Source organism: Wolbachia endosymbiont (group B) of Eucosma cana (genome assembly GCF_947250645.1).
Classification (GTDB): domain Bacteria; phylum Pseudomonadota; class Alphaproteobacteria; order Rickettsiales; family Anaplasmataceae; genus Wolbachia.
In genome coordinates this window covers 865,070-980,412 of sequence record NZ_OX366334.1, presented here as the reverse complement: position 1 = coordinate 980,412, position 115,343 = coordinate 865,070, and the positions used below count along the sequence as shown (strand labels likewise).

Below are 115,343 nucleotides of genomic sequence, written 5' to 3'. Positions count from 1 at the left end.
TACTTTTGATCAGGCGATGGAGGGAAGAGTTAGAGTTTCTGTTCTTGCAACTGGCATTGATAGCTGTAACAACAATTCATCTGTTAATCAAAACAAGATCCCAGCAGAGGAAAAAAATTTTAAATGGCCTTATAATCAAATTCCAATATCAGAAACAAAAGAATATGCTTCAACTGAGCAAACAAATGAAAGAGTTAAGTGGGGCAGCAATGTTTATGATATACCAGCTTATTTAAGAAGAAAAAAATAATGCAATTTTGGCTACTAAAGTCAGAGCCAAGTGAATACTCGTGGCAAAAAATGGAAAAGGAGCAGGTGACGCAGTGGAATGGTGTATGCAATTATCAAGCTCAAAATTACATGAGAGCTATGAAATTAGGCGATCTTGCATTTTTTTATCATACAGGTAAAGAGAGAGTTATACTTGGAATAGTTGAAGTATTAAAGGAGTATTATCATGTTTATAATTCTAAATTTGGACTAGTGAATGTAAAGCTTTTAAAACCTTTAAATAATCAAGTCACGTTAAGTAGTATAAAACAAAACCCACTTTTAAAAAATATGGTTATATTAAAACAATCACGTTTATCAGTTTCTCCGGTTTTAGAGACTGAGTGGAATGAAATAATAAGGATGAGCGAATGTTAGAAGTGAGCATTCTTGATAAGAGGTGGCATAGTATTACGAAGGACCCACAGAGTTTTGTATTAAATATTATTAATGCTTCTCTAAAAGAATTAAAAATAGATCATTATAAACCAAATATATCAATAGCTCTCGCTGATGATAACTTGCTACATCAACTTAATCTTAAGTTTAGAGAAATAGATAAGCCAACTAATGTACTATCATTTCCATGCGAACAGTTATCTAGTGAATGTGATCTAGGAGACATAGCAATTGCAGTAGATACAATAGAAAGAGAGTCTCATGAGTACTGTATATCTATCCTCACTCACACTGCACACATGTTAGTTCATGGATTGCTGCATTTACTTGGCTATGATCATCAAAAAGAAGATGAAGAAATTATAATGAAAAGTTTAGAGAGCAAGATTTTAGCTTTGCTTGAATTTGAAAAGGAAAAGTATGGTAGATAATACCAAAATATGTTATTTACAAAAAAGGGGTTTTAGCTGTAAAAGGTAAGCAATATGGTTCAGTTTTCTTTACCAAAAAATTCTAAAGTTAATAAAAAGGGCAAGGTTTATCCTACTCCTACTGGAGCAAAAAATATTAGAAGATTTCAAATTTATCGTTGGTCTGCTGATGATGATAAAAATCCAAGAATAGACACATTTTTTATCGATATGGATAATTGTGGCCCTATGGTACTTGATGCATTAATAAAAATAAAGGATGAAATAGATTCAACCTTAACTTTTAGACGCTCTTGCAGAGAAGGAATATGCGGATCTTGTGCAATGAATATTGATGGTACCAACACTCTCGCATGCACTAAATCTATACATGATATAAAAGGTGAAGTAAAAATATATCCACTACCTCATATGTATATAGTAAAGGATCTAGTTCCAGATCTAAGCCAATTTTATGAGCAATACAAATCGATTAAACCTTGGTTACAAACAGATAAATCTGCCTTACAAAATAAAGAATACTTTCAATCTCCTGAAGATAGAAAAAAATTGGATGGTCTGTCTGATTGTATACTATGTGCTTGCTGTTCGACTGGTTGCCCAAGCTATTGGTGGAATGGTGATAAATTTTTAGGGCCAGCGATATTACTGCAAGCTTATAGATGGATTGCTGACAGTCGTGATAATAAGAAAGAAGAAAGACTTGCTTCTTTAAACGACCCATTTAAGTTGTATCGTTGTCATACAATAATGAATTGTACAAAAACCTGCCCGAAAGGTCTTAACCCAGCAAAAGCGATAGCGAAAGTAAAACAGCTTATGGTAGAGAGAGGAGGAATTTGAGTGTTATTTCTGGCACTCTTCGTAAGAAAATAGTAGACCCTCTGAAGCATAGGGTATTGTTAATACTCTAAACGTTCTTCCGTTCATGAAATGTATTGTTTCACCATATGATTCCAGTAATCTTTTGAACAACTCATGTCTTTGATTATTAATAGTTTGAAAATCATTTTTTCCTAAAAGCTTTTTAGATTCAAATAGGTGAAGCATAATCTCGTGATAAGTTGGATAAGACTCCAAAAATTTTGGATCAAACTGAAAAGTTTTTATAAAAGCATTATTATAAAATTTTAGCTTTTGATTCTTACTATATATCGCTACAGCAATCGATAGTTTCTCAAGCAAACTTTCTTGTGCAGCTAAACAATTGCTTAGCTCAGTATGTAATTTTTTTTCATCACTAATATCTTTTCCATACATTACTATGCTATTAGAATTTTGCATTGGAACTTCAACAAAATTAAAAACCTTAGGTTCGTTCTTGTAAGTTATTATACACTCTCCTGGTTTTACGTTATAGGAGCCACTCGCAACAGTAAATTTTTTAGAGCTGCCTATATATTTATCATAAAATAAGTTATAAAACCTTACTTTTTTATTCTTATTGTGCTTCAGTATTGGAAATGGTAAAGAGTCAAAAATTTTTTTATAGTTCTCCAATTCTCGCATAAGCTTACTATTTTCTAACTCAAGTTCATTAGCTTTTATCTTATAATCGGAGATATTCCTTATCCACAACAACACACCAATCACATTATTAGAATAATCTATTATGCTTTTACCATAACATGTGCAATAAACCTCACTGTCTTTTGACTTTAAATCTAGAGTAAAAGATTTATTTATTTCCTTTGCCTCAGCAAAACTTTTAATTAAGCTTTCTGATTGCTCAAAAAAATTTACAAACTCATTAAATGAATAAAAAACAGTATTAAGCAAAATTAGTAAATTGGGAGAAAATTTTTCTATACGTTTTTTTGCGTCCCAAATATAAAATCCATCATTTACAGTATCTATTAAATTATTTATGATAACATTTTGATGTTGTAAGTCCTTAATTTTATTACTAATTTTTAATTTAGAATATGAGAAAAAGAAGAATACTAGAATTAGTAGTAAAACTATTTCATACAAAAAAAACATAGCATTCTAAAACAAATATAAAAATTTATAACCTCTCAGCAAAGAGATTGTACTGAAGAGGTATATAAGTGAAGATTGCCCAATACCCTAAAGCCTAATCTTTTATAAAGGTTTACAGAAGGTTTCATGCAATGTGCTACTATGTATTTGCATTCAAATTGCCTAGCTATCTTTATTCTTTCTAGAACCATTTGAGTTCCTATTCCACGACCCCTGTAAATTGGTAAAACTCCATCACTATAAAAACCAGCTATGCTGTCTTGAATATAAAGACCGCATGTTCCAACAATTTCGTTATTTAGCATTACAAGAAAAAATCTTAACCTTGAGCTCTTATCATCATAATTCGATAATTGGCGAAAAAATGTGCTAACAATACTAATTCTATGATAAAAAATTTTAGAAGTGTGTAAATCTAATTGCTCTAAGAGCTCACTACTATTTACAACATTGAACTTCAAATTTGGAACAGCATCATCAGGCAAAAAATAATCTTTTATATTGAGTAAAACTTTTTTTGGTGTGCTAACGTGTTTTATTTCGCATTTTTCTAAAATACCCCCTATTTTTATACGTGGACTTATTATCCATGTTGCTTCTATATTTCGTGCTTTGAGATAATTTAGAGTTCTGTATATGGAAAGCTCAGTACATTGATCTTCACAAAACACAAAATTAAATAACGATTCTCTGGTACCATTTACTGTAAATATAACATTATCAAATTCGTCATGTATTTCCCACTTGGACAAATTCGTTGCATAAAGTATATAATCCTTTAGGTTCTGAATAATTAAGCTTGAATAACAAATTTTTTTATTCTGCATAAACCAACAATAAACAATAAAAGGCTCCTATAAAAACAAAGGCTAAAATTGCAGCTACAACATCATCTAGCATAATACCTAAAGGACCTTTTGTATTTTTATCAATCAAATTTATAGGCCACACTTTTATTATATCAAAAAACCTAAAGGAGAAAAAGCACACCAACAATACAGAGCTATTCATTTCTTGTTCTAATAATATTGAAACTAGAAGTACTGTCAGCAATTGACCAACTACTTCATCAATTACTACCTCTTTTGGATCATGCGGAGCTTTGTAATGTTGTATATAATTGCCTGTAGACCATAATCCAACTAAGAATAAAAAAAAAATAATTGCTGTACCTAAAATTCTGTCATTGAGTAATATAGGAACAATTGGGTAAGCAGCCAAGCTGCCTATAGTACCTGGCATGTTTTTTACCGTGCCAGATAGCCACCATGTTGATATTAATTTATATAAAAATTTCACAATATACCGAAATATAAAACTAATTTACAAGAACAGAAATAGTATCTTCTACAGAAGTATTTTCATATAGCAATCTATAGATCGCTTCACATATGGGCATTTTTATCTTTAGCTTTTCTGCTAAATCAAATGCAGACTTAGCAGTGTTAAAACCTTCAATTACCGACTTACCTTCTGATAAAATCTGCTGAGCACTAGAACCATTACTATTAGCTACTTTAGATCCAAAAGATAGATTTCTTGAATTTAATGATGTGCATGTCACAACCAAATCGCCTAAGCATGCTGGTCCAAGTAGTGTATTTATATCTACATTGCCGTCACCAACTTTTGCTGAGTATAAAGCCTTAATTTCACTCATACTTTTCGTAATTAATGCTGCATGAGCATTAAACCCAAACCTACCTAGAACAACCCCACATGCTATAGCAAAAACATTCTTTAACGCTGCACAAACCTGTATTCCTATAACATCGCTACTAAGGTACAATTTAATATTTTCTTGCTGTAGCTCTGATACTAATTTTGAACCTAATACTTCATTTTGACATGCAAGAACCATCGAATATGGTAATTTTCTTGCAACTTCTATAGCAAAGCTAGGACCAGAAAAAACAGCAAGAGGATTATTAGGTAAAACTTCATTGACTACTTCACTAGGTAATTTTAATGTAGATTTTTCTATTCCCTTACAAGCCAAAATTATTGCTACATTTTTTTTTAGGTTACAATCATTCAATTGATGACATATCTCCCTTAGAGACTGAGTGGGAACAGCTAGAATTATTACTGAAGCATTAACTGCATCTTCAATAGCTAATTTTACTGATACATTATCAGAAATTGGACAATCAGGTAGCTTGTCACTTTCTCTTTTCTCTTTAATTGATTCAAACATGGCCTTATTGCGAGTCCACAAAATTACATTTTTCTTACTACTTAATGAAATCGCAATTGCTGTACCCCATGCGCCAGCACCTAAAACTGATATTACCACTCAATATTCCTGAAAGTATTACTTATAATTTAAAACTGTAGAATAAGTAAATTAAAAATATAACATAAAAGTATAAAATAGTTTAAATATCTATTAACCTAAGTATTCTTTTAATAAAATAGCTTCTATTCAATATTTACTAAAAATAGTATTATTATAGTATATCTATTGTATTTTAGATCTATTTGTATAATTTTGGAACGACATATTAACTATTAATTAATAAGTGTAATTTCTATTATTCATTAATAAAAATTTGATTTGTTACTTTCCTTGGTTATATATATTACTAAAATTATAAATTATTTATGGGGTGTAAAATATGCGTATATTATTAATTGAAGATGATCAAGTAAGTGCAAAGACTGTAGTTAATGCCTTAACTTCTGATGGACATTTTTGCGACGTTGTTACTTCTGCACAAGATTATAACAATAATATGGTTTCCTCGGGTGGAGACTATTACGATCTAGTTATTCTAGATATACACCTGCCTGGTGATATTGATGGATATGATATACTGTTAAGATTAAGAAGTGCAAAAATCAAAGTTCCTGTTTTAATACTTTCGTGTATCTCCGCTGCCAACCATAAAGCTAAAGGACTTGGGTATGGTGCCGACGATTACTTAACCAAGCCATTTCACAAGAGCGAATTATTAGCTCGAATTAAGGCCATAGTCCGACGTACTAAAGGTCATCCCGAATCAGTGATAAAGATTGGTAATATGAATATCAATTTTGATCACAGGATTGTTGAGGTAAAAGGCAAAACAGTTCACCTTACTAACAAAGAGTATTCCATGATAGAATTGCTGGCATTGCGTAAAGGAGCAGTGTTGACAAAAGAAATGTTTTTAAACCATCTTTACAATGGCTTGGACGAACCTTCAGACAACAAAATAGTTGATGTTTTTATGTGTAAATTACGTAAAAAACTTGAAAGTGCAAATGATGGAATAAGCCACATAGAAACCGTTTGGGGTAGAGGATATGTCCTAAAAGAGTATGTTGACGATGAAGAATACTCTAGTGCTAATATAAGCGAAAGCAGTAGTGACTATCAAGCAGAACAAGTGAAGGACAGCGCATGAAATGCTTTATTCACCCATTCATTGAAGCAACAAAATAGGTAGATGAAATAAGATAAAAACCAATCGTAAAAGTGAGGTAACATGGTTAGTCTTTTAGAACTTTACAAAGACTTGCAGCAAAAAATAGAAAAGTTGGAAGCTAAGCTAAAAGTTATAGGTAAGAAAATAAGGTTTTAGAGATAGAGGGTGATGAGTTAAAGGAAAAGCTTTGTTAAGTTCAAAAGGAAATGCAAAAAGAGATAAGCCAAGAAGTAAAAGGAATATAGGTGGTCAAATTGAGCGTACAGGGTATGTGAAATGTTTGATACATTTACATAGTATGGCTGACATTCATGCATTGCCTAGGTGAAATATAAGCCGAGTTCTGTTTATGTAGCTATTTATCTGGAGTAAATGTTACCATTTACTTCGTGCGATTTACCCGAGTAGATATGAGAAAAACATAAAATCTACTTCTATTTAATCTTGCTCCTAGTGTTGGTTACTTGACTACCAATGTTGCCATTGTTATGGTGTGCTCTTACCACACCTTTTCACCCTTACCTAATAATATTTAGGCGGTAATTTTCTGTAGCCCTATAACTGGAGTTACCTCCGGCGGGCGTTACCCGTCACTACCTTTTCTTGGAGCTCGGACTTTCCTCTGCTGTGTTTATCACACAACAGCAGCTACTTATTGCACCTAGGAATTATACTTTAACATTAAAATCATAAAAGCAAAAGAAAATTTCCTAACAGTCTACATACTAAAAACATTCAGACAAATAGCTAAAGGTGATATAATGCACCCCATAAACTAGACCAAAAAAAAATGGTTGATCCGAGTAGGAAGGTAAAGGGGTAAAAGTATGGCAACAAAAAAATATGAACCAGAGTTAAAAGCAAAGATAGCTTTGGAAGCAATAAAAAATCAAAAAAGCACAGCTGAGATATGTAGTGAATATAAAATACCATCAACAAATCTATATGATTGGCGTGATAGAGTATTGGCAAGGTTAAAAGACCTATTTGTTGAAGAAAGTGAAAGTGCGAGAAAACAAAGAATCTTAGCGCAAGAAATAGAAAGTTTACATAAAGTAATAGGAGAATTGACAGTGGAAAATAGCTATTTGAAAAAAAAATTACTGAAATAAGCAAAAAAGATAGAGTAAGGTTTATAGAAAAAGATTCTGATCTGTCAATTAGGAAACAGGCTGATTTATTGGGGATTTGCAGATCTAGCCTATATTATAGGCCTATAATTAATAACGAAAGTGAAGTAGCAAATTTGATTCAAGAAGTATATTTGGCTTCTGATTGCCGTTATGGATATCGTAAAATTACTGCTGAAATCATAGCGAGTGGAGTAGTAGTCAATCACAAAAAAATCTTAAGAATTATGAAAAAAATGAAGATTAGTGGGCTGTATTGTAGAAAAAGATGTAATACAAGTATTAAAGAAAAAAAGCATAAAATATATCCTTATTTACTCAAAGATTTGATTATTTGTAGAGTTAATCAGGTATGGGCTACTGATATAACATATATTATGGTAGAAGGTAAGTTTATCTATTTTGTGGCAATAATGGACTTGTATAGTCGCTATATTATTGCTCATTCATTATCACCATATCTCGATGCTGGATTTTGCCTTTATACTCTCAAAGAAGCTCTAAAACAAGGTAAACCTGAGATTTTTAATAGTGATCAGGGGGTGCAGTTTACTAGCTACAACTTTATTATGGAATTAGAGCGTGCTAATATTAAAATCAGTATGGACCATAAAGGACGTTGCTTCGACAATATATTTGTTGAGCGCTTATGGAGAACTTTAAAGCAAGAAGCTATATATTATTATAGACCAAATAGTATCAGAGATTTAAATCTTATAATAAATGATTTTGTTGCTTGGTATAACTATAGAAGGCGACATCAGACTCTACATTATAAAGTTCCTGCTGATCTTTATTATCATAAACAGTAAATGAATATATTGATAAATACTTTAAATGTGTGTCGACGTATTTATCAACATATTCATTTTAAAAATCGGATCACTTTGAAAAAAATGGTCTAGACAAATGGGTGCATTATACACTTTGGCCATATCGAACTTAAAAATATTTGTTCTTACCTCTTGATTTTCAGGAACGTTTGGTCTCACTTGCGAATAAAGCATCGTATTTTCATCCAATACTAATTGTCCTGGATTATCAAATTTGAGTAATTTTCTTTCTATGGTGTGTTTTGCTCCAGGTAAAGCCCTAAATTTTCCATTTGTGTCTGATTGTAAATACCAAGAAACTAAAGCTTGATCCTTTAAGTTATGAGCAATTACAATGACATTACCATTACCAACTTTTACTGCTTTTGGTTGAAAGTAACTATTGTCTTCATTTGCAAGATTATTTATATCAATGTTCTTGTACAATTTTACTTTTCCTACGTATTCAACTAAGGGAACATTAGTTGAATGCTTGATTTCGTAAGTGTTGAATGTTAAGCCTTTGATGCACTTTTCTTTTTTGTTAATTTCTTCTGTAGGAAAGATAACTCCAACTTTATCTACTTCAGCTGAATTTTCTATTAGTGTGGGAGATAATTGGCCCTTAAATTCATTTGCTACGTTAACACCTGTATCACACTCGTATGTTTTTGATTGATATAGTGAGCTAATAAGTAACTTTACTCTACTGCTTCCATTGCCGTTATCTTGATAGCTGAGTCCATAAGTAACTCCATTTCCTTCAATCAACCCTACGTTTTTTGGATTAAAACCTATCGCTTCTTTAACTTTCAGTATAGTTGTATTAACTCCAAATAATCTACTTAATATAGGCATAATTATATTTAAAATCTTAATAAATGCTATTATGATTATTTCTGCGTGTTAATGTCAATGAAAATTTTAACTAAAATTAAGAAATTAATACCTTTATAATCTGCAAAGCGAAATATGGAAAATGAGTAGCAGTAAAGAATTCACAAATTGAGTGCACTCACTCTACAGATATAATATTGTAGAGCTCAAAAAACCAACAATTGCAATTGTTAACTCTTCAAGTATAATTTGTTGAGATTTACATGAACCTTATTAGATGAAAGAGAAAGAAGAGCAGTTTAGTTTTACATTAGATAACCTTAGGAAAGCGAAAAAGTCTATAGAGATGTATCCTAAAGGTAGAGAAGGTAGCGCTGTCATGCCTTTACTATATCTCGTACAAGAACAATGCGGATGGGTTCCTGAATCTGCTATGCGTTACGTTGCTGACATGCTTCATATTCCACATATTCGTGTATATGAAGTGGCAAATTTTTACACCATGTATAATTTAAAACCAGTAGGTAAATATCTCATACAAATTTGTAGAACAACTCCTTGCTGGTTGTGCAATAGTGAAGAAGTGTTAAATACCTTTAAAAAGAAACTAGGAATCAATATCGGTGAAACCACTAAAGATAATCTATTTACTTTAAAGGAAGTTGAATGTCTTGGTGCATGTGTTAATGCCCCTGTTGTACAGATCAATAACGATTTTTATGAAAACCTCACTCCTGAAAAAGTGGAAAATATCATAGCAGAACTTTCAAGTAAATAGATGGAAAAGTTCTCGTTTAGGATAACCAAGCAATCAGGTTCTGCAAGAGTTGGAACGATCAAAACTCCAAATGGAAGTATAGAAACACCAGCATTTATATTTTGTGCAACCAAAGCTGCTATTAAAGCTGCAGATATCGAGAGAATCAGAGAAGCAGGTACTCATACCAATTCTCATTGTTGTGGAGTCAAATAGGAAACAGAGCAGAGTTGTTTAATTGTAGAAGTAGCAAGAGAGGTAAGAAATTTGCATAAAGTGCTCTCAAGCAAAGCAATAGTACTGTATATTTTATTGCGCAAAATGTTCTGTTTTATATATAACCAAAGCCTCTCAACAGGATTAAGTTCAGGTGAATATGGAGGTAGGTATATAATCTCAATGTTTTTAGGTACCTTTAAATTTTTTGACTTATGCCAACTAGCACAGTCCATAACAAGAACAGCTTCTCTTGTCCCTAGATATTGCAACATTTGCTCAAGAAATATATTCATGCAATCAGTGTTAACATTTGGTGCAAATAAGCTAAAACTCTCTCCATTTTTAGGATTAACTGCACTGTAGAGATAAAAATTATGCCTACCTAACTTTATTTTAACCCGAGTTCTAGTACCTTTTTTAAACCATCCATGCCCAACTTTCGAATGTGTGCCAAACCTTGATTCATCAAAGAAAAATAGCTCTTTTTCAGGATACTTTCCAATAACTTCATTGAGATTTTTTTTTGAATTCCTCTTGTTTACTTTTATCTTGTACGTTGTGTACTGGTCTTGGTGTAATATATGAAAATTTCATCTTTTGCATATGGCGGTGTACTGTAGATTTGCTAATATTTAAGTCGAACTTTTCCTGTATTCTTATTCTCATTTCTTTAATGGTAATATTAGGGTTTTCTTCTATCCATGCTTCAATTTGCTGTAGTTGAGCCTGATTTAATTTAGTTTTTCTTCGGCGTGATCGAGGAGCAAACAGTTTTTCTTCTCTGCCAAATTTCAAGAGTTTTATCCACGAAGTTAGTGCCTTTCTTGAAATGCAATATATTTTTGCTACAGACGTTATACTGTACTTTTTTGCTGCAATTACAGCGTTTAGTTTTTTTGAAACATATGCATTATTCCTTACTTTCTTCAGCATCTCTTTTGCTGATTTTACTACTTCTTCATCCAATAATTTTGATCTGAGTGCCATTTATACCTAAACTATTTCACTTATTTCATTATGGCTTTTCTTCCATTATTGTCTATCTGTTTCCCGTGTAACGGGAATTGGTATCAGATAATACTTTCCAACACCTATCACCTAATGCTCCAACCGGGAGAGGATACTGTGGCAAAGCTTGGTGGCTTGCACAAGATGATGGGATGGAGTGGGCCAATGCTCACTGATTCTGGTGGATACCAGATATTTAGTTTAGGACACGGATCAGTTTCAGAAGAGATAAAGGGAGTAAGACAGAAACAAAAAACTCTGATCAAAATTAACGAGGATGGGGCAATTTTTCGTTCTTACATAAATGGTAAAACTTATTGTCTAACTCCTGAAAAGTCGATACAAATTCAACAAAAATTAGGTGCAGATTTAATCTTAGTTTTAGATGAATGTACTCCATTCCATGTCAGTAAAGAATACACAAGAAAATCAATGCTCATGAGCCATAGATGGGCTGAACGTTCTTTAAATGAATTTGAAAAAAATAATAATGGCAAACAGGTGCTTTATGGAATTAGTCAAGGCGGAGTGTATCAAGATTTGCGTAGAGAAAGTTGTGATTTTATCAACGATTTGCCATTTTTTGGTCAAGCAATAGGTGGATCACTTGGTCAAAGTAAAGAGCAGATGTATGATGTAGTTTCCTTTACTATGGAACATTTAAAAAAAGATAGGCCTACTCATTTGCTTGGTATTGGTGGAATTGTAGACATTTTTCGTGGAGTAGAGCTTGGAGTTGATACATTTGATTGCGTGCATCCAACTCGCCTCGCAAGACATGGTGGCGCGCTTGTTAAAGTAAAAAATAGAGATTCTATTTCTTCAAAGTGCAAAGAGCATATTAATTTGCGAAATCAACGATTCGAACTAGATGATAACCCAATTGAGAGTGATTGTTTGTGCTTTACCTGCAGAAAACATTCAAGAGCTTATATACACCATTTACTGAAAGCTAAAGAGCTCCTGGCTTACACACTCGTTACCATTCACAATGTTTTCTTCATGAATAAGTTGATGGAATCAATAAGACAAGCAATATTGAATGATAGGCTAGATCAGGAAAAAAATAATTGGATTAGTGAAATACCGCTGCATTGTGAATTATATACCTAGTTCATATTTTGCACATGTGCGTTGCATTTTTTAATCTTCTTTAAAAACTTGACAGTACATTATATATACGGATATACTAGAAATATAATTTTTGTGAGGCATTTATGGTTAAAAATAAAGAAAAACATCAAATAGCGTTTTGCGTTTCAGCCTTTACACTCTTAGCTGGTTTATCATTAATCGCAACTGGAATTGCAGTGGGTACTGTACCTGCTATAGCTTCTTGTTTAGTGATAGGAGGAATTTTAACTGCCTTGTCTATTGTGCAATCAGTAGAAAGCTATTTATTTTTACAAAACAGCGAAAAAACTTTCAATAAAATGATTAGTGGTATACGCGATGAACCAGAAAGCAAACTTTTTATAGAAAGGATTTTGCAACCATTCATTGAACTTTTTAGTGAGCATAAGCAACATAACTAAAGTACACTAAGCATAGAAACCACTTTATCGTAACTTGGCAGTGAATTAATTTCTCCAATCGCAGCTAAAGTAATTTTTTCATGCTGAGATAGCAATTCTTCTGCTGCTTTTTTTATATCGTAAATAGTAACAGCACTAATTTTTTCTATTAATTCGTTTTTACTGATGTATTTATTATAGTTGCCGTAGTAGTGTCCTAACGTTTCAGCACGCGAGCTAACACTTTCGCGTGACATTAAAATTTGGGATTTTACTCGCTCTTTTACTCTATTTACTTCTTCTTCCTTCAGATTGTCTGTGGACAATTTCTTTAGCTCTGTCGTTATGGATTTTAAAAGCTTATCTAGATTACTACTATCTGTACCGGCAAAAATGGAGAGCATTCCTGTATCAGCATAACTAGAGTTGAATGAGTAAATGGAGTAAGCAAGACCCTGCTTTTCTCTTACTTCCTGAAACAGGCGTGATGACATGCCACTTCCCAGTATGGCATCAAGAACTTTGAATGTGTGATATCTATTATCATCACGAGAAACACTAGGTAGACCAATTAATAAATGTACTTGATCTAATTTACGATGCTCTCGATACTCACCACTGGTATAACCTGCATTCTCGCTTTTTTTCAGCTCTTTTGAATGAATCTTTGAGAGAAAGTCTTTGATTAATTGAACAACTTCCTCATGCTCAACATTTCCTGCAGCAGCAAATATCATATTTCCGCCAAAGTAATGCTCATTTATGTAGTTATTCAGATCTTCTCGAGTAAAAGATTTGACAGTATCTTGCGTGCCCAGGATTGATCTACCAAATGGTTGATCTTTATAAGCTGCTTCAAAATACTTATCAAAAATGATATCGCTCGGTGAATCATTAGTTTGAAAAATCTCTTGTATTACAACACCCTTTTCGCGTTCCAATTCATCCTCTGGAAATGTAGAATTCATTAATATATCTATTAATATATCAATGCCAGTCTTTATATCTTTTTTAAGAACCTTTGCGTAATAACTTGTACTTTCTCTACCGGTGCAAGCATTGAAAGCTCCACCTATGTCGTCAAAAGCTTTTGCAATTTCAAAAGCAGTTCTTGTCTTTGTTCCTTTGAAAGCCATGTGCTCTAGGAAATGAGATATTCCATTTTGACTTGCACTTTCAGCTCTACTGCCAACACCAACTCGTATATTTAAAGCTACGGAATCAACTTCATGCACTCGCTCAGTTATTATGCGCAGACCATTATCTAGTTTTGTTACTTGTGGTATATTCATCTTATATATTCTTCTTTAAATTCTCTTCTACAAAATCCCAATTGATCAAATGATCAAGAAAAACTTTTATGTAGTCAATTCTGCGATTTTGGCAATCCAAATAGTATGCATGCTCCCATACATCCATAGTAAGTAGTGGCACTTGGCCATAAATTAGCGGTAGATCCGCATTTGGAGTTTTAGTGATTTTGAGTTTTCCTTTTTCAAGCACTAACCACACCCATCCACTACCAAATTGGCTTACTCCATAATTTGAAAATTCTTCACAAAATTTGTCAAAGCCACCAATATCATCTTGAATTTTTTTTGCTAGAAGACCATCATCTTTAGGTTTACCACCACCATTTTTTTTCATTGAATTCCAATAAAAAGTGTGATTCCAAACTTGTGCTGCATTGTTAAAAATAGGAACTGTATTATTATTTCCATGAACTTTCGTTACTAATTCCTCAATTTCCATATGTTGATAATCTGTGTTTTCAACCAGTTCGTTGAGTTTATTTAAATATCCCTTATGGTGCTTGTCATAATGAAAATTCAATGTATTTGCAGATATGTAAGGTTCTAAAGCTGCTTTATCATATGGCAGCTCAGGTAAAGTAAAACTCATGCTGACCTCTTTATTTTCGATGGTATGGTAATATGTGCTTTTGCGCAACACATAATTTAGTTAGGTAGTGATTGCATTTATTCTAAAACAAGCTATATTGGTAAGATAATTATGTTTTTATTTTTAGAGGGGTAATATGTCGAATTTATTTAAGAATTTTAGTAAATACGCTGCAAGGGGAATTATTCCTACTAGAGATGGTCATTTTGGTTGTCAAGTTCCACAAAATAGTTTCTATAAATCTGTTCATTATATTAATAGTGTTATTGGGCCAGTGAAAAATGTAGCTCTTGGTAGTTACAAAAAAAATCCTTCTATGATTGGGATTATTACTTTTGCGTTAGCTAATGTCGTTCTGCAACCTTTATATCTAGCATTGGCGTATTTGTCATACTGGCCGGCAAAAGGATTGGCGAAAGTAGTAGGTAGCTATGATTTTGCAGAAAATACAAAATCATTGATAGATTATTCATCCATGTTGTCACTTAAGGCATGGAACCATAGTGGAGCATTATCTGAATTTGTTAATGCAGTTTTGAATTATGCTGTTAGTGCTGTTATCTGGGCTGCTGCGCTCGTTGTTACACCACTCGTTTGGACTATTGATAAAGTGGCAAGTAAATTTAGTGATGCAAACGCTGAAGGTGTTAGTGGTCATCTTTTGGGAGATAGATAAACTATCAGGTTTATGTGAAACCATTGTATCTGTGTGGCAAAATAAAGTAGACGAGATAAAGACACCTATAGAAGCAAGAGGATGTCATGCAAGTAGCTGACACTGGCATCCAGTCTTTTCGTCATCAAAAACGTTGTACAGTGTTTACCAACTTACTGTCCCATCTGGATCCCAGTGTCTAAGCACTGGGATGACACCTTTATGAAAGGAACTGTGTCGGTTACTCAAATAAAACCCGTTTGTTTCTATGGTTGTCTTTTCTCTTCTACTTTATTTTGCCACACAGATACGTTTCTTTTGCCTTTTTTTATTCTGTAAACATTTTAGTATTTATATTCAAAACGTTTAACATAAGAACCATGCAAGACTACAAATGGTGGATCAGCATTGCCTTAAAGAGAGTACCCATATTTTCAGTTAACCTTAAAAATTCACTGAAGATCCTATGCTTCTGTTCATTACTTGCATTTTTCATTAAAGCTTGTGCTCTTTCCTTTATACCAAAAAGGTATAAAAATTCTCTTTGAGTTAAAGTCTCGCAGTCTACATGTTTTAATGAATCTTTTAGTGCTTGAAAGTTCACAAGTGCAGTGATGTCACTATTACCGACATTTTTAAGAAAATTAGTATACTTATGCTGTCTTATTGATTGTAAAGTGCTTTTGTATGAAGGATATATATAGCCATAATCTATAATCAGGGCAGCTCCCCCATTATTGACTATCTTATTCTCAAGTTTCTTTAATATTTCGATTCCGGCTAGGCATACTTCCACTACTGCACCATTAAAAAGTTTTCCTTTTCCAGTAATTGGCACTGAGCACTGAAGTAACAACGAAAGACTACCATTATCCTGCTTTGTCACTCTGTTTTCATACCACTGTCCATCACGATAAACGAACTGATCAATTGGAAGGGCGTCAAAAAACTCATTTGCCAAAAAAATAGTTGGATGATTTGGTAAGTTGTTAACATCTGTGTGCCAGTTAATATCTAATCCCTTTAATTTTTCCTTTTGTATCTTTTGCAAAGTAGGACTTATTTCCACTAGATGAATGGTCGTTGAGTTAAAAAAACAGCTGTATTTTTTAGTGACTCTTATTACATCATGAATGAGTGTTCCTTTACCTGGCCCAAGTTCAACTAGAGAAAATTTTAATGGCTTTCCTAATTTTTCCCATGTATGCATTATCCACACTGCAATTGTTTCACCAAATAGCTGACTGATTTCAGGTGCAGTAATGAAATCACCATCTTTGCCAAGTGGTAATTTATTCATATAATAGCCGTACTCTTTATGATATAGAGCAGCATTCATAAAATCGCTGATGGATATTGATCCTTGGCTTTTATCAATTAATTCGTGTATATAAGTGAGCATATTATTAATAAATGTTTAACTATAGCGTGCCATACTGTAAAATAGTGGAGTATTTATATATAATATAAGTTTAAAGGCGATAGTGCTTCAGTTATGAATAGTCAAGATACAGATTATGTTACCCTTATACCTCAAGATGATGGTGTTGAATATAAATTTGAAGAAGCTATCAATTTTGTAGAAAATAAGGTTGTAGGTGCTGACGGATTAACTTTAGCAGAAATATTTCAAGTGCTAGTTCGAATGTTAAATGGTGACCTGGAATTAGTAAAAAAAGTGCTAGCATGTGCTAATATTATGGTAAAGCATGGAATGAGGTTAGCAAAAGAGTCACAATTGAGCAGAGCTGATGTTCGTAGAGCTTTAGAGGAGAAAGAAAGTGTTTCCAATAGGCAAGATTTTATCAAAAAATCTCCTCTTCCACCTGCTATAAGATCGATTAAAAAGAAAATTAGAGGTTTTTAAATGGCTGAGTCTATAAAAAAATTTACTGTACAGTGTGATTTCAAAGGGCAAAATTCGCCTTTTGCAATATACATAGGAAATCCAAAGGGTGATACTCATCCAATTCATCATCAAGATTCCTGGCTTGCAAAGGAGCGTGGAGGAAACATACCTAGTAAAGTCAAAGAAAGTTTGCAAAAATTATATAAGTTATCTCAAGAAAATGGAGTCTCTTTCTCAGAGCTATGTGCATATGCCATTACTGTAGTTAGCAATAATGATAAAAAAAATAACGGCAAGTAGTTAGGTTCTCAATATTTCATTTATAGAGGTTTTTGATCTCGTTTTTTCATCTACTTTTTTTACTATAACTGCACAATAGGTTGAGATATTATTTTTAGATGGAGTAGATCCTGGTACAACTACGGAATAAGGTGGCACCTCACCGTAAAATATTTCTCCTGTTTCTCTATCAACAATTCTTGTTGATGCCCCAATAAACACACCCATGCCAAGGACTGATCCTTCTCTTATTATAACACCTTCGGCTACCTCACTACGCGCTCCAATGAAGCAATTATCTTCTATAATGACTGGAGAAGCTTGAATGGGCTCAAGAACTCCACCTATTCCCACTCCACCGGAAATATGGCAGTTTTTTCCTATTTGTGCACAACTACCGATTGTTGACCAGGTGTCTATCATTGTACCAGAATCAATGTATGCACCAACGTTGATAAAGCTTGGCATTAGAACAACATTTTTACCTATGTAAGCAGATTGGCGGACAAAACACCCAGGGACTGCTCTAATTTTTGACTGGTAAAATTTCTCCTCATTCCATTCACTAAACTTGCTGCTGATCTTGTCAAACCAGCAATTGGTATTGTCTATTATTTTGCTTTCTTCAGTGAGAAAGTGTAATAATATTGCCTGCTTGATCCACTTATGTACTATCCATTCTCCACTTGATAACTTTTCTGCTACTCTAATTTTACCACTATCAAGTAACTCAATTACTTCTTTGATTATTACTCTTGCTTCGTGTTTTAGATTATAGTCGTTAAGTTTTTCTTTATCTTTCCAAATATTTTCTATCTCATCTTGTAATTTTTTAGTTGCAAATTTTTCATTTATTATATACATATTGATATCAAATTTATATTATTTTATACGTAAGCACTATGAAAATACAATGTCATAATTGTACTAAAACTTACTTAGTATCTCGTGGGCAAATAGGTGAATCTGGAAGAAAAGTGAAATGTACAAACTGCAATCACATGTGGCATGAGTATCTAAAAGAAATGTCAAGTGAATTGTGCCCTGCTGGTATACAAGAAAAAAAAGCTAACTGGAGGCAAAGTTTAACTCTAGCTTTTGCAACAGTTGCAGGGTTATGCGTTATAATTGTTGGTGGTATCTTTCCAGGAGAGGTAAGTAAGATATATAAAGCAGTTAGTGCATATAAAGATTCAATAAGCCATAAATTAGGATACAAAAAAGTGCAAACGGAAAATTCAAGTGCGAGAGAACTTGTTGTAAATGAGTTTTATCAAGATTACCTTTTTCTATCTAATTTTAGATCTAATTAAATAGGCATAAGTCATCAATGTTATGCAAATAACTACACTTATTCCTTTATGATAGTGTCATTCCAATTTCAGCTACTTTCATGACGCCCTATGATTGTTATTACATCGTTTACTATAGATTTGTTTCAGAAGCTTACATCCAGAAAACTTGTATAGATTTTTTCTACTTCTGTGATATTATAAGCCTGTGATGATAAAATAAGTGGATATGGATAAGTCAGCGTATGAAATCATAGAGCATGAGTATGATGTGGTGATAGTGGGTGCAGGTGGAGCAGGGCTTAGAGCAACACTTGGAATGGCTGCAACTAATTTTTCAGTTGCCTGTATTTCTAAGATTTTCCCTACACGGAGTCATACAGTTGCAGCACAAGGCGGAATTAGTGCGGCCTTGAGCAACATTGCTGAAGATGATTGGCGCTGGCATGCGTATGACACAATAAAAGGTTCAGACTGGCTTGGCGATCAAGATGCAATAGAGTATATGTGTAAAAATGCTGCCAAAGCTGTGATTGAACTTGAAAATTTTGGTGTACCCTTTTCTCGTACGGAAGATGGAAAAATATATCAGCGTGCCTTTGGTGGAATGACAACTCACTTTGGTAAAGGAAAATCGGCTCAGCGTACTTGTGCAGCAGCAGATAAAACTGGGCATGCAATTCTTCATACTCTATATCAGCAATGTCTTAAATTTAACGCTGAATTTTTTGTCGAATATTTTGTAATCGATTTGATTATGGACAAAGGGACATGCTGTGGGGTGATAGCTTGGTCGCTGTGTGATGGTACGTTGCATAGATTTCGTGCACATTCTGTGGTAATAGCAACAGGTGGTTATGGACGTGTTTATTTCTCTGCAACAAGTGCACACACCTGCACAGGTGATGGTAATGGCATGGTGGTGAGAGCTGGGTTGCCACTTGAAGATATGGAATTTGTGCAATTTCATCCAACAGGAATATATGGCTCAGGGTGCTTGATGACGGAAGGATGCCGCGGTGAAGGTGGGTACCTCGTTAATTCTCAGGGTGAGAAGTTTATGGAACGTTATGCGCCAAAGGCAAAAGATTTGGCTTCTCGTGATGTAGTAAGTCGAGCAATGACAATTGAAATTAGAGAGGGAAGGGGAGTTGGGCCAAAGAAAGATCACATGTACTTGAATATATCGCATCTTGATCCGGAAGTGATCAAACTCAGATTGCCAGGTATTAGTGAAACAGCAAAAACCTTTGCAGGAGTTGATGTTACTAAAGATCCGATACCTGTTATTCCAACTGTTCACTACAACATGGGCGGTATTCCAACCAACTATCATGGGGAAGTGATCACGTTGCAAAAAGGTAAAGAAGAAGTGGTAGAAGGATTATTTGCAATAGGAGAGGCAGCATGTGTTTCTGTACATGGTGCAAATCGACTAGGTTCCAACTCGCTTCTTGATCTTGTGGTTTTTGGTAGAGCTGCCGCGCTTAGGGCAAAAGAAAAATTGAAACCTGATACACCACATAAAAAATTGCATTCAGACTGCACAGACTTGATAGTAGATAGATTTAATAAAATGAGATTTGCTTCCGGAGAGTTCAAAGTAGCAAAAATACGAAGTGAAATGCAGAACACTATGCAGAAATATGCATCGGTATTCCGTGTTGCTGAAGTTTTAGAGGAAGGTAAAAAAGCTATAAAAGAAGTAGCAAAAATGATGCCTAACATTGCAGTTGAAGATCGTAGTATGATATGGAATAGTGATTTGGTTGAAGCTCTGGAGCTTGCCAATATGATTCCACAAGCAGTTATTACCATGGAATGCGCAGCTAATCGCGAGGAAAGCAGGGGTGCTCATGCTCGTGAAGATTTCCCTGAACGTGATGATAAAAACTGGATGAAGCATACTATAGCATGGCTTAAAGAAGAGAAAAGCCAAGTTAGTGTAGAAATTGACTATAAAAAAGTTGCTGAAAAAACTCTGAGCGATGAGATTGATTTCATCGCCCCGGAAAAGAGAATTTATTAGTTAACCCATCTGGTTTATTTATAAATTGACGTAGTATTGATACATAGCTCATTTGAGTAGCTGGGCTTTCTTTATGCTCCGATTGATTTGACGATCTTTGTACTTCTTGCTCTGCTGAGTTGTTAGCTAAATTTTGTTGTTCAGTAATATTTTCAGGTTGTTTTGCAGCTAGGTGATCATCTTTACGGCTTTGCTTATCGTTGGTTAATTCCTTAACAGACTTCCTAATGCCGCTAAGTCCCAAAGTGAATATCAGACAGACCACTCCTGTTATAGCTATGATGGGTAACGCTGCTCCAATTGCAATTTGTCCTTGAAAGCAAGAAAGTGTTACCATTGTAATAATAGTAGTTGCTACTGTGATTGCTAACAATACACTAGCTCTCCTGCCCGGATCAATGCATTTCCATACAGCAGATGCTCCTTTTTTTACACCAGAACCTAGCTTTTTAATGCCTGATTGACATTTTTTCGAAGCAGTTCCACAGTGGTATTTTTCCTCAAGCTTCTCTTTTAGTTCTTTAGCTTTCTCCTGTGCTTTCTGTGGAGTATTTGAACAATCTTTTAGATCGCGTAAAGTTAAATAGTACTTTTTAGTATGGAATTCTGGATCTTCTAACCATAAAGAATCAGGGTTAGCACCGTTTTGTAATAATGCTGCACAAAACTTTGTTGTATTATCATAATTAGTTGCTAAATCAAAAATTGTTTCTTGCGATAGGTATTCGATACTTTTTTTTTCTGCTTTTTTCTTTAGTGCTAATTCTAGAGGTGTATTGCCTTGCCTGTTAGTTGCTTTTATAGCTTCATCTAATTTATCTTCAGATATTTTTCTTTCTTTTACTAAGGCTGATATTAATTTCAAGCATGTAACTTTTTGCTTCCCTCTCAGCAAGGCAATATGGTGTAAAGCATTATTACCATCTGTATCTTTCAGGCTAATATCTGCTCCTTTTTGCAATAACTCCTTAAAGGATTTCTCATCTTTATTTTTAATTGCTAAATGTAATTGATAATTATCATTACTATCTGGAGTATTTATGGTATGTGGTATAATTTCTTTAATTTTTGTTCTTATTTCTGATTTTAACTCAGGTTTCTTTACTGACTTTGCTAATTTTTCTAGGAAATCACAATAGTATGTCTTTTGCTCTTCTTTTAAGTATTGTAATTCTTTTGTAGATAATCCTAAATTGTCAGAGCTGGCTCCATACTTTAACAATTTTGCAAGAAACTTAAGTGTGTTATCGTTATCTTGGATTGTGTGAGAATCATGTTTCCCTTTTATTATCTTGTTAATTAGTGCTACCTGAAAAGGAGTCTTTCCTTCTTGATTTTCACTATCAACAAGTTGTACTAAATTTTTCTCGTTAGCTATTTTTATCAAGGTATCTAGAAACTTAAGCTTTTGTTTCTTTTTGAGCGATGCAATAAGGTGTAAAATATTATTTCCTTTTTTATCTGTTATGCCACTGACGTTTGTGCAATCTTTTAGGTATTTTCTAAATTTCCTGTTGTTTCCATTTTGGATTGCATTTAGTAATTGAACGTCATTATCAGAATCCGATATTCCGTTTATTCTATCTTCAAAATCGCTATCAGAATCTGATATTCCGTTTATTTCATCTTCAAAATCGCTACCGTAGCCACTGTCTTGTTCGCTGTACCTACTAAAACAACTTTTAGTGACTTCAGAAATTACTTGGTTTTTTGTTTCATTTGATATTCTTTTCGATCGTTCTATTACTTCACCTAGCACTGGAAGGAAACATTGGACATAATATCTGTGATATTTTTCCTGTTCTCTAAGCGATTCTTCTAATTTAGTTAATACTTCAGGACTAGCGCCTTCCTTAAATAACCTTTTACATTCCTTGAGTGTTCCATCTCGACTTCTTGGTTTTTCATGCTTATGTTTTTCTTTTTTTACCTTTCTCTCTATAATATTATACAATTGCTTGTCTTTTTTATCTTGTTTTTCATTTTTGTTTATATATTTATCTAGTTTGTTTGCATTAGTAACTGATACACTTAGATCTATACTCATATTAAAACCTCAATATTAAAGCTATTTGGCGTTAGCGCTTCAACTAACAGCCTATTGAATTGGACTTTTAAATTGAGCTAGATGTTATCGAAATATAGGTGGAAAGCTAGTTTCTATTAGAAAATCTGTTGTCATAATTAAATCCCCACTTTAGCACTTGTCTACTATTTTAACTATTTTATCTTAAAAAATAATAAATGTGGCTAAACTGTGAAGCGTGAATGCTGCTAAAAGAGATAAACAAATATTTTTATAGATCTTTCAAACTTGATTTTTCTTCTAATTTTTTAAGCATTCCTTTACTTAGTATTGATTTTATCTCTTCTACGCTTTTATCAAGATCATCATTAACTATGACGTAATCATATTTATTACTTTTACTTATCTCTTTTTGCGCTTCGGCTAATCTCCGCTCTATTTCAATTTCATCATCACTATTACGCCTTTGTAGACGCAGTCTAAGCTCTTCCATTGAGGGAGGTAGTATAAAAACACTTACAACTTTTTCTCTTAAGATTTCAAATAAGTGAAATGCTCCTTGCCAATCTATATTCAGTAAAACACTTATGCCACTGCTCAGGTTTTGTTCTATAAAATCTTTTGGTATACCGTAAAAATTCTCAAAAACTTTAGCATATTCAAGCATTTGACCAGCCTTACATAGTTCATGAAACTTTTCTTCAGTAACGAAAAAATAGTCTTTTCCATTTACTTCACCGGGACGAGGTTTGCGTGTAGTCATAGAAACAGACATAACTAAATCAGTTGATTGCTCAAGTAATTTTTCTGATATAGTAGTTTTTCCAGCTCCAGAAGGAGAGGATAGAATCAGTAGTATGCCCTCATTTTTTACGGTCATTTTTCTTTATTTAACAAGTACATTATAGAGTTTTTTAAGACTTTGTATTTTTTGAGTCAAAGTTTAAAAGACTAGAGCCTTCTAAATTAGAATTTGATAAATTGGCATCAACAAGAGAGGAATTATCAAAAATAGTATAACGTAAATCAGCTCTTTCAAGATTTGCCTTATTCAAATTAACGTTTACAAACTTTGCTCTGCTTAATATTGAATTAGAAAAATTAGCATTTTCTAAATTCATGTCTTTAAACTCAAAGTAAGAATAATTTACATCAAATTTTTCACCCTGCGATATTTTCTCTTGCAGATCTTTAATTGAAGTTATAGCACTCTCTAGACCTGTAATTTTGCTCTGTCCCTGATTGTCAATCAAAATTGAATTATCAAATTTGCAATCTGTTAAATGAATATCAGCAATTGAACTTTTATATATGCTTGAAGAGAGGAAAGAGACATCACTCACTGTTGAATTACTCAAATTGCTAAGAAAAAAACTAGTCTTTCTAAAGGCATTATCATAAAACACGGAGGATTTGAAATCACTTTCAATAAAGTTTGAATTAGTGACTTTTGACTTAGACCAGCTCGAATTATCAGCTAATAATTTGAAGAATATTGAATTTTCTATCTCACTCGAATCCATATTATGGTGGGAAAGAGTACTATTATAAATTTGAGAGTCTTTAATTTTTGTCTTATACATTGAAGTTGTGGAAAGATCTGAATCTTCTATTTTTGCAGAGGTAAACAATGAATGGTCAAAGAACGAACCATTCATGTCAGAATTCACAACTTTAGTATTATGAAACTTTCCATGACAAATGTTAGCGTTATAGGTATTAACTTTATGCAATTCACTAAAACTAAAATCAATATTAGATAAATCAGCATCCTGAAGGTCTGATTCGAAAACATATGCATGTTTTATCTTGGAACCATTTAGTATAGATTTAATGAAGTTTGAATTATCCCCTTTCACATAGGAAATTTGTGAATTGCTTAAATTGGCTTTTTCGAAATTACTGTTGACTATAATGGAAGAATTAAAATAGGCGTTTGAAAGATTGCTACCTGTAAAATCCGATTTTTTTATTTCTGCACCATATATGTTAGCATTTTTTAATGAAGAAAATTGTACCTTGAGCTTATGTGCATCCACTCCAAAGAAACTTGCGTTGTCGAAATTATTTTTCTGCATAACAGTGTCGTTTATTTCACTATCACTAAAATTGATGTAGCTGGCACTTGAGTTTGATAAATTGGAGAAATTCATTTTTACATTCAAAAACTTGGTATGCAAACCAATTATATTACGCATACTTACTTTGTTGAGATTAGAATTGATAAAATCAGCATAACTGATATTAGACTGATCAAATATGATATCTGTTAAATTTGTAGAAGCAAATTTTGAAAAACTTAAATTTGTGCCTTTTATTTTAACGCCATGTAAATTAGCATTGGAAAAATTAGCACCACGCAAATCAACATCGATAAAAGACACATCTGATAAATCGGTGTTAGAAAAATCGGCACCAATTAAACTTACTCCATCAAAAATAGATTTGCTTAAATACAATTGACTAAAATTAGCACCATTTAAATTAGGACCAAAACCTTTCTTAAAATCTTGTGGTATGCCTGCTTTGTTGCACTGTACTAAAAATTTAGCAAAATCTTTTGTATTGTAAGATACGTATTTTACATCGTGCAGAGCACTTAAAAAATCATTGATTGCATCATCTCCATAGCATAAATGACCAACTAAAATTAATATCAAAAGTCTAATTATCTTTTGCATCGCAGGTACTTTCTTTTGTTTTTATAGCAAAGTTATACATCTCTGAGTCTTCTTCATTGTTTATTTCTTTATCCTCTAAAAGGTATGGCATCATTTCGGCAATTGCGTTTATTATGTTGATCTGATTCCTTTCGATTGCTATTTCAATAGGGGACTTAAAATTATTATCAACTACTCTAGGATCAGCACCTTGTAATAAGAGAAAGCGAACTGTGTCTATTTCACCTTGTTTCACTGCATAAATTAGAGGAGTATCACCCAATTTATTTCTAAATCTTAGTATTTCTTGAATTGTTAATCCAATTTTTTCTAGCTTATTTATTACTCCTCTTAGACAAATTAAGTTGCCCTTCTTGATGCAGTAAAAAAATTGCTTACTGTAATCATCAGTAAATATAGTTTTAGGAAGGTGCTCGTTTAGGCTATCATATTGTCTTTTATATATAGACTTGCTTTTATGTTTTTTTATTTCTTTGTTTAGCTTTGTCCATTTTTCGCTTTCTTCATTTTTTTTGTTCACAGGTGTTATATTGTCAGGCTGTTCTTCTTTCTTTTTCTCTGTTAATTGGCTTGTTGAAAGTTCGGTGTCTTTTTTGCTAATCTCCTCTTCAGGCTGTAGGTTTGTTTGATTATTGTGACTGATTTTCTTCTCTTCAGGTTCTTCTTTTTTTTCTTCTGATAAAGGACTTGTTAGAGCTTTGGTATCTTTTATATTAGTCTCCTCTTCAGACTGTAGGTTTGTTTGATTACTTGAAGGTACTTCTTCATTGATTACATTTGTTGGGTCTGTGCTTTCTTTGAGTTCGCTCAGAAGCGGAGAAGTTTTTTCAGCATCAGTGTTGCTTTTCGATACGTCTTCTTGATTTATACTGCTTTCATTTTTATTTTCTTCAGGCTGTTCTGCAGCAAGCAGGTTAGATATAACAATTAATAGTATGAAGAATGCTTTATATTTCATAAACATTGCAAATATAGGCTTAATTAAAATGATACTATAATCAAATGATTAATCTACAGTAAAAAGTGCTTTAGTTATTGTACAAGTATGATTATGTAAAAATTTATTTTTCTCTTTTATCTAGGTTTTATCTGAAATTGTCATTCGAGTAGCTGACATACAACTGTACGGACATTAAAGAAATCAGTATACAGCTGTATGAACATTGTGGTAATTTGCGTACTAAACAATGTCATCCTAGTGCTCCGACACTGGGATCCATTTTCCATCATCATTAGAAACGTTATATTTTAGCATAACTTTTAACTCACAAATTTAACTGGATGCCAGTGCTGGCTACTTTTATGACATCTATCATTTTATGTTTATAGTATTTTTTGCAAATAAACGTTCGTAGTTGTAAATTAAATGCAAAAAAATACTTGACACATTTGGTAAGTTGATTATTATCAGTAAAAATGAGGGTATTTTAGAGCTCGAAATTCACCTTATTCAAGTCTGCAGACTTTTCAATTAATCTCTCAATAAGAAAATATAGCACAATCTACTTCAGTGCATACTTAATTTCTGTCATGAGGTGTGTTATATTTTTCTAAATCGTTTTTTATAGGAGGATCATTATGTCTAAAATTCCTTAAAATTAATTAAAGTTAAACATTAATTAAATAGTGCAGTACTGCCTTACGCGTTGCTAATCCAAACTTTACTTGCTGTAAAATAACACAATCTGCTATATCATTGCTAGTTTCGATACCTCTATTTATTGGTCCTGGGTGCATAACAATTGCATCGGGTTTTGCATGCGATAGTTTTTGTGCATCAAGTCCATACAAATGAAAATATTCTTTTTCTGAAGAATTATTATTCATACGCTCTTTCTGCAACCTCAAGAGCATAATTACATCAGCATCCTTTATACCTTCGATTAATGAATAATGAAGTGAATCTACTTCAGAAAAATGCTTACACATCAAAGCTGGTGGTGCAACTAAGCTTATTTTTGCTCCAAACATTTTTAGCAATCTTATATTTGATCTTGCAACTCTACTGTGTAAAATATCTCCACATATAACAATTTTGAGGTTTTTTATTTGCTTTTTATGATTGATAATTACAAGATAATCTGCAAGAGCTTGAGTTGGATGTTCACTGCTTCCATCGCCTGCGTTGATTAGCGAGCAGTTGACATGCTTTGCCAATGTATTAATAATACCACTACTTTTATGCCTGATTATCATATAGTCAGGATTCATTGCATTTAGTGTTTTTATCATATCTTTTAGATCTTCCCCTTTGTTAATAGAAGAAGATTTTATTGGTAAAGTTATAACATTTGCTCCAAGGCTTTTTGCTGCTATTTCAAAAGATGCGAGCGTACGTGTTGAATCTTCAAAGAATAGGTTTATGACTATTTTATTTTTCAGAACATGACTATTTTCAACTTTTTCTTCAAGGTATTGGTTGGCTAATTTAGTTATATTTTCTACATCACCGATTGTGAGGTCTGAGATATTTAATAAATTCCTTCTCTTGTCCATAGCTCCTTTTTTGAGCTTATTCTACTTTCTTAATTTCAATTACACAACTGTAAAGTAAAGTAGAAGGAAGCTATAAAATTTTATTTCCACTTACATTCATCTGCTATCATCACAGCCTCAAAAAGGTGCTTCTCAAGCTCACTTATAGGTAGATCACTTTGTGGATAATTTCCCCAAGATTTTAATGTATCAGAAGTTTCAATACCTTCAACAATGGGATATTCTTGATTTTTTTTAGCATATAATTCTTGAGCCTGCCTGCTTACAAAAAACTCCAATAAAGCTATAGCATTTTCTCTGTGTTTTGCGTTTTTTGTTACTGCTGCACCACTAAGATTCACCATTACACCATCACTCGGGAAGAAAGCTCCTAACTTTTCTGTGATATTCTTTTTATTTTCTGATGAAAGGATTCTTGCAAAGTAGTAGCTGTTTACTATTGCAACATTGCCTTCACCAGCGGCTACAGCATAAATTTGATCTGTGTCACCACCGCTTGGTTTTCTTGCCATGTTGCTTACAATTCCACTAACCCATTCTTTTGTTTTTTCAAAACCATTTTTTGCAATCATAAAAGCGATCAATGATCGGTTATATGGACTTGTGGAAGAGCGTACTAATATTTTCCCTTTCCATTTTTCATCCGCTAAATCTTCATAGGTACTTAATTCCTTAGGATCTACTGATTCTTTATTATAAACCAATATTCTAGCTCTTTTTGTGAGACCAAACCAATAATCTTCATTATCTCTAAATTTTGCAGGTATGGCATTTTTTAGAGTCTCTGAATCCACTCGAGATAAGAGCCCTCTTTTTTTGGCTAAAATCAAATTCACCGCATCTGCAGTTAAAAACAAATCAGCTTCACCACCATTTTCCATGCGTGAAAGCAATTGAGAATAATCGTCAATGATATAACGTACCTTGATAACAGTGGTTTTTGTAAAATCATCAAACAAACTATGTACTAATTCTTCTTTACGAGATGAATAAACGTTTACTACTTGTGAATCATCAATTCCGCTATTTTTATATAAAAAATTAACGACTATCAATAAAGCCGCTACTAAAGATATAAATATTAAACCTTTTTTCATAAACAAATCCCTTCCTTTTCATCATCTCAAGCTATCAAAATAGCAAGGTCTTAGCAAGTGTAAATCTTCAAAACGTTGCAGTTACAGTACTGGAATAGCGATAAAAAGAAGTACGAGCCAGATTTAATTAATAATATAAGTAATATCTGGATGGCCACATCGTTCAGCAACTACTTGTAACAATTTTGAACTAATCTTTTCTTGACTGCTTTTTACAGTTTTAATAGCTGTTTCATTAGGATTTTCACTATTAGCATTTTGTTTATGTAATAACAAATAATCTTTAAAATCAGTTTTGCTCCAATGATGAATTGTGCAAGCTAAAGTGAAAAGCAGTAGAGTGCTTGAAATTGCAACGATTGGCCAGTAAATAGTAGGATTTGTGTATGAACTTACTATATTGCTCAAACCACCTGTTGAATAAAGTGCTAAAGGGAAGGTTATGTTTCCAGTAATAAGAACTGTTGCTAAGATAGGAAGCCATATTCTATCATTGATTAATGAATTTACTTTACTCTTGTAATAGATTGGCTGGCCTGTAAGTTCTACGATGTTTGAATTACTTTTTGCTTTTTCTGGAAGAGAGTGAAACGTAAAGTAAACACGATTACCGTTGCTATATTTTAATACCAAAGACTTGATGCATTTCTCATCTTGCTTAAGTGTATCTAATATTTCATCTAAAACTTTTTTGGTATCTCTTTCTGTAATCTTGTGCTCCTTAGTACGGACTGCTTGCATAAGTTCCCACGTAATTCCCAAGACTAAACAAGACGCTAATACCCCGCCGAATATAGTAACAGGATTTACGCTGCCGATGAATCCAATGAATTCTCTTTGCTTCACAGCTAAAACGATTGCTGTAATACAACACGCCGTAACAAGGCCTACAAAAGGCATTGTAACTTTCTTCTTTTGCATCGTATATTTTACTTTCTGTAAAAATCTGTTTGTCTTTTTATTATCTCCAAGCAAAGATTTTTCAGAGCCATCTGTTTGATATGATGGTGGAGGAGTTGGATTTTCCTTCACTCTTTCTTTTAAATTTTCTGATGTTTTTTGACTATTCCAAGGTTCGCTGTATACTGTTTCTTGAGAAGATGATTTGCTTAGGTTTGTATTATCTACTTCACTATCTGAACTCTTTTTCAAAGTTTTTTTACTTATATCTATTGATGCATAAAGAGGTTCTGAACTGTTCACATTCGATCCTTCTTGCCTTTCTTCATAAGAACTTGATTCGCTAGCCGAACTTGTATGTTGTAAAATTTCATTTTCACCATTTGTTTGTTTCGTTGTTTTGCGAGGTTGTGGTTGTGGTGGAATTGTTTGTTCTATTCCACCTCTTTCAGTTGTTCTGACGTTTCCTACGTTTGCTGATCCAGGCATATTTGCTCCAAAGTTAATTACAATGCTCTTTTAATTACGCTATAGTTATTAAGATATAGTGAATACTAATTTAAGAATAAATATTAGTATAAGAACTGCTGATCAAAGATCCTTTCATTCAAAGGGCAATCTTTGTCAAAAAGTAGAGTGACTGTATTTTCGTGATCTTTCTGTATTTTTACCTGCGATATGTCGTGAAATTCCTTGTAATCTGATACTACAAGTGCTGGACGATTTTTCACATCATTGATATCAATTTGCACTATTGTATCATTTGAGATTAGCGCTCCATTCCAACGCCTTGGGTAGTAGCTATTGATGGAAGTCAGTGCAAGTAAATTTGAATTAAGTGGTAAGATTGGCCCACCGGCAGAGAAGTTATATGCAGTGCTGCCTGTTGGGGTAGACAATATAATTCCATCTCCTCTGAATTTTTCTACTTTTAGCTTATCATTAATGGTAATATTCATCTCCACTATTTGATTTGCATTTCTAAAGACATACACTTCATTTACTGCGATGTAATGGTGTTTTTTGCCACTTATGTCTGTGGCTTCCATTTTTAGTAAAGTTAGCTGAGTAGGAACTGCATGTTCTATATGATCAATTAGATCTTTAAAACATTTATTCATTAAAAACCCGACATTACCGGTATTTATTCCATACACATGTATATCTTTATTTCCTATGACGTAGTTGTGTAGGGTGCGTAGCATAAAACCATCGCCACCAACAACTATCAGCAGATCAACTTCATGCTTACCTGCTTCTGCTATATTGATAAAATTGAGTTTCTGTAGTAGTTTAGATACTTCCTGAGACTTGGGTAGCGAAGAAGCAATATAGCCTACATTTTTATATTTATACATGTTAAATCAAAGAGGGGAGGAACTAAAAAAGACTCCCGTATTTATCATTAAACTTAGCTATTTTACTATCCTTCTCCCCTGAACCGCTTGTCAAACTTCCAGTCCATGCAGGATGAGTAAGAGGATCTCTATCAAGCTTTATTCTTTGACCTTCTTTTCCATAAGTGGAATAAGTTTCAAACTCTTGACCATCTGTCATAACTATAGTAACTTTGTGATAATCGATTTCTGCCATTGTTCTTACAAATTTCTTACCAGCTAAGATTTTAGTGAATCTGGTTCATTTGGTCAATCATTATTGTGAAATATTGACAAAAAATAAATAAAGTAGTATTCTCAATGAAGAATGAAAAATTTTTTATGATTTTTGCTTTTCCTGGTCAGGGCTCCCAATTTGTAGGAATGGGAAAGAGCTTATATGATGAATTTTCAGTTGCAAGGAACGTATTTGATGAAGTAGATGACATATTGGGTAGAAAGCTGTCTCATTTGATTTTCAATGGCCCTATTGAGAAATTAACCATCACGGAAAACGCTCAGCCAGCTATAATGGCAGTGTCAATTGCAACGCTACGTGTTATGAAGCACGTATTTGGTGAATCTCTTTACAGCGTTCAGTATGTTTGTGGGCATTCAGTTGGCGAGTATACAGCGCTGTGTGCTGCAGGGGCATTGACGCTTGAGTCTGCGGTCAAATTGCTAAAAGTTCGTAGCGAAGCAATGCATGAAGCTTCACTGAAATGTAAAGGTGGAATGGTTGCGCTACTTGGAGCAGAAATAAGCGAAGTAGAAGGTATATTAAAATCAGCTCAAATTGATTGTGAAATTGCAAACGATAATGGTGGTGGGCAGGTAGTGGTGAGTGGTACTGCAGAGGCTCTTGAGGTCTTACCTGATTTATTCAAAAACTCAAGTGTCAAGAAAATGATAAAATTACAAGTTAGTGGGCCTTTTCACTCATCTTTTATGAAACCTGCTGATGAAAAACTTCTGGAATTTTTAAAAAGCATCAACATAACTCGCCCTTCGATTCCTTTTGTATCAAACGTTACAGCTAAGGAAGAAAGTGATCCAGAGATCATAAGAGCTTTGCTCGCTAAGCAAGTTGTAAGTAGAGTAAGATGGAGAGAGATGGTTTTATATATGACAAGCCATGGCACTAATAAGTTTGTTGAAGTTGGCCCTAACAAAGTTTTATCCAATTTAGTTAAAAGAATTGACCAATCTATCAGTGTGAAAAATATAGATAGTATTGGTGATATTAATAGCTTCTTTGATGAATCATTAATGTTGACAGCAAAAAATTTAAAAATAAAAGCTTATAACTAACATAAAGTAAAATTTGTACTATTTTTTTGCTTTGATTATTGATAGCAGCGGAATGTCAAACATCGACACTAAAGAATATGATCTAGCGTTGGGTGATACCACGGTTAAGCTTTTTATTAAAAGTAGCGATACAAGTGGGATCAATTTTATTAATGTGCATCAAAATGAAGTAACTTCAAAAGGGGCTGGTGAGCATATACTCCAGCAGTTTGGTGGAAGAATGCTATACATTACTCATGGTGATGGTACTCCGCGTAATGTAGAATTTTACTTAAATGGTGAGCGGTATGAATTCGATCCCAATCGCATGTTTGATGATGTAGGTGCAGAAGCTAGCTTAAGAGAGTTTGGCAGTGTTTCAGAAGATGCTTTGAGAGCTGTTAGAAACTTTGCAGAAAGAATTTTAGATTTTTTACTTCCTGGTCAAGATCACGTTATCGCTCTGCACAATAACTACAATTCTCCCAGCTACTCATTCAAGAGCTATTTTTCCCCACCACTTTCTCATGATGTGCTAAAGATTTCTCCAGAAGTGTGTCCGGAAAGTGGAACGGGTGAGTTTTTCTATACGACAGTTGAAGATTGGTTCGATGCTTTAAAACAGAAAGAAATTTTTAATATAGTATTGCAAAATAACAAAGCAGTTGAAGATGATGGTTCTTTATCTGTATATGTAGGGAAGAATAATATTCGGTACTCTAATGTGGAAGCTGAGCATGATCATTTAGAGCAGCAAATAGATATGCTATCTTCTATACACAGTGTTTTATTTCCTCAACCCTTAACAATAGAGTTATAGCAACATGGAACGCACTAACGAACTACCTGTCATTTCATTTGGCTTTTTGAGTCCAAGTAGCTGTAAAATAGTAGGAGCAATATCAGATAATTTTCCATCTCTCAGTTTTAAATTTTCACAAGATATAATAAATGGAACTTTATTTAGAGTGTGCGCTGTGTGAGGTGTGTTATTTTCTTCATCGAACATACATTCCACATTACCATGGTCTGCTGTAACAATGAGTGCAGTATTACCCACTTCTTTGACAACGCTGAGTACTTTTGCAAGGCAATCATCTACAGCGAGCACAGCTTGCTTGGCTGCTTTTATATTACCTGTGTGTCCCACCATATCAGGGTTAGCGTAGTTTACAACTATCAGCGCAAATTCTTGAGAATGAATTTTTTTTACAAGCTCTTCTGTGAGCTCAAAGGCTGACATTTCAGGCTGCAGGTCATAAGTTTTAACTTTTGGTGAAGGAATTAGTATTCTTTCTTCACCAGAAAAAGGTTCTTCTCTTCCACAATTAAAAAAGAAAGTCACATGCGCATATTTCTCAGTTTCTGCAATGCGCAGTTGCCGTAATTTATTGTCTTCTATTATCTGTCCCAAAGTGTTGGCAAAAGATTCAGGAGGAAAGAGATAAGGGATTTTTAAGTCCGCTTTATATTGCATCATACTTAAAATTGAAGAGAATTTTGCCACTTCAGTATAGCCTGCTTTACCAAGACAAATACTTGCCAATTGTATCATTCGATCAGCACGAAAGTTAGCCAATAGCAATCCATCTTCTGGTTTTATACCTTGATAATCGCCTATTATTGCGGGCCTGATAAATTCATCGGTTATATTATTTTGATAATTTTCATCAATAAGCGATACTGCATAATCATAACGAGGCGCCTTTGCAAATGCGATGGCTTCATAAGCTTCAATTGTTCTTTCCCACCTATTATCACGGTCCATAGCATAATAACGCCCAGAGACAGTGGCGATTCTTATATCATTTTCCTTTATGCTTTCTGTAAATTCTTGAATGCATCTTTTCCCTGAATTTGGCAATGTATCTCTGCCATCTAAAAATGCGTGTATTACAACTTTAATTCCGCGCTGTGATATCTTGTTTGCTAAAGCTGAAATGTGCTTTTGATGCGAATGAACACCACCATCTGATATCAATCCCATTATATGGCATATGCCATTCTTACTTTTTAGATCATTAATAAAATTCTGTAGATTTGCATTATTTTCTATCGTTTCGATTTCTTGATTAATACGCTGAAGGCTTTGCATTACCACTCTACCACTGCCAATATTCATATGGCCAACTTCTGAATTGCCTATTTGGCCTTCTGGTAATCCAACATCAGTTCCACAGGCAGATAAACTGCACTTTGGATAATTAGAGCTAATATGTTGCCAACAAGGTGGATTTGAATTGCTAATAGCATTGTATTTACTATTTTCTATTCCATTACCCCAGCCATCTAGTATACATAAAACGACTGATTTAAAGTTCATATAAAAGTTAACATCGAAACCCTCAATGGTACCAAAAACAAACTCTTCTCACAACTTTTGTGTTAAAATAAGAGATAGAAAAAGCTGCTTGGAGGCAATGGTATATGAAGTTTTTCATAAAATATTTTATTAAAGTGATTGACAGTTGCTGAAGTGTTTACTAAAACACTTGCATAGCTTTAATAGTGAGGTCAAATGAGTTATAGTCAATATGTAAAGGATAATACTTTAGCAACATCAGGTGCTATAATTAATGTTGATAGATTAGTAAACTTTTTAAAAAACAATACAAACATTACAAGACTTATTTTACGATGTTCAAAAATTAATTATGAGGTTATAAAAGAATTAGCTCAGCTTTCTCATCTTACTTCACTTGATCTAAGTTGCAGTTATGTTGGTACAGAAGGTGCAAAGATTTTAGCAAGCGGGAATCTTATAAATCTTACTTCGCTTGATTTAGGAGGAAACGAAATTGGTGATGAAGGTGTAGAGGCTTTAGCAAGTGGAAATCTTACAAGTCTTACTGAGCTTAAATTATATGATAATAAAATTAGCGATAGGGGGGCAAAAGCTTTAGCAAGTGGAAACCTTCAAAAGCTTACTTTACTGAGTTTAGGATGGAATGAAATCAGTAATGAAGGTGCAGAGGCTTTAGCAAGTGGAAATCTTAAAAATCTTATTACACTTAAAGTATATGATAACAGCATTAATTACAGAGATGTACAGACTTTGGCGAGTGGAAATTTGGTGCGTCTTACTTCGCTCATTTACAATTATTGCAGTATTGATGAAACATTGCCAAAAAATGTCCTTCCTCAATTAAAAAGGAAATGTAATAAAAGAAAAATAGGAGAGGAGCCAGATAGCAAGCTAAGTGAAGCGCAGACATCTTTGCATTTTGACAGTAAAGGCTTTAAAACTATATAACTTCACACGTTTTGTCTGTTTAAGAGACAAAAAAAAGGTAGTGAATTTTGGGCTAAAAGTGAAATGTACAGATTGTATAAAATAGTGCTCCCCGGGCCGGATTCGAACCAGCGACCAATTGGTTAACAGCCAACTGCTCTACCACTGAGCTACCGAGGAATAAACTGTTTTCAACTTATCATATTGAACGTAGATTGTAAATGGTTTTTATGTGGACTTTAAACCTAGATATCATTCCAGAGCATGGAGCTGTAATCCAGTTCTTATTACCTGATATGCTCATTTGACAGTTAAGTCTTCTCTACCCCTATTTGCATAATACCTTGACGATTCCGTTTACGGTTAAAAGATATCGAGGTAGTAGGGTGTATTAGTTTTTGCAAGCTGTTATTTTGCTATGGATTGCTGTAATGGCATCATCTATTTTATTGTTATCACAGCCTGTTTGGGCAAGTTCGGCATTTCCACCGCAATCCCTTCTGGTTACAGTAGATACTAGCTCTTTTGCATTGATCTTATTAGTTAAATCTTTACTTACTTTGACAATCAAAACTGTTTTATCCTTTTCTGTTACCATGAAGGCTATTACAGTTTTCGGTTTTTGTTGCTGTAGAGCAAATTCCCTTATGATACTTCCTGGAACGTCAGTAAAAGTGTGGCTTACGAAATTTATTCCATTTATTTCAGTACTTTTTATATTTTCTACACTGATAATCTTTTTATAAAGATTTTTTATTTTGGTTTCAAATTCTTTGCGCTCTTGGCTTAAAATACTGAGTCGACTTATTATTTCATTTGCTGGTGCTTTTACGCATTCTGCAACTTTTTTTAAGCTAATTTCGTTATTGCGTACATAATTAATTGCTTCTTGACCGGTTAAAGCTTCGATCCTTCTTACTCCAGATGCAACGGAACATTCTGCTGCTATCTTAAACAAACCAATTTCTCCAGTACGTTCCACGTGTGTACCGCCACATAATTCTTTTGAGTCTCCAATTTTTATAACCCTAACCTTATCACCATATTTTTCACCAAATAAGGCCATCGCTCCTTCGTCTATTGCCTGATCCATACCTTGAACTTTTGTAGACCTAGAAAGGTTTTCTCTGATTAGAGAGTTTACTATATCTTCTACTGAAGACAGCTGATCCTGAGTGACTGGCTTATTGTGACTAAAGTCAAATCTTAGTCTATTTGGTGCGACTAGAGAACCTTTTTGAGTAACGTGATCACCTAAGATTTTTCTGAGTGCAAAGTGTAGAAGATGTGTAGCTGAATGATTTCTGCTTAAGTCTTGTCTTCTTTTTTTGTTAATACTAGCTGTAACTGTATCACCTTTACGAACTGAACCAGACTCCACTATACATCTGTGTAAATATAGGTCATTAATCTTGTTGGTATTTTCCACTATGATTACGCCTAAATCTGGTGTCATTCCAGCGCGTGACGCTGGAATCTGGATCCCAGTATCAAGTACTGGGATGACAAGAAGGAACTTTCCAATATCTCCCACTTGTCCACCTGACTCTCCATAAAAAGGTGTTTTATCAAGTATAATAGTTATCTTTTCTCCTTCTTTTGCAGAATCAATTAATTCATTTTTAGAGGAAATTATTGCGAGTACTGTTGCATCCTTTACTTCATCACGTTCATAACCAACAAATTCCGTTTTGCCAAACTGATCGATTAAATTAAACCATACTTGTTCAACAGACTTTTCACCAGATCCAGTCCAATTAGCACGTGCTCTTTCTTTTTGCTCTTTCATTGCATTATCAAAACCTTTTTGGTCAAAATTTATTTTCCTTTCTTTCAAAATATCAAGTGTGATATCCAAAGGAAATCCATAAGTGTCATATAGTTTGAATGCTGATTCTCCAGATAGAGTGTCACCTGATTTTAAATCTGCAGTAAATTTGTCCAAGAGATTAATGCCTTTCATTAAAGTGTCTTTAAAGTTTTCTTCCTCTGATTTTAACGTCGTTTCTATTAAGCTTTTAGCTCTGATTAGCTCTGGATAAACATCTCCCATATAAGCCAAATTTGTGCCATCTATGAGTGCAGGAAAAACAAGATGCAATAAAGAATCATTATATCCAAGTAGGTGGATATAACGTGCTGCTCTCCTAATTAATCTGCGTAATACGTAATTCCTGCCTTCGTTTCCAGGAAGCACTCCTTCTGCGATGAGAAATGCAGCTGCACGAAGGTGATCTGCGATAATCTTATGAGCTACTTTGTTTTCCTTATTTCCACAGTATTCTTGAGATTTATTGATTAGAGCAGAAAATAGGTCGATATCATAGTTATCATGGACGTTTTGCATAACAGCTGCTATTCTTTCAAGACCCATTCCGGTATCGATGCATTTTTTTGGTAATTTTTGTAAATTACCTTCTTCATCTTTATTAAATTCCATGAATACCAGATTCCAAATTTCAACAATTCTGTCGTCTTCATGTAAAGCGGAATTTCCATGATCGTAAAAGATTTCAGAACATGGGCCACATGGACCAGTATTGCCCATGCTCCAAAAGTTATCATCTGTTGTAATTCTTATGATTTTATCATCTGAAAAGCCACTTATCTTACGCCAAATTTCATATGCTTCATCATCAGTGTGGTAAACAGTTATGGATAGTCTGTTTTTATCAAGAGACAATTCTTCAGTAATAAATTTCCACGCAAATTCTATCGCAGTTTCTTTAAAGTAATCACCAAAGCTAAAATTTCCGAGCATTTCAAAAAATGTGTGATGCCGAGATGTATAGCCAACATTTTCAAGATCATTGTGTTTACCACCTGCTCTGAGACACTTTTGACTTGAGACGGCACGTTTCATTTCAGTTTTTTGCGTGCCGGTAAAGATGTTTTTGAACTGTACCATACCAGCATTTGTAAACATGAGTGTTGGATCATGCTCTGGAATCAAAGGAGAAGAAGGAACTTGCTCATGATTATTATTTACAAAAAATTTTATAAATCTTTCTCTAATTTCGTTTAGCTTCATCGTTTTTACTGAGGTTATCTATGCATAATAAGTTGTAACAGAAGTAAAATCAATTTATCAATCTAAATATTAATATATACATTACTTAGTATAATAAAGGTAACTTTTACATAAAAATTTTAATAAAAAGATATAGGTTTAAATATTTTATCCACTAACATAGAGAAGTATTTGTTAATTCAAATAATACTTTTATTAATTCATTTAAGGAGTGTGAAATGCCAAAAAAATTCCAAAACACTAAGAATAGCATGCGAAAGAGAGAAACAACAAATAAGCAGGAGATGGATGGTCCAACAATTAGAATTGTATCTGACTTGGAAAGTATAAAACAAAACAGAAGAGTAGAATTTTTAATTAAAGGAGAGAATTTAACAGTAAAAGACCTCTCTATATCTTCTAGAGCAGCTGAGATAGGCTTGGTTACAGGAATAGTAAATTCAATAGACATTCCTCAAGCAATTCGTGAATCGACAATAGATGGAATTATTTTAGGTCTTAAGAGTGGAGAAATAGAAAAAGGTAAAGAATATAATTATAGAGAATTTAAGAAAATATATCTAAAAAACCTTGTAGATGAATTGGGTAAGGATAGTTCAAAAAAGCTAAAAGAAAGAACTGATGAAAATAGCCAATTGAGAGAATCTACTACTGAAGAAATTGATTATCAGATGCAGGAAGATGTAACTATCGAATCAGCTTCTTTAACAAAACAAGAATTCGATTTTGCATCAAGCAAAGTAACTACTAAAGAGATTAATGACGTAATAAATGAAATAGAAGAATCAAATGCTAGTTATGGAATTACTCCTGAAGATATAAGTAGTGTTTCCCGTTTTGATAGTAATTCACAAGAAGTGTTAGATCATTCTATATTTAATAGCACAGATGTGGAAGGGCCTAAATTACCCGAAATAAATGGAGGACAGTATATAGGAATAGCAGGGATTGCTGGTGGTATATTGGGTGGAGTGCTAGCAGTAGCTTTTGCAGGATTAGGATACTTTGTATGGCATAGAAAAAATAGGGAAGGTAGCTACGATGTTGAAAAAGCGATGAAAAACCTTCCTGAACAAGCTCAATTTGAGCATTCCGGATCTACATCAGAAATAGAATCTTTGCTCAGCAATGCTACATCGGTAGCACATCTATCTTCTCAGATTAGTGTCGAGTAAGATTCCAGAGTTTGATGGCACAACAGTGCCATCAACTTAGCTCTTACAGCACTTATATGCTCTGGAACCAAAGGAGAAGAAATTTTCCTGTCTTACAAAAAATTTTATAACTCTTTCTCTAATTTTATATCGTTTTTACTAAGGTATAATAAATTGCAATGAGAAATTCAGATACTAATATATGTATTATTTAGTATAATAAAAATATAAAAATCTTAGTGAAAAGATGTGGACTTAAATAATTTATCTTTTATACATAAGGAAATATTGGTCAGCTTGGGGGTCATATATGTCAAGAAGATTTAAAAATACTGTAGGAAAAAAAAGATCAATCAATAAGGAAAAAAGGAATAGATGGATTAGTATTGAATCAGAATTGCGAGATGTAGAACAAAACAGAACAATATATTTTCTATTGGGAGGAGGTGATTTAAAACTTAAGTATGTATGTATGCTTGACGATACATCTTATCGTATTCTTGTTGCTGAAGGAGAAATAGTGCATGCAGAAAATCCAAAAGTGATGATTGATGATATTGTTTCTGATCTCAAGAGTGGAAAAATACGAAGTTATAAAAGATATAATGCCAAAGAGTTTTATGAAAAGTATCTCAAAGAGTTTTTGAGTAATGAGAACTTGCAAAAGCTGGAAGCTGGTGATATTGAAAATACAACAGCAGAACTACCAAACTTAAAACAAGTAATGGAAGAAATGAAAAAATCAAACGCTAGCAATGGAATTACAATGCGAAATATAGAAAGTGTTCAAAATACGACGAATATTTTGGGTAATCCTATGATTCATGATACAAACTTGAGAGAGTTTAAATTATTGGAAACACCTTCAAACGAGAAAAATAATATAGTGTTCACAGTAGGTATGTTAGCAGTAACAGTAGCTTTGGTAGCAGCTATCGCAGCAGCTGTACTATTTAAATGTTGGTTTTATAATAGAAAAAATAAAAGCCATAGTAGTGCTAAGGAAGAAACTCCATCTAGTTATTTATTAAGTGCAATAACTTTAGAAAGTGGAACTAATTCTATTCGTTAGCCAAAATATTGCAAAAATAGAATTTTTTTATTATTTTTTTACAGTTTCCTCATTTAATAATTTTTATGCTCTAATTATTATACTTAATTTATCATTACCTGTTGTGTAAACAGGATGAGAATTTTCAATAATCTACATCCTTTAGTAAGAAAAAATCAATACATTCACGATAAATTTACCTCATATCTGTGTTTTATATGTGGAATTTCGAATGGAAAATTATGCAGGCAAAGAAAGAAGAATAGTGAATATAGTTACTCAACATTGGAGTGATATAAAAGGATCAGATAGAGAATGGCCAGAAAGACATGAAATAGACACTGCAGAAATCATGGAGTCATGGCAGCATTGTTTTATCATTGAAGTTAAAGATCGAGGTTATATTTGTGAAAATGCAGGAGAAAAAGCTATTGAATTCTATGGTTTTGAAAAAAAGATGTACATCGATGATAAGTATGCAATTGATGCACCATTTTTGCGGCTATATAAAATAGATGCAGTTATTGATAAACTTGAGACTGTAATAGAGAGTAAATGCCCAATCAATGAAGAGGAAGAAAGTGAAAGTGTTAAAATGAGGCAAGTATTGTTGCCACTTGGGAATAAAGAAGGTATAACACACATATTGGGCGTAATTACTTTTAAACTCCTTTAATATACAATTTTAATTTGATTCTTTAATAAAATTATCTATACTCATACTTAATTACTATTAAAGAACTCAATAGTAGTGTTTGTAAATTTATTTGGAATATGAAGAGAATAAGATTAAGATTAAGAACCAAATCTTCTGTTAAAAAGCGCTTTCGCCTTACAGCTAAGGGTAAAGTCATCTCTACTCAGTCAGGTAAAAGACATGGTATGGTAAAGAGAAGTAAATCTAATATTCGTAATCAGCGTGGTACGACGATTCTTAGTAAATCTGACTCGCGTATAGTTAAGCTTTATATGCCTTATGGTATTTAACAAAATGGAGGTAAAATAAAAATGGCTCGAGTAAAACGTGGAGTCACTACTCATGCTCGTCATAAAAAAATATTGAAACTAGCAAAGGGTTATAGAGGACGGGCAAAAAATTGTTATAGAATTGCATTACAAAGAGTTGAAAAAGCACTCCAATATGCTTACAGAGACAGAAGAACCTGTAAACGTGATTTTCGTGGTTTGTGGATAATACGTATTAATGCAGCAGTAAGAGAACATGGACTTACTTACGGTAGATTTATGCATGGTCTTAAACTTGCTGAAATTGATTTAAATAGGAAAATTCTTGCTGAGATGGCTGTTAATCATAAGGATGATTTTGCTAAATTAATAGAAATTGTAAATAGTAAGTTAGCTTAAAGCAAAAACACCATGAGAATTATTTTCATGGGGTCACCGGAGTTTGCTGTTGGTGCGTTAAACTTACTATTGAAATTACAGAGTGAAATAGTAGCAGTATATACCAAAGCTCCAAAACCTTCTGGACGTGGGCAGAGGTTAACAAAATCCCCAGTACACATCGTTGCTGAAAAAAGTGACATAGAGGTATGCACTCCTGCCTCTTTAAAATCTTCGATAGAGCAAGAAAAGTTTGGAAATTTTAAGCCAGACGTTGCAGTTGTTGCTGCGTATGGATTGATACTTCCAAAAGAAATTTTAAATATTCCCAAATATGGTTGTATTAATATTCATCCATCATTGCTGCCTAGGTGGCGCGGTGCAGCTCCGATACAGCACACAATTTTAGCCGGAGATCAAGAAACCGGAGTTAGCATTATGCAGCTAGATGAAGGATTAGATTCTGGCCCTATTTTAAAACAGAAAAAATTTCTTATTGAAAAAAGCGATAATTATAAGACGTTGTATGATAAATTGTCTGAATTAGGTAGTGATTTACTGCTGAAAGTACTAAACGAAATTGAAAAGCAAGTTCCCTTAAAACAGAGCGATAACGATGCGTGCTATGCTGACAAAGTAAAAGACTATAAAATTTACGCAAGTGACGCCTGTGAAATTGCTTATAGAAAGGTTAAAGCATTTTATCCAAAAGCATTTATTAAGGTAGAGAATAAACGTATCAAGATACTTGATGCTGAATTTGAAGCCTTCACTTCAGGACAAGGTGAGATCATTAATGATAATATGCATATAAGTTTAAAAGGTGGTACTTTAATTCCTAAAGTTGTACAAATGGAAGGAAGAAATCCTTGCGATATTAAAGATTTTGTTCGTGGCTTAAAATCAAGTTTAACAAAAAAATTTATAGAATAGACTACTTTGAAAGGAGGGTGAGGAGAGCTAAAGCAACTTCTACAATTTGGTATTCCGCTGCTTGTTAGCGGAATCTACAACAAGATACCGCGTTTTGGTGTACGAACATTGCAATTTGCAGGTAATTTGAGTAGTAGATGGTGTCATTCCAGTGCTTGACACTGGAATCCAGTTTCTATTGTACAGCCACCTGGTGTGCTCATTTAAAGTGAAGTTTTCTGGATCCCAGTGTCTGGGGACTGGGATGACATCTTTCTTGGTCTCTTGTATCACAATGTTCGTACAGCTATGTGCTTGTTAGCGGAATCTACAACGAGATACCGCAGTGGTATGACGTAGTAGCTATATATAGACAAATTTTCTTTTCTTAGATATAATCTTAAGAAACCTTCCATATGAAAATTAAAAGAGCTTTAATATCAGTATACGATAAGACAAATATAATTGAACTTGCATCGTTTTTGATGCAGCAACAAATAGAAATTCTCTCAACAGGGAATACTTATAAAGTGCTATCAGGTGCGGGAATAAAAACGCAAGAAGTTTCAGATTACACACAATTTCCAGAAATACTAGATGGCAGAGTGAAAACTTTACATCCTAAAATTCATGGAGGAATACTCTGTGATCGAAAAAGGCACGAAAAGGAAATGCAGAATCTAGAAATTAAGCCGATAGATCTGCTTATAACTAACTTATATCCATTTTGGAAAACGGTTAATAGCAACTCAAGTGAGAAGCAAATCATAGAACAAATAGATATAGGTGGAGTAGCATTAATTAGAGCTACAGCAAAAAACTTTCATTTCACTTCAGTGATTTCTAGCATTCAAGATTACGAAACACTGAAAGCTGAGATGATCAAAAATAACAATCAGACAACATTAGAATATAGAAAACATCTAGCAACTAAAGCATTTGCTCTGACTGCACAGTATGATTCTAATATTTACAATTGGTTTTTATCACAGGGTAAAAGCAATGAGTTACCAGAGTTTTTTACTTTATATGGATGTAAAGCACAAGGACTCAGATATGGTGAAAATCCTCATCAAAAAGCTGCATTTTATAGCAATCAATTTAGCAAGTATCCACTGGAGAAAATACATGGAAAAGAGTTGAGCTATAATAATATAGTCGACATAGAGTCTGCACTTAACATAATTTCTGAGTTTCAAGAACCTGCAGCAGTGATAATAAAGCACAATAATCCATGTGGCGCTGCTGTTAGTGATAGTGCTTTAAAAGCATATGAAAAAGCTCTATCATGTGATGAAATAAGCAGTTTTGGTGGAATAGTTGCTTTCAATCGGGAGATAGATTTAAAGCTAGCAGAGAAATTAAACGAGATATTTTTGGAAGTGGTGATAGCACCATCGGTAAACAATGAGGCACTAAAAATTTTACAAAAAAAGAAAAATTTAAGAGTGATTATTCATCAATCTCTTCAGCAAAATGCAAAATATCAAATCAAAAATGTTGTTGGCGGGTTCTTAGTGCAAGAAAATAATAACCATACAGTAAAAGTAGAAGAAATAAACCGAGTGACAGAATGCACTACAACAAAAAAAGAGAAGGAAGATCTTATTTTTGCTTGGAAAATATGTAAACATGTAAAATCCAATGCAATAGTGATAGCAAAAGACGGTTGTGCTATTGGCATCGGTGCAGGACAAACAAGCAGAATAGATAGTGTGAATATTGCAGTAAAAAAAGCAGGTGAAAAATGTAAAGGCGCAGCGCTTGCTTCAGATGCATTTTTTCCATTTCCAGATAGTATAGTAGAGAGTGCAAAGCATGGAATTACAGCTATAATTCAGCCAGGTGGCTCATTGAAAGATCAAGACGTGATAGCAGCTGCAAATGAGAATAAAATTGCCATGTTTTTCACTGATGTTCGTAACTTTCTCCATTAAGCTTTGTATCCTGTCAAAATTATACCCCCACAGTTGTAAAAGACAAGACTTAATCTTACAGAAGAATCGACGTAGTCAAAACTAACTATCAGAATCTTGTTTAATACAGTTTAATGCTCTAATATTTTTCTAAATCTAAAAAGGGAACGTTCAAAAAAGCATAAGGGTCAAGTTAAGGAAATAAAGGTATGAAGAAGATAGGATAAGAAGATATAAAATTCTCTCGGATATATTTTAGTGAGAGAACTAATGATGAATAAAATAACTTGCTTATCAAATTACCTCAACAAATTTTTCAATGAAATGGCAAATAATTGAAACAGAAAAGGAAGAGAAAATTGAGTAATTGATGATTCATAAAAGCTATAATTTGGGGTGATATAGGGGTTACAAATTGCATCAAAAGACCTGCTGCAAAAGGTGATTGAAAAAATGATGTGAGAGAGGTAGAAGAAGAATAAGCAGATCAAGTAAGGAAAAAAATGAGCTTTAGTTACTATAATATGAAAAAACACCCAAGAAACTTTCGTAATATAACAGGTTTAACTATAGAGGAGTTCAAAAAAGTAGTGGAAAAAGTGAGGTCTGGATGGGAAAAACTTGAAAAACAGAAAAAGTGTCATGGTAGAAGATCAAAACTACCAACTCTGGAAGATAAGTTGTTTTGCGTAATTTTGTACTATCACACTTACATAACGCATAGATTTTTAGGATGCCTATTCAATGTACACAATGCAAATGTATGTAGGTTACTTAAGAGAATAGAGCCATTACTTGCCAAAAAAGTGACTATAACAAAAGATAGAAGTATGACGCCAGAAAAAATACTGAAGATTTTGGCTGATGTTACAGAACAGCAAATACAGAGACCAGAAGATAGTAAAAAACGGAAGAAATCATATTCAGGAAAAAAAAGAACCAACACTATGAAAACTGAGATTATTATCGAAGAAGGAGGAAGAATTTTATCAGTGTCAAAGTCATACCGTGGTAGAATTAGTGATTTTCGCATAAGGAAACAAGAAAAATATTTACCACTTGATAGCATAAAACATACCGATTCTGGATATCAAGGTTGGCAAAAATTGCAAAGCAATGTTATAATTCCATATAAAAAGTATCGTAAAAAGCCATTAACTCCAGAGCAGAAAGAGCATAATAGAAATCATTTAGAATGAGAGTAGAAAACAAGATCCGAGAGATAAAGATATTTAAGATTATGTCGAATGTTTATCGCAATTTTCAGAAAAAATATAACCTGAGGTTCAATATTATTGCTGGTATTGTAAATCTTAAGCACGCCTTTTAGTTAACCTTCATTTTAGTCACCCTCCTTTCCTTCTTTTTATCGCTTGATCCGCAGCAGGTCTATAGATCAGCTAAGTAAGGATTTAAGAAGCGCATTTCCAGAAATGAAAGGTTTTAGTCCTAGAAATTTGAAGTATATGCGTAAGTTTGCTGAGGAGTATTCTGATATTGAATTTGTGCAGGAGCCTCTTGCACAATTAACTTGGTACCATAATGTTACTCTTTTAGAAAAGATAGAGAGTCGAGAAACAAGGTTGTTTTATATAAAAGAAGCAATTGAACATGGCTGGTCAAGAAACATCATGGTAATGCAGATTGAACTTGGGCTGCATAAGCGTCAGGGAAAGGCTATCACTAATTTTAAAGAGAAGTTACCTTCACCTCAATCAGATCTAGCACACTATACATTAAAAGATCCATATATTTTTGACTTTTTAAGTATAGGAAAGGGTGCTCATGAAAGAAAAGTAGAAAAAGGACTTGTAGGCCATGTAGAGAAGTTTTTACTTGAGCTAGGAGAAGGCTTTGCGTTTGTTGGTAGACAATTTCATTTAGATGTTGGCGATGACGATTTCTACATAGATTTATTTGTATTAAACAAGATTTGATCTGACACTTTAAAAAAGTAAGTTATAAAATAATAAAAGAAAGGAGTGTTAGAAATGAGTACAATACAAACAAAAATATTAAAACTATAATGCACCCCATAAACTAGACCAAAAAAAAATGGTTGATCCGAGTAGGAAGGTAAAGGGGTAAAAGTATGGCAACAAAAAAATATGAACCAGAGTTAAAAGCAAAGATAGCTTTGGAAGCAATAAAAAATCAAAAAAGCACAGCTGAGATATGTAGTGAATATAAAATACCATCAACAAATCTATATGATTGGCGTGATAGAGTATTGGCAAGGTTAAAAGACCTATTTGTTGAAGAAAGTGAAAGTGCGAGAAAACAAAGAATCTTAGCGCAAGAAATAGAAAGTTTACATAAAGTAATAGGAGAATTGACAGTGGAAAATAGCTATTTGAAAAAAAAATTACTGAAATAAGCAAAAAAGATAGAGTAAGGTTTATAGAAAAAGATTCTGATCTGTCAATTAGGAAACAGGCTGATTTATTGGGGATTTGCAGATCTAGCCTATATTATAGGCCTATAATTAATAACGAAAGTGAAGTAGCAAATTTGATTCAAGAAGTATATTTGGCTTCTGATTGCCGTTATGGATATCGTAAAATTACTGCTGAAATCATAGCGAGTGGAGTAGTAGTCAATCACAAAAAAATCTTAAGAATTATGAAAAAAATGAAGATTAGTGGGCTGTATTGTAGAAAAAGATGTAATACAAGTATTAAAGAAAAAAAGCATAAAATATATCCTTATTTACTCAAAGATTTGATTATTTGTAGAGTTAATCAGGTATGGGCTACTGATATAACATATATTATGGTAGAAGGTAAGTTTATCTATTTTGTGGCAATAATGGACTTGTATAGTCGCTATATTATTGCTCATTCATTATCACCATATCTCGATGCTGGATTTTGCCTTTATACTCTCAAAGAAGCTCTAAAACAAGGTAAACCTGAGATTTTTAATAGTGATCAGGGGGTGCAGTTTACTAGCTACAACTTTATTATGGAATTAGAGCGTGCTAATATTAAAATCAGTATGGACCATAAAGGACGTTGCTTCGACAATATATTTGTTGAGCGCTTATGGAGAACTTTAAAGCAAGAAGCTATATATTATTATAGACCAAATAGTATCAGAGATTTAAATCTTATAATAAATGATTTTGTTGCTTGGTATAACTATAGAAGGCGACATCAGACTCTACATTATAAAGTTCCTGCTGATCTTTATTATCATAAACAGTAAATGAATATATTGATAAATACTTTAAATGTGTGTCGACGTATTTATCAACATATTCATTTTAAAAATCGGATCACTTTGAAAAAAATGGTCTAGACAAATGGGTGCATTATAGCAAAATGTAATCCGTAGCAGGACCTGGTTTGCGAAAATGAAACATATTATTTTCTGCAAAAATAGCCTCAGCTAATTCTATAGACTTTTTATCCTCATCTATAAAAGCCTTCTCGCTTCTATTTAATTGTATGATTTCAGCCTTGCTATTGCTGCGTAGCTTAGTTTGCCCTATTAGCCTCTCAAATATTTCTTTCTTCATATATATCTGATATTAATTAATATTAATATTTACTATATTAACTACTTTGAGAAAAATAAATGAAAATCTTAATAAATATTATACTTTTATAAAAAAATAAAAGTCTTTTTATATTTGTATGAGTATATAAAAGGTTTAATTGTTGTAAGTTATCTAAGTGCTAGAGTCTAATTAATAAGTCTGCTTGAAGCCGCTCAGTGTTTGTACAGTTGTGCCTGTGCAACTTGCTTCAAAATTTCTGCTTGTTGTTGAGCATGGACATTAGCATAACCACATGCAGGAGATGCAGCAGCAGGTCTTGCAATGCACTTAGGTCTTTTTGCTTGAGCATTGAGGCCAGACAATACCTCTTCTATCAATGGGTTGACAAAGAACCATCCTCCCATATTTTTTGGTTCCTCTTGACACCATGTAATTTCAGCGTTCTTATATTTTTCAAGTTCACTGCCTAGTTTATCGGCCGGGAATGGATAAAATTGTTCTAAACGCACTACTGCTATATCGTTTATTTTTTGTGCTTCAAGCATTTCAATTATGTCGTAATAAACTTTACCACTACATATTACAACTTTACGTATTTTATCACTTGCAACTAAACCTTTTCTACACTCTGGAATTACCGTAAGAAATTTTCCTTCAAAGTCAGAAAGGTTAGAAACTGCGCTTTTATGACGCAATAGTGATTTAGGTGTAAACACCACTAAAGGCTTACGAAAATCTCGATTAATTTGTCGGCGCAAAACATGAAAGTAATTTGCTGGAGTAGAGCAATTAACTACTTGCATATTATCCTCTGCGCAGAGTTGCAAAAATCTCTCTATACGAGCAGAACTATGCTCAGGCCCCTGCCCTTCATAACCATGAGGCAAAAGTAAAACTAGACCACTTGATCGCAACCACTTTGTTTCTGCTGATGCAATAAACTGGTCGATCATGATTTGCGCACCATTTGCAAAATCACCAAATTGCCCTTCCCAGAGCACCAGTGAATATGGAGAGTCAAGGCTATATCCATATTCAAAACCCATCACAGCATACTCAGAGAGTGCGCTATCTATAACTTCAAAGCGAGCTTGCTTCTCACTTATGTTGTTTAGTGGAATAAACTCTTCCTCCGTTGCTTGATCAACAAGCCTTGAATGACGGTGCGAGAAGGTGCCGCGACCAGAATCTTGTCCTGACAAGCGCACTCCTATTCCTTCTCTAAGCAATGATGCGAATGCAAGACTTTCAGCAGTTGCCCAGTCTATGTTGCTACCGGAATTTATACTGTCTATTCTACCATCAAGTATTCTTCTGACTTTATTATTGAAATTAAAATTACTTGGAATATTGCTATTTATGTGTACACCTAATTTTTTTAGCTCATCTGGTGAAACACCAGAGTCCGTATAATATTCACTCAAATCGTTCAACTTTGCTCTTCTTAATTTCGACCACACTCCATCAAACCAGTCAGCTTTTTTTGGAGTGTAAGCCACTGACTCAGCAAGACTTTTATCCAACCTTACCCTAAATTCGCTGCGCAATTTACTTACTTCATCACTAATTAGGACTTTCTCTGCAGCCAGCTTCTCTTCGTAAATTGTTCCCGGAGTTTTATGCCTTGATATTGCTTTATACATAAGTGGCTGAGTAAAATTTGGTTCATCGCCTTCATTATGGCCATATTTGCGGTAGCATATTATGTCAATCACCACATCCTTTTTAAATTTCTGCACATACTCCATTGCCAAACTCGCGGCAAAACTCACGGCTTCTGGATTATCTCCATTAACATGAAATATTGGAGCTTCTATTGATTTTGCTACATCAGTACAATAAAAAGAAGAGCGTGCACAACGAGGATTCGCAGTAAAACCAACTTGGTTATTGATGACAATATGCACGATACCACCAACTTTATAACCTTCAATGTTGCTCAAAGTCAGAGTTTCAGCAACCACTCCCTGCCCGATAAAAGCTGCATCACCATGAATTGATATTCCAAGCACAGATCTCGTATTTTGTTTTGCCCTTACTCTTCCAGCTAGAACCGGATTTACCGCCTCAAGGTGAGATGGGTTAGGACATAAACTTAAGTGTATTTTTTTACCACCAGCAAGTGCTCGATCAGAAGAGTAACCAAGGTGATATTTGACATCACCAGACACCTCAAGACCACTTGGATATGCAAGGTTACCTTGAAATTCAGACAGCATTGCCGCATAATCTTTTCCCATCACTTTGGTTAGAACATTGAGCCGTCCTCGGTGGGCCATACCAAGAACTATTTCTTCAATACCAAAAGCTGCAGAATCACTAATAACTCTTTCAATTGCAACAATGGCTGACTCCCCACCTTCGATAGAAAAACGCTTATATCCAGGAAATTTCATATGGAGAAATTGCTCGAACATCTCAGATTCGATCAAGTGCCTCAGTATTTCTTTTTTATCCTGAGGGCTTAGCGTATAGACCTGATTTTCAATTTTCTCCTGCAGCCAAACTCTTTCCTCATAAGAGGAAATATGCATAAATTCAAAACCGATATTCTTGCAGTAAATATCTCTATAGATTCCAGCATCATACGCTGGAGAGATATTCAAATATTTCTGATAATCTATTTCTTTATTTACATTCGGTGATAATGGATTTAAGTCCGCAAAAAAATGACCGTAAGATCTGAAAAAATTTGCTAAACTAGAAACTGAATCATCCACCTTAGTTACATGTTGTGCACCGCAGGCCTCCGCTTTATTAACTTCTAAATTGCTTGAAAAAATTCTATACCAATCCTCCCCGATTGATTTATCGCCCTGCAGATAACGGCTATACATTTCTTCTACAAACTCTGCATTATCACCATAAAGGCAGCTTAGACTTAGCATAATCACTACAAAAGATATCAAATACTTATAAGTATAACTTAAGTTTTTTAAAAAAGAACTTTTTTGATCTCTGTAGATTAAGCTAATGCATTACCGCTTTCTCGAGAATTGCCTTCAGCATTTAGCTCAACATTAGTTACTACTTTTTCAGTACTAACTTCATCAAAATCAGGAGAGGGCCATTTTGTTTGTGCATAAAACACATCATGTATAGCGTTTGCAACAAGAAAAACTCCAGCAAGAGCAAATGCTGCCACTCTCGCATAACATAAGAAAGAGGCATCACATGAAGAGTAAATCGCAAAAGCCATGGAACCTGCTAGAACTGCAAGTGCGAACTGACCAAGTACACTGGATTTATCATATCTCCCATACTCAATTAACAGCTTTTTAATCTTATCGTTCCGCAAGAATAATTCGCTAATTTCTGTATTAGGATCCACACCTTTTTTTAAGAGAAACTCTGTAAGTTCAATATCTCTATGTGATACAGCAAAAAATAATAGACCAGATCTATTTATATAGTCACCAAACTGCCCATTCTTGCTGCTTTTAAATTTAGAAACTGCCTGCTTGATATAAGCTACATCTTTGTTTAAGGTAGCGAATTTTAAAGATAACACTAGATCATTAGCAGAGTTAATTTCATTTAAATCTTTCATCAATCTTTTGTTTGTTGTATATATCCAACTATCAAACTTTTCATTTGACATTTCATCAAATTCTTCATCTGTCATGTTGGTTGTTCTTTCAAATTCCTCATCTGTCATCATTCTTATATCTTCATATTTCATCTTTGATATCTTTTCTAAGTTGAGTGAAGTAAGATACTCAGATGCATTTTTTATTTGCTTAAATCTTTCTGCGTATTCATTTCTTACTATTTCTTCCTATTTCTTCTTTGTCTTGATTTTTATCTGGATGAAACTTAAGTGCTAGTTCCTTATATCTTATTACTACTTGTCTTTTACTAGGATTATCACTTGGATTAAAGTCCAATATTTTTAAAGCTTCATTTTTATTCATATAACCACTCCTTGATGAAACACCTTAAGTTTAGTGTAATAAAAATTTCAAAAAAGTAAAGTTTTTTATTCTAGAATGGACCTATTGCGCAACTGTACGAACATTCATTTTTGAAGGTAAACTGCACAGCAAATGTTCAGTGCATGACACCATTTATTTTTATGGTTTTGTCTATTTTATTTTGCCACTCTGCTAAACGGATACATTTAATTCCATTTTTATCGAGCAGATAATTGTCATATATTAGCTTAGTTCTCCTGTTATACTTAAATATAAATCAGCATAGCCCTAATTTTTTTATATATTTTACTTCTTTCTCTATATTGAATAATAGGCTTGAAAATAAATGGTAAACCTATAATTGTTAAGCTTAGAGCTAGGATTGAAAGTACACAAAAGGCTTTGTGTTTACTATGCAGCTCTTTCAAGTAAAGCATCAAAAATCTACAGAATTTTTTGTAATTTTCTTCAATATTTTTTTTGCTATGAGCCTTGTCAATAAACATATCTATTGCGGTATAATCTTTACTACACTTAATTGCCCCTTTTTCTATTAATAGCTATAATGCACCCCATAAACTAGACCAAAAAAAAATGGTTGATCCGAGTAGGAAGGTAAAGGGGTAAAAGTATGGCAACAAAAAAATATGAACCAGAGTTAAAAGCAAAGATAGCTTTGGAAGCAATAAAAAATCAAAAAAGCACAGCTGAGATATGTAGTGAATATAAAATACCATCAACAAATCTATATGATTGGCGTGATAGAGTATTGGCAAGGTTAAAAGACCTATTTGTTGAAGAAAGTGAAAGTGCGAGAAAACAAAGAATCTTAGCGCAAGAAATAGAAAGTTTACATAAAGTAATAGGAGAATTGACAGTGGAAAATAGCTATTTGAAAAAAAAATTACTGAAATAAGCAAAAAAGATAGAGTAAGGTTTATAGAAAAAGATTCTGATCTGTCAATTAGGAAACAGGCTGATTTATTGGGGATTTGCAGATCTAGCCTATATTATAGGCCTATAATTAATAACGAAAGTGAAGTAGCAAATTTGATTCAAGAAGTATATTTGGCTTCTGATTGCCGTTATGGATATCGTAAAATTACTGCTGAAATCATAGCGAGTGGAGTAGTAGTCAATCACAAAAAAATCTTAAGAATTATGAAAAAAATGAAGATTAGTGGGCTGTATTGTAGAAAAAGATGTAATACAAGTATTAAAGAAAAAAAGCATAAAATATATCCTTATTTACTCAAAGATTTGATTATTTGTAGAGTTAATCAGGTATGGGCTACTGATATAACATATATTATGGTAGAAGGTAAGTTTATCTATTTTGTGGCAATAATGGACTTGTATAGTCGCTATATTATTGCTCATTCATTATCACCATATCTCGATGCTGGATTTTGCCTTTATACTCTCAAAGAAGCTCTAAAACAAGGTAAACCTGAGATTTTTAATAGTGATCAGGGGGTGCAGTTTACTAGCTACAACTTTATTATGGAATTAGAGCGTGCTAATATTAAAATCAGTATGGACCATAAAGGACGTTGCTTCGACAATATATTTGTTGAGCGCTTATGGAGAACTTTAAAGCAAGAAGCTATATATTATTATAGACCAAATAGTATCAGAGATTTAAATCTTATAATAAATGATTTTGTTGCTTGGTATAACTATAGAAGGCGACATCAGACTCTACATTATAAAGTTCCTGCTGATCTTTATTATCATAAACAGTAAATGAATATATTGATAAATACTTTAAATGTGTGTCGACGTATTTATCAACATATTCATTTTAAAAATCGGATCACTTTGAAAAAAATGGTCTAGACAAATGGGTGCATTATACCTCTTTAAGGAAAATGGTACAACACTTGTAAAGTTAGTTCTAAAAGAATTATTAAAACTTTCTATTTTACAAGAAAGAGAAAACACTACATTAGAATTTCCTCAAATTTCGAGTGTGGAACATTGTAATGGGCGATAGACTTTAAAATGTGCAAGGCTCATTTAAATATGAGCCTCAGTATCGCTTAACTTTTATGGAGCATACTTTAACTTTATTTCACTTCCACCAAGGGAATATTGTTCCAGCTATTGCTGCCATAGTTATCAATAGAAGCGTTTAGGTAATCTGTATCAAATCGTACTGGTACATCAAATTCGAAGCTTGCGGTGATTATTGTGCCTTTTGCTGGTGGTTTCATAAATGCTATTTCTCCAGTTGAATAATTCACTGAATATTTTTCTGTCTTTTCACCATCTAGGTAAATTTTTATTGTATCATGCACTGGCTTTTTAATAGTTCGTGTATGCTTGTCTTTTCCACTTATGTAAGTTTTCATCAGTTGAAAGATCGTTTTTTTATCGTCTCCTATGCCAATTTCTTGATTGATAACGGTAAAGTCTGACCAATCCTTAAAACGAAATCCTATTGCTTCCTTTGGCTCACTTTTGAGTTCATGAATGTCGTTATGACTTTGCATTAACTGATATACACAAACACACGAAACAACTAAAGCAACTCCAGCAAGACATGCTAAAGGAATTGGTTGAGTAAAAATAGCAGCTATAGCAGATGCTGTGAATGCTATAGCTGTTATTACAGCAGCTATGCTATAAATAGCTTCTCTTCTGTAACAACTATTGATTAATTTCTTTTCTGTTGCCTCTTGTTGTGTTTCTTGCCCTTGTTGATGAGAAATAGTAATTACTGTATCTGTATGAATTGGCTCACTAGCGCTGGTATTAATTCTCTCTTTTTGTGTTTCATGATCTTGCACAATTGCTGATTTGCTAGTTCTGATATTATATTGTTCTTCTTGCTCTGATTGATCAGAAGCAGGAACTCTTTTACCTATTTCAAGAATTTCTTCACTGGAATTTTTTTTCATATCCTTAGAAGTTTCACTCAAGATCTTTGCTGTATTTTCACAAGTTTTATTGTGTGTTTTTTCTAACATTGCTTCATAATTTTGTGAATTGCTTTCATTAATACTTCTATCAGCAGCTCTTTCTTTTAGTGGTTTCTGCTCTGATTGATCGAAAATAGGAGTGCTTTTATTCGAAAAAATCGGCTCACTAGTGCTGCTTTTTTGTCGTACTGGTTGCTCAGAAGCAGAAGCTTCTGTAACCTCACCAAAGATTTCTTCATTAGAAACTGATTGATTTTCTGTTATATCAGAAGGGATTTTGCTAAGAAGTGGCACAAAATGCCTCATGTAATTCACTACTCCTACAGTTTTTTTGCTACTATCTATCTCTAGTTGATTGAGACCTATATCTTGTATAAAAACTGCTGGATCATCATCATGTGCTGTAATTTTAGTTACCGTAACTTTTTGACTTTCTTCATCTATTGAATAAATATAAAGCTCCACTTCGTACTTCTCACATATCATTCTACCTTCAATCTCTGGACGACCCCATATAGCTAGAGAATTAGTTTCTGTAGACATATTTTTAATGTTGTTTAGATATTTAGAAAAAGAGTTGGAATTATCTGGCTTAATAGTAACTTTTTCTCCTTTTTCTTTTCCATCTTCGCTTATTTCTTCTTCATCTTCGCTTATTTCTTCTTCATCTTCGCTTATTTCTTCTTCTTTATCTTTACTTGTTTCATATTCGTCTAGTAACAAATCATCATCTGTGCCATACCTACTTTTCAAAATCTCTAAAATCTTCCCTTCTCTATCTTCACGATATTCCTCTAGTAACCAGCTGAAAAACTCCTCTTCTGTATATTTGGTTATTATTTCTTCATCTTTACACCAGTCTGTTTGTGCAGATATGCCTTTTTCATCTTCGCTATTTCTTTCCTTCGCTATTACTTTGCTATCCAAATTTCCTTCACCTACAAAATATCCTCCTTCTTCAGCATCTTCTGTTATTTTGTTATAAACCCACGAATTTGCATTTGCTCTAGCATAATTTTCACAATCTTCTCTTAATGATTTTGCGGTAAAACGATGACCAGGTTTTATATTTAGCTCATTCAATCCTTGAGCCACGGAGTCAAAAAAGCAATCTCCTTCTGATATAGAAGCTCCTATTTTTAGCTTTTTAGGATAAGCTTCCTTTAGCTCATTCAATGAATTACTTTTTTTTGTTTTTTGTGCATTAAATTTTTTAAATAGTTTTTCTAGCCTTTGAGAATAAACAGAGTTTAGATTCTTAGATAAAAATTTACTTAATTTTGTGCTTTTTTCGACTTGCCGAAAAAGAGCAATTGGTTTTCTGTTGAAATTTTTCATGTTATAACTCCAAAATAATAATTGTATTTTAATAGATTAATCAGCCTAGGAAGGCTTATTACTTAAGGTCGTGCTGTATTGCAAGGAAACATCACCTACTTTTCTTGAACTAATATGTAGCCTATACATATTGTTACTTACTATACCTTAACTTAATTATACTTAAACTCTCTTATGCTGTCAAGCAGGAAATTTATTAATCTTTTAACTCATTCACTTTTTTACGTAATATATTCAAATCAGTTTTTCCTACAAAAAGACTATCTCCTATTATCAAAAAAGGTGTACCGCCTACTCCCAAATCCCTTACTAAAAGTTTGCTGTTGTTTATCATTTGCTCAATTTTGTCTGCATTATTTTTCATAGAGTTGTTAAAATCGTTCTCGTTGATCCCTATATTTTTCACTATACCTAATATAGTTTCATCTGAAAATTCTCCTCTGTGATCTAGTGCAGCGTAGTGAAAATCTAAGTACTTTTCTTTATCGATAAAATAAGTTGCTAAAGCACCTTTTGCTGCCTTTAAAGAATTGTTACCAAGTATTGGAGCATCCCTAAAGATATACTTAACTTTGCCATCATTGATCAATTGTTTTACATCGTTCTTTATAGCTTTGCAATATCCACAAGAATAGTCAAAAAAACCTACAGCTATGATATTGCTATTTTCATTTCCTGAGTAAGGATAAGTAGAGTCGAATATTTCATTTTTATGCTGAGAAATTTTATTTTTGGTTGCATTAGCATAACTATTTTTAGCTGACTCTTCCTGGAGAGCTTTTAGAACTCTATCAAAATTTTTACTGATGTAATTATCCAATCTCTCACCTATATAATCATCATTTAAGTTCTGACTGCGGTGTGAAAGCCAATTGTTTATTACTGGTAAACTTGCTACTGCAAGTATAAAAATCAATAAAAATGGTATCTTAGACATATACTTACTTAAAGAATACAAATATTAAAGAAATGCTTAATGTTAAAACATTTTTATCAAGAAATGCAAACTTTATATATGTTATATCAGAGAATCTGGTGATATTAAGTAACGAAAACTTGTGTATAATAAGGCATTTGAGATTTAAGCAATCCTTACCGCCACGTATAACAATTGTAACCGCGGCGGTAAAAAAGTTGATTATTTTATAACCGCCGCATATAATGCTGACAAACACGGCGGTGAATTATATGAGCGAACCAATAATTGGTAGAGAGAAAGAAATAGCCATTCTAGAAAATAAGCTTCTTCCCTAATCAGTTGGCTGTTTGTATTGTAGGTGGCATTGTACAAGTCTAGTAAAATAATTTTTCAGTAAATGTGGTGACGTAATGAAATTTCTAAAAACTATCTTTAACTTAGCATTACTAGTATTTTTCATGTCTACTATAGCTGAAGCAAGGTGGGCTAAGTACGAAGATGCTTCCGTTGAGGTTGAATTTTCTAATGTTAACATTAATGTTAATAGAGATGGTACCTATGAAACGGAAGTAGAACTACAAGCAAAAATACTCAAAGAATCTGGACGTGATAGATTCTCTCTATACAGTCTTGTTTACAATGATGATAGTGCAGATTTTACTGTTTTAGAGGCTAAAGCAGCTTATAATGGAGAGGAATATATAGTTACTGAAGATATGATGGAGGATAAGCCACTGGCTAGTCCTGGTAAAGGCTTTGATCAGCTAAGGCAAGTAACCATACCATTTCCTAAAATAGAAATTGGTACGGAAGTATATTTAAGATATAAGCAAGTTAACAAAAAGGTTCCTGTTGATAACTTTTATGGCTTGAGCTTTTCTTATTACGGGGATTATTTACAAGCAGAAAATACTAAAATCAATTCTGAATTACCCCTGGAGATTAAAGTTAATGATCCAAGAGAAGTATTAGAAATCGCTGAGGAAAAAAATGATGATATACACTCTATAAGCATTGCTTTAAAGAAAGCAGTTTATGAAAACACAACAAATGAACCACATAATGGAATATTGAACATAAAACACAACACTTGGGTATCACTTTCAAGCTTATCTGAATGGGAGGATTTAGCTAAAAAATTAGCTCCTGGATATCATAGCGTTATCAATCAGCCGCTTCCTGCAACTTTTGAAGCTATAGCAGAATTTGCTGACAATGAGAGTACCGATGAGGAGAAAATTAATGCAGTCACTTCTTTATTGAATGAAAAAGTTCAGTACATGGGAGACTGGCGTACAGTGTCAGGAAAATTTTTTCCGAGAGATTTGGAGAAAATTGCTGATTCTCAAGTCGGGGATTGCAAAGACTTTTCTGCTAGCACGGCTGCTATTCTGCAAAAACTTGGTTATAAAGTTCAACCTATTTTAGTTATGAGAGGAACTACTAGCACTTCTAATCCTGAAGCATTACCTAATATGGGTAATTTTAATCATGTGATGCTCAAAGTAACAAATAGAGATGGAAAAATATATTGGATCGATCCAACTAATACCGTCAGTATGGCACAGGGTATTTTCCCAGACATTGCTGATAGGAACGCTCTAGTACTCGATTCTGAGGAAGCAGATTACATAAAGATTCCTGCTGTACAAGGTGAAAATTCAAAAGTGATATCCCATAGTGAATTAACTATAGAAGATAACGTTGTAAATGAATATGGCCAGCTTACCGTGCAAGGGGAAGCAGCCTTAGGCTTAACAGGTGTTGGATTATATTATTCAGATGAGCAGTTAAGAGATTCTGTTTTTCGTATGATTAGTGGAGTATATCTTGATGAAGAAGAAAAGAAGTTCTTAGAATTGCCTGACCTTACCTTGCGTAATGTAGAGGATCTGACAATTAAATATGAGTTTCAGCAAAAAAATAAGATTTTTAAGACAAATTTAGGGCCAGCTTTGAATTTAGGAGATAATTGGCTTAATGATGTTGTCAATACAGCTTCTGACCAAGTGTCAGACCTTTTTATTGGTGTTCCTAAAACTAAGGAAAGCCATATGATAATAAAAGATATCAAAATTAAAAACTGTGAAAATTTGAATTTTGAAATAGATTCTCCTTGGTTATATGTAAATAGGTTCTGTAAATATAAAAATGATGGAACCGAATTTAGCAATTTAATAACCATAAAGAAAAGCTTTATTACCAATGAAGAATTAAAGACTGCTGAATATAAAAACTTAAAAAGCGAATTGGAGAATAATTTTTCTAGAGCCTCTATAATAATAAGTGAATGAGTTGTGCTGGGAAAAGCACTTCTTAAAAGGCTTAAAATTTTTAAAATATGTACAATAACTTACGCGACTTCATCAGAGCATTAGAAGAAAAAAAAGATCTAATTAGAATTAAAAAAGAAGTTTCAACTATTCTTGAAATGACAGAAATTCATCGTAGGGTTTTGTCAAACAAGGGACCAGCTGTCATCTTTGAAAATGTTGTCACAGAAAATGGCAAAAATTCAATTCCCGTTTTAGTGAATTTATTTGGTACTATTGAGAGAATTGCATTCGGACTTGGTATAAATTCTGATGAATTAAGGGATCTGGGTAAACTTCTAGCATTTTTGCGATCACCTGAGCCACCAAAAACCTTCAAAGATGCTGTGAAAATGTTTCCTCTACTAAAAGTTGTATTGTCGATGCGGAGCAAAGTTGTAAGCAAAGCTCCATGTCAAGAGGTGGTGCTAACTGGGGATAAGGTGGATCTTAGTTTGCTACCTATTCAGACATGCTGGCCAAACGAGCCTGCACCGATTATCACTTGGCCACTTGTGGTAACAAAAGGACCAACAGCAGACAAGCAAGATAATTTTAATCTTGGAATATATCGTATGCAGGTTGTGAATAAAAAAACGACTCTCATGCGCTGGCTTGCACATCGTGGTGGTGCAGGTCACCATAAACGGTGGAAGGAGAGGGGGCAAAATATGAAGTTTCCTGCGGCTGCTGTGATTGGTAGCGATCCTGCAACGATTATTGCTGCAGTAACTCCGGTGCCGGAGACTTTATCAGAATACCAATTTGCCGGGCTGCTGAGAAAAAAACCACTTGAGCTTGTAAATTGTAAAACTATTCCTCTTCAGGTTCCAGCTCATGCAGAAATTGTTTTGGAAGGATATGTAAGTTTGGATAATTACCAAGATGAAGGGCCATATGGAGACCATACCGGTTACTATAATGCTGTTGAACAGTTTCCTGAGTTTAACATCACTGCAATTACAATGCGCAAAGATCCAATTTATCTCAGCACTTTCACTGGCAAGCCACCTGATGAACCATCAATTCTTGGTGAAGCACTCAACGAAATCTTTGTGCCGATTCTCATCAATCAGTTTCCGGAGATAGTAGATTTTTATCTGCCCCCAGAAGGTTGTTCATATAGAATAGCGGTAGTATCGATAAAAAAGGCTTATCCAGGGCATGCAAAAAGAATTGTTATGGGCATACTCTCTTTTCTCAAACAGTTTTTATATACTAAATTTATCATAGTTGTTGATGATGATATAAATATACGTGATTGGAAGGAAGTGATGTGGGCAATGTCAACAAGAATGGACCCTGTGCGTGATACAATTACGATAGAGAATGCCCCAATTGATTATTTAGATTTTGCTTCCCCTGAAAGTGGTCTCGGAGGTAAAATAGGGTTTGATGCAACAAACAAACTTCCACCTGAAACCAAACGAGAATGGGGAAGAAAAATTGAAATGAGCGAGGAAATAATAAAGAAAGTTACAGAGAAGTGGAAGGAATATGGGTTGACAGATGATTAAACTATGATGTAGACTACCGCCGTGTATTTAGGTGTGGTTTGTGAGGCTTTTATATCTTTTATTTTTGTCGGCATGTTTTTCTCTGTATTACTATGTGGGTCCTACATTCTCGCCTTGCCCAAAAGCAACAGTTTGCTTCTCACCTGAAGAAGACTGTGCTGTACCGATAATCAGCGAGATAGACCAATCTAAAGAATCTATCTTAGTTCAAGAATATACATTTACTCTTGGAACAGTTGCAAAATCTTTGATTAACGCCAAAGAGCGTGGTGTTGATGTTAAAGTCGTCTTAGATAAATCACAACTCCATTCAAAATATAGTGTCATAAGCGAATTGTTTTCAAATGGAATACCGATTTGGATCGATAATAAGCCAAAAATTGCTCATAATAAGGTAATAATTGTTGATAATCAAAAAGTCATCACAGGATCGTTTAACCTCAGTAAGACAGCTGAAAAGGGAAACGCTGAAAATTTATTAATTATTGAAAATTATCCTGAATTAGTCCAGCAGTATGTGAAGAACTGGGAAATACGAATGTCACAATCCTATCAATATGCTCCCTAGATACTTGATATCAAAAAAAGTCTTTTTATTGATAGATTTAATTTCTTGTGATATAATAAATTAAAAGGTTTTAAGGGGTAGGTAATGGATTACATAAATGATGCTGCTGATAGTTACGCTGCCATTCATGATTTTTTTCAAAATAATGGTGTTGGAGATTACAAAGTTCAATGCAATTATGGTGGTGTACCGTATGCTACTGACGAATATGTACATTCTGGAGACAAATTTTGGAGCAATAATTTTATAGACTCACATTTTGGAAGGGAAATAAAAATGTATCCTCAAAGTGAGCTTTTAGCTAAAGAGTATGCTGGGAATACACTACCGGTTTCAATATCACTAAACGAGGATCTAATAAAAATAAAAGAATGTCAGAAAAAAACTAAATTTGTAGAACTAGAAGGGGAATCAGGTGATATAGTATATGATAAGCAAAAACATATAAAGTGCTACACGACAAAGTTATCATATGACGATGTTTCTGTTCATAATAAAAACAAATTTTCAATACTGAATATTAGATATGATATGCCAAATGATCCGAGATACAGTTTAAACATAGCCTTCACAAAGGTTAATGATAATCAACCAGGGTTTTGGCAAAAATTTAAAAATATGTTTTAATAAAGTAGCTTCTCAATCAGGAATATTCTGGTGGAAAATGAATATCTACTTAGTAATGAATTTGGTCAGTAGCTACTAAGTTTTTCTTATAGCTATACAACGAAGGTTTGCTGGTCTTACATTTATTCTCTGCAAGACAAAAAATTCACATAATTGTACATAGTATGGAATAAATAAACTTCCACTATATTTTTCGATTAAACTTACCTTTTCTCTATTGAACAGATTTCGTATTAAATCTTAAGTTCAACGCACCTAAATATATAAGCATTCCCAGCAAAATCATAGGTATAGAAAGAAATTGTCCCATAGTTAAATTGAACCATAAATAGCCAATTTGATAGTCTGGCTCGCGGAAAAATTCAACCACAAAACGTGCTATTCCATACCACATAACTGCAATACCAGTTGTTGCACCGTAATACAATCTTATTTTGTTCAAGAAAAATAGTGAATTTACAACTACGAAAAGTAGCGCTCCTTCTAAAAATGCTTCATAAAGTTGGCTTGGATGGCGCAATAAATTATCACCACTTTCTGGAAATACCATACCCCACGGCATAGTTGTAACCCTGCCAAATAACTCTCCATTTATAAAATTACCTATGCGGCCTAGAAGTAAACCTATCGGAACTCCACAAGAAATTAGATCCAGTGTGTAAAATATAGGAATGTTATGTCTTCTACAGGAGATTATTACTGCAAGCAAAACTCCTATAGCACCGCCATGAAATGACATACCTCCTTCCCAGGTCTTTAGTATTTCGATAGGATTGCTTATATAGAGAACTGGATCATATATCAATACGTACCCAATCCTACCTCCAAGGATAATGCCTATAATAACGGCTGTTAATAACGAATCGTAAAAATTCTTAGTAAATATTTTTTGATTGTCTAGCTTATGTAAATACCAATATGCAAAAACTATACCCAAAACATATGCTAAAGAGTACCAATATATAGAAACAGGACCGATGCTAAAAATAACTGGACTTAAAGACATATTTTACTACAAATTATTCTTAGACAATCTACTTTTCTCACGGTCCCACTCTCTCTGCTTTATGGTTGCTCTCTTATCGTAGAGTTTTTTTCCTTTAACAATAGCAATTTTAGTTTTTGCCAACCCTTTATCATTAAAATAGATAGAAAGTGGCACAACAGTTATTCCAGAGGTTTTGATTTGACCAATTAGCTTATTTATCTCTTTTTTATGCAAAAGCAATTTTCGTTCTCTTTTTGGCTTGTGATTCTTTTGGTTTGCAGCTTTATACTCTGCGATATGCATATTGTTTAGCCATATTTCGCCTTTTTTTTCAGTAACGTAAGCATCAGAAATGTTTGCTTTTCTTTCCCTTAGTGATTTTACTTCACTACTTAAGAGGATCATACCTGCTTCAAATTCTTCTAAGATAAAGTATTCAAACCTTGCTTTCCTATTTTCTGCAATAACTTCCATATCTAAAGATATCTTTAAGCTTCAATATATTACAGAACTTTTGGTTTAATTCATAACAAAACAATTATCTCAGTAAATGCAAGTTTGGTTAAAAAAGCTCTAATCTTCCTGCAAGTGTAATTTGTTCCACTCTTCCTACTACCATTTCAGACCTAGGAATAGCATTACCTGACAAAGAACTTATTACATCTTTGCAGCCCCATTCAATAGCAAAGTGTAAAGGAGCATATCTATTATTGTTCTGTTTACTAACATATGCCCCACTTTCAATTAAAATATCTCTTATACTTTCATGATCGCTAGCAAAATGCAAAGGAGCGCGTCCACAGCTATCCCACACATTAACACATGCTCCATGTTCAATCAGAGTTCTTACTATGTTTTCATTATCACTTTCAGCAGCAAAATGCAAGGGAGTGCTTCTATAATTATCCCACGCATCGACATATGCTCCGTGTTCAATTAGAGCTATTACTATGTTCTCATAGCCACTCTTAGTAGCAAAATGTAGAGGAGTGTGTCCATCATTGTTCTGCGCGTTAACATCTGCTCCACATGCAATTAGAGCTCTTACTACACTTTCATTTCCACCTTCGGCAGCAAGATGTAAAGGTGTACATACATCATTGTCCCACGCATTAACATTTGCTCCACTTTCAATTAAAATATCTAATATGCCTTTGTGGTTCCATTCAGCAGCAAAATGTAAAGGGGTGCATCCATCGCTGTCCCATGCATCAACATATGCTCCATATTCAATTAGAGCTATTACTATGTTTTCATAGCCACTCTTAGCAGCAAAATGCAACAATGTAGTTTCTACAGGATCTAGATCACTATGTGTAGTGAATATATGATTGATATTAAATCCACTATCTTCCCACCTCCGTAAATCAATTCTTTCTAATTTTATTTTTATTCGTTCAACTATGTTGTTCTTGCTTAAACCTGAAGTATCATTTATTTCTTCAAGCATTTTTAGAAAATCATCAAGCGTCATAATCTCCACTACTTATTAAAATAACTTGGTTATTATGTTCTTTGACACAAAAATCAAGAACTTTTTATTTTCCTAAAAAATCATTTAAGTTATACTCCAAATCATGAAAGTCAGGCAAAATATTAAGTTTTTTTCTCTATCATTTGTGATTTTGTCTTCTCTATGGATTACATTGTCTGGTTATTTCGAGCCTTTTTTTATTCTCTGTGGAGTATTTTCTTCTGTGTTCACATTGATTATCTTTAAAAGGTTAATTGATGCTGAAAGTGCCCTTAGTCAAATTCTAAATGATAGTGGTAGGCTGTCACTTTATCAGCTTATAAGTTATATACCTTGGCTAATTTACCAAATTATTTTTTCAAGTATTTATGTAACAAAAAAGGTGCTACGATTCAAATCTACAGTTGAGCCAATTGTTATTGTAAGGGAATGCATAGGACATAATGATAAGACCATTGCATTATTTGCTAACTCGGTTACGATTACCCCTGGAACTTTAACTATCAATGTTGAAAAGAAGCAGAAAACATATTTATCTATCATATGTTTGATAGATAAAGATCTTGAAAGTGGCATTTCTGAAATAGAAGGTAAAGTCTTAAAAATGCTACACCTAGTTAAGTAATTGCTTTAAATAAGTTAACAGCGTCTCTGTATTCTCTTATTAGGCTTTCAAGCATTTCTTTTGGAAGGCTATCAATAACAGTAGAACATAAATAATTGTACAAATCTTCTAGCCTTGATATGTTATTTTTCTTCTTGCTGTTGAATTTGTACGGAAAAATGCCCTCCATAATTTCAATATCAACAACCTTATTTAAAAATGCATTTTCACTTGTTATGCTTATTCTTGTAAGTATAGTGTTAATTTCAGGTTCATTACTCGTATAAATATCTGATAATTCCGCCATTTTAATAACGTATAAAGTTACTACTTTTGATAAACAATTATCAGAATATTCACAATTTTTTATTACCTCCCACTGAGTAACCTGAGACTTGCTTGTTTTTGCATTGCTTGGTAATTTATTCATTGAATTTTCTCCATTTAATTCAGTAGTAAATTATACTAATACTTTGTTAAATAAATAATAACGCAGCCATAAAAATATGCATTTATTTACCATAAATTGTATAATATTCCTAAAATTAAATGTTAAAATTACTTCAAACTGAATGATTTCTTTAATTCCATGTTATCCAGCAGTGTAAAATATTGCTGCACAATAGTATTTATTCTAAAATAAACTTTCTTTTTGAGCTATTTTATTAATGTCCATTCTTACAGCTGTACTAAAATGAAAAAGATAAAACTCGGAATACTAATTTCAGGTAGAGGATCAAACATGCAAGCTTTAATAGAAGCATGTCAAGATCAGAATTTCCCTGCTAAAACTGTGTGTGTTATCACAAATAATAGTGAAGCTGGAGGCCTTAAAATAGCAAAGCAAGCAGGAGTTTCAGCGTTTGTTGTTGAAGATAAGCCACTTAATACTGATAAAATTCATGAAATACTTGTTCAACATAAGGTTGATTTAATTTGCCTTGCAGGGTTTATGAGAATTCTAAAGGCCAATTTCCTGAATAAATGGCATAACAAAGTTATAAATATTCATCCCTCTTTACTTCCGTCATTTAAGGGCCTAAATGCTCAGGAGCAAGCTCTGAAAGCGGGTGTAAAAATTACAGGATGTACTGTGCATTATGTTACTCATGAAATTGATGCTGGAGCCATAATCGCTCAAGCTACTGTTCCAGTGTTACCAAATGATGATGTTCACAGTCTCTCAGAGCGCATTCTAGCTGAAGAGCATAAGTGTTATGTAAAAGCAGTAAGATCAATAGCAGAAAGTAACGCTAAGTGATATTAAATTAGAGAGATCGTGTGGTACTGCTTTTTCTTTTTGTTACATCTTGATCCAGAGAAAGGTGTGTTGGAACTTTAGGGTTGGAGCTTTTTTGCTCGATATGTTTTTCTTTTTTCATTTCAATAACCTTATCAGATGTATCATCGTCGATTGGTTTTCGATTGCCTTCTTTCAGCATTTCTTTTAAATGCTGAACCTCTTTTCGCCTTTCTTTATTCTCATGATTAGCGTGCAATTTTGCTAATACTAATACATCAGGTAGTACTTTTGCTATAATTCTATGAAGGCGTGATAAATTTATTTCTTTTTTCATCTCTATATACAGCTCTTTCTGCTCCTCTTTTGAAAATTGTGAAAGATGAATTTTAAAGTTTTTAACTTGATGATAAATAGAGTTAGTTATGTTACCAGTCATTACTATACAGCCCAATGTAACAAGAGGTGCAGTAACAAAAAGAACTATAGGACTACTAAATAAAGCAATAGAAACTGCAGCGCCTGTTAAAAATAATATATCGCACAGAATATCCCAACAAATACCTTGAATTCTATATTTATCCCTTCTTTTTTGTTCTAATGTTCTCTTGTAATTACATTTTTTATATAAGCTTTTTTCTCTAAAATAGTCAAAAAAAGAGTACATGCTTGAAATTAGGGATACTGAGCTAAAAAAAACACCTGTGCCAATATTACCAAGCATTATGCCCGCCATACCTATCTGTTGACTTGTAATATGTATCAACTTGATGATTATCAACACACCTGTGTTGATAACAGAAAATATCGTTATTAAAGGATTTAACAAAGCAATTGGAGTTTTTTTGCTTTCTCTTGCAGTATCGTTTTTCACCTGAACATAAAAGTCAATCATATATCTAAATTATAAAGAAATATGGTTAAAATTTCAACTATGCTGTAGTAATGATTTACTTTCTTCCAACCTTAACAAAAAATAAATTTTCGGGATCAAGCAAAGAATTTGCCAGCTTATTTACTTCCTCCAATTGAACATCATTAATGATATTCGTATAATTATTTATATTGTTAACATCACGATCATTTATCTGCATATTATCCAATAGCATTGCTATACTTACATTATTGGATAGAAAAGAGAAGGTAAAGTTATTTACTAAACTGATTTTTGTATCCTTGAACAATTGCTCGTCCATTCCTTCATTTTTTATTCTGCTAAAGGTATCTTTTAATGCTAATATAGCTTTATCAGCAGTGGAACTGTCAGTACTTATAAATCCAGATATAACATTCCCATGTTTATTTGTAATATTACTTGCACTAATACCATAAGTAATACCTAGATTTTGTCTCAATTCCTTCATTAATATTGAATTCAGCCCCATACCACCAAGCGCATTAATCAAAACACTAGCATTATAGTAATTAGGGTCTTCATATGCTATGCCTTTTTGAGCAAAAAGTATTACACTCTGTGGTATATCCATAAAAACGCTCTTACTTTCTGCAGGCCCAAATTCATTTTTTACAGATATCTTCCTAACTTTCGATCTTTTTGATGGTAACTTAGATAAATATTTATCAAGCAGCGTACTAACTTCTTCTTTTGTTGCACAACCAACAACACTAATAACGATATTATCCTTAGTAAAACTACGCTTTATGTATGTTAAAACATCGTCTCTAGTAATGCTCATTATAGTGTCTAGAATTCCATATGGATTTCTTGAGTAAGGATGTTTTTTGAACAACAACGTATCCAACTCTTTTGCAGCAATAAAATAAGGATCTTTTTCAAAATTATTAAAGTTTACTTTGGCTTTTTCAAAAACTCTATTCAATCCTTCAGGATCAACTTTAGGACGCATTATAGCATCACTCAGTAGTGAAATTGCATCCTCTAGATTCTCAGATAAAGTATTTAATGAAATCCTAAATGCTTCTAAACCAGCAATAAAATTTAAACTAATTCCTTTATCCTCAAGCTTTTTTACAAAATCTTTGGCATCATTTTTTCCTGCTCCTTCTTGAATTACAAGAGAAGTAAACCAAGCAAGCCCCTGCTTTTTTATATTTTCATACACACAACCTGCATCTTTGAATGATATATTAAGTGAAACTTTTGGTAGATCATGGTTTTCAACAAATAAAAACTTAAGTCCTTTATTAGTAGTAACCTCCTCTACATTTAGGTGACCGCTTGCTTGCAAATTAAAGCCTAGACAGAAAAAAAATAGAAATACATATTTACTTATCTTCATTATTACCTCCTTTTGGTAGCAAACGACCGACTAATTTATTAGTAGAAAAGATAGTATAAATTTTGTTATTTACGTCCTCTAGATTGATATCATTAATTTTGCTATATGAAATGTCTATTTCATCAAGTGGAATACCTAGTGCTAGACGTGGTATATAAAACATTGCTATATTAGTTAAATCAGATAGATTATCAAACTGTGCTGCTTTGTATTTAGACTTTGTACTTTGCAACTCTTCACTTGTTATTCCTTCAGAGGTAAAGTGATTAATAGAATTATCTAACTCTCTTGCAACATCATCCAAATTCACCCCGCTTTTTGGAGTTACCCGAATCTCAATGTAACCATTACTAAAAGCTAAGCTATTATAATAAGCAAACACTTCTACTGCTACATTCTTATCTAGAACTAAATCTTTATATAGCTTACTAGACTTGCCATTCCCCAAAACATCAACTGCCAAATCAACAGGAAAAGTTTCACTTATTTGCTCAAATAAAGGAACACTATAGCGAAAGTATAAAACTGGCTCTTTCACTTCAGTGCTTTCTAAAATTACCGATATATCTGCATTATGTATTGAATCTTGGTTCGGATAATGCTTAACTACAGGCTCAGCTTTAATTACACCATATTTTTCCTTTGCTAATTCCGCTACTTCTTCAAATTCTACATCACCAACAACGAGCAGTATAGCATTACCTGGATGATAATAGTTATCATGAAACCTTGTTATGTCATCTTGATTGTAAGTTTTAATATCGCTCTCCCAACCAATAACAGACCTACCATAACCATTATGATAAAATGCACTGTTCATTTCCTCCCATAGTAAAGCTTCAGGATTATTATCAAATCTCATCTTTCTTTCTTCTAATACGATATTTTTTTCTCTATCTATTTTGTCTTGAGTAACATCAAAATTGCCCATTCTGTCTGCTTCAATTTCCATTGCTAGTGGTAAATCTTTTTTGAGAACTAATTCGTAGTAGCAGGTGTATTCTTTAGTGGTAAAAGCATTAAATTGGGCCCCAATGCTGCCCAAAGTGGATTCTATGTCTTTAAATTTTCCTGTAGTTTCAAACATTAAGTGTTCAAAGTAGTGAGCCAATCCTGCTTTGCCAATTGGGTCATCCATTCCCCCAACTTTATATATTATTGCATGAAAAACAGCTGGAATTCGGTGATTAGGTACTACATAAACATCCAATCCGTTACTGAGCTTAGCATGCTTTATGATTTCAGCTTCCAAAGAAATCGGACAAATGAAAAAAAACACAGATAGTATAAAAAAACTAAAGAATTTGCGAAGCATTATTTCATTCCTCATTTTGCTTAGAGATAGACCTATCATATATATACCACTTATATAACAATGTACACATTCCACAAACTATAGATAGATCAGCTAAATTAAAGGCTGGCCAATACCAATCATTGATATGAAAATATATGAAATCATATACAGCGCCCCAATAGATTCTATCAATTACATTTCCGATCGCTCCACCAATCATCAGAGAAAAACTAAGGTAAATTGACTTATCATTAGATTTATATATCAAGTATGCAAGTATACCAATTATTAATATTGAACATGCCGAAAAAAAGAAGCTGCCATGCGGCAGAGTACTACACATTCCAAAGCTAATTCCTGAATTCCAAACTTCAACTAATTTCATAAAACTAGTAATCTCGATTGACTCCCCCTCATCAATCAATGAGTTTATATACAATTTACTTGTTTGATCGAATGATACTATAATCAATATAATAACTAAACATATCCTTTTCATAAGTTTATCTTTAACTGGTAAGCCTTCATTATATCACGGTCTATCTGTTTTGTTAACTCGTTAATACTATGGAATTTTTTTTCTGCCCTAATAAATTTTAAAAGTTGTATGTCAACCTTAAAATTGTATACATTTTCGTTGAAGTCAAATATATGCATTTCTACTATAGGTTTTTTTAAGTCCTTAAATGTAGGTCTCATACCAATGTTGACTACTCCATATAGCCAACTTGAACTATTTTCAGAAAATGCAACTTTGGCGTAATATGTACCAAGCTTAGGTTTTATCATGTAATCTTCTATCGGAATGTTTATGGTTGGAAACCCTATTTCTCTACCTCTACATGCACCTTTTGTTACAATACCAGAAACTTGATAAGACCTACCAAGCAATTTATTAGCAATTTCTATTTCGCCTTTTTGTAAACACTCCCTGATTGAGGAAGAAGAGCAAATTTTTCTATCGATTATCAATGGCTCTAATTTAGTTAAAGAATATTCATACATCTGAGAATATTTTTCTAGAGTTAATATGTTACCCAATCGTTTGTGACCAAAAGTACAACTTTCTCCAACAGTGATATGTTTAGCACCATACTTCTTTACCAAAATCTTACCAATAAAGTCATCGCAGCTAACCTCAGAAAAACCTCTACTAAAATTAATAATATACAAGTAATCTATACCATAGCTGCTGATTAGTTCCTTTTTTTGTTCTTGGTCTATTAACCTAAAATTGTTCCTACTAAATAAAACAGTTGATGGGTGAGGCTCAAAAGTTAAAACTGCAGAGGGTAATCCTCTTTCTTGTGCTACCTCCTTTAGATTGGAAATTGCAAACTTATGTCCTAAATGAACGCCATCAAAATTTCCGAAAGTTAGTGCCACATTATCTTTTATCCCTTGCTCACAGTTGTAAATAATTTTCATACAATTTGATATTTTATATATATATTTTTTATATATAATAGTTGTATTTTATGAACTATGGAGATAAATCGTGAAAAACACTAAAGGAAAAGTTGTAATATATGTGAAGAAGTACTGCCCATTCTGCAAGAAAGCAAAAGAGTTATTGGATGAAAAAGGTGTGAAATACGAAGAAATTGATGTACTTAGAAACTCGGATTTGTTTGACGGTATAAAATCAAAATATAACGTCAGGACAGTTCCACAAATTTTTATTACTGATGAAAATGGTGATTATGTACATCATATTGCTGGATGTGACAAATTGATGGATCTTGAAAAAGAAGGAAAGTTGGATAATATGTTAAATAACAATGAAGATAGCATTAATGCAACAGCTTACACAAGCGGCAGTGATGAACACGAGGGATGTAATATAATACATAATGAAGGTTTTATGTGATTTTTTTGTCTTACTGTTGCTGGCATACCCACTTTAAACAATTTTTAATGAATTAAAAATACAATTCATCTAGTGAGTTTTTTTAGTGGGAAAAATGATAAAAAATATTATAATTGTTAGCAAAAACTTAATTAGTATTGAATTAATTAACAAACAGGATTTAGAGAGTTTCATCAAGATTTTCACAGTGCTTGATAAGCATATAGCAGCTAAAACTCTTTTTACAGAAGAAGTGACAATAGAGTATAAACAACACAATTGCATAGAAGTTGTTGAATTGATAAAAGATACAGGTTTTACATATCATGATGTTGAGAATGTGTTAAATCACCTAAGTAATCATGGAATGAAAGTACCAAGTAGCGTTATAGCAAGCACCCTTTCTTCTTCATACAATCACGCACTTGAGTCTAAGGATGTAGCATTTGCCTGTTCTAAAGGGTTGCCACAATTTTACATCAGGGTAAATAAGAATACCTTTATAATGACTCCTATAAGTGAAGAGAATCTGGAATTGAATTCGCAAAATAGCAAAATGCTTATAGAGTCATTAAAGAGCGAAAAAAGCACTTATGATTGCATAGTGGAAGAAAATATCATCAAAGTTATAGTGCATTCTGAAATACATCAGGCTATAAACTCGATTATAAAATCACTGATAAAGTCTTGCCTTTTAGCAAGAGATGAAGAAGAAAAATTCAAAGAGAAATTGAGACAACTTGCTTTTAAAGATCAAGCTTTCGTTGAGTATTCTAGCATCAAAACCATTCATAGATATCCGAATAACCATCCTCTGAGAAAGCATGAAAGTGTTATTAAAGATATAGAAAATATTTTATGTGATTTCATAATAAATGAGAACAGCGGGTTTGCTATAGAGCGGTTAAATAAACTGGGCTCAGAAGTCTCTCCAAATACTCCAAGAATCATCACTAAAACTATAGATAAGCTTGTTAAGTTTCACTAAAATGTTGTTGGAATGGTTTTAGCCAATGTCTACATATATCTGATTTTTACTGATTGAGTGGAGCAATTGAGCTGCTCTCTGTCATCCCAGCGTTTAACACTGGGATGATTTCGTTGTATGGTATCTTGTATAGTGTTTTGATTTAAGACAGATTCAAATAGCTAGGTAATGTTCAAAAAACTGCGTCAAAGCGAATTTTTAGTTCAACTCAATTTTCAATCTGTGGAGAAAGAAAATGTTGAGCTGAGATATAGTTAATATGTACAGCACTTTTCCTCCACCTTCCTTATAGCACAATATACCAACTTGTACAAGCTGGTAAATGAACCTTTGGTTTTAGTAAATGTCTCCTCGATAGGATTAGTGGAGCCGCCTAACTGGCCCGAAATACTTAAAATAAATTTTCCCAATTGTTTTGCCACGATTTTATGACCAAAGGATATTTTTCGCTCCATCAGCTCGAGTAAATAATTTTCAGCAATTTCTCTGCTTGAAGCCTGATATACTTTCTTCAGATCACTTATGAAAGTTTTTGCTGCTTCAGTAAATTTCTTATCTGATGTACTATACATTTCTGCTTTAGCTATTTATAGCAGCAGGAAAACTTTTTAATACAAGCTATTAGAATATCCTCTACTCCTCTTTCTTTTAGCTCATTTAATACCCCCAACCAGAACTTCTCTTTCAGCCAAATAAAAACCCAATACATCCTTTTTGCCTTCTTGATCTATACCCAATATGTTATACATGCACTTACTTATACCAATTCTCATTGTTGTGGAGTCAAATAGGAAACAGAGCAGAGTTGTTTAATTGTAGAAGTAGCAAGAGAGGTAAGAAATTTGCATAAAGTGCTCTCAAGCAAAGCAATAGTACTGTATATTTTATTGCGCAAAATGTTCTGTTTTATATATAACCAAAGCCTCTCAACAGGATTAAGTTCAGGTGAATATGGAGGTAGGTATATAATCTCAATGTTTTTAGGTACCTTTAAATTTTTTGACTTATGCCAACTAGCACAGTCCATAACAAGAACAGCTTCTCTTGTCCCTAGATATTGCAACATTTGCTCAAGAAATATATTCATGCAATCAGTGTTAACATTTGGTGCAAATAAGCTAAAACTCTCTCCATTTTTAGGATTAACTGCACTGTAGAGATAAAAATTATGCCTACCTAACTTTATTTTAACCCGAGTTCTAGTACCTTTTTTAAACCATCCATGCCCAACTTTCGAATGTGTGCCAAACCTTGATTCATCAAAGAAAAATAGCTCTTTTTCAGGATACTTTCCAATAACTTCATTGAGATTTTTTTTTGAATTCCTCTTGTTTACTTTTATCTTGTACGTTGTGTACTGGTCTTGGTGTAATATATGAAAATTTCATCTTTTGCATATGGCGGTGTACTGTAGATTTGCTAATATTTAAGTCGAACTTTTCCTGTATTCTTATTCTCATTTCTTTAATGGTAATATTAGGGTTTTCTTCTATCCATGCTTCAATTTGCTGTAGTTGAGCCTGATTTAATTTAGTTTTTCTTCGGCGTGATCGAGGAGCAAACAGTTTTTCTTCTCTGCCAAATTTCAAGAGTTTTATCCACGAAGTTAGTGCCTTTCTTGAAATGCAATATATTTTTGCTACAGACGTTATACTGTACTTTTTTGCTGCAATTACAGCGTTTAGTTTTTTTGAAACATATGCATTATTCCTTACTTTCTTCAGCATCTCTTTTGCTGATTTTACTACTTCTTCATCCAATAATTTTGATCTGAGTGCCATTTATACCTAAACTATTTCACTTATTTCATTATGGCTTTTCTTCCATTATTGTCTATCTGTTTCCCGTGTAACGGGAATTGGTATTACACAACAACCGTCTTCTTTCACCTTAAAAAATCATGAATACTATCGGATATATTGATTGTAGTGGACGACTACACCATTCATTGATTATAGGTAGTAATTTATCTGTAATTCCAGATATCTCTGCTGCAGATATTTTTTGCCTCAAGTTCAGTTGTTTACCTTTTTTTTCACTATCTGTGGTTCGCTCTCTATCTCTTGGTGTCAAAAGTTCAAATATTTGTCCTCAAAGTTTTTTCCGTTTCTTCTCTTCTCTTTCAGTGGGTAAATGGTACCTTCCAGACTCGCTTCCAGTAGCCTTGTTACCATCTCTCCCCATCAATGGTCCCGTATAGATGATAGAATATTTGTTTCTAATTCTTTATAGTCTACCAATCCAGTAGTTCCATTTACTTGACTCATGTCAAATCTCCATTTTTTGTTTCTATTTTATTTTTACTTCTCGCTTTGACGCAGTTTTTTGAACGTTCCCTTTAAGTTAGTAATTTATAGATTTTTCTAAAAAAATAAATGTAACAAGTAAAATGCCAATCTTAAATATTGCTATATTTTACGATAGCTAATTAATTTGGCACGTATGGTTTGTTAAACACTTCCAGAATTACTCACCGCTAAAGACTATATCTTTCTGTATAGTCTTTAAATGCACCTCTATTGGAGTCAAAATGTAGTTTCACACTGCCAATTGGCCCGTTTCTTTGTTTTGCAATGATCAGCTCTGCAATATTTCTAATTTTCTCCATTTTCTCTTGCCACTCTCGATGTTTATTACTTCCTTCATTTGGTTGCTTTCTTAATTCATAATATTCTTCTCTATAGAGGAACATTACTATATCCGCATCCTGTTCTATGCTTCCTGAATCACGTAAATCAGAAAGTTGTGGTTTTTTATCATCCCTCTGCTCAACAGAACGAGAGAGCTGCGATAGTGCAACAATGGGAATATTTAGTTCCTTTGCAATTGCTTTCAAACCCTGCGTCACTTCTGAAATTTCTTGCACTCTATTTTCACTACTCCTTTTTGTTGTTCCTCGAATTAATTGCAGATAATCGATAAATACCACCTCTACATTGTATAGCTGATATAGCAGTCGTATTCTGGTACGAAGGGCACTAATTGATAGAGCAGGAGTGTCATCTATAATGAAAGGTAATTCAGATAGTCCTGTACTAGCATTAATGAATTCATGTAATTCAAAATCACTAATTCTCCCAGTCATTGCCTTATAATAACCAATACCTGAATCTATGGTAATCAATCTTGCAGTCAATTGCTCTGCTGACATTTCAAGTGAGAAAAACGCTACGTAGTGTTGTTTGTCTGTTCTTTTTTGCAAAATCTTACAAGCATTAAGTGCGATGTTCAGTGCCAATGCTGTCTTCCCCATTGAGGGCCTTGCAGCTATAATTAACAGATCAGATTTCTGCAAACCACCAAGAAGCTGGTTTAGATCTTGAAGTCCGGTTGTAATACCTAGAGCCTCTGGATTATTTTTTAGCTTGCTAATCTTCTCAACCACATCTTTAATTGAACTTGCAAGCTTTATGTATGTTTTCTCACCTTGCTTTTTTACTGCTAAATTGAACAATTTTGTCATTGCTTGCTCAATTTGTACCTGTGCAGGATTTTCGATGTCATAGTTATAACTATCGTCAATTGTCTCTTGTCCGAGCTTGATTAAGCATCTTCTTAAATAAGTATCACGGATTATTCTGGTCAAGCTATAGATATCAAGAGCAATACTTGCCTTCGCTGCAAGCTTTGCTAGGTACTCAACTCCACCACATTCGGCAAATGCTTTATCATTTTCAAAAAACATCTTAAGGCTTAGTTCATTGGCAACTATGCCGTGTTTTCTGGTTTTAGATATCTGGGTAAAAATGCTTTGATGTAGTGGATCGTAGAAATTGTCTGCTGCAATTATATCTTCAACTGCATCACAAATTCTATTATCACGAATCATTGCACCAATGAGCATTTGCTCTGCTTCTAAATTATGTGGCAATTTACATATTTCTTCTCTTGAATTAATAAGGTTAACTAATTCATTCATTTTAAGTTTTTAGAGTAATGATTGATTATTGTAGAATATTCAATCTCGACTTAAAAGAGAAAAAATTTGACTAATCCTGTGTTGCTTATAGCATTAAAATAGGCCCCTGTGGTGGAATGGTAGACACGGCAGACTCAAAATCTGTTGCTTGCAAGAGCATGCTGGTTCAAGTCCGGCCAGGGGCACTCAAACATTGGAAAGTGCTTTATGTTACACAAGTTTTTTAATCGTTCATTTGCCATTCTTTCTTCTATAAATGCTATTCAAAGGATAAAGAAAAATGAAAATGGAATATGTTACGTAACGGGACTTAGACGCTATTTGTCAGTGCTGCTTGATTTAATCATCATCGTTTTATTTTTACAGTTTTGCGGTCAGGCCTTAAATCAACTCTTTATGAGCTCGGAGAGCAGTAAAATATTAGGCCAAATTGCTGCAAAATATCAAATGCAGGTGCCACTATCTGCAGAGGAAACAGCAATGCAGAGTAAACTAATAAAGTTACTAGTTCTAAATCAGATAGTTCAATTTATTATGCTTTTTAGTTATGTAGCATATATGTGGATAAGATTTGGCGCTACACCTGGAAAATTCTTACTTGGACTTAGAGTTGTGAATGCACAAACTTTTGAAAAATTGACTCTGAAACAAGCAACAAAGAGGTTTTTTTCCTTCATATTGTCAACTGCACCATTATTCTTGGGTTTCATATGGGCAAGTTTCGATAAACGCTGCCAAACTTGGCACGATAAGATTGCAAATACAGCAGTTGTCACAAACAAAAGTCTTAAGTGTGATAAAATGAACTAAATTCGTTTAAAATAAGAAAATTTTAATAGTTTTATTGATAAATTTGATCAAATGCTTAATTAATGATATACTAAAATAGTAGGTAAAAAATATGCCAAGTATTACTCATGATCAAAGTATGGATTCTATTAGCGATAGTATTGTACATATTGATGATAATGAAATAAAAGAATGCGTAATTGAGGCACTAGAACCATTTAAGAACGAATTAGAAACTCAAAGTTTTGACCTTAATGGGCTAGGAACTTCTGACCTAGTTAAAGCATGGAAGAAGATAGAAGATTTTAAAGGTGCTGAGTTAAAGGATGCTTCTGACCTTGCTGATCTGATAAAAGGGCAAATTGCAGAATTTGATGAAGAAAAATTATGGAAAATGTGTACCTTTAGCAAAATTTCCTATGGTGATGTGGATAGAAAATTAGAGAAAGGTAAATACAAAACTAAAAGGAAGTTTGAAGAAGAAGGTTATCAGATTATAAGATTTTACGATAATGAACTTATTGAAGATAAATATTGCTCAGATGTTGATTATAAATTAGAGCAACACGATGTTGGCTATGCTTTAACTGGTAAAAATTCATATAATCGAGATGCTGGTTATATTTTTATTAAAGATAACGAAGTAGATATAGCTTACCATGGCACTCGTGATTTAAATGATGTGAAGGAAGATCTGCGTGCTTCTTTAACTAAGTTGCCATTTTTGTCTGGAGATAATTATGTTCACTCTGGTTTTTACTCTCTATTCAAACGTTCTTGGCCCAGCGTACATAAAATATTACAAGGGCATGCTAATGATAAAGGATTAGCAATCAAAGATTTAAAAATCAATGTTACAGGCCATAGCATGGGAGGTGCTCTTGCTAGTATAACTGCTTTATGTCTTAATAAAACAGAAGGTGCTGAAGATGTTCATGTTGCAACTTTTGGCTCTCCAAGAGTGTTCTACAATGGTGCTGCTGAAGTTTACAATGAGTGTCTTGGACATAATACTATTAGAGTAGCTTGTCAATCAGATCCGGTACCATGTTTGCCACATGGTAATGCTGGTATGCACTATAAACATGTAGGTAAACCATTAAAATTAGAAACAGGTAAAACTCTGGAGTATTTAGAACTACACTATCATAAAATCGATACCTATTATAACCTTATTGAGAAAATAGAGCAGGAAAAATTTAAATCGGATAGCGAAGCATCTAAGTATCGTCATATTGCTTATATTTGTGGCCTATTTTACCATGCAGTTTTGTCATATGTTGATGTGGATGATAAGGAATTCTTTGAAGAAGTCAGAGAAGAAAATGAAGGCATTAAGCTTTCTGAGATACCAATTCAACGTGCTCCAAATTTAGAAGAGGAATTTAGACAAGGAAAACAAAAAGTAGCTCAGCTTACTAATGAAAAAATTCAACTAGAGGGAAGGTTAAATAGTATACAACAAAGTTTGGTTGGAAAAACTAAAGAGTTAGATGATGAAAAAGGAAAATTAACACAAGAACAACAGAAGACTAATCAACTCAATGATCAAGTAGATAAACTTACTGCAGAATTTAAAGGGACAAAAGATCAGCTTGCAGAAAACAAAGCAGAGTTGGATGAGCAAATTAGCAAAGTAACTAGGCTTAACGGTACTGTAGAAAAACTTGAAGAAACAAATACTGGATTAGAAAGAAAGAATAGTAATCTGACTAATCAACTGAAGAAGCTTGAGAAAGCAAAAACTAAGCTAGAAGAAAAGGTAGAATGTGCAGAAAAAGAGCTAAAGGATGCTAGAGCTCAATTCAGAGAGAGTGAGGGAGGGCTAAGGGAAGTAAAAGCTCAACTTGAACAGGAAAATAGTAATTTGTCTAGTCAAGCAAGGGAGCTTGAAAGGAAATGTGAGCAAACAGAAGTTCAACTTGTAGCATCAAAGCAAAAATTAGCTGAAGAAACTAGTAAAGTCATGCAACTTAGCAAAGAATCTAATGAAGCAAGAGCTCAGCTTGAAAAGAAGAAAAAAGAGATTGGAAGGCTAAAAGATCAAGTAGATCAAATGACTATACAAAACAATCAATTGGAAGGGCGGCTGGATGATGCAAAGCAAGGTCTAATTGATAAAACTGATGAAGTAACCCGATTAACACAGGTTGCTGATACGCTAAATGGTCGGGTAGCTCAATTGACTACACAAAATGATCAGTTGGAAGGGCAGCTGAATGATGCAAGACAATCGTTCGCTGATCAAATAATGCAACGCGAAAATGAAAATAACGACTTAAAGACAAAGCTGCAAGAAATTGAAAACAAAAGTGAAGTACTAGAGAAGAGTCTACAGAAGCAATTTGAAAGCAAGAATGAAGAGCTAAGTGAAAAATTCTTGAAAGCAAGAACTTACAGTAAAAGGCAAGGTAATTATGCTTCTGTTTCTTTTGTATTATCTGGAGCACTTGCTGTTGGTACAAGTCTAACAATTCTTCATTTAGCAATGTGTATTTCGCTTGCTGTAGCTGCATTAGCTTTTCTTACAGTAGGGTGTTACTGTTCTTATAAGGCAAATACCACATTTAACAATGTAGAAATCGAAAATTATAGTTATAGAATAGCTGCTTAGATATTAAGTTAGTAATTTAAATACTCTTTATTGCTAGTTATTATGCCATCGCTTTAATTTGTTTGTGTTTTACTAAAAAAACTTTAGATTATACTTTATAATTGATACTAAAATATGATTTGGAGTTTATTGCAGACAGGCCAAAAGGAAGGCTATAAAATTGCGTATACCAATGCTCGTATTATTGACCCGGAAACTAAACTTGATATAAAAGGTTCATTGTTAACTGAAGGGGATAAAATTGTTGATTTTGGCGAATCGTTATTTTCAACAAGTGGGGTTGATGAAACAATAGACTGTAAAGGGCTTGTTCTAATGCCAGGCCTTATTGATATTCACGTGCATTTTCGTGAACCAGGTCAAGAGCATAAAGAAAATATACATACGGGTAGTAAATCTGCAGCTGCAGGAGGCGTTACAACTGTAGTTTGTCAGCCAAACACTGTTCCAGCGATTGATAGTGTTGTCTTGGCTCAGTATTTGAAATATAGAGCATTTGAAACTTCGCATGTGAATGTGGAATTTTACGCTAAAATCACCACTTCGGAAGAAAAATTAACTGAAATGGCACTCTTAAAGGAAGCAGGTGCAGTTGGTTTCACCGATGATGGTATGCCAGTTATGAATCCAATGATTATGAGACAGGCACTGCTTTATTCAAGTATGCTTGGTGTTCCTATTGCTCAACACGCAGAGGATTTAAATCTATCTGCTGGTGGCGCAATCAATGCAGGTAAAATTTCTGAAGAATTGGGAATAAAGGGAATCTTGAGTGCGTCAGAGTCGGTTATGGTAACTCGTGATATACTGCTAATGAAGGACATAGAAAATGTACACTATCATATTTTACATGTTTCTTCAAAAGATTCACTTGATGCTATTAAGCGTGCAAAAGATTTAGGGTTAAATGTTACATGCGAAGTAACTCCTCATCACTTTACTTTAACTGAAGATATAGTAAAGCAACATGGAGCAATCGCAAAAATGAATCCGCCACTTCGTACAGAGGAAGATCGTTTAGCTATGATTGAAGGTTTAAAGACAGGTGTGATTGATTGTATTGCAACCGATCATGCTCCGCATGATCTTAGTTCTAAAGATTTGCCACTTGAAAATGCTGCATTTGGTATTGTTGGCCTTGAAACAATGCTGCCCATTTCACTTGAACTATATCACAGTGGACAAATGGGTCTACTTGATGTGCTTGCAAAATTGACATATAAGCCTGCAGATATCATACATGTGCCACGTGGCCGCATACAGAAAAACCTTGCAGCGGACTTAATTTTAGTTGATTTGGATCATGAATGGAAAATTAAAGTTGACAACTTTGCTAGTAAATCAAAAAATTCCCCTTTCGATGGACGCAAAGTGAAAGGGCGCGTAATACGTACCGTTGTGTCTGGCAAAACTGTATATTTACAGAAGAATTAGTTATCATACAGTTGCGTTCTCAATTTCAATCAATTGTAAATATTCAATATAAGTGGTAAAATATAGCCACTGAATAAAAAATATATGCTAATTAGTACGACATCGGAGCTGGAGAATGCATGTGAAGAATTGATGGCAAAAGATCCAAAATTTATAGCAATTGACACGGAGTTCATTAGAAATAATTTAACCTACTACCCAAAATTATCGTTAATTCAAATTTCTTACGGAGAGAAGAGTTTTATTGTAGATGCATTAGTGCCAGAAATTGATTTATCATTCATTAAGAAAATGATGCTAAATCAGGGAATAATCAAAGTGTTTCATAGCTGCCGGCAGGATATAGAATCCTTACTCACTATGTTTAAATGTGTTCCCACTCCTATTTTTGATACCCAAGTTGCTGCTATGTTTTGCCATTATTATCATGACTTTATTGGTTATTCAAAAGTAGTAGAGCAATATCAAGGAATAGCACTGGATAAAATTAAAGCTAAAAATTCAGACTGGTTAAGGCGTCCATTGTCTGAGGATCAACTAGACTATGCAATAAACGACGTGGTATATCTATATGATCTATACCAAATATTGTGCAATAAACTTGAAGAAAGTAATAGGATGAGTTGGTTTCAAGAAGAGATGGAATTATTGGTTGATATAAATAAGTATTTGCATAGTCCAAAAGATGCATGGAGGAGGATTAAATTTAACTATGAAGCAAATCCGAGGCTAATGTTAGTTGTTAAAGCAGTGAGTGAGTGGCAAGAGACTTTAGCACAACGCTATAACATCAATCGTAATAAAGTAATTAATAATGCTGTAATAATTGGTCTTATTGAAAAAAATGTGGAGCGTATTGACGAGGTTTTAGATGATCTTGAGAGGAACACAAAAAATATAAAAGAGGAAGATTTATTAGAATTTATGAATATTTTCAATGAGAATGAGAAGGAGTTTGTGCAGCAAAATTATACTCTGTCAGATAATTATGATAAATCTGTATTTGATATACTCTCGATTATTTTAGAGAGCAAATGTAAGGAAAATAACATATCAAGAAAGTTAGTTTCATCAAAAGATGAGTTAGCTGGTTCAATATCTGGGCAGATAGATAAACTATTCAAGGGATGGAGATATGATTTTTTCGGCAGATCAGTAGAATCGTTTTTGAATGCAGGCTCAAGGTTTGAAATTTTAATGGTAAAATCTGCTGATAGTATAGCTAAGATTCGGAGTAATCTTGTGGAGAATAACCGTATCACGTGTTAAGGTCTAACGAGTTTATTATATCTTTCACTTGAGAAAGAACATTTGCACTGGTATCGATGATAAAGTCGCTCATTTGCTTTTTTTCTTCAATAGGTAGCTGAATACTAGACATTAGATCCAGCTTTTTTTTATCCATATTACGCTCACTAAGCCTTTGAGCTTGTACAGTGCTATCTGCATGGATAAAAACAATAAAATCGCAATATAAACGGAATCTCGTTTCCAGTAGGAGTGGAATGTCTAGGACTAGGAGTTTTCTGTCGTTTTCTTTCTCCTGAGCAATAAAAATTGCTAATTCACTCTGCACAGCAGAATGCACTAAAGATTGAAATTGCTTCCAATTTTCATCGTAGGCCAAAAAATATTTAGACAATACTGCTCTGTCTATTTCACCATTTACTATCACCCCAGGAAATTTTTCTTCTGCGTAACTTATTATGTTTTTGTTTACTTTATAAAGCTGGTGCACGACAGAGTCGGCATCAAACAAAGCGGCACCAAATTCTTTAAAGCAATTGGCTACAAAGCTCTTTCCAACTGCAATCCCACCTGTTAAACCTATGATCATATAGCAAATTTCTTATAAAACTATATTTATAGCATCTCCTATGCCTATTTAAAACTGAATGCATAGGTATAAAAAAGAAAAGCTATTATTTTTTTAGTAATTCAGTAAAATAGAGTGAAAGATTAAGAGGAAATTTTGAAAGATAAGATAAAAAAGATAGTGATTTCAGGGAAAAAAGTCTGGCCAATCGTCGAGGGCGGTAAAGGCATTGCAATCAGTGATGGAAGATCAAGTGGGGCATTTGCTGCAGCAGATGCTGTTGGTACGTTTTCTGGTGCAAATGCTAAACTTATTGATGACAATGGTGAGTTGGTGCCGCTGATTTATAGAGGTAAAACAAGAAATGAAAAGCATGAGGAATTAATTAAGTATAGTATTGAGGCTGGAGTTAGTCAAGCAAAAATAGCGAATGAAATATCAAAGGGCCGTGGAAGAATACATATGAATGTGCTTTGGGAAATGGGAGCAGCAGAACAAGTCCTTCATGGCATATTAGAAAAAGCAAAAGGCTTAGTTCATGGCATCACTTGCGGTGCTGGTATGCCTTACAGGCTTGGAGAAATTGCAGCTAAATATCAAGTTTATTACTACCCTATTATCTCATCGGCGCGCGCTTTTAAAGCGTTGTGGAAACGTGCTTACCAAAAAATATCTTCTTTTTTACTTGGTGGAGTAGTATATGAGGATCCGTGGCTTGCTGGTGGTCACAATGGACTCAGTAATAGTGAAGACCCAGAATTACCGCAGGCTCCATTTGAAAGAGTTGCAGAGCTTAGATCTTTCATGAATGAGGTCGGTCTTTCTGAAACGCCAATTGTTATGGCGGGGGGAGTGTGGAATTTGAAGGATTGGGAACATTGGTTTGACAATTTACAAATCGGACCAATAGCTTTTCAGTTTGGCACTCGTCCACTTTTAACAAAAGAAAGTCCGATTTCTACAGAATGGAAAAAGAAGTTACTTACTTTAGAAGAAGGTGATGTATTTTTAAACAAATTTAGTCCAACAGGATTTTACTCATCTGCAGTAAGAAATAGCTTCATATATGAGCTACAGGAACGAAATTCACGTCAAATGAAATTTTCAGAAAGTGTGAGTGGAGAGTTTAATAATGAATTTGCAATGGGTAGCAGAGGTAGAAAGATTTACCTCACTGCAAAAGACAAAGAGCTAGCAAATGCATGGATTAAAGCAGGGTATACAGAGGTAATGAAAACTCCAGATACAACTGTTATTTTTGTGACGCCAGGCAAATTTGCGGAAATAAGACAAGATCAAATTAATTGCATGGGATGTTTGAGCCATTGTCTGTTTAGCAATTGGAAAGATCATGGTGACCATTCAACAGGGCGAAAGCCAGATCCACGGAGTTTCTGTATACAAAAGACACTGCAAAACATTGTACATGACGGCAATGTTGAAAATGAACTCATGTTTTCTGGGCACAATGTGTACAAATTTAAGCAAGACCCATTTTATAAAAATGGTTGCATACCGACAGTAAAAGAATTGGTAGATAGAATATTGGTTGGTTTATGACTAACTTGACAAGAAGACATTATTCTATATAATTTATAGTAATAACTGTTTATTAATTTAATCTTAATTTTAGGGGAATTTTTATGAATAATGGTGTTTTAAGAAGGTATGCACTTGCCTATATAAAAGAAAATGGCAGTGATAAGAATGTTCAAGAATTTTTACGTTCTCGTGGTATGCAAAATATTGAGAACTGGAGTGATAAAAATTTTGAAAATGCGTATAAGGAATTTAGGCGCTATAACCCAACTAATGAACACAATATAGGAAGTGATCGACGTGATAGTAGGCAACAACCTACAAGCCCTCAGGTTACACACGTACATGTACACAATAATAGAGGTTTAGATTTTTGGGATTATTTTCTACTTCGTAGCCTGTTTAGTGGTAATACTGGTCATACTACAGTAATAAATAACCTTGGTTCCGGTAGCAGTAACCAGCCAAGCAGAGAAGATAAGAAAAAAGACGCAGAAGACAACAGGAAATTATTAGCTTTAGGGATAGTAGCTGTAGTTGCGTGTGTTGCTTTCCATGCTTTAATGTGTGTTTGGTACAACAGCAGCGAAAAAACGGCTAGAAAATCAGAAAAGGTAGATTACCTGGATAATAAGCTTAAAATGTTCAGAAATATAGAATTTGCAGTTGGTGCAATTTCTTTAGCAGCTTTGATAGGTTGCGCTATTAACCCAGTCTTACCAGTTTGGGGTTTAGTCATTCTTGGCATTAATTCTCTTGTGTGTCTTGCTGGTGGTGTGGCTTTTCATATGAAACATGAGAAAGAGTCAGAAAATATTAAGAAAGCTGAAGAAGCGGCAGGTAATTATCATAGAGATCCTTCGTATCGTGAACCACCGCCTGCTTACTCTCCTCAAGATCCTAATACTGTTCCAAGTGCTCCTTCTTATGATGAAACCATACCTGGTGGGTTGTTTCCTGCTTCTAATGCGGAAAAACATTTTGGAAATCATGAATATACTGTATGAATATTGATTTTAGAAGGTAAATTGTACAGCAAATAGTGTCATTCCAGTGCTTGACACTGGAATCCAGCTTTTTTGTAATTTTATTGAACATGTTGTATAGTCGTTTGTTTACAATTAATTTTTCTGGATCCCAGTGTCAAGCACTGGAATGACATTTTTGTGTTTGAGGCAAAATCTGCTATAATATTTAACACACTGCTTTCACAGACGAATGTTTGTACAGTTGTGAAGTTATGGACAACAATATCATAGCAACTCAAACGTAAGTTACTCACATTATACCGCTGCAACACGCAGCGGTATAATGGCTTTTCAGATTGCTTGTATGATAGGATATATATTGATTTTTATTACTAGTGCAGATACGATAAAGCTTTAAACAGTACAAAATGGAGCAATTTGAGAGCTTTTACGTCACTACGCCAATATATTACGTAAACGACAAGCCACACATCGGCCACGCATATACTTCCCTTATCTGTGATGTTGCAGCTAGATTTATGAAATTAGCTGAAAAGAACGTCAAATTTACTACTGGTACAGATGAACATGGGCAAAAAATTGAAAAGGCAGCTAAAGCGAAGGGAATAGAGCCAAAAGAATTTACAGATGAAATAAGTGTTACATTCAAAAAATTAGCTGAGCTAATGAACTTTGATTATGATGATTTTATTCGCACTACAGAAGAACGTCATGAAAAAGCAGTTATAGCTCTATGGAATAGGCTTGAAGAGAGAGGACAAATATATCTGGATTCTTACTCAGGTTGGTATTCAGTTCGTGACGAAGCGTTTTATCAGGAATCAGAGTTGATAGATGGCAGGGCACCAACAGGTGCTGAAGTTCAGTGGATAAAAGAAGAGAGCTACTTTTTTCGTTTGTCAAATTGGCAAAATAAATTGCTAGAGTTATATGAAAATCAGCCAAATTTTATCTTCCCTGAGAGCAGAAAAAATGAAGTGGTATCGTTTGTAAAATCAGGACTAACTGACCTTTCGATTTCTCGTACTAGTTTTAATTGGGGAATAAAAGTACCAGGAAATGACAAGCACGTAATTTATGTTTGGATAGATGCACTCACTAACTATCTCACGTCAATAGGATTTCCTAATATAGAAGATGAGGAATATAGGAAATTTTGGACAAACTCCTTTAACGTTCATGTAATCGGTAAAGATATATTGCGTTTTCATGCTGTATACTGGCCAGCTATTCTTCTTGCAGCAGATTTACCACTGCCAAAGCAAATAGCAGCTCATGGTTGGTGGCTAAACGAGGGAGAAAAAATATCCAAATCCCTTGGTAATGTTATAGATCCAATTGGTCTGGCAGAAGAGTTTGGTGTTGATCAACTACGCTACTTTTTCCTTCGGGAAGCAAATTTTGGTCAAGATGGTAATTTCAGTAAGAAAAACATGATCAGCCGCATAAACTCAGAGCTGGCAAACAATATAGGCAATTTAGTGCAAAGAACAATTTCATTTCTGCATAAGCAATGCGATGGAATCGTACCAACAATTGATCGAAATTTGCTTAAAGATGATGAGAGTTTACCAAATTGTAAAGCCATAATTGATCAAGTGATGGATCATCTATCAAAGTATGAATTTAACCAGATTATACTACTGATTATCAATATCTCTTCCAAGGCCAATGCTTACATAGATAAAAGTGCACCCTGGACGTTAAGTAAAACCGATAGAAAGCGCATGGATTTAGTAATTTACAAACTACTCGAATACATCAGAATAATTGGTATTTTATTGCAGCCAATTATTCCAAAATCAGCAGAAATGATGCTAGATCAATTGCAAATTCCAAAAGAACAACGCAACTTACAATCTCTGTGCAATGCGTGCGTAAGCTTAGGCATTACACTGCCTAAACCTACGCCGATTTTTTTGAGGATCGATATTTAAAGAATCCTTAGTAAGCCGTTACAAGACTAGACTGAGTTGGCCGTTCTGTAGTTAGCCTTTTTAATTCAACAGAGTCAAAAAAAGTGCCTTGGCGTTTTTATGTATCTATACCGTTATCTACTTTGGAAGAAATGATTGAGATGCACCGAAATTATTTTTAGCACTCTTAAAAGAAGAATTTAACATTTCGTGAGACTCATCAACTTTACTTTTCAACATAGTCTGTGGAGTAGGTACATGGTGAGCAGATGGTAAATTTACAGTAGAATTACCATCAGCTTGGCCTAGATGTGCCTGCTGCTCAGATAATCCAGAAGCAGGATCTAAAGTACATACGGGAGTTGGAAACAACTTTGATGCTAAAGCTGCTACTATAACTGATGCGTACGTTGCAATACTACTAAATTTTACAATCTGAGTTGTTCTATCTTTTAGTTTTGGTTGATCACCTGTTTCTTTTGCTACTGCATGCAATTTTGGTTGATTACCTTCTTCTTTAAATAAATTGCTAAGAGCTTCAGAATCTAAAACTTCTTCTTGATTTCTTTTTTTACGCTCTTGATGCATTTTCTTAGCATCTTCATCAGAATTAATAATGTATTATACCTTTTTATCTAGTTGTTTTTGCATTTTAGCTTTTTCTTTGGCATTTTGAGCATCTAAACAAGAAGAAGTAATTGTTAGCTCTTTGCAGTGCAGCTGAAAGCGCAAAAACTAGAGCAGAAAATACAGCACCACTAATAATAAATGGAAGGCCAACACTTAACGCTGCAACTGGAGCTAAGAAACTAACATAAGGAGCTGCAGCAAACACTCCTGATGCTAACAAAGTTGCTATAGCTAAAGTTACTACCCCTTTTTTACAGTAAAGGTAGCAAAAAAAGCTACAAATCTATGTAGTATTTAAACTCGCTCCTACTGGGACCTGAACCTAATCCACTACAACATATCAGAAAACATTATCTCTATTTTTTCTGGTTACACACTGAATTTTTTCTCAGCATAATGATTATGAGATTGCTTTTTAGCTTGGTTTTACTCAACTAAAGCTAAGTTATTAGAAATTACCTGGTTTATTTGAGCGTTAGCAATATGAGTATCTTGTTGTCTACATTTAGTACAATACATAATAGATGCAGCTCCAATAGCAGCTCCAACACAAGCAGCTCCAGCAATTAAGGCAATTTGATTAAAGTCTTTGTTATAACCTTGGTTAAATCCTTCACTGTAGCCTTTTTTGTAGCCCTCCATATAACCATCTTCATAACTTTTTTGTTGTGCAAAAAAACCATAAGCGTATGTAAATAATGCTCCTCCTGCAGCGTAAAATATACCCTGTATTCCAGGTTTTATTACGTCTGGAACAAGCCTGACGCCATTCTTTATTTCTTGTACTATAGAAATTGTTGTTAAGTTCTTTATGTTAAAATCATTGATATTCATTTTTTTGTAAAAAAATTAAGCTATATGCTTTATATCTTAACATTAATTTAGTTTTAAAGTAAATTAATATTTTAATATAAATTTTATTTTTTGTAGAGAATCTGCTTTTTCTTGTTTTATATGAACTTAGAAAATTTTTATTGATAAATGACTTTAGGTTTAAAATTGAGGAAGTGGTTGCTATATATATCAGCAAGTATGAGTTGAATTTATATTATGGACTTGAATAAATTTACAGAAAAAGCAAAAAGCTTAATTCAGAGTGCTCAAATGAAAGCATTGGGAGCCGGGCATCAGATTTTTATGCCTGAACATTTACTTAAAGTAATGCTTGAAGATGAATCGAGTTTAGTTCAGGACTTGATAGGTGCCTGTGGTGGAAATGTGCAGAATATTTCTAATGCTGTTGATAGTGCAATTAAAAAATTTCCAGTGATTGAAGGGCCAGGAAGTGGCGGCCTTCAGCTTTCAAGAGAGGTAGCAAAAGTTTTTGAGGATTCAATCGGTATTGCGAGGAGGAATAAAGATACATTTGTTACAGTTGAGCGGTTACTGCAGGGCCTTGCTGCACAAAAAGATGGTAAAATTTTAGCAGAAGGTGGTGTAACACCGCAAAAATTAAATTCAGTTATTGCAGAAATGAGAAAAGGTAGCAGTGCAGATTCGCCAAATAGTGAAGAAAAATTAAATGCGGCGAAGAAATATACAAAAGATATTACAGAGCTTGCGATGCAAGGTAAGCTTGATCCTGTAATTGGTCGTGATGAAGAAATCAGAAGAGCTATGCAGGTATCGCTTAGGCGAACAAAAAATAATCCCGTGCTGATAGGTGAACCTGGTGTTGGAAAAACTGCAATAGTTGAAGGTTTAGCAAACAGAATTGTTGCAAATGATGTACCACTTGGTTTGCGTGATGCAAAAGTTTTAGCTTTGGATCTTGGTGCGTTAATTGCTGGAACAAAATTCAGAGGAGAATTTGAAGAAAGGCTAAAAGCAGTGATCAATGATATTTCAAAAGCAGAGGGGAAAGTTATCTTATTTATAGATGAGCTTCATACTTTAGTTGGAGCAGGGGCAACAAGTGGTGCAATGGATGCTTCAAATCTACTGAAACCTGCTCTTGCACGCGGAGAAATTCGCTGTATAGGAGCTACAACTTTAGATGAGTATCGTCAGCATATAGAGAAAGACCCTGCGCTTGCGAGGCGTTTCCAGCCTGTGTTTATTTCTCAACCCACTGAAACTGATACTATTTCAATACTGAGGGGCTTGAAGGAAAGGTATGAGGTACATCATGGTATTAGGATTACAGATAGTGCAATAATCGCTGCTGCAACGCTTTCTAATAGATATATAACAGATAGATTTTTACCTGATAAAGCGATCGATTTAATTGATGAAGCAGCAAGTAGGGTTAGAATTGAAATGGACAGCAAGCCTGAGGTTGTTGATGAGCTTGAAAGAAAGATTATACAGCTGAAAATTGAGTCAGAGGCTTTGAAAAAAGAAAGTGATGAAAACTCTAGGCAACGTTTAAAAAAGATAAATGAGGAAATTGAGAGTCTAAACAGTAAATTTGCTGACTTAAGCAGTAAATGGCAGATGGAAAAGAATAAAATAGCTAAAATACAAGAAACTGCTGAAAAATTGGATAACGCGAGGAAAGAGCTAGAGTTGGCTCAGCGCAATGGAAATTTAGGAAGGGCAGGGGAGTTGATGTATGGTGTGATTCCTCAACTTGAAAATGAGTTAAAAAATCAGGAAAAAGTTACTGATAGTTTCCTAAAGAAAGAAGTTACTGAGAGTGATATTGCAAATATTGTTTCGAAATGGACAGGCATTCCTGTTGATAGCATGATGCACAGTGAAAAAGAAAAACTTCTTAACATGGAGAATGAAATAGGGAAAAGAGTAATAGGACAGAAAGATGCAATTGAAGCGATAAGTAATGCAGTAAGGCGCTCCCGTTCTGGTGTTCAGGATACTAATCGACCTTTTGGTTCATTCTTATTTTTAGGTCCAACTGGAGTTGGGAAAACGGAGTTGGCAAAATCCCTTGCCGAATTTTTATTTGATGACCAAGGAGCACTTCTGCGCTTTGATATGTCAGAGTATATGGAAAAACACTCCGTTTCAAAACTGATTGGTGCACCTCCAGGGTATGTTGGCTATGAACAAGGTGGAAGATTAACTGAGGCAGTGAGGAGAAGACCATATCAGGTAATTTTGTTTGATGAGATAGAAAAGGCAAATCCAGATATATTTAATATATTACTGCAGATTTTGGATGAAGGTAGACTCACCGATAGCCATGGCAAATTAATTGATTTTCGCAATACCATACTGATTTTAACTTCTAACCTTGGCGCTGAGATGATGCTCAGAGGAACTGCTGAATCTGTAAAAGATGAGGTGATGAAAATAGTTAAGTTAGCGTTTCGTCCAGAATTTTTAAATAGACTGGATGAAATTATTATATTCCACGGTTTAACCAAAGATGACATTTATAAAATTATAGATGTTCAATTCTCTTATTTACAAAAGATGCTTGCTAAGCGTAAACTGAGTATTAGTTTATCGCAAGAAGCTAAGGAGCTAATAGCACAAACTGGCTATGACCCTGAATATGGAGCGAGGCCTCTGAAAAGGGTAATACAAGAATGCATTCAAAATAATCTAGCTAAGTTAGTTTTATCGGGGGAAGTAGTAGAAGGAGATGAGCTAATAGTGTATACTTCTGGTAACGAAATCTTAGTTAAAAAGATCTAGATTCGCTGTGTATTTTTGTTTTGAAAAATGTGTATAAATCATAATGTTAATGTTGAGTCTTTATTTAAGCTAGTTGATCAAGGGAATAAAAAAGAGAAAGAAAAAATTAAAGAGTTTATAAAATACTTTTATAATTTTGTTTATAATAGCGACCTAAAAGTCAACGATAAATTTCTTTTATACATTGCAGAAGATGCATACAACTTCATTCTTAAAAAAGAAAAAGAAGAAAGTAAATTGGCAGTAAGTAATGTAAATGATATTTCAGGAATAGAAGGTAATTTCACTATAATTAAAATCACAAATGATGACATGCCCTTTTTAGTGGATTCTGTCATTTCCACTATTAAGTCACACGGTTTAACTATATGCTATTATAGTAACAGCATAATTAATATTCAAAGAAAAAATAGCCTAATAGATAAAATTCATCTTTTGGAAGAAAGTAATGGAATCAAAGAGTCAGTAATATATGTAATTATTAAAGGTATAAGTGATAATTTTGTTAATACATTAGAAGAATCTCTACGAAAGACGCTAAAAGCAGTTAACTGCGTTGTACAAGACTGGCAATTGATGCTCAAAAAGCTTCTTGAGCATCCGGCATTGGATGCTGGAGGCAGAGATTTTTTAGCTTGGTTGAAAAATAACAATTTTGTATTTTTAGGTTATCAAGAATACATTACTAATAAAGAAGGAAAGCTTGCTCTAAGTGGTAAGGAGAGCCTCGGGTTAATGAGAGCAAGTGAAGAGTACCAAAATTCATCAATTTTTTCTGAAAGCTTGAATTCTTTATACATACTAAGATCAGACCTAATCTCAATAGTTCATCGGCGTACCTATATGAATTGTATAGGAGTGAAAGAATTTAATGATCAGGGTGATGTAATAAGGGAACAGCATTTTTTTGGGCTATTTACTTCTATAGCAGAAGTGCAAGATATTCGAACTATTCCGGTAATAAAGGATAAGGTTACAACAATAGAAAAAAAGGCAGGATTTGTTCCTGGTGGCCATAACAATAAAGCTTTAATTTCCATTTTACAGGCATTTTCTTGTGACGAATTATTCCAATCAAATGAAGACGAGTTATTTGAAATTTGCACCTCGATCATGTCTCTTGCGATTAGACCAAGAGTCAAATTATTTTTGAGAAAGGTAGGGAACTTTATTAGTTGCATAGTATTGATACCGATGCGTTATGCTAGTGCAAGACTAATGTTTAAGATACGCGATATATTGAAAGATGAAACGAATGCAGAAAGTTCAGATATTTATAACAATCACATTATCAATGAATATGATTTGATGAAATTACACGTGGTGCTAAGAACCAAAAGCGCTAGCGTTTTTAATGATGAAGTTTTGCGTATCGAAAACAAGTTAAGAAACATTACAGAAAAGTGGGAAGATCGTTTTATAGACAATTTATATAATACTTTTAGCACTGTTGAGGATATATTTATCCGCTATTGCAAGGCATTTCCGATAAGTTATCAAGAGAATTTTGAACCTCATGATGCGTATTATGATATGAAAAAATTGGAGATAGTGAGAAAGAAAAAAGTCAGTGAAGTTGATTTGAGGCTTACTCGTGACAATCTCAACTATCAATTGAAGGTTTACACTCCAAATAGCGGTGGTCTTGAATTGTCAAAGATATTAAAGGTTACTAAGAATTTAGGGGCTAAGATTCTATCTCATAATGGTTATTATATAGAAATCAACGGTGGAATATGGATACATCATTTTGTGTTGTCAAGAGTTGATGAATTAATAGACAACATTACTTTAAAAGAGCAGTTTGAGGTAACACTTGTAAAAGTGTTCAGCAAGGAAATAAAAAATGACTATTTTAACAGCTTGATCATTATTGCTGGGCTCGAGTGGAAGGAAGTGCTTCTGATTAGAGCGCTAAGCGCCTACCTAAAGCAGACATCATTTAGCTATAACCCAGAATATATCCAGAAAGTAGTATCAGAGTATCCAAAAATAATGAAACATCTAATACAGCTGTTTCATTCAAGATTTAATCCAAGTATAGATGTTGATAGAGCGGAAACTACTGATATTTTTAGAGAAAAAATTGAAGAACTACTAAAAGAGATCAGTAATGTTTCACATGATTACGTTTTACGTTCGATATTTAACTTGATAATGGCAATTTTAAGGACCAGTTATTATCAAGATGACAAGCCATACTTATCTATAAAATTTGATTCAAGTAAAATAAATGGGTTACCTGATCCTCGCCCGTATCGTGAATTATATGTCTATTCGAACCTTTTTGAGGGAATACATCTAAGAGGAGGGAAGTTGGCTCGTGGTGGTTTGAGATGGTCGGATAGAACGGAAGATTTTCGCACTGAAGTTTTGGGACTCATGAAAGCCCAGATGACAAAAAATGCGGTCATTGTACCTGTTGGCGCAAAGGGTGGGTTTGTAATAAAGCAAGTTTATAAAGACAAAAACATTTTAAGGGAGAAAGGTGTTGAATGCTATAAGAATTTCATCAGAGGAATGCTTGATATTACTGATAATGTAGTTGATGGCAAAATAACTCCACCAGAAAATGTGATTAGGTATGACGAAGATGATCCATATTTGGTAGTTGCAGCAGATAAAGGCACTGCTTCATTTTCTGATTATGCAAACGAAATATCCTCTGAATGTAACTTTTGGCTCGAAGATGCATTTGCATCTGGTGGATCAGCAGGTTATGACCACAAAAAGATGGGTATTACAGCAAGAGGTGCATGGATTGCAGCACAACGCCATTTTTGGAGAATGAATAAGGATATTTACCAGGATACAACTGTTATTGGAATTGGAGATATGGCTGGCGATCTATTTGGGAACGGCATGCTGCTTTCAAGAAATATGAGTTTAATTGGAGCATTTAATCATATGCATATTTTTGTTGATCCAAATCCTGATGCGGAAAAGAGTTTCGTGGAGCGTAAACGGCTCTTTGAATTACCGTTTTCCACTTGGATGGATTACAATAGAGATTTGATTTCTCATGGTGGCGGGGTATTTGAACGTAGTAGCAAACAAGTAGAAATTTCTCAAGAAATGAAAAAGTGCTTTGATATAACGGAAGATACATTATCTCCAAATGATTTGATTCGATATTTGCTCAAGGCAAAAGTGGATTTCATATGGAATGGAGGAATTGGCACCTTTGTTAAGGCAAAAAGTGAAAGCCATGGCATGGTTGGCGATAAAGCAAATGATGAATTAAGAGTAAACGGTCATGATATTAGAGCTTCTATGTTTATAGAGGGTGGCAACCTTGGTTGCACGCAGCTTGGAAGGGTAGAATACGCTAAAATAGGTGGGTATATCAATGCAGATTTTATTGATAATTCAGCAGGAGTAATATGTTCTGATCTTGAAGTTAACATCAAGATTGCTTTTGTTGCAATTATGAAAGAAGGGGGAATTTCCTTGGAAAAAAGGAATGAAATACTGGCTAGCATGATAGATGAAGTTGCATCTAAGGTACTTGAAAACCATAACAGGATTGAAACAAAAGCATTGCTTCTTGAGTGCTTGCAAGCTAAAGAAAAGTTGGAGCAGCACCATAAATTATTACTCAGTTTAGAGAAATTTGGGCTGCTAAACCGAGATGTAGAATTTCTTCCAGCTGAAGAAGAGGTAGCAAGAATGTTAACTGATGGAGAAGGTTTCTGTTCTCCTCAGCTTTCTGTTCTGATGTCTTATGCAAGAACAGCAATAAAAAATGAAGTTATACACTCTGAGCTACCTGAAAAAGATTTTTTGTGCCGTGATTACTTACTAAATTACTTTCCACAAAGGATGGTAACAGAGTTCAAGGATTCCATATTGAAACACCAACTTTGTAGGGAAATTATTTCTACTTGCATTACAAACGATGTAGTAAATAGGATGGGCTGTATATTTATTAATAATTTGGTTGAGAGTACTGGAATTAAAGTACATGAAGCAGTTAACATATATATCGTTGTTAATCACCTATATAATTTAAGTAGCCTTTGGCAGAAAATTGATGAATTGGATGGAAAAATTGATGTTGATTCATATTTGCAAGTAGTGAGAAGTGTGCAAAAATTTATTGGTAGGGTATCATTTTGGTTAGTAAAAAATCTTGGTAAGCTTAATCTTGTAGAACTAGATGGTGTTACAAAATTTAGGGGTGCAATTGAAACTTTAGGCCATGATATTTTAGATGAGCACCTATTAGAGGTCTATAATCATGGATTAGCTTCTTTGTTAGAGCTTAACATAAATAAAGATCTAGCAAAAAGGGTTGCTGATCTACGTATTCTTATTTATGCGCTGGACGTTATATCTGTTGCTGAGCAGACATCTTTGTCCATCCTTGAGGCTGGTAGAATATACTTTGAATTAAAGTCGCTGCTAAGATTTGATATGATTAGAACAGTTGCTGGCAAGATGAAAAGCCATTCTTCCTATTGGGATCGCAGCTTAATTAATGATTTATTAGATGATTTAAGCAATTATCAACATAAGCTAGCTGTTAAAGTTATAAAAGCTACTGATAATCATGTAGACAAGGTTCAAACTTGGGCTATTAATGATAAGGATTATATAGAGCGCTACAATAGCTTTTTAGATGAGATGGTCGCTTATAAACTTGATTTAAGTAAATTAATACTCATAATCAGAAGAGTTAAAATACTTGCTTCATAGGAAAAATGTTTAATATAGGTCTGTCAGAAGTTTTAGTTGTAGCTTTAGTGAGTATAATTGTTCTTGATAAGAGTAAAGTATCTGTGTTTTTTAATCTTATTAAAAATATGTATAGGTATTTTGTGATTGTGAAGTCAAGAATTAGGAATTTGTTGAAGGATGCCGGGATTGAAGAGTTATATGAGGAGTGTGACGTTGAAAAAGTCAATTACATAGTTGGTAAAGATGGCAAGCTTTATCCTGCTTATAATGTAGATAATACAAAAGATGACAGCAAAGATCCTAGTAGTAGATGATATACCTTCTAATGTTAAACTTTTAGAAGCTCAGCTAAAAGCAGAGTACTATACAGTTATAGTAGCTCATGATGGCGAGGAGGCGATAGATTTAGTAAAGAAACAGCAGCCAGATATTATCTTACTTGATGTCATGATGCCAAAAATGAGTGGTTTTGAGGTTTGTAAGCAGCTAAAGAATGATCCCTTAACGACTTATATTCCAATAATTATGGTAACTGCGCTGCATGACACTCATGATAGAGTGCAAGGAATTAATGCTGGTGCGGATGACTTTCTAACTAAGCCGATAGATGAAACTGCTTTATCTGCAAGAATTAAGTCTCTTGTGCGCTTAAAGATGATAATAGACGAGTTGTGCTTGAGAGGAGAAACTAATGCTGAGATTGGTGGGGTAGCAGAAAGCAGTATTATGGATTATTCTAATCAGATTTTTGATGCTAACATACTTGTTGTAGATGAGGACACTTTTCAAGCAGAGCAGATAAATAATGTTCTAAAGCAACGCTTCAGATCAATTAAAATACTGCACGATCCAAAAGAAGCATTGAAGGTTGGTATTAAGGATAATTACGACTTGATTATTTCTGACATGCAATTTTCAAAAACTGATGGCCTACGTTTGTGTTCTAAGTTTCGTAGTAAAGTAGAAACACGTTATACACCAATTCTGATCCTTTCTGAAGATTATGATAAAAGCAATTTAGTAAAGGCACTTGATGTAGGTGCTAATGATTATTTAACAGTACCTTTAGATGAGAGTGAATTAATAGCTAGGGTTAATTCGCAAGTGAAACGCAAAAGATATCAAGATGCCTTGAGAATGAATTTATTTAATAATGTGGAGATGTCTATAAAGGATCCATTAACTAACTGTTATAATAGAAGATATTTTGATGCACACTTAAGAAATATTGTTAAGGATTCTGTGGAAAAAGATAGAAGTTTATCCCTTATGATACTTGATATAGATTATTTTAAGATGGTGAATGATAACTTTGGGCATAATGCTGGAGATGAATTTTTAAAGGAAATACAGAAAAGAATTTCTGAAAATATCAGAGTGACAGATTTGCTGGCTAGGTTTGGTGGTGAGGAATTTGTTGTTGTAATGCCAGATACCAGTGTATCAGATGCGTATACTATTGCAGAGAGAATACGAAAAATTATTGCCAAAGAACCTATACTTGTGGGTAAAAATACAACCCATAATGTAACTGTGAGCATTGGAGTTTCAGCAATGCAAAGATCTGACCTTGATGATGTTAAAAAATTTATAGTACGTGCTGACAAATATTTATATAAAGCAAAAAACAGTGGTAGAAATAGAGTGATTACTGGTTGAAGTTCTTTCAAATAGGTAGTAACTAAGATTCAAATGATAGCATAAAATTTCTCAACTCCGGAAATTTCGCATTTAACTGTAGAAATAGATATTTATTTAAAAAATACCCTGTAATTTTTAGCCCTAGTCTGAATTCTTGATATGAGTAGCTATTTTGTAGGTTGTTATTGTATACATCATGCAACATCTGTGGAAAAGGTAGTAATTTATCTGCATAACAGTCACCTACTTTTTTTGACACTGCTCTACCAGTTTTTGGAGAAATAAACTGTAGATTTTCTTTCACACCTGTTACAGCACATTTTGATAGGTCTAACTTAAATCCAAGTTGCGTAAGAAGCAGAAGCTCTAAGTTAAGGTAATAACTTTGCCAAAATTGGCTATTGTGTTTTATTACATCGATGAAGTGTTTAAAATTATCATACAACTTGGTACAGGATTCACTTTCTGGAAGCACTTTTTCTAATATAGACGAGAAAGAAACAATAGCAATGCTTTTTAACCTATCTTGAAAGAAATGATGAAGTGGAGATTCAATCAATTCGCACTTTAAAAAACCTAGATTTTCAGGTAATTTAGCACTCCATTCTGCATGTAATAGATTGCTTATTTGAAACTTATAATTACTATTATTTGTTAACCTAGTTAATCCTCTGCACTTTCCATGATTTTTTGTAAATAGAGAAAGAATTAAATTTTTATCACCGTATTTTTTAGCAGCTATAATAACACCTTCATCTTTCCATCTCATTTAGAGTATATTAACCGTATGATATTATAGAGATAATAAAATTAGTGTAGCAAATTTGGGTTTAAGTCAACTGAAATATATTGACTTTATGTGCAATATTAGCTTTAAACCAGTAAAACAAGCTGCTCAACATATGCGCCCTCTCTATTTTAATTATATTCTTCTTTTATCTCTATGTTGTTTTTTGCTTTTTTCAATGAAAGCCCAACCGGATGATTCGTCAGTTATTCCTATACCACAAAGAAAAAAAGAATTAGTTGAAGTAGTACAACCGAGGCAAATTATTGAAATGCAGGAAATTGATGAGGATATTCCAATTCCAAAAAGAAAAAAGGTTGTAGAAAGAAAGCTAAAAGAAGACATCAAAGAGGTGAAAAATGAAATAAGAGATAAGAAAAATATTGAGAACAAAGATGATGAATTGGCTGTAACAGAAATTATTAATTCTATAAGGGATAAATTGACAGAGTGTTGGAGCATTCCTGAGGGCATAGTTTATAAAGAAAATTTTAGTATAAAAATTAACTTATTATTATCCAGTAAAGGCGAGATCGTTGTAGCCAACGTAGCAGATAGTAGTTCTTATCAAAATAATCCTCTTTTTAGATCAGCAGCAGATAATGCAATGCGTGCAGTGTATAAATGTAGCCCGTTAATTGGCTTACCTGCTGAGCAGCATCACATTTGGCGCGAAGTCACGTTAGATTTTATTCTAAATAGGTGAATTTACGTTACCTAAATTAGTTACTTGTGATGAAAAATAGATCAGCAAATTTTCAATCAACAACAGCTAAAGACCTTTCTGCAACGTTGATTTCTCTTATATCTGTAACTTCGTCATTCTGATTAAACGAAATTTGCAAAGACTTACTACTGTACTTCCTTTTTCCCAAGAAGTTAGCTTGTTTAATTTTATATGAGATATAGTACCAAACATTGTCATCGAACTTTGATACTAATGTTGGTGATCCTAAAGTGTGAACCACTTTTTCTTTATCGTCACCTACTTTTATCTTGCTCCACAATTCAACACTAATGCCAGGAGCTCCGTGATTGTGAATAGTGTGAGTGCAGCTCACTAAAAACAATAAAGCAAAAAATATTAATACTCGCATTTTTATCAATTAATTATTTGAGATCATAATAAACTAATAAACTATCTGCCGTCAAATTTTAAAAAAGTTAAATTGACTAATTCCCAATATTATTTAGTATAGTATTTACTTCAAAATAATTAGGTATCTTATGTCATTGCTAGAAGCAGATCCAATATACAAGCCTTTTAATTATCCTTGGGCATATGATGCATGGTTGCAGCAACAAAGGATACACTGGATACCTGAAGAAGTTCCGCTTGCTGATGATGTAAAAGATTGGAAAACTAAACTTTCAAATGTGGAGAAAAATTTATTGACCCAGATTTTTAGGTTTTTTACTCAAGCAGATATTGAAGTAAATAACTGCTATATGAGGCATTATTCAAATATATTTAAACCAACAGAAATATGTATGATGCTTGCAAGCTTTTCTAATATGGAGACTATACACATTGCAGCCTATTCATACCTTCTAGATACGATTGGCATGCCAGAAAGTGAATATCAAGCATTCTTAAAATATGATTCTATGAGAAAGAAGTATGAATACATGTTAGAATTTGAGGAAAGTAAAAAGCACGATAAAAAACATGTTGCTAAAACTTTAGCAGTATTTGGTGCCTTCACTGAAGGGTTGCAGTTATTTGCATCATTTGCAATTTTGCTCAATTTTCAACGCTTTGGAAAAATGAAAGGCATGGGACAAATAATCGCTTGGTCAGCTCGTGATGAAACTTTGCACACCAATTCAATTATCATGTTATTTAATACGTTTATTAAAGAGAATAATGAAATCTGGGACGACGAATTTAAAGAGGAATTATGTTCTGCATGTCGCACTATTGTTGAGCTTGAGGATGAGTTTATAAAGCTTGCTTTTGATTTCGGAGATGTTGAAGGACTATCTGCAGAAGAAGTGCGCAATTATATACGCTACATAGCAAACAGACGGTTAACGCAACTGGGTCTTCAATCTATATATAATGTTAAAGATAACCCTATTCCGTGGCTTGATGAAATACTAAATGGCGTAGAACATACAAATTTCTTTGAAAATAGAGTAACAGAGTATAGCCGCGCAGCAACTCAAGGCACTTGGGAGGAAGCTTTTGCTAAAAACGATACAAAAAGTGAAGAGCAGTAACTTCAACCTTTTTTATCATTTCAACGGAAGCTTGCGCTCAACTGACTTCTCTCGCGCTTTTATTTGCTTCCTAGAGCTCATTTGTGCCTTTATATGATTGCTGTTTAAGTTAATTATATGAAAGAGCTACAGCGGCGGTTCAAACTCCTTTTCAACAGATTTAAAGAGAGAATGATCAAAATTGGTGTCGACACTTTGATATTTGATGAGTTTGAAAAGATTCATACTGAAACTGAATTTACCGGTGATATAGCTGATGTGCTCAGTGAATTTATCATGTGGTTTCCTGAAAGAAATCGTCTTGGAATACCTTATCCTGACGATATGTATAATTATGCAGTTTTAAAGAAGGGCGCTGTAAATACTCGAGCAAAAGCCCCTTTTTCTTGCTTGAGTGTTTGTGATCTTTAGTTAAGTTCTTGACTTTATTATTTAAATATATCGTAATTAAAGTATATTATTTATAGGAGAGTTTGATATGCCAAAGTATGAAGAGTTAAATGAAACACAAAAAGGATTATATGATGAGTTGAAAGATCCAGTAAGCGAAGATGTTGATATTAGTACTGTTATTGCAAAATTTAGCGAAAATGATTTCCTGCCTGTTCTTACAACAATTGATGATAAAGGTTATATACTGCTTAACACTTTCGAAGTAGTTGGTGTAGATAAATTTAAAGCAGTTTTGAGTGAAGCGCAAAAGCAGGGTCTTCTTGAAGAAGTTGTAAATGGAAAGATTTTATCTTCTAATGATCAAGATGAGGTGAAATCTATCTTGGTTTTTGTAATAGGCATGACGAAGAGTTGTAGGACTCTTCTTGTCATAGAAATACATCCAGTAGCCAGCGGCTGGCATACCCTCTCTATTCCTAATAATGTCTTGCAATACTATACTTAGTATTAACTTCTGTGTCATTTCTCCCGAGCACCAGCAAAAGCCAATGCTCCTATATACTTATCCTGACATAATCTGTCGATATAATTCTTTATTGAAAATTTTGGAAGACAAAAGAAGCCTCACAATTAGCTTAAAATCCGAGTATATCGGATTCGAGAAGTGGGCTTGATGAATCAAACTGAATATTGGGGTTATCACATCTTGCTTTGCATCGTGCCTCTAGCTCCGATAGACTTACTTCTGGATACTTTCCAAGAGATGGATCAAATTTTGAATGACCTATCCTACTTTCAAGAAAAGTTTTTGTACAAAGACCTTTGCATGAATTATCAACTTCCCTATGCTCCCAACGCACTCCTCTCATAATATCTGGCATAACATACTCCTTAATTAAAAAACTAACATAATATTAACATATTAGCATTAATATTATGTTAATAATAGTATAACTATTTCGCTTTCTTTATTGAAAATTTTAGGAAAATATTGTATAATTATGCAGTAGTAGAACCTGGTAAAACTTATGGCAAACGCTAATTTAGCTTTCAGTAAAGAAACTTTACAGCATCTTGCTGAATTATCTGAACTTACTAAGCAACCTGCTCAAGCATTAGCAGAAAAACTACTTAAAGAAGCAATCAAGCTTGAAATTGAAGACTTTTTAGTGTCTAAAATTTCTGATGAGCGTGATGTTGAAGGTGCAGAAACAGTCGATTTTGAAGATATTAAGTGGGATTAGAGCATTATAAAGTTAAGTCTCTCAAAAGTGTTGTTGAAAGAGATTTACCAAACCTTCAAAAAACAATAAGGCTAAGAATCCAAAAGGCTATAAAAGAACGTCTTACAGTTGACCCAATAAACCTCGGTGAACCATTACATCATAACCTAAAAGGACATAGAAGACTAAGAGTTGGTGAATATCGTATAATTTATAGAGTAAATCAATTAGAACAAATAGTAACTATCACAGAGATAGGACATAGATGTGATATTTATAAAAAATAAATATAAACATTAAATATATATTATACAGCCCTTCTTCCTGATCCATTCTTCACCTTAGGCGGCTTTGCTCAGCTCAAAAATAACCATTTTTTTGGGTACCCCCCACTATAAGTTATATTATATTATTTATATATAATATAGTATAACTCATTGGGAGAGGCGACGAAAACAAGATCTTGAGTTTGAGGAGCCTCCGGTTTTAGGTGAAGAATGGATCAGGAAGGAGGGCTCAGGGTCGATGAGGACGTAAGGCCAATATTTGATTATCTCAAAGACTACAGAGACTACATCGATAAACGGCTAGCAAACCCCGACGAAATAGAAGGTATAACCACAGGAATAAAGGAGCTTGACACGATAACTGGTGGCTTCAAAGAGGGAGAGTTATCCGTGCTTGCAGCACGCACTTCAATTGGTAAGACCTCAATAGCACTACACATGGCTCTAGAGGCCGCAAAGCTCTTAAATGTATAATGCACCCCATAAACTAGACCAAAAAAAAATGGTTGATCCGAGTAGGAAGGTAAAGGGGTAAAAGTATGGCAACAAAAAAATATGAACCAGAGTTAAAAGCAAAGATAGCTTTGGAAGCAATAAAAAATCAAAAAAGCACAGCTGAGATATGTAGTGAATATAAAATACCATCAACAAATCTATATGATTGGCGTGATAGAGTATTGGCAAGGTTAAAAGACCTATTTGTTGAAGAAAGTGAAAGTGCGAGAAAACAAAGAATCTTAGCGCAAGAAATAGAAAGTTTACATAAAGTAATAGGAGAATTGACAGTGGAAAATAGCTATTTGAAAAAAAAATTACTGAAATAAGCAAAAAAGATAGAGTAAGGTTTATAGAAAAAGATTCTGATCTGTCAATTAGGAAACAGGCTGATTTATTGGGGATTTGCAGATCTAGCCTATATTATAGGCCTATAATTAATAACGAAAGTGAAGTAGCAAATTTGATTCAAGAAGTATATTTGGCTTCTGATTGCCGTTATGGATATCGTAAAATTACTGCTGAAATCATAGCGAGTGGAGTAGTAGTCAATCACAAAAAAATCTTAAGAATTATGAAAAAAATGAAGATTAGTGGGCTGTATTGTAGAAAAAGATGTAATACAAGTATTAAAGAAAAAAAGCATAAAATATATCCTTATTTACTCAAAGATTTGATTATTTGTAGAGTTAATCAGGTATGGGCTACTGATATAACATATATTATGGTAGAAGGTAAGTTTATCTATTTTGTGGCAATAATGGACTTGTATAGTCGCTATATTATTGCTCATTCATTATCACCATATCTCGATGCTGGATTTTGCCTTTATACTCTCAAAGAAGCTCTAAAACAAGGTAAACCTGAGATTTTTAATAGTGATCAGGGGGTGCAGTTTACTAGCTACAACTTTATTATGGAATTAGAGCGTGCTAATATTAAAATCAGTATGGACCATAAAGGACGTTGCTTCGACAATATATTTGTTGAGCGCTTATGGAGAACTTTAAAGCAAGAAGCTATATATTATTATAGACCAAATAGTATCAGAGATTTAAATCTTATAATAAATGATTTTGTTGCTTGGTATAACTATAGAAGGCGACATCAGACTCTACATTATAAAGTTCCTGCTGATCTTTATTATCATAAACAGTAAATGAATATATTGATAAATACTTTAAATGTGTGTCGACGTATTTATCAACATATTCATTTTAAAAATCGGATCACTTTGAAAAAAATGGTCTAGACAAATGGGTGCATTATAACGTTAAAGAACATCGCTAAAGACTTTGAAGTTCCCGTTGTAGCATTATCACAAATTAGTCGCATAGTAGAAGAAAGACAAAACAAAAGACCGCAATTAGCAGACCTAATACCAATTCCCGTTACACGGGAAACAGATAGACAATAATGGAAGAAAAGCCATAATGAAATAAGTGAAATAGTTTAGGTATAAATGGCACTCAGATCAAAATTATTGGATGAAGAAGTAGTAAAATCAGCAAAAGAGATGCTGAAGAAAGTAAGGAATAATGCATATGTTTCAAAAAAACTAAACGCTGTAATTGCAGCAAAAAAGTACAGTATAACGTCTGTAGCAAAAATATATTGCATTTCAAGAAAGGCACTAACTTCGTGGATAAAACTCTTGAAATTTGGCAGAGAAGAAAAACTGTTTGCTCCTCGATCACGCCGAAGAAAAACTAAATTAAATCAGGCTCAACTACAGCAAATTGAAGCATGGATAGAAGAAAACCCTAATATTACCATTAAAGAAATGAGAATAAGAATACAGGAAAAGTTCGACTTAAATATTAGCAAATCTACAGTACACCGCCATATGCAAAAGATGAAATTTTCATATATTACACCAAGACCAGTACACAACGTACAAGATAAAAGTAAACAAGAGGAATTCAAAAAAAAATCTCAATGAAGTTATTGGAAAGTATCCTGAAAAAGAGCTATTTTTCTTTGATGAATCAAGGTTTGGCACACATTCGAAAGTTGGGCATGGATGGTTTAAAAAAGGTACTAGAACTCGGGTTAAAATAAAGTTAGGTAGGCATAATTTTTATCTCTACAGTGCAGTTAATCCTAAAAATGGAGAGAGTTTTAGCTTATTTGCACCAAATGTTAACACTGATTGCATGAATATATTTCTTGAGCAAATGTTGCAATATCTAGGGACAAGAGAAGCTGTTCTTGTTATGGACTGTGCTAGTTGGCATAAGTCAAAAAATTTAAAGGTACCTAAAAACATTGAGATTATATACCTACCTCCATATTCACCTGAACTTAATCCTGTTGAGAGGCTTTGGTTATATATAAAACAGAACATTTTGCGCAATAAAATATACAGTACTATTGCTTTGCTTGAGAGCACTTTATGCAAATTTCTTACCTCTCTTGCTACTTCTACAATTAAACAACTCTGCTCTGTTTCCTATTTGACTCCACAACAATGAGAATTGGTATAAGAGAGTCAGGGAGCATCGAACAAGACGCTGACATAGAGTTTTGCTGCTCTACAGAGACAGCTACTATAAAATAGGCTCTAATAACGAACTGGAGATAAACGTTGCAAAGAATAGAAGTGGCTCAACCGGCAAAGTTACAGTGCCTTATCAAGTTAATACCGGAAGGATATTAATCTAGGATTCATAAATGTCTTTCCTGTGTTTTATTGAAACAATGGTTACTTCATATTTTGCAGCATTTACATGATACATAATACGATAATCACCAGTTCTCAATCTTCTGTGCCCTTTGAGTTTGTAACGCAACGATTCACCAAGATCAATTGGATTAACCGTAAGGCGCTCTTTTACTATTTCTTCAATTCTTAACTTTATTGTTTTTGGAAGAGCTGGTAGATCTTTCTTACTAACATTTTTTAGGAACTTAATCTTATAGCGCTTTAGTCCCACTTGACGTCTTTTAGATCAACTGTTTCTGTACCTGGAACATTAAGTTCAGCAGCACGTTCAATTAGTATTTTATCTTCCTCATTTTCAATCGCTTCTTGCATCAGCTCCTCTACTAGCTTTTGAACGGGCTTATTTCTTATTTTAGCTAGCCCAGCAAGACACTCTGAAATTTCACTATTGAAAGTTACGTTGATTCCTGAATCCGCCATAAGCTTTACCAAAGTTTGTCAGTAATTATACAACATTTTCCTGAATTTTTCAATAAAGATCTCTCCTAAACTTAGAAGAGATCTTTTATGTGTGATTAACGCTGCATAGAAGAACCAGCTTCTTTGACATTCGCTTTTGTCATATCTGTCAAAGGTTTCACCGACTCAGAACTCTCTTCTTTTACCTCTGAAGCAAATTCTTTAAGTGCAGATTGTACCTCTGGATTCTTTTCCACGAGCTCTTTTATTTCCTTGCTTTTTTGTGGTTGAGAACGTTTATATAGCTTAGGTTGTATTTTTTCCACATTCTTTCCTTGTATTTGTTGTAGTCCCAATGCTTCATAGAGGGACTTTGTATCATGCTCTTTTCCTACCATCACTTCTGTGTAAGCATATATCTCTTCATCAATAACACCGTTTCTTTTAAGAATTTTCGCAGAACCATCGCTACTAACTGAAATTTTCATCTCGCACTTTTTCCCTTCAACTTCCCAATTAAGATCCATATCATATGTTCCATGAAGAATCTCATATGACCTTATTTCCTTTCCATCTTCATCTTGACAAAGTGTTAAACGCACTCCTCTTGTTTTGTTTTCATCAGGTGAGCACATTGTAATTGCGTCTATACCATACTCTTTGCACTTATTAGCTTCGAGAAAATCCACTAAGCAAATTGGATCTTTTCCCGCAACAGCTAACCTTGCAACCGGAAAAGGAATGAAATCTTCATCTAGATTTTCCTCAAGTGCTGCAAACTTTATTTTGTCACTTTTCATAGAATAAAGTTCTTCTACTATTTCCTTAGGAACATCTCCTGAAACTATCGTAGAACTATGATTTACATCATTAGAATCCACAGAGCCCCCAATTAGATAATCTCTATACATTCTCAAGGTTTCTTTATCATTAATATCATGCAGAAGATTTATGTTCTTTTCACGAGCTTCCCAGGTTTCTGTATTATGAACCTCGTAACCACTTTTGTACATCTTAGGAAAAGCTTTTCCATTACTTACTGAAGGAAACCACTGTTTTTTGATTTCTTTATCCAAATCAAGAGCTTCCCTATAATCATGGATTACACCATTCTCTACATAACCAAAAACTCCAGAAAAAGTAGAACTTTCTCTACTTATATCGTGAATTTTGCCCACCTTACCACCATGAGTAACTGTACTCACCAACTCCTTTACTTTTTAGATTTTTCAAAGCACTTAACATAATAACCCCTCTGTTGTTAACATAATAATATAGCATACTAATATAAGCTATGCAAAGTCAAGCCTACAACTTTAAATTTTTATGGTAGATAACAGAAAATTAATTATGGTATAGAATTTATCATATTCTACTCATTCTAGTAGACAACAAGCTTAAAATTTAAGAGGAATTTATGTAAAGGGCATTTCTGCCCTTTACACTCATTTGATTTTTTAGTAAACTGCAAGCGCCAACTTTTCAGTACTAAATACCATGAGGCATAAAAACACCGTCAGGCATCAAGAAAAAGTGTACAAAAACGAAAAAAAGAGTCAAGAAAAAAAAAGCTTGACTTCTCATTATCGTGTTCATCACAACTTCAGCATACGAGGAAGCCTTCATATAATTAACTTAAACAGCAATCATATAAAGGCACAAATGAGCTCTAGAAGGCGAATAAAAGCGCGAGAGAAGTCGATTGAGCGCAAACTTCCAACTTTAATTTTGACGATGAGACGCGCCTTACTGGCAGTGAACTACTACAAGTCATGAAAAATAAGGAAGTAAGATGGTTTAAAAATGGCACTTCTGTTCCTCCTGAACATAGTACTTACCTTTCAGAGCCTTTCAATCCGCATAAAGCAAAGAAAATCTATGCAAGTAGAGAGCAGAAAGCGGCGGAAAAATACTTTGTGAAAGTGGATAGATTTCTTCCTTCTACTTAATTACGTTCTACTCGTGACGTTTGAGAAACTTGTTGGTGTGTATCAGCTTCATTTAGCTCATTACTAGGCTTTGACATTTCATATGTAATACCACCAGCAATAAGTCCAGTGAGTACAGCAGCAGCCACAGCTATGCCAATTAAAGCCAGCATTGGTAATACAACACTAGCAGCAAAAAGTTCCACCACTAACTGTTAATCCAGCTATAACACCACAAATAGCACCAGCAACAATTGCTTTACCAACTGGCTTACTTTCAACTATGACTTGTAGCTGTATTAATTTTATCTATGTTAGACTGATCCTTTTCACTTTTAATTTTCTTCTCAATTTCCGCGATTTCTTTTAGTAAACGTATACACGTACTTTGATTTCCTTGATCAGAGACATTGTCATTTTGTTTCATTAAAGTAGATATAATGTTTTTACGATCATCTATGGATATAACTTTCCAAAATTCTGTTATTTCCTCAATTAAACTTAAAACGTTTGATGGAAACTGGCGATTAGAATTTGTAATACATTCAATCAGTGAAAAGGTACCAGCCTCTACAACTTGATGAAAACGGTGCATTGCCTAATTAATTACTTGCAATCTAGATCCCAGTGGGCTTTATTGCATCACTCTTCGGATAATAGGTAACGTGGAATGAAGCTATCTCAAATTTAGCCATGCCTATATCAGTAATTTTGTTAAGCAAATAACACTTGAGCTCTCTCACGATTAACCTCAGATTTGTTTCTAAAACTAAACCAAAATGTTTGCTTCAGTCGCGAGAAAAAACTTTCTATATAAGATCTCTTCCCATAATTTATCTCTTTTTTCCACCTCTTCATACCATCTTCATCATATGACTTTATGAGCTTGATTGTAGAATTTCTCTCATCCATATAATCCAACTTTGGATGCTCTACTGCATTATTTTGCGGAGGAATCCTTGTCTTTATGTCAAGCTCATCGCACAGTTTGTATAACTTCTTTCGATCTGTCTGCATATAGTGTGCTTATATTATATTAACATCAATCCTTGCAATAAGATCACATGCTCCATAGTGGTCAGAATAAACTCCACCACTGTATTTTGCTGCTATAACTTTTTTGCTACCTATCTCTAGCATTACATCTTGTTTGCTCATAGCGGCGATACTTTCTATCTGTACCATTTGCCTTGCTATGACCTGGAATATTATTGTACTATCTATGGCAATCTCAATATCTTCTGTATTATTTTTATCATGTCTTCAATTTTGATGTTAAGTTTTTTAAGCCTTCTTGAGGCCTGTAATAACTTGCAAGTTTTGCTCAAGGTACCCTGCTATAAATCCCGCTGTTTGTCTCAGACCTATTCTAAATAAATAAGTTATTATGTGAACCAGAATCACGACCTTATCGCTATAAATATAGTTGCCAACAGCCATTTTTGGACCTTTTTCGTACCAATTTTCTATGGCATCATTGACGTAATAAAAAATATTTACCCTCTCTTGGAGAAATTTGTTATATTCATGGCAGTTACTGACTCTCATTTTTTGTGGCATATTTTTCTTTAGTAGGTTAAATGCTTGTCTTATAGTGAATTTTGTCAGTAACTGCCAGCTCTTTTTATTTGACCTATGCAACAAAGCCATTCCACTTTCAAGCTACTCGGATGACAGAGAAAGTTCTACTTGAATGACAAGGAAAGAAGCTCTACCTTTTTACAAAAATTTTATCGGCAACACGCATATCAATTATGCTCCAATTGCTAAAAGTAAAGTCGGTTGTATTTTGCAAGTGGCTTAAATAATCCCATGCGCTATAAGGATTATCTTCAGGCAATTTTACTGTGGCACTGTTATCGAGTATGATATTCCATCTTCTATTGCCTACATAAACACAAGAAGAAATATGATCACTTAATTGAGTTTTCCTCTCTAGTATATCTTTAATGAATTTTAGATTTGATAACGAATTTTGTCCTTTGATTATAACTAGGTTATCTATCTGGTAATCATCTACGATTACTTTACCTTCAGAGTCAATTACTGAAGTTCTGTTATCATCTTTCCAGAGAGCGAAGGGTGTATGTTCATCTATATCAATTTGTAAGGTACTGGGCAAAATCCTGTAAATTCTTACATATTTTATCCATTTGCTTACAGATTGTATATTATCTGTTAGTTTTGAGAGGGATATGTACATGATAGGTTGCGTTCTGTCTACTAAACTTAGAATGTCCTGTTCATTTGTAAATTTGTTTCCAGTAACGGTTACTTTGTCGATTGAAAATCCATTGCTAATTAATAAGCTCGATAAGCGATCGTTACACCAAGTAAAGTAGTAATTGAATCGATTTGTTATTTTATCAAGTGAACTATAAAGTACTAGTGTAAGGAAAAGTGCAGTTATAATCATGAAAGCACACTTGCGCAAAAAACTCCTTTGGTTTCTAGTAACATTGTTCAACATTGGCTTGATCTCTAATACTCCTGTAATGTAAACTGTCTTCGACAATAATTTTGACTAATTCATTAAAATCAATTCCTTTTGTCAATTTTGCAATTTCTGGTACTAACGATAATTCAGTAAAGCCAGGATGTGTATTAATCTCAAGCATTTTTAAAGTGTTATTTTTGGGATTATAACGGAAATCTGAGCGGGAAACAGTTTTGCATCCTAAAAATTGATGAACTTTTAGTGCGTGTTCCAAGGTCATTCTATATATGTTGTCAGGAATTTTAGCAGGAAATATATGTTCTGCAAATCCATCTGTATACTTTGCTTCATAATCATAGAATTTATTTTTTGGTCGTATTTCCATAGTGCCAATTGCTTCATTCAGCAACACAGCAGTATGTAACTCTATACCCGGTATGTATTCTTCTATGATCATCTTTTCCATTATAGTAGAACTGTTATTTTTCAGCTCTAAGTAATCCTCATGTGAGAAAATCATGTGTACTCCAATGCTTGAGCCTTCGTTAATCGGTTTTAAGACGTACGGATAATCAACTTTAATATTATTTTTTAGCACATCTTCTCGACTAATTACATAACCTCTTGGAGTGTCGATATTAAGAGAATGGAATATATGCTTTGACATCACTTTATTCATAGCAACAGCCGAAGCCATAACTCCGGAGTGTGTATATTTTATACCTAAGATTTCCAATAAACCTTGAATACAGCCATCTTCACCATAAGGTCCATGTAGAGCAATAAAAGCAAGGCCCAGATTAATTTTTCTAAGCTTTTCAGCAATGTTGCTATCAACATCTATTTCTATTGCATTATATGAAAGGCTATCAAGCACCTTCTTTACTGCTTTTCCGCTCATAAGCGATATTTCTCTTTCGCAAGAAAATCCACCACTTAAAATTGCTATAGTTGGAACCATAAGCACCCTAATATTTTGCTATATATCATATATAAAAGATACTTTTATCTTCAATAGAAAAAACGCTTTGAAAAATTCCACAGCCGTACAGATATTGAAACTTGCAGATGGTGTCATGCAAACTGGTTCCTTTATGATCAGACACCAGATTGCAAGTAAAACTGGAAGATCTTTTTCAGTAATATTCTTTAAAAATTTAATTTTGTAATCCACTTGATTTCCACTTTACATCTTTGTAATCAACTGTTTCTACACCTTCAATGTCATATTGATCAGCAACTACAGATAGTTCCATTTCATGATCTATTAAATAGTCTTTCTGCTAATTCTTGAGTGGGCTGCTTATACCAATTCCCGTTACACGGGAAACAGATAGACAATAATGGAAGAAAAGCCATAATGAAATAAGTGAAATAGTTTAGGTATAAATGGCACTCAGATCAAAATTATTGGATGAAGAAGTAGTAAAATCAGCAAAAGAGATGCTGAAGAAAGTAAGGAATAATGCATATGTTTCAAAAAAACTAAACGCTGTAATTGCAGCAAAAAAGTACAGTATAACGTCTGTAGCAAAAATATATTGCATTTCAAGAAAGGCACTAACTTCGTGGATAAAACTCTTGAAATTTGGCAGAGAAGAAAAACTGTTTGCTCCTCGATCACGCCGAAGAAAAACTAAATTAAATCAGGCTCAACTACAGCAAATTGAAGCATGGATAGAAGAAAACCCTAATATTACCATTAAAGAAATGAGAATAAGAATACAGGAAAAGTTCGACTTAAATATTAGCAAATCTACAGTACACCGCCATATGCAAAAGATGAAATTTTCATATATTACACCAAGACCAGTACACAACGTACAAGATAAAAGTAAACAAGAGGAATTCAAAAAAAAATCTCAATGAAGTTATTGGAAAGTATCCTGAAAAAGAGCTATTTTTCTTTGATGAATCAAGGTTTGGCACACATTCGAAAGTTGGGCATGGATGGTTTAAAAAAGGTACTAGAACTCGGGTTAAAATAAAGTTAGGTAGGCATAATTTTTATCTCTACAGTGCAGTTAATCCTAAAAATGGAGAGAGTTTTAGCTTATTTGCACCAAATGTTAACACTGATTGCATGAATATATTTCTTGAGCAAATGTTGCAATATCTAGGGACAAGAGAAGCTGTTCTTGTTATGGACTGTGCTAGTTGGCATAAGTCAAAAAATTTAAAGGTACCTAAAAACATTGAGATTATATACCTACCTCCATATTCACCTGAACTTAATCCTGTTGAGAGGCTTTGGTTATATATAAAACAGAACATTTTGCGCAATAAAATATACAGTACTATTGCTTTGCTTGAGAGCACTTTATGCAAATTTCTTACCTCTCTTGCTACTTCTACAATTAAACAACTCTGCTCTGTTTCCTATTTGACTCCACAACAATGAGAATTGGTATTAGTAAACTCAACTAGCTTAGCAAAATGCTGTAAAGTTTTTTTACTGAAAGATACATTAGCGTTTGCCGTAAGTTTTACCAAAGTTCATGAGTAATTGTACAATATTTTCCTGAAGTTTTTAATAAAGTAAACTTATCTGGAAAGTAATTATGCTGATATAAATATTATAATTTTATTAACACATAAATGCTACCGTGGCGTTAGTTTTTTAATTTAGGAGTATATTATGGTTATACCTACACAAAACTCGAATTCATTAACGTTTCAGGCACGTAACCTATCTCGTATTTGCCACAAAAACTGTGAAGAGGCGTTCAATGAAACAGACAAACCTCTATGCAAGGCTAGATGTGACGTTTTCTTTCCAGTGCCTGAACCTCGTTCATAAATTAGTGAGAAATTAATAGATATTGCAAACAATCTCCGTTTTGAGAGTGCACAATTATCGTCTATGGCAGATGAAATAGACGCTTACAATTCAATGTCTATTTAATCAAAAAAATGTAAGTCTATTTTTGTACTCTATGACCCTAAATTTTCATCAAAATAAGCTGTCTTATCCTTTTTTTCTTTATACTCTTCTGCTGTATCTAGGGGTTGCTTTTTAGCTGTAATGTTTGGCCACTTTTGCGAATATTCTACGTTTATGTTGTAAAATGATTTAAAGATTTTTTGTTCATTGTTCAGCAAGCCTTCGTCTAGTTCTATAATATCTTTTATGGAATCATCAGTTACAATCGCATCCACTGGACACTCAGGTATACACACTCCACAATCAATACATTCATCTGGGTTAATCACGAGCATGTTTTTACCTTCATAGAAGCAGTCAACGGGACATACTTCTACACAGTCCGTAT

110 protein-coding genes, 2 tRNA genes, 1 other RNA gene and 10 pseudogenes (2 of these 123 running past the window's edge) are annotated in these 115,343 nt (G+C 33.7%); 64 read left to right on the top strand and 59 right to left on the bottom strand.

Translation table 11 applies throughout. The features are described from left to right. The 4 genes in view from ftsZ to OOK99_RS04845 are tightly spaced (at most 54 nt apart) and all read left to right on the top strand, a layout consistent with a single transcriptional unit that may run on beyond the window. Window positions 1–250, top strand: the 3' end of a protein-coding gene (gene ftsZ / locus OOK99_RS04860; protein ID WP_264330441.1) for a cell division protein FtsZ. 935 nt of this gene lie to the left of the window's left edge; only the last 250 of its 1,185 coding nucleotides appear in the window; its start codon lies off the left edge, out of view; the stop codon is at window positions 248–250. Then, a complete protein-coding gene (locus OOK99_RS04855) occupies window positions 250–648 on the top strand; it encodes an EVE domain-containing protein (RefSeq protein ID WP_264336848.1) in 399 nt (132 codons plus the stop codon). Before ftsZ ends, OOK99_RS04855 begins: the two co-directional genes overlap by 1 nt. Then, window positions 642–1,100 (top strand): rRNA maturation RNase YbeY, encoded by a 459-nt coding sequence (ybeY, locus tag OOK99_RS04850; protein WP_007302008.1) that lies wholly within the window; start codon window positions 642–644, stop codon window positions 1,098–1,100. The genes OOK99_RS04855 and ybeY overlap by 7 nt, the downstream gene beginning before the upstream one ends. 54 nt (window positions 1,101–1,154) lie before the next feature. Continuing rightward, window positions 1,155–1,943, top strand: coding sequence for a succinate dehydrogenase iron-sulfur subunit (locus OOK99_RS04845; protein WP_006014752.1), 789 nt, complete (start codon window positions 1,155–1,157; stop codon window positions 1,941–1,943). Window positions 1,944–1,946: 3 nt separating this feature from the next. Here the strand turns inward: OOK99_RS04845 and OOK99_RS04840 are convergent, their stop codons facing one another. Genes OOK99_RS04840 through OOK99_RS04825 form a run of 4 tightly spaced genes read right to left on the bottom strand, consistent with a single transcriptional unit; the run spans window position 1,947 to window position 5,379 of the window. Further along, complete coding sequence (locus tag OOK99_RS04840; RefSeq protein WP_319803427.1) at window positions 1,947–3,083, bottom strand: hypothetical protein; 1,137 nt, start codon at window positions 3,081–3,083, stop codon at window positions 1,947–1,949. A gap of 35 nt (window positions 3,084–3,118) precedes the next feature. Continuing rightward, window positions 3,119–3,910, bottom strand: a complete 792-nt coding sequence (locus OOK99_RS04835; protein ID WP_264330444.1) for a GNAT family N-acetyltransferase — start codon at window positions 3,908–3,910, stop codon at window positions 3,119–3,121. Further along, window positions 3,900–4,382, bottom strand: a complete 483-nt coding sequence (locus OOK99_RS04830) for a phosphatidylglycerophosphatase A family protein (protein WP_015587887.1) — start codon at window positions 4,380–4,382, stop codon at window positions 3,900–3,902. Before OOK99_RS04830 ends, OOK99_RS04835 begins: the two co-directional genes overlap by 11 nt. 19 nt (window positions 4,383–4,401) lie before the next feature. Continuing rightward, entirely contained in the window at window positions 4,402–5,379 is a 978-nt protein-coding gene (locus OOK99_RS04825) for an NAD(P)H-dependent glycerol-3-phosphate dehydrogenase (protein WP_006014776.1), read from the bottom strand. A gap of 322 nt (window positions 5,380–5,701) precedes the next feature. Between OOK99_RS04825 and OOK99_RS04820 the strand changes: the two genes are divergently transcribed. Both OOK99_RS04820 and OOK99_RS07105 read left to right on the top strand, forming a co-directional pair. After that, window positions 5,702–6,472 carry a response regulator transcription factor gene (locus OOK99_RS04820; protein WP_264330446.1) on the top strand — a complete coding sequence of 257 codons (771 nt, stop codon included), beginning with the start codon at window positions 5,702–5,704 and terminating at the stop codon, window positions 6,470–6,472. Window positions 6,473–6,680: 208 nt separating this feature from the next. Continuing rightward, entirely contained in the window at window positions 6,681–6,821 is a 141-nt protein-coding gene (locus OOK99_RS07105) for a hypothetical protein (RefSeq protein ID WP_006014837.1), read from the top strand. Here the strand turns inward: OOK99_RS07105 and rnpB are convergent. Further along, an RNA gene (gene rnpB / locus OOK99_RS04810) (RNase P RNA component class A) lies at window positions 6,810–7,158 on the bottom strand. The two genes, OOK99_RS07105 and rnpB, sit on opposite strands and share 12 nt — an antisense overlap. A gap of 162 nt (window positions 7,159–7,320) precedes the next feature. Between rnpB and OOK99_RS04805 the strand changes: the two genes are divergently transcribed. Then, a protein-coding gene (locus tag OOK99_RS04805) for an IS3-like element ISWpi17 family transposase (RefSeq protein ID WP_214303219.1) occupies window positions 7,321–8,435 on the top strand; the annotation gives its coding sequence in 2 pieces (ribosomal slippage) (window positions 7,321–7,594 and window positions 7,594–8,435; 1,116 coding nt in all). A 21-nt stretch (window positions 8,436–8,456) separates the two neighbouring features. On the opposite strand, the gene OOK99_RS04800 is transcribed toward OOK99_RS04805, so the two are convergent. After that, window positions 8,457–9,293, bottom strand: a complete 837-nt coding sequence (locus OOK99_RS04800; RefSeq protein WP_264719566.1) for a hypothetical protein — start codon at window positions 9,291–9,293, stop codon at window positions 8,457–8,459. A gap of 256 nt (window positions 9,294–9,549) precedes the next feature. Here OOK99_RS04800 and nuoE point away from each other — a divergent pair, with 256 nt between their 5' ends. Further along, on the top strand, window positions 9,550–10,050 hold the full coding sequence (gene nuoE / locus OOK99_RS04795) for an NADH-quinone oxidoreductase subunit NuoE (protein ID WP_264719564.1): 501 nt from the start codon (window positions 9,550–9,552) through the stop codon (window positions 10,048–10,050). Continuing rightward, a pseudogene (locus OOK99_RS04790) lies at window positions 10,051–10,212 on the top strand (tRNA guanosine(34) transglycosylase Tgt); the annotation flags it as partial. Between the two features lie 11 nt (window positions 10,213–10,223). Here OOK99_RS04790 and OOK99_RS04785 read toward each other — a convergent pair. Further along, window positions 10,224–11,235, bottom strand: a protein-coding gene (locus tag OOK99_RS04785) for an IS630 family transposase (RefSeq protein WP_264719384.1) whose coding sequence is annotated in 2 segments (ribosomal slippage) — window positions 10,224–10,772 and window positions 10,774–11,235 — 1,011 coding nt in all. Because the reading frame shifts where the segments join, the coding sequence is not laid out codon by codon here. Between the two features lie 84 nt (window positions 11,236–11,319). On the opposite strand from OOK99_RS04785, the pseudogene tgt reads away from it, so the two are divergent. Further along, window positions 11,320–12,369, top strand: a pseudogene (tgt, locus tag OOK99_RS04780) (tRNA guanosine(34) transglycosylase Tgt); the annotation flags it as partial. A 104-nt stretch (window positions 12,370–12,473) separates the two neighbouring features. Beyond that, window positions 12,474–12,791, top strand: coding sequence for a WD_0736 family protein (locus OOK99_RS04775; RefSeq protein WP_264336854.1), 318 nt, complete (start codon window positions 12,474–12,476; stop codon window positions 12,789–12,791). Here OOK99_RS04775 and OOK99_RS04770 read toward each other — a convergent pair. Continuing rightward, the gene (locus OOK99_RS04770) at window positions 12,788–14,062 is read right to left on the bottom strand and encodes a M16 family metallopeptidase (protein WP_264719563.1); all 1,275 of its coding nucleotides are present in this window, start codon (window positions 14,060–14,062) and stop codon (window positions 12,788–12,790) included. The genes OOK99_RS04775 and OOK99_RS04770 overlap by 4 nt on opposite strands. A gap of 1 nt (window position 14,063) precedes the next feature. Beyond that, window positions 14,064–14,672, bottom strand: coding sequence for a superoxide dismutase (locus tag OOK99_RS04765; RefSeq protein WP_213863989.1), 609 nt, complete (start codon window positions 14,670–14,672; stop codon window positions 14,064–14,066). Window positions 14,673–14,808: 136 nt separating this feature from the next. Between OOK99_RS04765 and OOK99_RS04760 the strand changes: the two genes are divergently transcribed. Continuing rightward, window positions 14,809–15,348: a hypothetical protein gene (locus OOK99_RS04760; RefSeq protein WP_264719562.1), complete on the top strand. Its 540-nt coding sequence runs from the start codon at window positions 14,809–14,811 to the stop codon at window positions 15,346–15,348. Between the two features lie 367 nt (window positions 15,349–15,715). Here the strand turns inward: OOK99_RS04760 and OOK99_RS04755 are convergent, their stop codons facing one another. Continuing rightward, window positions 15,716–16,729: a class I SAM-dependent methyltransferase gene (locus OOK99_RS04755; protein WP_264719561.1), complete on the bottom strand. Its 1,014-nt coding sequence runs from the start codon at window positions 16,727–16,729 to the stop codon at window positions 15,716–15,718. 93 nt (window positions 16,730–16,822) lie between these two features. On the opposite strand from OOK99_RS04755, the gene OOK99_RS04750 reads away from it, so the two are divergent. Further along, window positions 16,823–17,194, top strand: a complete 372-nt coding sequence (locus OOK99_RS04750; RefSeq protein ID WP_264719560.1) for a hypothetical protein — start codon at window positions 16,823–16,825, stop codon at window positions 17,192–17,194. After that, on the top strand, window positions 17,195–17,476 hold the full coding sequence (locus OOK99_RS04745; RefSeq protein WP_264719559.1) for a DUF2610 domain-containing protein: 282 nt from the start codon (window positions 17,195–17,197) through the stop codon (window positions 17,474–17,476). On the opposite strand, the gene dapD is transcribed toward OOK99_RS04745, so the two are convergent. Further along, window positions 17,477–18,319, bottom strand: coding sequence for a 2,3,4,5-tetrahydropyridine-2,6-dicarboxylate N-succinyltransferase (gene dapD / locus OOK99_RS04740; protein ID WP_264719558.1), 843 nt, complete (start codon window positions 18,317–18,319; stop codon window positions 17,477–17,479). Window positions 18,320–18,357: 38 nt separating this feature from the next. On the opposite strand from dapD, the gene OOK99_RS04735 reads away from it, so the two are divergent. Next, window positions 18,358–18,768, top strand: coding sequence for a zinc-ribbon domain-containing protein (locus OOK99_RS04735; RefSeq protein ID WP_010406912.1), 411 nt, complete (start codon window positions 18,358–18,360; stop codon window positions 18,766–18,768). A gap of 208 nt (window positions 18,769–18,976) precedes the next feature. Then, the gene (gene sdhA / locus OOK99_RS04730; RefSeq protein ID WP_264336878.1) at window positions 18,977–20,776 is read left to right on the top strand and encodes a succinate dehydrogenase flavoprotein subunit; all 1,800 of its coding nucleotides are present in this window, start codon (window positions 18,977–18,979) and stop codon (window positions 20,774–20,776) included. On the opposite strand, the gene OOK99_RS04725 is transcribed toward sdhA, so the two are convergent. The 9 genes from OOK99_RS04725 to rpmE form a co-directional block, all read right to left on the bottom strand. After that, entirely contained in the window at window positions 20,748–22,823 is a 2,076-nt protein-coding gene (locus OOK99_RS04725) for an ankyrin repeat domain-containing protein (protein WP_264719557.1), read from the bottom strand. The genes sdhA and OOK99_RS04725 overlap by 29 nt on opposite strands. 250 nt (window positions 22,824–23,073) lie before the next feature. Then, window positions 23,074–23,682, bottom strand: coding sequence for a guanylate kinase (gene gmk, locus OOK99_RS04720; protein WP_264336860.1), 609 nt, complete (start codon window positions 23,680–23,682; stop codon window positions 23,074–23,076). Between the two features lie 34 nt (window positions 23,683–23,716). Next, window positions 23,717–25,483 (bottom strand): pentapeptide repeat-containing protein, encoded by a 1,767-nt coding sequence (locus tag OOK99_RS04715; RefSeq protein ID WP_264719556.1) that lies wholly within the window; start codon window positions 25,481–25,483, stop codon window positions 23,717–23,719. Further along, window positions 25,467–26,441: an ankyrin repeat domain-containing protein gene (locus OOK99_RS04710; protein ID WP_264719555.1), complete on the bottom strand. Its 975-nt coding sequence runs from the start codon at window positions 26,439–26,441 to the stop codon at window positions 25,467–25,469. Before OOK99_RS04710 ends, OOK99_RS04715 begins: the two co-directional genes overlap by 17 nt. A gap of 650 nt (window positions 26,442–27,091) precedes the next feature. After that, on the bottom strand, window positions 27,092–27,979 hold the full coding sequence (locus tag OOK99_RS04705) for an aspartate carbamoyltransferase catalytic subunit (protein ID WP_264331303.1): 888 nt from the start codon (window positions 27,977–27,979) through the stop codon (window positions 27,092–27,094). Window positions 27,980–28,059: 80 nt separating this feature from the next. Further along, the gene (locus tag OOK99_RS04700) at window positions 28,060–29,076 is read right to left on the bottom strand and encodes an extracellular solute-binding protein (RefSeq protein ID WP_264719554.1); all 1,017 of its coding nucleotides are present in this window, start codon (window positions 29,074–29,076) and stop codon (window positions 28,060–28,062) included. 123 nt (window positions 29,077–29,199) lie between these two features. Further along, on the bottom strand, window positions 29,200–30,465 hold the full coding sequence (locus OOK99_RS04695; RefSeq protein ID WP_264719553.1) for a hypothetical protein: 1,266 nt from the start codon (window positions 30,463–30,465) through the stop codon (window positions 29,200–29,202). A gap of 83 nt (window positions 30,466–30,548) precedes the next feature. Beyond that, window positions 30,549–31,334 (bottom strand): NAD kinase, encoded by a 786-nt coding sequence (locus OOK99_RS04690; protein ID WP_264719552.1) that lies wholly within the window; start codon window positions 31,332–31,334, stop codon window positions 30,549–30,551. 22 nt (window positions 31,335–31,356) lie between these two features. Next, window positions 31,357–31,569, bottom strand: a complete 213-nt coding sequence (gene rpmE, locus OOK99_RS04685) for a 50S ribosomal protein L31 (protein WP_006013575.1) — start codon at window positions 31,567–31,569, stop codon at window positions 31,357–31,359. Window positions 31,570–31,694: 125 nt separating this feature from the next. Here rpmE and fabD point away from each other — a divergent pair, with 125 nt between their 5' ends. Both fabD and OOK99_RS04675 read left to right on the top strand, forming a co-directional pair. After that, window positions 31,695–32,663, top strand: coding sequence for an ACP S-malonyltransferase (gene fabD, locus OOK99_RS04680; RefSeq protein WP_264720243.1), 969 nt, complete (start codon window positions 31,695–31,697; stop codon window positions 32,661–32,663). A gap of 13 nt (window positions 32,664–32,676) precedes the next feature. Then, window positions 32,677–33,462, top strand: coding sequence for a hypothetical protein (locus tag OOK99_RS04675; RefSeq protein ID WP_264719551.1), 786 nt, complete (start codon window positions 32,677–32,679; stop codon window positions 33,460–33,462). Here the strand turns inward: OOK99_RS04675 and gpmI are convergent. After that, window positions 33,457–34,965, bottom strand: coding sequence for a 2,3-bisphosphoglycerate-independent phosphoglycerate mutase (gene gpmI, locus OOK99_RS04670; RefSeq protein WP_264719550.1), 1,509 nt, complete (start codon window positions 34,963–34,965; stop codon window positions 33,457–33,459). The genes OOK99_RS04675 and gpmI overlap by 6 nt on opposite strands. A gap of 195 nt (window positions 34,966–35,160) precedes the next feature. On the opposite strand from gpmI, the gene OOK99_RS04665 reads away from it, so the two are divergent. Then, a complete protein-coding gene (locus OOK99_RS04665; protein WP_264719549.1) occupies window positions 35,161–35,895 on the top strand; it encodes a leucine-rich repeat domain-containing protein in 735 nt (244 codons plus the stop codon). An 87-nt stretch (window positions 35,896–35,982) separates the two neighbouring features. Here OOK99_RS04665 and OOK99_RS04660 read toward each other — a convergent pair. Both OOK99_RS04660 and alaS read right to left on the bottom strand, forming a co-directional pair. Next, a tRNA-Asn gene (locus OOK99_RS04660) sits at window positions 35,983–36,054 on the bottom strand. Between the two features lie 211 nt (window positions 36,055–36,265). Further along, a complete protein-coding gene (gene alaS, locus OOK99_RS04655) occupies window positions 36,266–38,905 on the bottom strand; it encodes an alanine--tRNA ligase (protein ID WP_264719548.1) in 2,640 nt (879 codons plus the stop codon). Between the two features lie 218 nt (window positions 38,906–39,123). Between alaS and OOK99_RS04650 the strand changes: the two genes are divergently transcribed. The 6 genes from OOK99_RS04650 to fmt all read left to right on the top strand — a co-directional run bounded on the left by OOK99_RS04650 (window position 39,124) and on the right by fmt (window position 43,387). Then, on the top strand, window positions 39,124–40,080 hold the full coding sequence (locus OOK99_RS04650; RefSeq protein WP_017531827.1) for a hypothetical protein: 957 nt from the start codon (window positions 39,124–39,126) through the stop codon (window positions 40,078–40,080). A gap of 289 nt (window positions 40,081–40,369) precedes the next feature. Then, entirely contained in the window at window positions 40,370–41,131 is a 762-nt protein-coding gene (locus OOK99_RS04645) for a hypothetical protein (protein ID WP_264719547.1), read from the top strand. Between the two features lie 211 nt (window positions 41,132–41,342). Beyond that, complete coding sequence (locus OOK99_RS04640) at window positions 41,343–41,786, top strand: PAS domain-containing protein (RefSeq protein ID WP_264719546.1); 444 nt, start codon at window positions 41,343–41,345, stop codon at window positions 41,784–41,786. Between the two features lie 98 nt (window positions 41,787–41,884). Beyond that, window positions 41,885–42,097 carry a 50S ribosomal protein L35 gene (gene rpmI, locus OOK99_RS04635; RefSeq protein WP_264719545.1) on the top strand — a complete coding sequence of 71 codons (213 nt, stop codon included), beginning with the start codon at window positions 41,885–41,887 and terminating at the stop codon, window positions 42,095–42,097. A gap of 21 nt (window positions 42,098–42,118) precedes the next feature. Continuing rightward, on the top strand, window positions 42,119–42,475 hold the full coding sequence (rplT, locus tag OOK99_RS04630; RefSeq protein WP_063630562.1) for a 50S ribosomal protein L20: 357 nt from the start codon (window positions 42,119–42,121) through the stop codon (window positions 42,473–42,475). Window positions 42,476–42,487: 12 nt separating this feature from the next. Then, window positions 42,488–43,387 carry a methionyl-tRNA formyltransferase gene (gene fmt, locus OOK99_RS04625; RefSeq protein ID WP_064085375.1) on the top strand — a complete coding sequence of 300 codons (900 nt, stop codon included), beginning with the start codon at window positions 42,488–42,490 and terminating at the stop codon, window positions 43,385–43,387. 87 nt (window positions 43,388–43,474) lie between these two features. Here fmt and OOK99_RS07100 read toward each other — a convergent pair. Then, a pseudogene (locus tag OOK99_RS07100) lies at window positions 43,475–43,630 on the bottom strand (WPE palindromic element domain-containing protein); the annotation flags it as partial. Between the two features lie 152 nt (window positions 43,631–43,782). On the opposite strand from OOK99_RS07100, the gene purH reads away from it, so the two are divergent. From purH to OOK99_RS04600, 4 genes and pseudogenes are all read left to right on the top strand, one after another. Continuing rightward, complete coding sequence (gene purH, locus OOK99_RS04615; protein ID WP_006013536.1) at window positions 43,783–45,303, top strand: bifunctional phosphoribosylaminoimidazolecarboxamide formyltransferase/IMP cyclohydrolase; 1,521 nt, start codon at window positions 43,783–43,785, stop codon at window positions 45,301–45,303. Between the two features lie 482 nt (window positions 45,304–45,785). After that, a pseudogene (locus OOK99_RS04610) lies at window positions 45,786–46,612 on the top strand (transposase). Window positions 46,613–46,664: 52 nt separating this feature from the next. After that, window positions 46,665–47,198 (top strand): annotated as a pseudogene (locus OOK99_RS04605) (PDDEXK nuclease domain-containing protein); the annotation flags it as partial. A gap of 176 nt (window positions 47,199–47,374) precedes the next feature. After that, window positions 47,375–48,489 (top strand): IS3-like element ISWpi17 family transposase gene (locus OOK99_RS04600; RefSeq protein ID WP_214303219.1). Its coding sequence is split into 2 segments (ribosomal slippage): window positions 47,375–47,648 and window positions 47,648–48,489, totalling 1,116 coding nucleotides; the frame shifts between segments, so codons are not numbered across the junction. A gap of 106 nt (window positions 48,490–48,595) precedes the next feature. Here OOK99_RS04600 and OOK99_RS04595 read toward each other — a convergent pair. The 5 genes and pseudogenes from OOK99_RS04595 to OOK99_RS07010 form a co-directional block, all read right to left on the bottom strand. Next, on the bottom strand, window positions 48,596–48,802 hold the full coding sequence (locus OOK99_RS04595; protein WP_264719543.1) for a hypothetical protein: 207 nt from the start codon (window positions 48,800–48,802) through the stop codon (window positions 48,596–48,598). A gap of 194 nt (window positions 48,803–48,996) precedes the next feature. Next, window positions 48,997–51,672 (bottom strand): 2-oxoglutarate dehydrogenase E1 component, encoded by a 2,676-nt coding sequence (locus tag OOK99_RS04590; protein ID WP_264719542.1) that lies wholly within the window; start codon window positions 51,670–51,672, stop codon window positions 48,997–48,999. A gap of 77 nt (window positions 51,673–51,749) precedes the next feature. Continuing rightward, window positions 51,750–52,466, bottom strand: a complete 717-nt coding sequence (locus OOK99_RS04585; RefSeq protein WP_264719540.1) for a hypothetical protein — start codon at window positions 52,464–52,466, stop codon at window positions 51,750–51,752. A gap of 76 nt (window positions 52,467–52,542) precedes the next feature. Then, window positions 52,543–52,698, bottom strand: a complete 156-nt coding sequence (locus tag OOK99_RS04580; RefSeq protein ID WP_264719538.1) for a J domain-containing protein — start codon at window positions 52,696–52,698, stop codon at window positions 52,543–52,545. Window positions 52,699–52,964: 266 nt separating this feature from the next. Continuing rightward, window positions 52,965–53,258: pseudogene (locus tag OOK99_RS07010) on the bottom strand (ankyrin repeat domain-containing protein); the annotation flags it as partial. 71 nt (window positions 53,259–53,329) lie between these two features. Here OOK99_RS07010 and OOK99_RS04575 point away from each other — a divergent pair. Then, a protein-coding gene (locus OOK99_RS04575; protein ID WP_214303219.1) for an IS3-like element ISWpi17 family transposase occupies window positions 53,330–54,444 on the top strand; the annotation gives its coding sequence in 2 pieces (ribosomal slippage) (window positions 53,330–53,603 and window positions 53,603–54,444; 1,116 coding nt in all). A 323-nt stretch (window positions 54,445–54,767) separates the two neighbouring features. Here OOK99_RS04575 and OOK99_RS04570 read toward each other — a convergent pair. Together OOK99_RS04570 and OOK99_RS04565 are read right to left on the bottom strand one after the other, a co-directional pair. Beyond that, on the bottom strand, window positions 54,768–56,960 hold the full coding sequence (locus OOK99_RS04570; RefSeq protein ID WP_264719535.1) for a phage distal tail protein, Rcc01695 family: 2,193 nt from the start codon (window positions 56,958–56,960) through the stop codon (window positions 54,768–54,770). A 196-nt stretch (window positions 56,961–57,156) separates the two neighbouring features. Further along, entirely contained in the window at window positions 57,157–57,897 is a 741-nt protein-coding gene (locus OOK99_RS04565) for a DsbA family protein (protein ID WP_264719534.1), read from the bottom strand. Between the two features lie 392 nt (window positions 57,898–58,289). Here OOK99_RS04565 and OOK99_RS04560 point away from each other — a divergent pair, with 392 nt between their 5' ends. The 4 genes from OOK99_RS04560 (at window position 58,290) to OOK99_RS04545 (ending at window position 62,903) form a co-directional block, all read left to right on the top strand. Next, a complete protein-coding gene (locus tag OOK99_RS04560) occupies window positions 58,290–60,173 on the top strand; it encodes a DUF3857 domain-containing protein (RefSeq protein WP_264719533.1) in 1,884 nt (627 codons plus the stop codon). Window positions 60,174–60,220: 47 nt separating this feature from the next. Continuing rightward, window positions 60,221–61,708 (top strand): UbiD family decarboxylase, encoded by a 1,488-nt coding sequence (locus tag OOK99_RS04555; protein WP_264719531.1) that lies wholly within the window; start codon window positions 60,221–60,223, stop codon window positions 61,706–61,708. A gap of 40 nt (window positions 61,709–61,748) precedes the next feature. After that, complete coding sequence (locus OOK99_RS04550; protein WP_007301949.1) at window positions 61,749–62,276, top strand: phospholipase D family nuclease; 528 nt, start codon at window positions 61,749–61,751, stop codon at window positions 62,274–62,276. A gap of 84 nt (window positions 62,277–62,360) precedes the next feature. Next, the gene (locus OOK99_RS04545; RefSeq protein ID WP_264337136.1) at window positions 62,361–62,903 is read left to right on the top strand and encodes a hypothetical protein; all 543 of its coding nucleotides are present in this window, start codon (window positions 62,361–62,363) and stop codon (window positions 62,901–62,903) included. A 214-nt stretch (window positions 62,904–63,117) separates the two neighbouring features. On the opposite strand, the gene lgt is transcribed toward OOK99_RS04545, so the two are convergent. From lgt to OOK99_RS04530, 3 genes are all read right to left on the bottom strand, one after another. Then, complete coding sequence (gene lgt / locus OOK99_RS04540; RefSeq protein WP_264719529.1) at window positions 63,118–63,909, bottom strand: prolipoprotein diacylglyceryl transferase; 792 nt, start codon at window positions 63,907–63,909, stop codon at window positions 63,118–63,120. Between the two features lie 6 nt (window positions 63,910–63,915). Next, complete coding sequence (gene smpB, locus OOK99_RS04535) at window positions 63,916–64,365, bottom strand: SsrA-binding protein SmpB (protein ID WP_015587785.1); 450 nt, start codon at window positions 64,363–64,365, stop codon at window positions 63,916–63,918. 88 nt (window positions 64,366–64,453) lie between these two features. Then, window positions 64,454–65,365: an ankyrin repeat domain-containing protein gene (locus OOK99_RS04530; protein WP_264719527.1), complete on the bottom strand. Its 912-nt coding sequence runs from the start codon at window positions 65,363–65,365 to the stop codon at window positions 64,454–64,456. Window positions 65,366–65,468: 103 nt separating this feature from the next. Here OOK99_RS04530 and OOK99_RS04525 point away from each other — a divergent pair, with 103 nt between their 5' ends. Beyond that, complete coding sequence (locus OOK99_RS04525) at window positions 65,469–65,990, top strand: Na+/H+ antiporter subunit E (RefSeq protein ID WP_127463654.1); 522 nt, start codon at window positions 65,469–65,471, stop codon at window positions 65,988–65,990. Here OOK99_RS04525 and OOK99_RS04520 read toward each other — a convergent pair. Further along, complete coding sequence (locus tag OOK99_RS04520; RefSeq protein WP_017531777.1) at window positions 65,983–66,399, bottom strand: hypothetical protein; 417 nt, start codon at window positions 66,397–66,399, stop codon at window positions 65,983–65,985. The two genes, OOK99_RS04525 and OOK99_RS04520, sit on opposite strands and share 8 nt — an antisense overlap. A gap of 264 nt (window positions 66,400–66,663) precedes the next feature. Here OOK99_RS04520 and purN point away from each other — a divergent pair, with 264 nt between their 5' ends. Further along, window positions 66,664–67,230 carry a phosphoribosylglycinamide formyltransferase gene (gene purN / locus OOK99_RS04515; RefSeq protein WP_143689443.1) on the top strand — a complete coding sequence of 189 codons (567 nt, stop codon included), beginning with the start codon at window positions 66,664–66,666 and terminating at the stop codon, window positions 67,228–67,230. 7 nt (window positions 67,231–67,237) lie between these two features. On the opposite strand, the gene OOK99_RS04510 is transcribed toward purN, so the two are convergent. Genes OOK99_RS04510 through ribF form a run of 5 tightly spaced genes read right to left on the bottom strand, consistent with a single transcriptional unit; the run spans window position 67,238 to window position 72,195 of the window. Further along, entirely contained in the window at window positions 67,238–68,104 is an 867-nt protein-coding gene (locus OOK99_RS04510) for a DUF2207 domain-containing protein (RefSeq protein WP_264719525.1), read from the bottom strand. A gap of 55 nt (window positions 68,105–68,159) precedes the next feature. Then, window positions 68,160–69,470, bottom strand: coding sequence for a M16 family metallopeptidase (locus tag OOK99_RS04505; protein WP_264719524.1), 1,311 nt, complete (start codon window positions 69,468–69,470; stop codon window positions 68,160–68,162). Next, entirely contained in the window at window positions 69,457–70,785 is a 1,329-nt protein-coding gene (locus OOK99_RS04500; RefSeq protein WP_264720242.1) for a M16 family metallopeptidase, read from the bottom strand. Before OOK99_RS04500 ends, OOK99_RS04505 begins: the two co-directional genes overlap by 14 nt. 4 nt (window positions 70,786–70,789) lie before the next feature. After that, window positions 70,790–71,266, bottom strand: a complete 477-nt coding sequence (gene lspA, locus OOK99_RS04495) for a signal peptidase II (protein WP_007301940.1) — start codon at window positions 71,264–71,266, stop codon at window positions 70,790–70,792. Beyond that, entirely contained in the window at window positions 71,263–72,195 is a 933-nt protein-coding gene (gene ribF, locus OOK99_RS04490; RefSeq protein ID WP_264337145.1) for a riboflavin biosynthesis protein RibF, read from the bottom strand. The genes lspA and ribF overlap by 4 nt, the downstream gene beginning before the upstream one ends. Window positions 72,196–72,265: 70 nt before the next feature. On the opposite strand from ribF, the gene OOK99_RS04485 reads away from it, so the two are divergent. Both OOK99_RS04485 and OOK99_RS04480 read left to right on the top strand, forming a co-directional pair. Next, entirely contained in the window at window positions 72,266–72,637 is a 372-nt protein-coding gene (locus OOK99_RS04485; protein WP_264719521.1) for a glutaredoxin, read from the top strand. Between the two features lie 94 nt (window positions 72,638–72,731). After that, window positions 72,732–73,604, top strand: coding sequence for a hypothetical protein (locus OOK99_RS04480; protein ID WP_264719520.1), 873 nt, complete (start codon window positions 72,732–72,734; stop codon window positions 73,602–73,604). 198 nt (window positions 73,605–73,802) lie between these two features. Here OOK99_RS04480 and OOK99_RS04475 read toward each other — a convergent pair. From OOK99_RS04475 to OOK99_RS04460, 4 genes and pseudogenes are all read right to left on the bottom strand, one after another. After that, window positions 73,803–74,365 (bottom strand): annotated as a pseudogene (locus OOK99_RS04475) (transposase); the annotation flags it as partial. A gap of 8 nt (window positions 74,366–74,373) precedes the next feature. Beyond that, window positions 74,374–75,385, bottom strand: a protein-coding gene (locus OOK99_RS04470) for an IS630 family transposase (RefSeq protein ID WP_264719384.1) whose coding sequence is annotated in 2 segments (ribosomal slippage) — window positions 74,374–74,922 and window positions 74,924–75,385 — 1,011 coding nt in all. Because the reading frame shifts where the segments join, the coding sequence is not laid out codon by codon here. A gap of 84 nt (window positions 75,386–75,469) precedes the next feature. Then, window positions 75,470–75,871, bottom strand: a pseudogene (locus OOK99_RS04465) (transposase); the annotation flags it as partial. A gap of 209 nt (window positions 75,872–76,080) precedes the next feature. Then, on the bottom strand, window positions 76,081–77,523 hold the full coding sequence (locus OOK99_RS04460; RefSeq protein WP_017531675.1) for a replicative DNA helicase: 1,443 nt from the start codon (window positions 77,521–77,523) through the stop codon (window positions 76,081–76,083). 102 nt (window positions 77,524–77,625) lie between these two features. Here OOK99_RS04460 and OOK99_RS04455 point away from each other — a divergent pair. The 5 genes from OOK99_RS04455 (at window position 77,626) to OOK99_RS04435 (ending at window position 83,629) form a co-directional block, all read left to right on the top strand. Continuing rightward, window positions 77,626–77,708 (top strand) — tRNA-Leu (locus OOK99_RS04455). A 22-nt stretch (window positions 77,709–77,730) separates the two neighbouring features. Beyond that, entirely contained in the window at window positions 77,731–78,333 is a 603-nt protein-coding gene (locus tag OOK99_RS04450; protein ID WP_264719518.1) for an RDD family protein, read from the top strand. 91 nt (window positions 78,334–78,424) lie between these two features. After that, entirely contained in the window at window positions 78,425–80,926 is a 2,502-nt protein-coding gene (locus OOK99_RS04445; protein ID WP_264719516.1) for a lipase family protein, read from the top strand. Between the two features lie 114 nt (window positions 80,927–81,040). Continuing rightward, complete coding sequence (locus tag OOK99_RS04440) at window positions 81,041–82,360, top strand: dihydroorotase (protein ID WP_213863713.1); 1,320 nt, start codon at window positions 81,041–81,043, stop codon at window positions 82,358–82,360. A gap of 84 nt (window positions 82,361–82,444) precedes the next feature. Further along, window positions 82,445–83,629 (top strand): ribonuclease D, encoded by a 1,185-nt coding sequence (locus OOK99_RS04435; RefSeq protein ID WP_264719515.1) that lies wholly within the window; start codon window positions 82,445–82,447, stop codon window positions 83,627–83,629. On the opposite strand, the gene coaE is transcribed toward OOK99_RS04435, so the two are convergent. After that, on the bottom strand, window positions 83,619–84,197 hold the full coding sequence (coaE, locus tag OOK99_RS04430) for a dephospho-CoA kinase (protein WP_264331113.1): 579 nt from the start codon (window positions 84,195–84,197) through the stop codon (window positions 83,619–83,621). The genes OOK99_RS04435 and coaE overlap by 11 nt on opposite strands. Window positions 84,198–84,332: 135 nt before the next feature. Here coaE and OOK99_RS04425 point away from each other — a divergent pair, with 135 nt between their 5' ends. The 3 genes from OOK99_RS04425 to metG all read left to right on the top strand — a co-directional run bounded on the left by OOK99_RS04425 (window position 84,333) and on the right by metG (window position 88,641). Beyond that, window positions 84,333–85,736 (top strand): NAD(P)H-dependent flavin oxidoreductase, encoded by a 1,404-nt coding sequence (locus OOK99_RS04425; RefSeq protein ID WP_264719514.1) that lies wholly within the window; start codon window positions 84,333–84,335, stop codon window positions 85,734–85,736. A gap of 83 nt (window positions 85,737–85,819) precedes the next feature. Then, window positions 85,820–86,722: a hypothetical protein gene (locus tag OOK99_RS04420; RefSeq protein WP_264719513.1), complete on the top strand. Its 903-nt coding sequence runs from the start codon at window positions 85,820–85,822 to the stop codon at window positions 86,720–86,722. A 389-nt stretch (window positions 86,723–87,111) separates the two neighbouring features. Continuing rightward, window positions 87,112–88,641, top strand: a complete 1,530-nt coding sequence (gene metG, locus OOK99_RS04415; RefSeq protein ID WP_264719511.1) for a methionine--tRNA ligase — start codon at window positions 87,112–87,114, stop codon at window positions 88,639–88,641. Window positions 88,642–88,758: 117 nt separating this feature from the next. Here metG and OOK99_RS04410 read toward each other — a convergent pair whose 3' ends face one another. Further along, the gene (locus tag OOK99_RS04410) at window positions 88,759–89,208 is read right to left on the bottom strand and encodes a hypothetical protein (RefSeq protein WP_264719510.1); all 450 of its coding nucleotides are present in this window, start codon (window positions 89,206–89,208) and stop codon (window positions 88,759–88,761) included. Between the two features lie 468 nt (window positions 89,209–89,676). After that, window positions 89,677–90,084: a hypothetical protein gene (locus OOK99_RS04405; protein WP_264719509.1), complete on the bottom strand. Its 408-nt coding sequence runs from the start codon at window positions 90,082–90,084 to the stop codon at window positions 89,677–89,679. Window positions 90,085–90,300: 216 nt separating this feature from the next. Between OOK99_RS04405 and clpB the strand changes: the two genes are divergently transcribed. From clpB to OOK99_RS04385, 4 genes are read left to right on the top strand one after another with little or no spacing between them, the layout of a single operon-like run. Continuing rightward, on the top strand, window positions 90,301–92,853 hold the full coding sequence (clpB, locus tag OOK99_RS04400; RefSeq protein ID WP_264337158.1) for an ATP-dependent chaperone ClpB: 2,553 nt from the start codon (window positions 90,301–90,303) through the stop codon (window positions 92,851–92,853). Window positions 92,854–92,880: 27 nt separating this feature from the next. After that, window positions 92,881–97,551: an NAD-glutamate dehydrogenase gene (locus OOK99_RS04395; protein ID WP_264719507.1), complete on the top strand. Its 4,671-nt coding sequence runs from the start codon at window positions 92,881–92,883 to the stop codon at window positions 97,549–97,551. A gap of 5 nt (window positions 97,552–97,556) precedes the next feature. Further along, window positions 97,557–97,847: a Sec-independent protein translocase subunit TatB gene (gene tatB / locus OOK99_RS04390; RefSeq protein ID WP_264719506.1), complete on the top strand. Its 291-nt coding sequence runs from the start codon at window positions 97,557–97,559 to the stop codon at window positions 97,845–97,847. After that, window positions 97,819–99,192, top strand: coding sequence for a PleD family two-component system response regulator (locus tag OOK99_RS04385; protein WP_264719504.1), 1,374 nt, complete (start codon window positions 97,819–97,821; stop codon window positions 99,190–99,192). Before tatB ends, OOK99_RS04385 begins: the two co-directional genes overlap by 29 nt. 22 nt (window positions 99,193–99,214) lie before the next feature. On the opposite strand, the gene recO is transcribed toward OOK99_RS04385, so the two are convergent. After that, entirely contained in the window at window positions 99,215–99,943 is a 729-nt protein-coding gene (gene recO / locus OOK99_RS04380) for a DNA repair protein RecO (protein ID WP_264337162.1), read from the bottom strand. Window positions 99,944–100,139: 196 nt separating this feature from the next. On the opposite strand from recO, the gene OOK99_RS04375 reads away from it, so the two are divergent. Further along, entirely contained in the window at window positions 100,140–100,667 is a 528-nt protein-coding gene (locus OOK99_RS04375; protein WP_264720241.1) for a hypothetical protein, read from the top strand. A gap of 52 nt (window positions 100,668–100,719) precedes the next feature. Here the strand turns inward: OOK99_RS04375 and OOK99_RS04370 are convergent, their stop codons facing one another. Continuing rightward, window positions 100,720–101,058 (bottom strand): outer membrane protein assembly factor BamE, encoded by a 339-nt coding sequence (locus OOK99_RS04370; RefSeq protein WP_264719502.1) that lies wholly within the window; start codon window positions 101,056–101,058, stop codon window positions 100,720–100,722. A gap of 130 nt (window positions 101,059–101,188) precedes the next feature. Here OOK99_RS04370 and OOK99_RS04365 point away from each other — a divergent pair, with 130 nt between their 5' ends. The 3 genes from OOK99_RS04365 to OOK99_RS04355 all read left to right on the top strand — a co-directional run bounded on the left by OOK99_RS04365 (window position 101,189) and on the right by OOK99_RS04355 (window position 103,082). After that, window positions 101,189–102,184 carry a ribonucleotide-diphosphate reductase subunit beta gene (locus tag OOK99_RS04365; RefSeq protein WP_264719501.1) on the top strand — a complete coding sequence of 332 codons (996 nt, stop codon included), beginning with the start codon at window positions 101,189–101,191 and terminating at the stop codon, window positions 102,182–102,184. Between the two features lie 117 nt (window positions 102,185–102,301). Next, a complete protein-coding gene (locus tag OOK99_RS04360; RefSeq protein ID WP_264719499.1) occupies window positions 102,302–102,595 on the top strand; it encodes a hypothetical protein in 294 nt (97 codons plus the stop codon). A 67-nt stretch (window positions 102,596–102,662) separates the two neighbouring features. Beyond that, entirely contained in the window at window positions 102,663–103,082 is a 420-nt protein-coding gene (locus OOK99_RS04355; protein ID WP_264719498.1) for a hypothetical protein, read from the top strand. A gap of 130 nt (window positions 103,083–103,212) precedes the next feature. Here OOK99_RS04355 and OOK99_RS04350 read toward each other — a convergent pair whose 3' ends face one another. Continuing rightward, a complete protein-coding gene (locus OOK99_RS04350; protein ID WP_264337166.1) occupies window positions 103,213–103,458 on the bottom strand; it encodes a hypothetical protein in 246 nt (81 codons plus the stop codon). Window positions 103,459–103,605: 147 nt separating this feature from the next. Here OOK99_RS04350 and OOK99_RS04345 point away from each other — a divergent pair, with 147 nt between their 5' ends. From OOK99_RS04345 to OOK99_RS07005, 7 genes and pseudogenes are all read left to right on the top strand, one after another. Beyond that, the gene (locus tag OOK99_RS04345) at window positions 103,606–103,821 is read left to right on the top strand and encodes a hypothetical protein (protein ID WP_226079582.1); all 216 of its coding nucleotides are present in this window, start codon (window positions 103,606–103,608) and stop codon (window positions 103,819–103,821) included. Then, entirely contained in the window at window positions 103,812–104,087 is a 276-nt protein-coding gene (locus tag OOK99_RS04340) for a type II toxin-antitoxin system RelE family toxin (RefSeq protein ID WP_064085396.1), read from the top strand. Before OOK99_RS04345 ends, OOK99_RS04340 begins: the two co-directional genes overlap by 10 nt. Window positions 104,088–104,297: 210 nt before the next feature. Next, window positions 104,298–104,561 (top strand): DnaB-like helicase C-terminal domain-containing protein, encoded by a 264-nt coding sequence (locus tag OOK99_RS04335; protein ID WP_264719495.1) that lies wholly within the window; start codon window positions 104,298–104,300, stop codon window positions 104,559–104,561. Window positions 104,562–104,626: 65 nt separating this feature from the next. Beyond that, window positions 104,627–105,741, top strand: a protein-coding gene (locus OOK99_RS04330; RefSeq protein WP_214303219.1) for an IS3-like element ISWpi17 family transposase whose coding sequence is annotated in 2 segments (ribosomal slippage) — window positions 104,627–104,900 and window positions 104,900–105,741 — 1,116 coding nt in all. Because the reading frame shifts where the segments join, the coding sequence is not laid out codon by codon here. 114 nt (window positions 105,742–105,855) lie between these two features. Continuing rightward, window positions 105,856–105,960, top strand: a pseudogene (locus tag OOK99_RS04325) (DnaB-like helicase C-terminal domain-containing protein); the annotation flags it as partial. 84 nt (window positions 105,961–106,044) lie between these two features. After that, window positions 106,045–107,056 (top strand): IS630 family transposase gene (locus OOK99_RS04320; RefSeq protein WP_264719384.1). Its coding sequence is split into 2 segments (ribosomal slippage): window positions 106,045–106,506 and window positions 106,508–107,056, totalling 1,011 coding nucleotides; the frame shifts between segments, so codons are not numbered across the junction. 52 nt (window positions 107,057–107,108) lie between these two features. Continuing rightward, window positions 107,109–107,246: a DnaB-like helicase C-terminal domain-containing protein gene (locus tag OOK99_RS07005; protein WP_319803426.1), complete on the top strand. Its 138-nt coding sequence runs from the start codon at window positions 107,109–107,111 to the stop codon at window positions 107,244–107,246. On the opposite strand, the gene OOK99_RS04315 is transcribed toward OOK99_RS07005, so the two are convergent. The 3 genes from OOK99_RS04315 to OOK99_RS04305 form a co-directional block, all read right to left on the bottom strand. Continuing rightward, on the bottom strand, window positions 107,243–107,518 hold the full coding sequence (locus tag OOK99_RS04315) for a type II toxin-antitoxin system RelE family toxin (protein WP_264719493.1): 276 nt from the start codon (window positions 107,516–107,518) through the stop codon (window positions 107,243–107,245). The genes OOK99_RS07005 and OOK99_RS04315 overlap by 4 nt on opposite strands. Then, window positions 107,509–107,727: a DUF6290 family protein gene (locus OOK99_RS04310; RefSeq protein WP_264719492.1), complete on the bottom strand. Its 219-nt coding sequence runs from the start codon at window positions 107,725–107,727 to the stop codon at window positions 107,509–107,511. The genes OOK99_RS04315 and OOK99_RS04310 overlap by 10 nt, the downstream gene beginning before the upstream one ends. Window positions 107,728–107,822: 95 nt before the next feature. Continuing rightward, the gene (locus OOK99_RS04305) at window positions 107,823–108,914 is read right to left on the bottom strand and encodes a hypothetical protein (RefSeq protein ID WP_264719491.1); all 1,092 of its coding nucleotides are present in this window, start codon (window positions 108,912–108,914) and stop codon (window positions 107,823–107,825) included. A gap of 289 nt (window positions 108,915–109,203) precedes the next feature. Here OOK99_RS04305 and OOK99_RS04300 point away from each other — a divergent pair, with 289 nt between their 5' ends. Both OOK99_RS04300 and OOK99_RS04295 read left to right on the top strand, forming a co-directional pair. Further along, entirely contained in the window at window positions 109,204–109,482 is a 279-nt protein-coding gene (locus tag OOK99_RS04300; RefSeq protein WP_264719490.1) for a hypothetical protein, read from the top strand. Continuing rightward, entirely contained in the window at window positions 109,479–109,655 is a 177-nt protein-coding gene (locus OOK99_RS04295; RefSeq protein WP_264719489.1) for a hypothetical protein, read from the top strand. Before OOK99_RS04300 ends, OOK99_RS04295 begins: the two co-directional genes overlap by 4 nt. Here OOK99_RS04295 and OOK99_RS04290 read toward each other — a convergent pair. The 5 genes and pseudogenes from OOK99_RS04290 to OOK99_RS04260 all read right to left on the bottom strand — a co-directional run bounded on the left by OOK99_RS04290 (window position 109,652) and on the right by OOK99_RS04260 (window position 113,038). Continuing rightward, window positions 109,652–109,840, bottom strand: a complete 189-nt coding sequence (locus OOK99_RS04290) for a hypothetical protein (RefSeq protein WP_264337172.1) — start codon at window positions 109,838–109,840, stop codon at window positions 109,652–109,654. The genes OOK99_RS04295 and OOK99_RS04290 overlap by 4 nt on opposite strands. 71 nt (window positions 109,841–109,911) lie before the next feature. Next, window positions 109,912–110,229 (bottom strand): hypothetical protein, encoded by a 318-nt coding sequence (locus OOK99_RS04285; protein ID WP_264719488.1) that lies wholly within the window; start codon window positions 110,227–110,229, stop codon window positions 109,912–109,914. A 22-nt stretch (window positions 110,230–110,251) separates the two neighbouring features. After that, window positions 110,252–111,194 (bottom strand): annotated as a pseudogene (locus tag OOK99_RS07175) (transposase). 151 nt (window positions 111,195–111,345) lie between these two features. Beyond that, window positions 111,346–112,104, bottom strand: a complete 759-nt coding sequence (locus OOK99_RS04265) for a cell division protein FtsQ/DivIB (RefSeq protein ID WP_264719486.1) — start codon at window positions 112,102–112,104, stop codon at window positions 111,346–111,348. Continuing rightward, window positions 112,085–113,038 carry a D-alanine--D-alanine ligase gene (locus OOK99_RS04260; protein WP_264719485.1) on the bottom strand — a complete coding sequence of 318 codons (954 nt, stop codon included), beginning with the start codon at window positions 113,036–113,038 and terminating at the stop codon, window positions 112,085–112,087. The genes OOK99_RS04265 and OOK99_RS04260 overlap by 20 nt, the downstream gene beginning before the upstream one ends. Window positions 113,039–113,460: 422 nt before the next feature. Here OOK99_RS04260 and OOK99_RS04255 point away from each other — a divergent pair. After that, window positions 113,461–114,472, top strand: a protein-coding gene (locus tag OOK99_RS04255) for an IS630 family transposase (protein WP_264719384.1) whose coding sequence is annotated in 2 segments (ribosomal slippage) — window positions 113,461–113,922 and window positions 113,924–114,472 — 1,011 coding nt in all. Because the reading frame shifts where the segments join, the coding sequence is not laid out codon by codon here. A 533-nt stretch (window positions 114,473–115,005) separates the two neighbouring features. Here OOK99_RS04255 and OOK99_RS04250 read toward each other — a convergent pair. Then, window positions 115,006–115,343: the 3' portion of a ferredoxin family protein gene (locus tag OOK99_RS04250; protein ID WP_264337178.1), read on the bottom strand. The gene runs 40 nt beyond the window's last position; only the last 338 of its 378 coding nucleotides appear in the window; its start codon lies off the right edge, out of view; it ends in the stop codon at window positions 115,006–115,008.

Excerpts from the sequence above, each read along its gene's own strand:
- OOK99_RS04440 (WP_213863713.1), top strand. The coding sequence starts at position 81,041 with ATGATTTGGAGTTTATTGCAGACAGGCCAAAAGGAAGGCTATAAAATT.
- OOK99_RS04365 (WP_264719501.1), top strand. The coding sequence starts at position 101,189 with ATGTCATTGCTAGAAGCAGATCCAATATACAAGCCTTTTAATTATCCT.
- OOK99_RS04695 (WP_264719553.1), bottom strand. The coding sequence starts at position 30,465 with ATGCCTGGATCAGCAAACGTAGGAAACGTCAGAACAACTGAAAGAGGT.
- alaS (WP_264719548.1), bottom strand. The coding sequence starts at position 38,905 with ATGAAGCTAAACGAAATTAGAGAAAGATTTATAAAATTTTTTGTAAAT.
- OOK99_RS04845 (WP_006014752.1), top strand. The coding sequence starts at position 1,155 with ATGGTTCAGTTTTCTTTACCAAAAAATTCTAAAGTTAATAAAAAGGGC.
- OOK99_RS04800 (WP_264719566.1), bottom strand. The coding sequence starts at position 9,293 with ATGCCTATATTAAGTAGATTATTTGGAGTTAATACAACTATACTGAAA.
- OOK99_RS04350 (WP_264337166.1), bottom strand. The coding sequence starts at position 103,458 with ATGCCAGATATTATGAGAGGAGTGCGTTGGGAGCATAGGGAAGTTGAT.
- clpB (WP_264337158.1), top strand. The coding sequence starts at position 90,301 with ATGGACTTGAATAAATTTACAGAAAAAGCAAAAAGCTTAATTCAGAGT.
- OOK99_RS04760 (WP_264719562.1), top strand. The coding sequence starts at position 14,809 with ATGTCGAATTTATTTAAGAATTTTAGTAAATACGCTGCAAGGGGAATT.
- OOK99_RS04530 (WP_264719527.1), bottom strand. The coding sequence starts at position 65,365 with ATGACGCTTGATGATTTTCTAAAAATGCTTGAAGAAATAAATGATACT.
- metG (WP_264719511.1), top strand. The coding sequence starts at position 87,112 with ATGGAGCAATTTGAGAGCTTTTACGTCACTACGCCAATATATTACGTA.
- purH (WP_006013536.1), top strand. The coding sequence starts at position 43,783 with ATGAAAATTAAAAGAGCTTTAATATCAGTATACGATAAGACAAATATA.
- fabD (WP_264720243.1), top strand. The coding sequence starts at position 31,695 with ATGATTTTTGCTTTTCCTGGTCAGGGCTCCCAATTTGTAGGAATGGGA.
- OOK99_RS04560 (WP_264719533.1), top strand. The coding sequence starts at position 58,290 with ATGAAATTTCTAAAAACTATCTTTAACTTAGCATTACTAGTATTTTTC.
- OOK99_RS04480 (WP_264719520.1), top strand. The coding sequence starts at position 72,732 with ATGATAAAAAATATTATAATTGTTAGCAAAAACTTAATTAGTATTGAA.
- OOK99_RS04285 (WP_264719488.1), bottom strand. The coding sequence starts at position 110,229 with ATGCACCGTTTTCATCAAGTTGTAGAGGCTGGTACCTTTTCACTGATT.
- OOK99_RS04840 (WP_319803427.1), bottom strand. The coding sequence starts at position 3,083 with ATGTTTTTTTTGTATGAAATAGTTTTACTACTAATTCTAGTATTCTTC.
- OOK99_RS04310 (WP_264719492.1), bottom strand. The coding sequence starts at position 107,727 with ATGGCGGATTCAGGAATCAACGTAACTTTCAATAGTGAAATTTCAGAG.
- purN (WP_143689443.1), top strand. The coding sequence starts at position 66,664 with ATGAAAAAGATAAAACTCGGAATACTAATTTCAGGTAGAGGATCAAAC.
- fmt (WP_064085375.1), top strand. The coding sequence starts at position 42,488 with ATGAGAATTATTTTCATGGGGTCACCGGAGTTTGCTGTTGGTGCGTTA.
- OOK99_RS04510 (WP_264719525.1), bottom strand. The coding sequence starts at position 68,104 with ATGATTGACTTTTATGTTCAGGTGAAAAACGATACTGCAAGAGAAAGC.
- lspA (WP_007301940.1), bottom strand. The coding sequence starts at position 71,266 with ATGAAAAGGATATGTTTAGTTATTATATTGATTATAGTATCATTCGAT.
- OOK99_RS04700 (WP_264719554.1), bottom strand. The coding sequence starts at position 29,076 with ATGAAAAAAGGTTTAATATTTATATCTTTAGTAGCGGCTTTATTGATA.
- OOK99_RS04500 (WP_264720242.1), bottom strand. The coding sequence starts at position 70,785 with ATGCTTCGCAAATTCTTTAGTTTTTTTATACTATCTGTGTTTTTTTTC.
- OOK99_RS04650 (WP_017531827.1), top strand. The coding sequence starts at position 39,124 with ATGCCAAAAAAATTCCAAAACACTAAGAATAGCATGCGAAAGAGAGAA.
- OOK99_RS04460 (WP_017531675.1), bottom strand. The coding sequence starts at position 77,523 with ATGAATGAATTAGTTAACCTTATTAATTCAAGAGAAGAAATATGTAAA.
- OOK99_RS04570 (WP_264719535.1), bottom strand. The coding sequence starts at position 56,960 with ATGAAAAATTTCAACAGAAAACCAATTGCTCTTTTTCGGCAAGTCGAA.
- OOK99_RS04725 (WP_264719557.1), bottom strand. The coding sequence starts at position 22,823 with ATGAGTATAGATCTAAGTGTATCAGTTACTAATGCAAACAAACTAGAT.
- OOK99_RS04595 (WP_264719543.1), bottom strand. The coding sequence starts at position 48,802 with ATGAAGAAAGAAATATTTGAGAGGCTAATAGGGCAAACTAAGCTACGC.
- tatB (WP_264719506.1), top strand. The coding sequence starts at position 97,557 with ATGTTTAATATAGGTCTGTCAGAAGTTTTAGTTGTAGCTTTAGTGAGT.
- gmk (WP_264336860.1), bottom strand. The coding sequence starts at position 23,682 with ATGACCGTAAAAAATGAGGGCATACTACTGATTCTATCCTCTCCTTCT.
- OOK99_RS04375 (WP_264720241.1), top strand. The coding sequence starts at position 100,140 with ATGAAAGCCCAACCGGATGATTCGTCAGTTATTCCTATACCACAAAGA.
- OOK99_RS04335 (WP_264719495.1), top strand. The coding sequence starts at position 104,298 with ATGGATCAGGAAGGAGGGCTCAGGGTCGATGAGGACGTAAGGCCAATA.
- OOK99_RS04545 (WP_264337136.1), top strand. The coding sequence starts at position 62,361 with ATGGATTACATAAATGATGCTGCTGATAGTTACGCTGCCATTCATGAT.
- OOK99_RS04775 (WP_264336854.1), top strand. The coding sequence starts at position 12,474 with ATGGTTAAAAATAAAGAAAAACATCAAATAGCGTTTTGCGTTTCAGCC.
- nuoE (WP_264719564.1), top strand. The coding sequence starts at position 9,550 with ATGAAAGAGAAAGAAGAGCAGTTTAGTTTTACATTAGATAACCTTAGG.
- OOK99_RS04435 (WP_264719515.1), top strand. The coding sequence starts at position 82,445 with ATGCTAATTAGTACGACATCGGAGCTGGAGAATGCATGTGAAGAATTG.
- OOK99_RS04420 (WP_264719513.1), top strand. The coding sequence starts at position 85,820 with ATGAATAATGGTGTTTTAAGAAGGTATGCACTTGCCTATATAAAAGAA.
- OOK99_RS04735 (WP_010406912.1), top strand. The coding sequence starts at position 18,358 with ATGAAAATACAATGTCATAATTGTACTAAAACTTACTTAGTATCTCGT.
- OOK99_RS04645 (WP_264719547.1), top strand. The coding sequence starts at position 40,370 with ATGTCAAGAAGATTTAAAAATACTGTAGGAAAAAAAAGATCAATCAAT.
- OOK99_RS04410 (WP_264719510.1), bottom strand. The coding sequence starts at position 89,208 with ATGCATCAAGAGCGTAAAAAAAGAAATCAAGAAGAAGTTTTAGATTCT.
- rplT (WP_063630562.1), top strand. The coding sequence starts at position 42,119 with ATGGCTCGAGTAAAACGTGGAGTCACTACTCATGCTCGTCATAAAAAA.
- OOK99_RS04525 (WP_127463654.1), top strand. The coding sequence starts at position 65,469 with ATGAAAGTCAGGCAAAATATTAAGTTTTTTTCTCTATCATTTGTGATT.
- OOK99_RS04395 (WP_264719507.1), top strand. The coding sequence starts at position 92,881 with ATGTGTATAAATCATAATGTTAATGTTGAGTCTTTATTTAAGCTAGTT.
- coaE (WP_264331113.1), bottom strand. The coding sequence starts at position 84,197 with ATGATCATAGGTTTAACAGGTGGGATTGCAGTTGGAAAGAGCTTTGTA.
- OOK99_RS04820 (WP_264330446.1), top strand. The coding sequence starts at position 5,702 with ATGCGTATATTATTAATTGAAGATGATCAAGTAAGTGCAAAGACTGTA.
- OOK99_RS04580 (WP_264719538.1), bottom strand. The coding sequence starts at position 52,698 with ATGAATAAAAATGAAGCTTTAAAAATATTGGACTTTAATCCAAGTGAT.
- OOK99_RS04750 (WP_264719560.1), top strand. The coding sequence starts at position 16,823 with ATGAATAGTCAAGATACAGATTATGTTACCCTTATACCTCAAGATGAT.
- OOK99_RS04705 (WP_264331303.1), bottom strand. The coding sequence starts at position 27,979 with ATGGACAAGAGAAGGAATTTATTAAATATCTCAGACCTCACAATCGGT.
- ybeY (WP_007302008.1), top strand. The coding sequence starts at position 642 with ATGTTAGAAGTGAGCATTCTTGATAAGAGGTGGCATAGTATTACGAAG.
- lgt (WP_264719529.1), bottom strand. The coding sequence starts at position 63,909 with ATGTCTTTAAGTCCAGTTATTTTTAGCATCGGTCCTGTTTCTATATAT.
- OOK99_RS04745 (WP_264719559.1), top strand. The coding sequence starts at position 17,195 with ATGGCTGAGTCTATAAAAAAATTTACTGTACAGTGTGATTTCAAAGGG.
- OOK99_RS04370 (WP_264719502.1), bottom strand. The coding sequence starts at position 101,058 with ATGCGAGTATTAATATTTTTTGCTTTATTGTTTTTAGTGAGCTGCACT.
- rpmI (WP_264719545.1), top strand. The coding sequence starts at position 41,885 with ATGAAGAGAATAAGATTAAGATTAAGAACCAAATCTTCTGTTAAAAAG.
- OOK99_RS04755 (WP_264719561.1), bottom strand. The coding sequence starts at position 16,729 with ATGCTCACTTATATACACGAATTAATTGATAAAAGCCAAGGATCAATA.
- rpmE (WP_006013575.1), bottom strand. The coding sequence starts at position 31,569 with ATGGCAGAAATCGATTATCACAAAGTTACTATAGTTATGACAGATGGT.
- OOK99_RS04690 (WP_264719552.1), bottom strand. The coding sequence starts at position 31,334 with ATGTATAAATATAAAAATGTAGGCTATATTGCTTCTTCGCTACCCAAG.
- smpB (WP_015587785.1), bottom strand. The coding sequence starts at position 64,365 with ATGGAAGTTATTGCAGAAAATAGGAAAGCAAGGTTTGAATACTTTATC.
- OOK99_RS04770 (WP_264719563.1), bottom strand. The coding sequence starts at position 14,062 with ATGAATATACCACAAGTAACAAAACTAGATAATGGTCTGCGCATAATA.
- OOK99_RS04565 (WP_264719534.1), bottom strand. The coding sequence starts at position 57,897 with ATGTCTAAGATACCATTTTTATTGATTTTTATACTTGCAGTAGCAAGT.
- OOK99_RS04590 (WP_264719542.1), bottom strand. The coding sequence starts at position 51,672 with ATGCTAAGTCTAAGCTGCCTTTATGGTGATAATGCAGAGTTTGTAGAA.
- OOK99_RS04445 (WP_264719516.1), top strand. The coding sequence starts at position 78,425 with ATGCCAAGTATTACTCATGATCAAAGTATGGATTCTATTAGCGATAGT.
- dapD (WP_264719558.1), bottom strand. The coding sequence starts at position 18,319 with ATGTATATAATAAATGAAAAATTTGCAACTAAAAAATTACAAGATGAG.
- OOK99_RS04665 (WP_264719549.1), top strand. The coding sequence starts at position 35,161 with ATGAGTTATAGTCAATATGTAAAGGATAATACTTTAGCAACATCAGGT.
- OOK99_RS04385 (WP_264719504.1), top strand. The coding sequence starts at position 97,819 with ATGACAGCAAAGATCCTAGTAGTAGATGATATACCTTCTAATGTTAAA.
- OOK99_RS04765 (WP_213863989.1), bottom strand. The coding sequence starts at position 14,672 with ATGAGTTTTACTTTACCTGAGCTGCCATATGATAAAGCAGCTTTAGAA.
- OOK99_RS04360 (WP_264719499.1), top strand. The coding sequence starts at position 102,302 with ATGAAAGAGCTACAGCGGCGGTTCAAACTCCTTTTCAACAGATTTAAA.
- OOK99_RS04295 (WP_264719489.1), top strand. The coding sequence starts at position 109,479 with ATGAAAAATAAGGAAGTAAGATGGTTTAAAAATGGCACTTCTGTTCCT.
- OOK99_RS04300 (WP_264719490.1), top strand. The coding sequence starts at position 109,204 with ATGAGGCATAAAAACACCGTCAGGCATCAAGAAAAAGTGTACAAAAAC.
- recO (WP_264337162.1), bottom strand. The coding sequence starts at position 99,943 with ATGAGATGGAAAGATGAAGGTGTTATTATAGCTGCTAAAAAATACGGT.
- OOK99_RS04450 (WP_264719518.1), top strand. The coding sequence starts at position 77,731 with ATGTTACACAAGTTTTTTAATCGTTCATTTGCCATTCTTTCTTCTATA.
- OOK99_RS04355 (WP_264719498.1), top strand. The coding sequence starts at position 102,663 with ATGCCAAAGTATGAAGAGTTAAATGAAACACAAAAAGGATTATATGAT.
- OOK99_RS04405 (WP_264719509.1), bottom strand. The coding sequence starts at position 90,084 with ATGAATATCAATGATTTTAACATAAAGAACTTAACAACAATTTCTATA.
- gpmI (WP_264719550.1), bottom strand. The coding sequence starts at position 34,965 with ATGAACTTTAAATCAGTCGTTTTATGTATACTAGATGGCTGGGGTAAT.
- OOK99_RS04640 (WP_264719546.1), top strand. The coding sequence starts at position 41,343 with ATGGAAAATTATGCAGGCAAAGAAAGAAGAATAGTGAATATAGTTACT.
- OOK99_RS04520 (WP_017531777.1), bottom strand. The coding sequence starts at position 66,399 with ATGAATAAATTACCAAGCAATGCAAAAACAAGCAAGTCTCAGGTTACT.
- OOK99_RS04585 (WP_264719540.1), bottom strand. The coding sequence starts at position 52,466 with ATGAAATATGAAGATATAAGAATGATGACAGATGAGGAATTTGAAAGA.
- OOK99_RS04835 (WP_264330444.1), bottom strand. The coding sequence starts at position 3,910 with ATGCAGAATAAAAAAATTTGTTATTCAAGCTTAATTATTCAGAACCTA.
- ribF (WP_264337145.1), bottom strand. The coding sequence starts at position 72,195 with ATGAAAATTATTTACAACTGTGAGCAAGGGATAAAAGATAATGTGGCA.
- OOK99_RS04345 (WP_226079582.1), top strand. The coding sequence starts at position 103,606 with ATGGCAAACGCTAATTTAGCTTTCAGTAAAGAAACTTTACAGCATCTT.
- OOK99_RS04265 (WP_264719486.1), bottom strand. The coding sequence starts at position 112,104 with ATGTTGAACAATGTTACTAGAAACCAAAGGAGTTTTTTGCGCAAGTGT.
- OOK99_RS04505 (WP_264719524.1), bottom strand. The coding sequence starts at position 69,470 with ATGAAGATAAGTAAATATGTATTTCTATTTTTTTTCTGTCTAGGCTTT.
- OOK99_RS04710 (WP_264719555.1), bottom strand. The coding sequence starts at position 26,441 with ATGAAATATAAAGCATTCTTCATACTATTAATTGTTATATCTAACCTG.
- sdhA (WP_264336878.1), top strand. The coding sequence starts at position 18,977 with ATGGATAAGTCAGCGTATGAAATCATAGAGCATGAGTATGATGTGGTG.
- OOK99_RS04855 (WP_264336848.1), top strand. The coding sequence starts at position 250 with ATGCAATTTTGGCTACTAAAGTCAGAGCCAAGTGAATACTCGTGGCAA.
- OOK99_RS04555 (WP_264719531.1), top strand. The coding sequence starts at position 60,221 with ATGTACAATAACTTACGCGACTTCATCAGAGCATTAGAAGAAAAAAAA.
- OOK99_RS04715 (WP_264719556.1), bottom strand. The coding sequence starts at position 25,483 with ATGCAAAAGATAATTAGACTTTTGATATTAATTTTAGTTGGTCATTTA.